The organism is Nocardia sp. Root136, assembly GCF_001427185.1.
Classification (GTDB): Bacteria; Actinomycetota; Actinomycetes; order Mycobacteriales; family Mycobacteriaceae; genus Nocardia; species Nocardia salmonicida.
In genome coordinates this window covers 1-113,743 of sequence record NZ_LMFE01000008.1, presented here as the reverse complement: position 1 = coordinate 113,743, position 113,743 = coordinate 1, and the positions used below count along the sequence as shown (strand labels likewise).

Below are 113,743 nucleotides of genomic sequence, written 5' to 3'. Positions count from 1 at the left end.
CCGGATTCCCCGACCAGCGCGACGATCTCGCCCGGCGCGATGTCGAGGTCGACCGCCCCTACCGCGCGCACCCGCCCGGTGCTGGTGCGGTAGGAGATCGACAGGCCACGCACTTCCAGCAGATTCCCGGTCATCGTCGATTCGCCCACTCTCCATCGAGTGCCCGCGCGATCCGGTTGGTCGCGAGCACGACGAACGCCACCATGAGGCCCGACATCGTCGAGATCCACCACGCGTTGGCGAGATAGTTCCGGCCGCTCGAGATGAGCGAGCCCCACTCCGGCGCCGGTGGCACCGCGCCGTAGCCGAGAAAGCTCAGCGACGACACCGCCAGCACGGCGGTTCCGAGATCCAACGTGGCCAGCACGACCACCGGGCCGATCGCGTTCGGCAGAACGTGGCGGCCGAGCACCGTGTACCAGCGCGCCCCCGACGACCACGCGGCCTCGACGAACACCGCTTGCCGTAATCGCAGCACCTCCGCGCGCATCACCCGGGCGAAGCCGGCCACGCTGGCCACACCCACCGCGATCGCCACCTTCACGGTGCCGTAGCCGAGCGCGGTCACCAGCGCCAACGACAGGAACAGCGATGGAATCGACAGCAGCACATCGGCGAAGCGCATCAGCACGTCGTCGACCCAGCGGCCGACGAACCCGGCGATCAGGCCCATCGCGCCCCCGACGACGAACGCGACGGCCACCGCGATCACCGTCGCCTGCAACGACAGCGCGGTGCCGTGCACGACGCGGGTGAACATGTCACGGCCGAGTTCGTCGGTGCCGAACCAGTGCTGTCCGCTGGGCGGCGCGAAGATCTCCGACGGGACGCCGAGCAGCGGATCGCGGGCGGTGAACAGCGTCGGCCACACCGCGGCCAGCACCACCAGCACGAGCGTCACCACCGAGAGCACCAGACCCGGCCGGTACAGCAGGAACCGCGGCAGTCTGCGCCAGTCGAAACCCGTACGGTACTCGTCGTCGAACTCGTCGACGACGGTTCGGAGGACGGCCGCCTCGGTCAGCACGGTGTCGGTCACGCGTAACTCCTCGGGCGCGCGACCACGATCCGTGGGTCGAGCACCGGGTAGATCAGGTCGACGATGAGGTTCACCACGACGAAGACGACCGCGCCGAACACCACAACGCCCTGCACGAGCGGAATGTCCTGCACGCTCACCGCGCCCGCCATGACCCGCCCGAGTCCGTTGCGCGAGAACACTGTCTCGATCACCACCGCGCTGGCCACCAGCTGTCCGACGAGCAGTCCGACGATGGTGAGCGCGGGCAGCGACGCACTGCGCAGCGCGTGCCGCAGATGGACCCGGATCCGGCTGGCGCCCTTGGCCCGGGCGGTTTGCACGAACGGCGCGTCCAGGGTGGTCAGCAGGCTCTTCGCCAGTACCTGCGCGATCAGCGCGCCGGTCGGGATAGCCAGCGTGATCGCGGGCAGCACCAACCCGGCCAGCCCGGCGTTGCCGAACGCGGGGAACAGCCGGATCCGAAACGACAGCAGCTGCACCAGCATCAGACCCGCCCAGAAGGACGGGATCGAGATCGCCAGCGGCGGCAGCGACAGCAGCACCTGCCGCAGCCAGCGCCGCGAGGTGTAGGTGGCCGCCACGGCGAGCCCGCCGCCGAACAGCACGGCGAGCATCAGCGCCGCCGCCGTGAGCTGCAGGGTCGGCGGTAGCGCCGCGGCGATCGTGCCGGTCACCGACCGGCCCGTGGCCACCGAATCACCGAAGTCGCCGACCAGCGCCCGGCCCAGATAGTCGAGGTACTGCACCACGATGGGCTTGTCGAAGCCGTACTGTGCCCGCAGTGCGGCGAGCTCGGCCGGGTCCACCGGCGAGGAGTTCAGTCCGCCGCCCGCCATCGCCGACACCGGGTCGCCCGGCAGGAACTCGAGCACGAAGAACGACACGGTGTACGCCGCCCACAGCACCCCGACCGCCTGGGCGAGACGGCGTAACACGTACCGTCCCATGCCGGTTCAGCTCCGCCAGGTGTCGTGCAGCCGGGTCCGGCTCGACGACTCGAAGGTCAGGCCGTGCACGGTCGGCGCCGCCGCGAGCACGGTCTCGAGCTCCACCACCGGGATCACATACGCATTGCGCACGACCAGTTGCTGGGCCTGCTCCACGAGGGGGGCGCGCTTGGCCGGATCAGCCTCGGCCGCCTGGGCGGTGAGCAGTCCGTCGAGCTCGCTCGGCGGCAGCCGGTAGGCGTTGACCTGCTGGGTCGAGTACAGCGTGCGCAGGCAATCGGGATCGGCCCGGCTCAGGTCGCCGCCCCACAGTCCGTCGAAGTCGCCGGAACCGAGCAACTGCGGGAACTGGGTCACCTGCAACTCCTGCAGCTGCAACTCCACCCCGACCACCTTGAGCTGCTGCTGCACCAGTTCCAGCGCTGCGCGGGTGTTCTGGGAGTTGTTGAACCACACCACGGTCAGGCTCAGTCGGGTGTTGTCCTTGCGGCGGATGCCGTCACCGCGCACCTGCCAGCCGGCCGCGTCCAGCAGTGATGTGGACCGGGCGACATCCAGGGCGAGATCCGCCGACAGATCGGTGTAGCCGGGAGTCGTGTGCGAGAGGATGCCCGTGGCGGGCACGGTCCCGCTGGCGAAGACCGCCTCCACGATCTGACGCCGGTCGACCGCGGACTGAATCGCCTTGCGTACCTGCGGATCCCGCAGGATCGGCCGAGAGTTGTTGAGGCCGAGGTTGAACACCGCGCCCGGGTGCGATCGCGTCAGCAGGGAGATGCCCGACGCCTTCAACCCCGCTTCGTCGGCTCGGCCGAGACCGGTGGCGACATCGAGCTGGCCGGACTGCACACTGCCCGCGCGCACCCCGGATTCGGGGATGACGGTGAACTCGATGGAGTCGAGGTAGGCCTCGCCCTGCTTGGTCCACAACGGCGAGCCCCACCCGTAGCCGGCCCGCTTGCTGATGGTGATCGACTGGTTGGGCACGTATTTCGACAGCACGAAGGGGCCGGAGCCGATCACCCCGTCGCTGCAGCGCTGCTGGGGCGTCTTCGCGGCATCGGCCGTCGAGATCAGGCCGAGCGCGGCGGTCGAGGTCGCCTGCAGGAACTGCGCGTTGGGCTGTTCGAAGGTGATCTTGGCGGTGCGCTCGTCGACGACCTCGGTGCCGACGTAGCCGGTGATATAGCCCTTGGACAGGATGGCGAGTGCGCCCAGCTTCGGGATCGCGTCGAAGTTCGCCTTCACCACCTGCGCGTTCAGTGGGGTGCCGTCGCTGAAGGTCACGTCGGGCCGCAGCCGGAAGGTGAACGACCTGGCGTCAGGACTCACCTCCCAGCTCTGCGCCAGCCACGGCACCGGCTTGCCGGTGGTGGGATCCTGGTCGGTCAGCGAATCGACCGTCTCGCGCAGCGAATACAGGGTGTCGCTGCTGCCCACCTGCTGCGGATCGACACAGCCCGCGTCGGAGGCGACCGAGAACTTCAGCGTGCCACCGGATCTCGGTGGACCGGCATCGCCGCCTTGCTCACCACCGGTGCCACAGGCACCGGTGAACAGGGTGACCACCGCCGCCGATGCCACGGCACAGCGAATCGACTTCGAACGCACAACACTGCTCACGCAAGAATTCCTCTGTCTACTGCCCGGATTCACGTGGGACTCACGGCGGGCGACACGACGAAACATTTCACACCTTGAAATACCCGGTCAACAATTCGGATCACCTCGCTCGGAATACATCGTCGCACCGAATAGCGCGGTACACCATCGGGCGGTACCGGGCACCGTGCTAGCTTCGCATCGTGTCGATTACCGAACGGCGCGCCGCGCGATGGGTTGTCGCCCGGCAGAGAAAGGACCGACGTGACCGCTGTACATGACAATCTGCTCGCCACGATCGAAGCGGAGCGGGCGATCTTCCGAACGTTCTACAAATTCTTCCGGATCGCCGACACACAGGAGAGCGAGCGGTTCAGCGAGTGCTTCACCCCCGACGCGCTGATCGAGTACCGGATCATGCCCGGCCCGCCGGTGCTGTTCCACGGTCGTGACGAGTTCACCGATCACATGAGCCGGGTGCCCAAGTCGCAACGCTCCCTGGTCGCCCACGTCATCGGGCAGGCCACCATCGAGTGGAACGGCGACAAACCCCTGCTCACCGCATATGCGACCGTGTGGCATTGGTTCTCGAGCACGGCCGCCACCGACGTGGGACGACCGGCCGACTGGGTCGTCATCGGACTGGTCAAGGACGAGTTCGAGCAGCACGAGGGTGAGTGGCTCATCTCGCACCGCGATGTGCGCCATGTCGCGGGCCGGGTCGCCGCGGGGCACGGACCGGGCTGAACACCACCTGCGAGAATCGGGCCGGACTCCTCACCGAGTCCGGCCCGATTTCGCGTGCCAAGGACTTTTACTCGTTTGGTCATCTAATTGTTCGGACACATCGGTAACAATGCGTTCCGAGGACTTCGGAAACAATTCGCCGTGCGAATTTCGGCAGCACGATCGAACTGTCACCGATGTTGCTACAACACTTATCCAGCTGACTCTGTGAAATCGCAACCCCTGCGGGATCGACAGCCGAAACCCTACGGTCGAACCGCAGGGTTTCGGATGCGATCTTGTGACCTCCGAATAACGCGTGCGAAGGTGATTTCGGCCCGGCCCGAGAAACACGACGGCCCGGAAACGAGAGGTGTCACCGCGATGTCAGAAGTCCTGGACCTGGTCGAGCAGGTCGAGCAGCTCACCGAACGACTCGAGACGCTCGAGGCCGTCCGCGCGCTGAACACCTTGCGTCACGACCTACCCCGCTACATCAACGAGGGCAGATGGGACCAGGTCGGCGAACTGTTCAGTGCCGACGCCTATCTCGACTACCGCCATCTGGGCCAGGCCGACGGTCGAGCCGCCATCCAGGCGTACTTCGCCGGGCTGCCGCAGCTCATCGAGGACAACAGCCCGGCGGGTCAGGTGCTGGTCAAGCAGTTCCTGCACGGGCACGACGTGGAGATCCTCGGCGATCGGGCCACCGGAGTGTCGTTCTTCGAGGAGAAGGTCGTCTTCGATACCGAAAGCTCTTTCGTGGCAGGCAAGTTCACCGACGAGTACGTCCGGGAGGGCGGCCAGTGGCGGTTCAAACGGATCGCCCTTGACCTGTACTGGGTCATCCCGTACTCGCGCGGCTGGCAGCAGTAGCCGACGTTCGACAACAGAGAGGCTCGTCATGCTCCAGAAGAACACGACCAAGCGCATCGGGTACTGGCTGCTGCATCTGCACCAGCAGTTCGACGTCGCCACCGGCGCGCTGCTGCACGAGCAGAAGCTCACCCGCCGGGACTGGCAGATCCTGCACGCCCTACAGATCGGTCTGGGCAGCGTCGCCGAACTCGACGCGGCGTTCGAGCCGTTCCTGGTCTCCGACGGCGCACAGACCTACCAGCCGATCGTCGACGACTTCGTCAGCCGCGGCTGGGTCGAGATCTCCGGCGCGACGCTGCGACTCACCGCAGCGGGCGAGGCGGCACACGAGCGCGCTGAAGCTCTGGTGAACGGCCACGCCGACGAATCGCTGCGTGGCATCACCGAGGAGGAATTCCTCGCCGCGAACGCGGTCCTGGCCAAGATCGCCGACAACATCGCCACCGAATGAGCTCGCGAGGAGCGCCATGACTTCCCTGTACGACCGACCGTTCCGCTTCGGTCTCTGCCTGTTCACCCCGTCTACCAGGGCGGAATGGATCGCCAAGGTACGCAAGGCCGAGGAACTGGGCTACGACGTCATCTCGGTGTCGGACCACCTCGGCATGCCCGCACCGATCCCGACCCTGCTGCTGGCCGCCGAGGCGACCGAGCGGATCCGCATCGGCACGCTGGTGTTCAACACCGCCTTCTACCATCCCACGGTGCTGGCCCGCGACCTCGCCACGGTCGACCGGTACTCCGGCGGCCGGGTGGAACTCGGGCTGGGCGCCGGCTACGACCGCGCGCAGTTCGACGCGGCCGGAATCCCGTTTCCCACTGCGGGCGAACGGGTTTCCCAGCTGGAGCGCACGGTCGCCGAGTTCCGCAAACCCAAGTCCGAGCTCGACAAGTACGCGCGGTTCGAACAGCCCGGCGGCCCGCCGATCCTGATCGCCGGTCGCGGGGCACGGGTCCTGCGGCTGGCGGCCGCCCACGCCGACATCATCGCCTTCACCGGCACCACCGAGGTCCGCGACGGCGACGGGCTGAAGCTGGGTGGAATCACCGAGGTCACCGACCGGATCGACTACGTGCGCGGACTGCTCGGCGACCGGATCGACCAGGTGGAGTTCAACATTCCCATCCACAAGGTGCTGCCCAAGGGCGCGACAGACGGCGTGACCGATGTCTGGCAGAACCGGCTCGACCTCACGCCCGACGAGCTCGCCGAGCTGCCGTCGCTGCTGTTCGGCACACCCGAGGAGAACGCCGACACCCTGCGCGAACGGCGCAAGACCCTCGGCCTGACCTACTACACCGTGCTCGAACCCGAGATGGAGGCTTTCGCCCCGATCATCCAGGCGCTCCGATAACGGGGCAGCACACCGTCTTTCGCACGCGGAGGAGACCGATATGACCGAACGAACCACGGTGGACACCGGTACCGGGTACGGCCGCAAGGCCCCGTCCTACGACGCACGCCTGACCGAGGTCGGCCCCGGCACACCGATGGGCGAGGCGCTGCGACGGTACTGGCACCCGATCGCCACCTCAGCCACCCTCACCGCCGAAGCACCCCATCGCACCCGCATCCTCGGCGAAGATCTGGTCGTCTTCCGGGACGGAAGCGGCCGCGCGGGTGTGGTTTTCGAGCGTTGCGCGCACCGCGGTGCCAGTCTGTTCTTCGGCCGGATCGAGGACGACGGGCTGCGCTGTGGCTATCACGGCTGGAAATACGATGTGCAGGGCCGATGCCTGGAGCAGGCCTGCGAACCCGATCGTGGCAAGCGCCGCGATGCCGCGCGTCAGCCGTGGTATCCGGTCGAGGAACGCTACGGGTTGGTGTTCGTCTACATGGGCCCGCCCGACCGCAAGCCCGTGCTGCCGCGCTACGACGTGCTCGAGGACCTCGCCGAGGGCGAGCAGTACTTCGCCGAGTGGCCGTTCCCCGGACTATCGGTGACCGGCGCCGAGCAGGATTTCCACTGGCTGCTGATCTACGAGAACACGATCGACCCGGTCCACATCAACTGGCTGCACTCCCAGCACAGCGGCTACCAGTTCCTCGGCACCGGCACCACCGGCTTCCCCGAAGACTTCTTCGATCCGTACACCCTGCCGGGCCGGGTCAGCTACGACCGCACCGATTTCGGGGCGAAGTACGGTGTCCGGTTCCTGGACAAGGAACGTGACGGCGTGCGGACCGAGCGGGTCTGGGGTGCCGAGTTGCATCTGCCCAATGCCACGGTGCTGCCCGACTGGGTCGAGCTGACCCCGGATACCAAGGCCGACATGGTGATCTGGGCGGTCCCGATCGACGACACCCGCCATCGCGCGTTCTTCTCCATCCGCGCGAGCGATCCCGCACGCGTGCAACGGTTCCTGTTCGGCATCACCCAGGACGGCAAGAACTCCTGGGAGCTGACCGAACAGGAACGTCAGCGCTTCCCCGGCGACGGCGAGGTGATGACCTCGCAGGGTCCGGTCGCGCTGCATTCGGAGGAGACCTTGGCGACGACGGACCGGGGTGTGGTGCTGCTGCGCCGGTTGCTGCGGACGATGATCGATGACGTGGAGGCGGGCCGTGATCCGCAGGGGGTGAGTCTGATCGAGGAGCCTGTGCGGCACACCCAAGCCGGCCTGTTCACCCTCGCCGGGGCCACGGCGGACAAGACCGCGGCAGCGGTGCCTGCGGCCGGTGTCTGACCGGGGCAGCCCCGTGACCTGGATCGATGCGGTAGTCCACGCCCGCACCCCGGCGACATCCGAGATCGCGGTGTTCGACCTCACCCCGGTCGACGGCACCGAGTTCCCCTCCTACACAGCGGGATCCCACATCGACGTGCAGCTGGGCTCGGGGCTGGTCCGCCAGTATTCACTGTGCGGACCACCCGAGCCGGGTCGATACCGCCTGGCGGTGCTGAACGTCGCGAATTCGCGCGGCGGCTCGCGGGCGATGCACGCGCTCACGGTGGGCGATCGGGTGCGGATCTCGGCCCCGCGCAACCACTTTCCGCTCGCCGAGACGAGCAGTCACGTACTGATCGCGGGCGGCATCGGAATCACACCGCTGCTGGCCATGCTGACACAGCTCGAGCACACCGAGGCCGACTACGCTCTGCACTACAGTGCGCGAACCCGCTCTCGCGCAGCATTCTTGGAGGAGCTCACCGAGAACCCCCGGGTGCGGTTGCATTTCGACGACGAAGACCCAGCCCTACTGCTCGACATCACCCGCGATCTCGGTGACCCGAGACCGGACACCGCGGTCTACGTCTGCGGACCGGACGGCTTCATGGACTACGTCGTAGGCAAAGCCGAAGCCCTCGGCTGGCCTCCCACCGCACTACACACTGAACGATTCGGCACGGATCTCACCACACCCACCGAGTCGGAACAGACCGGATTCACCGTACGCCTGGCCTCCACCGGCGCCGAATACCTGGTCGCCGACGACCAGAGCGTGCTGGATGTCCTGCTGGACAACGGCGTCGATGCCCCGTTTTCCTGCCAGCAGGGCATCTGCGGAGAATGCGTCGTCCGCGTCCTCGCCGGCGACCCCGACCACCGCGACGACGTCCTCACCGACGCCGAACGCGCCGACGGCATGTTCACCACGTGCTCGTCACGATCCCACTCCCCCGTCCTCGAGGTGGACCTCTGAGAACGGTCGTAGCCGACCATCTACTCAGTGCCGCCCTGTTGCTTCGAGCCTCGAGCGGGCGATACCCGCCGCGCTTTCTCCCACGGCGAGCCACAGCGAAGCGATGTCCTCGACGAGGCTGCTCCGGTCGATGGGCGCGGTCCCGTCCGCCCAGGACAGGATCGCCTGGGCGGTTCCGCCGATGACGAAGGCCGGAGCGCTCGCGGCGAGCGAGTCGTTTTCCAGTTCGACTCCGTGCACGCTGCGGGCGTGGCCGATGAGAATCGCGGTGAGCCCCTTCATCGCATCTGCTCGCCGAACATGGGCGGTAGGACTGTCGGCCACACCGCCGAGGAGGACCAGCGCCTTCCGTGGGTCGGTCCCCAACGCGCCGACCACCGCTTCGACCGCGGCCCGCGCCTGGTCTGCGAGGGGCAGCTCGATCGAGTCCACGTAGGCGGCGACAGCGGCCTGACCCACTTCCACCGCTACCTCATCGATCACCTCGCTCGCCACTGTGTCGAGATCGACGAAACTTTCGTAGAAGTACCGCTTGTTGAGTTGCGCCTCGGCGCAGAGCCCCGCGACGGTCGCGGACCGCCACCGATTCTCGGCCATCGCCGTCAGGGCCGCATCGATCAACTGGGAGCGCCGTCGCCGGACGCGTTCCGGTGCGGACTCTCCCCCGTAGCTGCGTTTACCGGCTGAGGACACGCGCAGCATTCTCCCACCTCCACGACAGCCGGTTCACCGTTGACATCCCTCGGGCAATTCTGGCACAGTTTCGTACCAGTTGATTCAGGTACCACTACGTACCAGATTGGAAGTCGCGTGATGACCGCAGACCTGAAGGGCGTCGAGATGCCCGAGAAATACCTGCCGAACGCCACCGTGATGCTCGACGAGCTCCGTGCGCTGGCAGAACACAGCCCGACACGGGCGCGGACGGAGACGTGGTCCTACCTCCGTGCGCTGGGAAGCCGAGACGACCACGACGCGCTGTCACAGCTCTTCGGCGCGGGCGTCGAACCCCGCGATCTGGACGGCAAGCTCGAAGGCCAGATCGTCGGGAAGCTGTTCGGTATCCCCGAAGCCGCACTCGCCAACCAGCTCATGAAGGTCGACCCGACGTGGCGGGGAAAATCCTTCGATCTGGCGGCAGGCACGGGCTTGAATCGCCTGTCCCCGATCGCGCTGCTGGCGATGCCCCTCGTCACCTTCGGCTACCTCGGACTGCGCATGGTCGACGGCGAGGCGGAAGGGTTCCACTTCCACCATTCCGTCGACCGGGGTCTCATCGAGCCGCGAGTCACGGTGCGCGCCTTGGACTATGGCGTGCCACAGCACAAGAACCCCGGCGTTCGCACCTTCCCGATCCGCAAGACGCGCGACGAGATCGTGGAACTGACGCCCGGCGTATATCTCGGCCGCGCACTGTTGTTCACAGGGGCCGAGGAGATCCGTCTCATCGCCTACTTCGCCCTGCGGCACCCCGTCGGCAGCCCGCTGTGATCGGGCTCGACGGCGCCAACGTCTGTGTGACCGGCGGCGCCCGCGGCATCGGACGCGCCACTGTCGCGGAACTGACCCGTCGCGGAGCCACGGTCTGGATCGGTGATCGCGACCTCGCCGCCGCACAGGAGACCGCCGAGACACTCGGTGCCCACGCGCACTACCTCGACGTCACCGACCAAGCCAGCTTCCAGGAATTCCTTCGAGCGGCGTCGGAGCGAGCGCCCATCGATATGCTGGTCAACAACGCGGGAATCCAGCTCATGGGCCGTTTCGTCGATCACGACCTCGCCGCCTTGCAGCGCGAGCTGGCGATCAACCTGGGAGCGGTGCTGACCGGAACGCACCTCGTCCTACCCGACATGATCCGACGTGGACGAGGACACATCGTGAACGTGTCCTCGATGGCGGGCAAGGTCACCACCCCGGGTATCGCGACCTACTGCGCGTCGAAATTCGGCGTGGTCGCCCTCTCACGGGCCGTCCGAGCCGAACTCGACGGAACCGGCGTCACCCTGACCACCGTCATGCCGGCCGCCACCCGAACAGACCTGACCGCCGGGGTGTTGCTTCGCCTGCAACCCACCCTCGCCCCCGAGACCGTCGCCGCTGCCATCGTCGACAGCGCGGGGCACGGCCGAGGTGAGGTGACCGTTCCTCGATACCTTGCCCCGATCGGCCTGCTCGAGGAAATCATCCCCGCACAGATCATGTGGCACCTCAAACGATTCGTCGGTGGTGCCGATTACGGAGCCTTCGACCCGGTCGGACGACAGGCTTACCTCGATCGGACCCGATCATCCTGAGAGCGTGCCCGCCGAGACCCGCCACCGCTTGCGTCAACCCACAAACAGCGACGTCTGGTGGGGTCAGTAGTGGTCGAATCCCCCCTGACGTAAGCCGCCGGATCGACACATCGGCTATCCCTGCTCTTCGGGTGTGGATACTGCCGTCGAGCTAACGTCGGGGGCGATGCGGCGGGAGAATCCGGTCAGTACCTGCCCCGGTCCCAGTTCCACCAGTTCGTCGTAGCCGTCGCTCGCGGCCCGTTGGACGGTCTCCACCCAGCGGACCGGGGCCAGTAGCTGGCCGCGCAGAAGGGCGCGGATCTCGGTGGGGTCGGTGACGTAGTCGGCCGTCACCGCGCTGAGCACCGGAACAAGCGGCGGCCGGAGGGTGTAGCGGTCGAGTTCGGCGCCGAACTCGGCGGCGATGTCGGCCATCAGTGGCGAATGGAAGGCTCCGGCGACCTTCAGCCGCACCACTTTCGCCGCGCCGGCGGACCGGGCCAGGTCCTCGAGGTCGGCTACGGCGGTGGCGGCGCCGGAGACCACGGTCTGAGTCGGCTGGTTGTAGTTGGCCACGCCGACGACGCCCGAGGTGACGCGGGCGCACAGTGCGTCGACCTGCTCGGCGGGCAGGCCGATGACGGCGCTCATCGCGCCGTCGTAGCGACGGGAGACCTCGGCCATGAGCTCGCCGCGGCGGCGTACCAGCTGCAGGACGGTGTCTTCATCGAACACTCCGGCGACGGCCAGGGCGGTGAACTCCCCCAGGCTGTGACCGGCGACCGCCGCGGGCGGCAGTCCCCGCTGTGCGCGGACCGCACTGAGGGCCAGGCTGGTGGCGACGATCGCGGGCTGGGCCACGTCAGTGGCACGCAACTGCTCGGCGGTGCCGTCGACGCATAGCTGGGTCAACGGGATGCCGAGAATGTCGTCGGCGCGGCGGAAGACCTCCTCGGCCACCGGGTAGTCGGTGATCCACGCGGCCATGCCGGGCCGCTGGGAGCCCTGCCCGGGGAACAGCGCCAGGGTTTTGGGGCCCGTCGCCAGTTGGTCGGGCTGTTCTCGGATGAAGACGTCGGCGGTCATGAGTGGTACCTCCTCGAGGTGAGTGTGGCTGTCATGGAATGGCTTTCGCGGGTGCCGATGTCGCTGATGCGCGCAGTTCGCTGCTCGCGGCGAGCACCGCGAGCAACCCGGCGACCGCGATCACCGCCGCCGCGGGACGGTAGGCATCGAAGGCCACCGCCACTCCGACGGTGATCGGCAGCACGAAGGCCGCACCGAACTGGACACCGGTTTGATACAGCGGCACCGCAATCGGGCGGAGTTCTGCGGGCACGGTGGCGGTCGATTGCATGTTCAGCGCGGCGAACGACAGGACGAACCCGGCTTCGATCAGCAGCAGCACCGGCAGCGCGTCGGTCACGTAGTCGTGGATCTCGGGTCGGGCGAACAGCAGCAGGTGCCCGGCCAGCGTCGCCACCGCGCCGGCGAGGATCAGGCGCGCGGTGCCGTACCGCTCCACGAACCGTCCCGCGAACGGAACCGACAGTGCCAGCGGCAGACTCGCCGGCAGCAGACCGACGGCGATCTGCCACGGCGCCCAACCGAGCGACTGGTGCAGTTGCACCGCGATCACCACCAGCAGTGCGAGGTAGCCGCCGTTGAGCGCCCCCGCGCCGAGGGCGGACCGTGCCAGCGAACCATTGCGCAACAACGGTTTCGACAGCCGCGGCGGTGTCGCCACCGGTGGGTCGGGGATCACCCGCCACGCGGCGACGAGCAGGGCCAGTGCGATCGGAGCGGGGAACACGAACAGCAGGTGCCAGTTCAGCGCGGTGAGCCAACCCGACAGCAGTAGGCCGGTGGTGAATCCGGCCGCGCCGAAGACGGCGTACACCGAGATCGCGCGGCGCTGCTGGGCACCGACCGGGAACTCCGCTGCGATCACCGCCAGCCCGGCGGGTGCGGTCAGCGCGGCAGCGGCGCCCTTCACCGCGCGAGTCGCGACGAGCAGGGCCAGGTCGTCGGTGAGCCCGCCGATCACCGAGGCAACAGCGAACAGCGCCATGGCGAGGAGATAGACCTGCCTGCGCCCGAACCGGGCGGCCAGCGCGGGCCCGGTGAGGAGCAGCGCGGCGAAACCCGCCGCGAAACCGCTGAGCAGCCACTGGGTTTGCCCGATCGACCTGTTCAATTCGGTGGTGAGCACGCCGAGTGCGGGCACCAGGATGGAGCCCTCGATGGCGTCGAGGATCATGTTGCCCGACAGCACCAACAGCAGTACCCAGCGGCGCCGATCCCAGGTCGGCGCCGCTGGTCGCACGTCAGCCATGGCCGTTGCGCGCCGAAATCGGGCCGCCGGTGCTCACCTGGAACTGCTTGTCCAGCAACGGTGGCAGCTGTTCACTCACCAGCTCGATGTGGCGGGTGACCAGGTCGTCGGGCATGCCTGCGATGCTGGCCCAGAAGATAAGGTGCCGCACCGGCAGACCGGCCACCCGTTCGTGGATCCGCACGGCGGCTTGTTCGGGGGTGAGGATCTCGAGCACGCCGAAGGATCCGTCCTCGGGACGTTGGCGCAGCTGATCGAGTTCGAGGGCGGGCGGTACAGGCGCGTCGGTGCCCTCCACCGACAGCTGCCGGTAGGAATTCATCTGGTGCGCGAGGTGCGGTGCGACCCGGGCCCACGCGGCCTCCGGGTCATCGGCCAGCAGGATCGGCAGCAGATCGGAGACCCGCGCGGACTCGGGATCGTGGCCGCCTTCGATGAGTCCCTCGCGGTACAGCGGGAACAGCTGGTGCGAGATGTGCAGGAATCCGATGCCGAGGCGCCCGGCGAGGCGGGCGCCGCGCGGACCGTAGAACCCACCCCACAGCGGCACGGGATCCTGGATCGGCCCCGGTGTGATCCCGCCGGTGGCCCACAGTCGCTGGATCTCGGCGATGTTGTCGCCGGTGCGGGCGAACCGACGGCTGAAATCGGTGTCGAAGAGCTGGTATTCGGGCAGGCGGTAGCCGGCGCCGAGACCGAGTTCGAGCCGACCGCCGCTGATCAGATCGACCAGTGCGGCCTCCTCGGCGAGCTGGGCAGGCTTGCGCAGGGCGGGCAGCACCACGGCGGTGCCGATGCGCACCCGCTTGGTTCTGGCGGCCGCCGCTGCGGCGAAGGTGAGCGGCTGCGGGAGATAGCCGTCCTCGAACAGGTGATGCTCGGTGAACCAGACTCCACCTGCGCCGCGCAGGTCGGCCTCCTCACAGAACTCGAGGGTGCGGGCGTAATGGTCGGCCCACGGGCGCTGCCACTGTGCGGGGTTGCGCAGGTCGAAGAGCAGTCCGACGTCCATGGTGGCTCCGTTCGTCAGCGGGTGGATCCGGTCCACGCGCGGGGGTCGGTGAAGGCGGGTCGGCGTTCCAGACGCCGCCAGCGAGCGACGGGCCTGGTCAGGGTCGGCGCCGCGGCGGCGGCCCGTCGCCGGGCGAGCAGCAGCAGGAGCAGCGCGCCGAGTTCGTCCGGGTCGGCGCTGCCCTTCTCGACGCGAAGGAAGGGCACCGGGTCCTCGACGCTCATTGCGGTGGATTCCCGTGCTTGCGGCGGGGCAGATCGGTGTCTTTTCCCGCCAGCATGGCGAAGGCGCGGATCAGCACGCCACGGGTGTCACGCGGGTCGATCACGTCATCGATGAGTCCGCGCTCGGCCGCGTAGTAGGGATGCACGAGTTCCTCGCGGTACTCGGCGATCTTGCGGTCCCTGGTGGCCACGGGATCCTCCGACGCGGCGATCTCGCGCCGGAACACCACGTCGGCCGCGGCCTCGGCGCCCATGACAGCGATCTCGTTGGTAGGCCAGGCCAGCGCGAGATCGGTGCCGATCGACAGCGAGTCCATCACGATGTAGGCGCCGCCGTAGGACTTGCGCAGTACCAAAGAGATTCGCGGCACCGTCGCGTTGCAGTAGGCGTAGAGCAGTTTCGCGCCGCGACGGATGATGCCCGCGTGTTCCTGGCCGACGCCGGGCAGGAACCCCGGCACGTCGACCAGGGTCAGCAGCGGAATGTTGAAGGCGTCGCAGAACTGGACGAACCGCGCGCCCTTCTCACTCGCGTCGATGTCGAGCACCCCGGCCAGGCTCATCGGTTGGCTGGCCACCACCCCGACCACGTGGCCGTCGAGCCGGGCCAGCGCGCACACCAGGTTGGTCGCCCAGGTGGCCTGTACTTCGAAATAGTCGCCGTCGTCGACGATTTCGGCCAGTACCTCGCGAATGTCGTAGGGGCGGTTGCCGTCCAGCGGCACCAGGTCGGTCAGCGCCGTGGTCTGCCGGTCGGCGGGGTCGGCGGTGAACGCCACCGGTGGCAGCTCCCGATTGTTGGCAGGCAGCATCGACAGCAGCGCGCGGACATCGGACAGGCACGACTGCTCGTCGTCGTAGACGAAATGCGCTACCCCCGAGATCGAGGCGTGGATGTCGGCGCCGCCGAGTTCGTCGTGGGTCACCTCCTCGCCGGTCACGGTGCGCACCACATCGGGGCCGGTGATGAACATCTGCGCGATATCGCGCACCACGAAGACGAAGTCGGTGAGCGCGGGCGAGTACGCCGCCCCGCCTGCACACGGCCCGAGCATGACGCTGATCTGCGGGATGACTCCCGAGGCCCTGGTGTTGCGGCGGAAGATCCCGCCGTAGCCCGCCAGTGCCGTCACGCCCTCCTGGATGCGGGCGCCCGCACCGTCGTTGAGCGAGACCAGCGGAGCCCCCGCTGTGAGGGCCATGTCCATGATCTTGTGGATCTTCTGCGCGTGCGCCTCGCCGAGTGCGCCGCCGAAGATCCGGAAGTCGCTGGCATAGACGAAGACCGTGCGCGCGTCGACGGTTCCCCACCCGGTGATCACGCCGTCGGTGTGGGGTCTGCGCGCCTCCAGTCCGAAGCCGGTGGCCCGGTGTCTGCGCAGCGGTTCCACCTCGACGAACGAACCGGGGTCGAGGAGCAGGTCGATGCGTTCGCGGGCGGTGAGTTTGCCCTTGGCGTGCTGGCGTTCGGTGGCCGCCGGGTCGGGGCCGAGGCGTGCGGCGCGTTTGAGCGCGTCGAGTTCGTCGAGCCGTTGGGTGTACCCGGTGGGTTCTTGCACTGTCGTCATCGGATCTCCTGATGTGGTCGGCGGCGGCCGTGCTGTCAGCCGAGTAGCGTCCCGCCGGTGGCGTCGATGAACGCGCCGGTGATCCAGCGGGCTTCGTCGGTGGCGAGGAAGGTGACGACATCGGCGACGTCGACCGCCTCGCCGACGCGTTTGAACGCCGAGAACTGCGCCATCTGCTCGACCGCCTCCGGGATGTCGAACACGGCGCTGCCGTTGTTGGTGATGCCGGGCGCGACGCTGTTGACGGTGATCCCGCGCGGTGCCAGGTGTCGGGCGAAGTGCAGCGTGATCTGTTCCACCGCACCCTTGGTCATCGAGTAGGCCACCTGGTCGGGGCTGGCGAATCGGGTGAGTCCGGAGGAGATGTTGATGATGCGCCCGCCTTCGGGCAGCAGGCCGAGAGCGCGCTGCACGATGAAGAACGGTGCCCGGACATTGACCGCGAACAGCCGGTCGAAGTCCTCGGGTGTCACGTCCTCGGGGGCCACGCCGGCCGGGGTGGTGACACCGGCGTTGTTGACCAGGATGTCGAGCGTGGTCTCCCCCGTCCGTTCCTTGAGTCCCTGTTCGAGACCGAGGAACAGCTCGTGCACGCCACCTGTCGTGCCGAGCTCGGCCCGCACGGGAAACGCACGGCCGCCGTCGTTCTCGATGACCTCGACGGTCTCGCGGGCGGCGGCCTCGTTGTCCGCGTAGTGCACGGCCACGAGCGCGCCCTTGGCGGCGAGCTGGCGGGCGGTCGCGCGGCCGATGCCGCGGCTGGATCCGGTGACCAGGGCGGTCTTGTTCGTCAGGCTCATCGGTGTCTCCTTGGAATCGGGTGGTGCGGGCGCCGGGTCGCCGGGACCGGGCAGGCCGCTGATCATGCGGGCGAGATGGGATCGGACATCGCCGAGCCGCAGGAGCTCGGCGAACAGCTGCCTGGCGGGCTCGACCTCCGGTCCGCCCAGCAGCAGCAGGGTCTGGGCGCGGATATTGGTCAGGGTGCGGGCGCCGACGGCGTGGCGGGTGCGGTGATAGCCGTCGAGTTCGGCCTCGCCGGCGGTGCCGGTGATGGCGGCGATCAACCGGCCCGACAGGTCGGCCGCGTCCTGCAAGCCGAGGTTGAGGGCTTGCCCGCCCACCGGCATCTGCCGATGGGCGGCGTCACCGGCGAGCAGGACCCGGCCGTGCCGGTACCGGGTGACCTGCCGACTGGTGTCGTCGAACGCGTTGCGCCACAGCGGTGTTCCGTGTTCGATCGACTCGCCGGTTACCTGTTCCCAGGCGTCGGTGATCTCGGCGAACTCCGGGTCCCCGCCCCCGGCGCGGGGTGCGGCGCCGTAGACGTGCACCATCACCCTGGTGCTGCCGTCGGGCCAGCGCGAGGACACCGCCAGCCCGTGCGGGAGTCGTTCGAATCGACGGGCCGGGATATCGATTCCGGCCACGTCGGCTCGCAGCATCTCCCGCCCGGCCTCGAGACCCGCCAGCTCGAATTCGGCCAGCTCGCGCACGGTGCTGCGTTCCCCATCGCAACCGACGAGGTAGGCCCCCTGGTGGGTGTGTCGTTCGCCGTCCGGGGTGACGGTGTCGATCAGCACAGCGCCCGCCCGCGCGGTCAGGGTGGTGGCTCGGTGCCCACGCCGGAGCACCGCGCCCGCCTCGAGTGCTCGTTCCTGCAGCACCGCTTCCAGCCGAACCTGCGGACACTTCCACTGACCCGAGAACCGGTGGGCCGGATCGGCTTCGGTCAGATCCAGTCGCAGTCCGCCGAAGTGTCCCGGACCGCCGTCGGGCAGCTGCCCGAGCCGATCGAGCACGCCCCGCTCGGCGAGCACGTCCATGGTGCGGGCGTGCAGGGTGGAGGCCCGCGATTCGGTGGTGGGGGTGATCCGCTGTTCCACCACCGTCACGCGGACGCCCTCGCCGGCCAGATCACCCGCGAGCAGCAACCCGACCGGCCCCGCGCCGACGATCAGGACGTCGGTGTCATCGACGGGCTTCGGCATAGTTCTTGGCGTGGTTCAGCGTGGCCCGGCTGTTGCCCCCGAGCGCCTCGCGCAGGAAGGTCCGCGCCTCGGGCACCCCGGCGTCGGGGCCGAGGATCTCGGTGATCCGCGACGCCTCGATGATCACCGTGTGTTGCGAGGACGCGGTGGTCGTGCCGTCGGGGTTGGTCCAGAACTCCCAGTAGCCGGTGTGCAGGGCCATCAGAGCGGGCAGGGTGGTCTGCTTGTAGGCGATCCGGTGCTGCGGGAAGCAGACCCGGACCGACTCGGTGGTGTGACTCGATCCGTCCTTGGTCAGGGTGTCCATGCGCAGCACCTGCACACCGGGGGTGTTCTCGGTGAGCTGCACCGAGGCCACGTGCGGGAGGCGCTCGGTCCACAGGTTCGCCTCGTTGACGAAGTCGTAGACATCGCTTGCCGCACCGGCGATCTCGACCGAGTCGACGAACGACAGGGTCAGATCGGCGGTGCGCACCACCGACTCCACCGCGGCCTTGAGACCGGGCAGTTCCGCACGGCTGTTGTCGTCGACCGCCTTCTCGATCCACGCCAGCCCGTCCGGATCGTCGTCGATGGCTCGGTAGGAGTGCAGCAGCCGCAGCTCGGTCCCGCCGTCCTCGCGCGGTTCGATGATCCAGGTGCCGCTCATCTGCGCCACCGGGGGCGCGGACACCTCCTGCCAGAAGGTGATCCGCAGCTGCTCGGGATCGAGCACGCGGCGCGAGATCCAGGTCTTGGGTTCACCGTTGGCGGTGGCCCAGATCTGGATGCGTTCCTCGTTGCCCTCGTGTTCGAGGCGGGTCACATACACCGAGGGCGGGAACAGCCGGGGCCAGTTCTCCACTTCGGCCAGAAGGCGGTACACCTCGGTCGGCGGGGCCGCCACGGTGATCGTGTGCTCGACCTCGCGGGTGGTCTGCGTCGTCATGGAAGTCTCCTGGTGCTCGTCGGCCGGAATCAGAAGTTGCCGAGTCCGCCGCAGACGTTGAGCGCCTGCGCGGTGATGGAGGCGGCCAGATCGGACGCCAGGTAGCCGACCAGGCCGGCCACCTCTTCGGGGGTGGAGTAGCGGCCGAGCGGGATCTTGGCCTGGAACTTGGTGAGGATCGCGTCCTCGGTGGTGTCGTAGGCCGCGGCGTAGCCGGACCGAACCCGTTGCGCCATCGGCGTTTCCACGTAGCCGGGGCATACGGCGTTGACCGTGATCCCGGTCGGGGCCAGCTCGTTGCCGAGCGCCTTGGTGAACCCGACGACGCCGTGCTTGGACGCCGAGTACGGTGCCCCGAGCACCACACCCTGCTTGCCCGCCGTCGAGGCGATGTTGATGATGCGGCCGCGCTGTTTTTCTCGCATGCCGCCGGTGGTGAGCACCTCGCGGCTGGCCAGGAACACGCTGTTGAGGTTGGTCGCGATCACGTCGGACCACAGTTCCTCGGTGAGGTCGGCGGTGACGCCGCCGCCGGAGCGGCCCGCGTTGTTGACCAACACGTCCACCGGGCCGTACCGGTCGACCGCGGCCCGTACGAACGCCGAGATGTCCTCGGCCGCACGGACATCGGCGGTGGTGCCGTCCACGTCGAAGCCCTCGCCCCGCAATTGCGCGACGGTGTCGGCGACGGCTTCCTTGTTGCGTGCGCACAGGAACACCCGGTGTCCCTGCCCGGCCAGTTGACGGACCGAGGCGAGGCCGATGCCGCTGGTGGCGCCGGTGACCAGAGCCACCTTGTCGTCGTTGGTCATAGCTGTTCTCCTGTCGGGCAATCGGTTTCGCGCTCAGCTGGGCTGGGGCGCTTCGAGCAGCTGTTCGTTGACCAGGTCGACCAGCGCGCGCGGCGTGGTCACGGCGACGACGGCGTCGTCGTCGAGGGTGACGCCGAATTCGCGCTTGATCCGGCCGGTGGTCTCGAGCAGTGCCAGCGACTCGTAGCCGAGGTCTTCGAATTCGATGTCGGCGAATTCGCCGTCGAGGCCGGGGCTGTCGCCGCTGCCTTCTCGTAGGATGCGGCGCAGATCGTCGAGTGTGAACGATGTCGACACGGGCTTTCCTTTCCTCAGGGGCGAAGGTGTTCGGGGCCGCGCACGACCATGGCGGAGTTGAACCCGCCCGCACCGCGGGCGAGCACGAGCGCGGTCCGCACGGGTGCGGGCCTGACCTCGGTGACCAGGTCGAGCTGATAGTCCGCGGCGAGATCGGTGCCGATGGTCGGCGGGATCACCCCGTCGCGGATGGATAGGAAGGCGGCGGCCAGGTCCAGCGGTGCCGCGCCCGAATAGAGCCGTCCGGTCATGGTTTTCGGTGCTGTCACCGGCACGCCACGCGCACCGAACACCGCGACCAAGGCGTCGACCTCGATCCGGTCGAGTTCGGCGATGCCGGCGGCATCGGCGAAGACGATATCGATGTCGGCGGGAGTCACCCCCGCGTCGCCGAGGGCGAGTTCGATCGCCCTGCGCAGTCCCGGCTCGCCAGGGCCGTCGGGACGCGGGTCGACGGTCGCCGCGTGCCCGGCGATCTCGCCGTAGATCTGAGGCGCATCGCGGCGTCTGGCGTGCTCGGCGTCCTCGAGGACCAGCAGCGCGCCACCCTCACCCGGGACGTAGCCGTCGGCCTGCGCGTCGAACGGCAGGTAGGCGCGGTCCGGGTCGGTGACGGTGCTCAGTCCACCGCCCGCCAGCTGTGCCACCCAGCCCCACGGGCAGATCGAGGCGTCGATCGCACCGGTCACCACCAGCGAGGTCCCGCGCCGAATCTGCCTGCGCGCCTGGGCAACCGCGTCCAGCCCACCGGCTTGGTCGCTGACCACCACGCTGCTCGGCCCGCGCAGTCCGTTGCGAATGGAGATCTGTCCGCTGTTGACCGCGTAGAACCAGGCGAAGGACTGGTAGGCGCTCACGTACTCGCCGCCCTTGCTCCACAGAGCACGCAATTCGTTCTGCCCGAACTCGAAGCCACCCGAACTGCTGGCGGTGATCACGCCCGCGGCGTAATCGGGCAGTTCGTCGGGTCGCACGCCGGCGTCGGCGAAGGCCCAGTCCGCGCTCACCAGAGCCAGTCGCGTCATCCGGTCGGTCTGTGGCAACAGCCGACCCGGCAGGTGCTCCTCGGCCTCGAATCCGGTGATCTCCCCGGCCAATTGCGCGGGATAGGACGCGGGGTCGAACCGGGTGACCCGGCGGATCCCGGTGTGCCCGGCCAGCGTGGTGCGCCAATACTCTTCCAGCCCGAGACCGGTCGGCGCGGCGACGCCGAGCCCGGTCACCACCGCGGCGGTCATCGTCGGCTCCGGAAAGGATCGGCGAGCACGACCGCGCTCTGGAACCCACCGAACCCGCTGCCCACCGACAGCACCACGTCGACCTTGTGGTCGCGCGCGGTCAACGGCACATAGTCCAGATCGCATTCGGGGTCGGGATTGTGCAGGTTCGCCGTGGGCGGCACCACGTCGTTGACCAACGCCAGCACCGACGCCGCGATCTCGATCGACCCGATCGCGCCGAGCGAATGCCCGACCATCGACTTGATCGAGCTCATCGGCGTGCGGTACGCGTGATCGCCGAGAACGCGCTTGACCGCGGCGGTCTCGTGCCGGTCGTTCTGTTTGGTGCCGGAACCGTGCGCGTTGATGTAGTCGATCTCGGTGCCGTCGATCCGTGCCTGGCCGAGTGCGGTGCGGATCGCCTCGGCCATCTCCTTGCCGTCAGGGCGCAGACCGGTCATGTGGAAGGCATTGGAACGGGTGGCGTGTCCGGCCAGCTCGGCGTAGATCGTCGCGCCGCGTCTGCGCGCGCTCTCCAGTTCCTCGAGCACGAACACCGCCGCGCCCTCGCCGAGAACGAAGCCGTTGCGGCTGGCGTCGAAAGGCCTCGAAGCGTGCGCGGGATCGTCGTTGCGCGGGGTGGTCGCCTTGATCGCGTCGAAGCAGGCCACCGTGATCGGGCTGATCGGGGCATCGGTAGCGCCGGCGATCATCACGTCCGCGCCGCCTTCGCGCAGCACCTCCGCGGCGTAGCCGACCGCGTCCAGACCGGAAGTGCACCCGGTGGACACCACGGTCGACGGTCCCTGCGCGCCGACCGCCCAGGCCACTTCGGTCGCGAACGAACTCGGGACGAAGTAGTTGTAGAGGTGCGGCACCGCGTAGTTGTGATCGACCAGTTCCAGCCGCCCACCATCACTGACGGTGCGGTACTCCTCATCGAGGCCCATCGTGGCGCCCACCGCGCTGCCGATGGTGACACCGGTCCGGAACGGGTCGATATCGTCGAACTCGAGCCCGCTGTCGGCGACCGCCTCGCGGGCACTGACCACCGCCAGCTGCGCCGCCCGGTCCATCCGCCGGATCTCCTGCGGGGTCAGGCCCTGTAATTCGGGGTCGAAGTCGATCTCGGCGGCCACCTGGGACCGGAACGGCGCCGGATCGAACAGCGAGATCCGTCCGGTCGCGGTGCGGCCGTTGGAGATCAGGTCCCAGAAGTTCTTCGTTCCCACCCCGCCGGGGGCGCAGACACCGACGCCGGTGATCACCACCCGGCGTTCCGGGCCGCTCATCGCGCGTTCCAGTCGTAGAAGCGGTGCGCCATCGCGTCCGCGGGTGAGCGCCAGGTCTTCGGGTCGTAGGCTTCGATGAACGGCTTGAGATCCTGACTGATCCGTACGAAGCGGTCGTCGGTCTTGGCGTCCTCGATCCGTTCGCCGCCGTTGTCCTCGTCGAAGTCCTGCAGGTGGAAGTACAGGCCGCGGTAGTGGAAGAGTTGGCGGCGGCGAGTGCCCATCCGGTGCGGCACCTCGGTAGTGTCGAATTCCCGGAACAGTCCGGCGACATCGCCTGCGGACGCGAGGTCCATGCGGGCCACGATCAGTGTGCTGAACATTGACTTCCCCTTCTCTCGGATGTTCATCGGGCCGGCCCGAACCAGCGGTCCAGGACGGTCGGCAGGTCGTCGTGAGTGCCGGGGGCGACCCAGGCCACATGGCCGTCGGGCCGCACCAGCAGCGCGGTGGTGCGCGCGTCGGCGTCGATGAGTTCGGTGGCGGTCGCGGTGACCACATCGATGCGGTCGGTCCACGGCTCGGCCCGGCGGCGCAGCGCCGGGTTGTCGGTGAGGTCGAGCAGAACGCCCCGGCCTGGCCGCAGCAGTGCGGCGGTATCGGTGGCGTGCGCGCCGCGCACGAGCCTGCGCCGTGGCAACCGCGCACCCAGCAGCGGATGGGATCCGCCGCCCACGTCATAGCGGATGTCGAGACCGGTGACCCTGGCCGCGAGGTGCCGTTCCACCTCCGGATAGGCGACGAGTTCGCGCAGCACCTCACGCAGTGGCCCGACCTCCTCGCCGCCGAGGATGAACAGGCTCTGCGCCTTGGTGTTGGCCAGCAGCCGCTGTCCGACCGGGTGACGTTCCCCGTGGTAGGTGTCGAGCAGGGTGGCCGGTGCCCTGCCGCGGCTCACCGCGGCGAGTTTCCAGCCGAGGTTCACCGCGTCCTGGATGCCGGTGTTCATGCCCTGTCCACCGGCAGGCAGGTGCACGTGCGCCGCGTCGCCCGCGACCAGCACCCGCCCTCGCCGGTACTCGGTGACCAGACGCGCGGCGTCACCGAAGGCGCTCACCCAGACCGGTTCCGCGTGCGAGATGTCGACATCGGTGAGCCGCTTCCAGACATCGGCGACCTCGGCGAAATCCGGTGGGCCGGTGCGACGCCGGGGTGCGGCGCCGCGTTCGCCGACGATGATCCGGTAGGCGCCGCCGGGCAGCGGGGCACTCATCACCATGCCGCCGGATACCTGCTGGCCGATCATCCGCGGCGCGATCTCCACCCCGCGGACATCAGCGAGCAGCAGTTCGGTGGTGGCCGGGGTACCGGGGAAGTCGAAACCGGCGGCCTTGCGCACCACGCTGCGACCGCCGTCGGCGCCGACGAGATAGCCGGCACGCAACGGCGCGTGCTCCGCGAAGTGCACGGTGACGCCGTCGGCGTCGCTGTCGAGCCCGACGACTTCGTGTCCGCGCCGGATGTCGGCGCCCAGCTCACGCGCCCAGCCCTCCAACACCGCTTCGGTCGTCGACTGCGGCACGACGCGTGGCGCTTCCAGCGGTGCGCCGAGGACCGTGAGGTCGAGCGGAATCCCGCCGAAATGCCCCGCCGAACCGGTCTCCACCGCGCCGAAGCGGCCGAGCAGTCCGCGCTGGTCGAGCACTTCGGTGGTGCGCAGGGTCAACCCGATGCCGCGCGATTCCCCGGTGCGGGCGGGCAGCCGGTCGACGACGATCACGTCGACGCCCGCCAGCCGCAGTTCCCCGGCCAGTGTCAGCCCGGTCGGTCCCGCGCCTGCCACGATGACGGCAGCGTCCATGGTTACCTCCTGAATTCCGTTCATGCCGCATGACTTCCGGAGTCGTCGAGGCGGCACACAGTGGTGCCGGAGCTCACCGTCGTGCCGACGGTGGCGGTCAGTTCGCGCACGATGCCCGCCCGGTGCGCGGTGAGCGGCTGTTCCATCTTCATGGCCTCGAGAACGGCGACGAGGTCGCCGGAATCGACCCATTGCCCTTCTGTCACAGCGATTTTCACGACAGTGCCCTGCATCGGCGCGACCAGCGCATCGGAGGCGGAGGCGCCGCGTCCACCGCGTGCGGTGCGAGCGCTGCGGCGTGGTGCCGCGATTCCGATGCGGTCGGCGACAGGCAGCGAGACCTCGACCCGTCGTCCGCTGATCTCCACGACCACCGTCTCCCGCTGGGGTTCGGCTGTCGTCTCCCCCGCGACGTCCTGCGCGGCGATGCGATTGTCGAAGTCGGTCTCGATCCAGCGGGTGTGCACCATGAACGGCGCGCCGGTGAAGGCGGGGTCGTCGAGCACCGCTCGGTGGAACGGCAGCGTCGTCGCGACGCCGTCCACGGTGAGCTCGGCGAGCACCCGGCGCGACCGCGCCAGCGCTTGATCGCGGTCGGCGCCGGTGACGATCACCTTGGCCAGCAACGAGTCCCAGGCCGGTCCGATCACCGATCCCTGCTCCACGCCGGTGTCGAGCCGCACCCCCGGGCCCGAAGGCGCGGCGAACTTCGTCACCGTGCCCGGCGTCGGCAGGAATCCACGCCCCGGGTCCTCGGCGTTGATGCGGAACTCCAGCGCGTGCCCGCGCGCAGGCGGGTCGTCGTAGCCGAGAGGTTCACCGCGGGCGATCCGGAACATCTCCCGGACCAGGTCGATCCCGGTCACCTCCTCGCTCACGGGATGTTCGACCTGCAGCCGGGTGTTCACCTCCAGGAACGACAGCGTCCCGTCACGCCCGATCAGGAATTCACAGGTGCCCGCACCCACGTATCCCGCCTGGGACAGGATCGCCTTCGACGCCCGGTACAGCTCGTCGCGTTGGGCGTCGGTGAGGAACGGTGCGGGCGCCTCCTCCACCAGCTTCTGGTGGCGGCGCTGCAACGAGCAGTCCCTCGTCGACACCACGACCACCTGCCCGAAAGCGTCGGCAAGACATTGGGTTTCCACGTGACGCGGTTGCTCGAGGTAACGCTCCACGAAGCACTCCCCGCGCCCGAAGGCGGCGGTGGCCTCGCGCACGGCCGCGTCGAACAGCTCGGCGATCTCCGCGCGCTCCCGCACCACCCGTAACCCGCGACCTCCGCCACCGTGGGCGGCCTTGATCGCGATCGGCAGTCCGTGCCGGTCGGCGAAGTCGACCGCCTCGGCCGCGCCGCCGATCGGATCCCGCGTGCCCGGCACGAGTGGCGCGCCGACCGCCTCAGCGATACGCCGCGCCGACACCTTGTCACCGAGCGCCCGGATCGCCGCGGGCGGCGGGCCGATCCAGGTGAGACCGGCGTCGAGCACCGCCTGGGCGAAATCGGCATCCTCGGAGAGGAATCCGTAGCCGGGGTGCACCGCGTCCGCGCCGGCGGCGGCTGCGGCGCGCAGCAGTTTCGCGGCGTCGAGGTAGCTCGTCGCCGGTGTGTCCCCGCCCAGCGCGTACGCCTCGTCGGCCAGCCGAACATGCGGTGCGTCCCGGTCGGGTTCGGCGTAGACCGCGACCGCGGCCAATCCTTCGTCGCGGCACGCGCGCACGACGCGGACCGCGATCTCGCCCCGATTGGCGATGAGTACCTTGCGCATGGTCGCTGCTCCCTGTCGCTTCGTCACGGTCACAGGTAGACGGTGTTGGGCGGCAGGCCGACCAGCGAACGGCCGTACAGCTCGATGTTCACGCTGGGCGTGATCATCGCGTGCAGCGAGGTCGCGTGGACATCGCGCTGCAACCGCGCGATCGGCACGTCGCGCTGGATCGAGGAACCGCCACTGGCTTGGGCCAGGATCTCCACCGCCTGCTTGGCCTGGTGGGCCACCCAGCCGATCTGCACCCGCGACCAGACCCGTTCCTGTTCGGTCCACGCCTCGTTCGCCGCGGCCTTCGCATCGATCACGTCGGCGTAGGTCCGCGCCCGTGCCTCGGCATCCTCGATCAGCAAGGCCGCCTCGCCGACTTGCAAATGGGTGACCGGGGCGTCGAGCTGGCTGGAGTAATCGGTGTAGGTGATGGGCCGACCGGGCAGCCGTTCGACGAACGCCGCCAGCGCCGCCCGCGCCGCACCGACCAGCTGACCGGTCTGGATCGCGGTGACCGGCACCAGCACCGGGGCCGCGTACTTCGGCTTGAGCACGTTCACCGCCGACTTGGACCGATTCTGGTAGAAGTCCTCGCCGGTGATCACCCGATGCTCGGGCACGAAGACGTTCTCGGCGATCGTCGAGACGCTGCCGGAGCCTTCCAGCCCGGAGGTGTACCAGTCGTCGACGATGCGCAGATCAGCCGTCGGCACCAAGGCGAAGATCGGCACCGGCTCGGCACCGGGCTCGGTCGGCAGCGCCACGGTGACCTTCCAGTGTGCGTGCAGCACACCGCTGTTGAAGCGCCACGTGCCGTTCAGTACCCAACCGCCGTCGACCTTCGTCGCGGTACCGGTGGGCGCGGTGGTGCCCGAGATCCGCACGTTCGGTGTCGCGAAGACCTCGTCGAGTGCGGCGTCGGGCCACAGCGCCGACATCCAGGTGAGCGAGGCGTAGATCGACAGGCAGAAGGCCACCGAGGTGTTGCCGCGGGCGACCTCGGCGAGCACGTCCACGAAATCCCGGGTGTTGGATTCGTATCCGCCGTACTGCGCGGGAACCTGCATGTTCAGCAGCGAGGATTCCTCGATCGCTTCGATGACATCGTCGGGCAGGCGGCGGTTCTCGTCGATCCACCGGGCCCGCGAACGCAATAGCGGCGCCAGCTTGGTGGCACGCTCGACGAGTTCCTCACGGGACGGGTTGGTAGACATGGTCGATTCCTCTCGCCGAATATCGTGAATACCGAAGCGGTATCGAAGAAGTTCGAGAATTATTCGGCGACAACGCTGCTCACCGATCACCGAAAATCTCGCACAGGATTCGGTGATGATTCAAGAGCTGCGGAACGACTCTACGGTCGACCCGTAGGTTCTTCCCGGGGGAACCACAGGATCATCACCGGGGCAACGCGTTCAGAACCGAGGGCACACGCACAAAAGGACGGCAGTCGTGTGGAACACGACTGCCGTCCGAGTAATTCGACTACCGGAAACTACCTCACGCGCACTCGCGCGCATTCATTACCCCGGCCAGTTGACGCCGACCCGCGATACCGAGTTTGCGGTACACATTGGACAGGTGGAACTCCACGGTTCGCACCGTGAGGAACAACTGCTCGGCGATTTCCTTGTTGCTGAGCCCGCGCACCGCGAGGCCGGCGATCTTGCGCTCCTGCCTGGTCAAGCCGGTCTCCCGATGCTGGTTGTCCAGTGCGCCGAGCACCGAGCCCGCGCGCCGCAGTACGGGTCTGATGCCGGCGGCGGCCGCGAGCTCGGTGGCCGCCGCGACGGCCCACCGCGACCGCTGCGCGTCACCCTCGATCGCGTGTAACTGCCCCAGATCACAGAGTGCGCCCATCAGCTCGTAGCGCGCTTCGGCGAGTTCGAGTAACTCCACGGCACGTTCGAGCGCGCCCACCGACCGACCGTTGCGCCGGGCCATGCCGACCGCGTGCAGGGCCCGCCCCACCGCCCCCGGTGAGCCCCAACGCCGGGCCGCCGCGAGCTCGTCGTCGGCCAGTGCCGCAGCGAGGTCGCAGCGGCCGAGCGCGGCCGCCACCAGCGCGGCGCGCGATCGCCACGGAATGATCGCCGGATTGGCGACATTGAGTGCGGTCAGTACCTTTCCGCAGGCCAGGTAGTCCGCCAGGCTGCGCTCGAGGTCCCCTTCGGCACGGTGCAGTGCGCCTCGGGCGGCGAGCACGTGGGCGTGGTCGGGCATCGCTTCCACCGCGCTCATCCGGTCCTCGAACAGGCACCGCGCGCTGCCGAGATCGCCGACCTGGACCAGCGCCTCGACGAGCCAGGCCAGCGCTATGCCGCGCAGCGCGGGTGACACACCGCGACGCAGCAGCGGTTCCATCGCCTCGATCGCCGTCGCGGGGCGGCCGGACTGCGCGTCGATTCTGGCGCGTACGAGCGTGAGTGCTTCGAAGAGCCGGAACGAGATCTCGCCACGTTCGGCCGACAGCCACCGGGTGCAGTACGCGGCGGCCTCCGCACATCGGTCGGCGTAGACCAGGGCTAGCAGCGACAGCCACAGACACCCTGGGTCCGGCTCGTCGGATTCGGCGTCGAGCACGAGCTCCGATCGCCGAACGATGGTCTCGCGGTCCAGGACTCCGCAGTGCACGAAAAGCATAGCCTGTACACCGCCGCACAGGGTGTCGGCATCGCCGAAACGGAGGCGGGCCTCGGCACGACCGATGCCGGAAAGATAGTCGATCTTTTCGGTCAACCGCGCGTCTCTACGGTCACACCAAGTCGATTCCGCGTGACCACATCTCGCCAGATCGACACATCCCGAGATTCGGGGAGAATTGGTCGACAACACTTTCTGACGTTCTGACATAACATTCACTACGCTCGGTGACGATGCGCCTTCCGAACGGAACACAGGACGATTGGTCATGAGGTCTCCCTGGTGCAGCAAGCCAAGCTTCCACGACCACGCCATCACAGGCCGTGGAAATTCCCCTCCGGTTGCCAAAGTACCAGCGACACAGCGCAATTCAGAGTGATGTTCAACATACGAACCCCATGATCTTATCTCTTGCCGATCACAGCTTAATTACACGCTCGCACAGTCTATTACCGGAACAGATTCGACCATTGCCAGACCCCGGAATGCGATGGTAATCGTGCGCGCAACCGGAAAGGACACCGCCGAGGCACCTCGGGGCACCGACCTCGGGTCCGGGGACTCGTCTGCGGCCCGGCACGGCTGGGGGCCGGGCGACCAACCTCCTCGTCTCGTCGAGCAGTCTCGGGATCCACGGTAACTCGACAGTTCAACGATGTCATCTCGGAAGGTCAGCAAACTGTATCCGCTGGTTCAACTCGATCGCTCGGATGGTAGCGGATTTCAATCATGGCGATCGGTGGTCTGGCGACAGCCCCAGCGGACTCACTAGATTCGGAATCCAGTGTCCACCAACATGATCGGAGACCCACATGGGGCAGGCTGTCCCCCACACAGTGTCGGTGTCCTGGCTACGCGACCACCATGGCGAGCCCGATCTCCTCGTCGTGGACGCGAGCACCGATTTCACCGTGCTCGACGACGGGACGTTCACACTCGAGTCGGGGCGTACCGCGTATGCGGCAACGCATGTCCCGGGTGCCGTGTTCGCGGACTTGCTCACCGACTTCACCGATCCCGCCTCCGATCAGCTCTGCACCGCACCGGAATCGGAGCGCTTCGCCGCTGCCGCCGGCGCGATCGGCATCGGTGACGGGGTCCGTGTCGTCATCTACGACCAGCACGACGGAATCTGGGCCACCCGCTTCTGGTGGCACTTGCGCCTGGAAGGTTTCGACAACGTGGCGGTCCTCGACGGCGGCTTTTCCGCATGGCGGGCGGCGGGTGGCGAGGTTTCGAATTCCCCGGTGACGCTCACACCCGCCACCTTCACCGCCCGCCGACGGCCCGACCTCATCCGATCCACCGACGAGGTGAAGGCTGCGATCGCCGACGACAAGTTCCTCACTGTCGCAGTTCTCGACGCCGCGACCTACCGGGGTGAGACAGACCTTTTCGCTCGGCCCGGCCACATCCCGGGAAGCATCAACCTGCCCGTCGACCACATCCGCGACCCCGAGACCGGAGCACTGCGCCCCATCGAGGAACTGCGAGCATTGTTCGCTGCCGCGGGTCTGCTGGATCCAGCGATCACGCCTGTCACCTATTGCGGCGGCGGCGTCGCGGCAACGACCCTCGCTCATGCGCTGGCCCTCGTCGGGCGCGACGACGTCTCCGTCTACGACGGTTCGCTGACCGTGTGGACCGCCGACCCCACGCTCCCCCTCGTGGTGGGCGAGCAGCCCGGCTGACCTGACAGCTCGGGTCGATCCCGTGCTGACGGGGCATGCCGGAACATAGAAGAATGGACAACGGCGGGCAGGGTTTGACGGGCAAACTGGCTATGGTGCGCCACGGCGAATCGCACGGCAATTTCGGGCACCGACTCGAACCTCGGTTCTGTGGAACACATCTCACCGACCACGGTGCGACGCAGGCCGCACGTTTCGGCACCGCCGTGGTCGGGTCGCCTCGACTGATCCGCTCTGTCGCCTTGCGAGCCCGACAGACCGCCGAGCAGATCAAGTCGGTCGTCGGGATCCGGTCACCGGGGTGGAGGGTGTATACGAGGTACCGGCGGGCGACTTCGAGGGTCTGAAATCCGATGCCGCGCAACAGGCAGTCCACCGGGCCGTCAACAGTGACATCACGGTGAGCTCGACGTCGCGATTCCCGGCGGTGAAGCAGGCAACGACGTGCTCGATCGCTTCGTACCCGCGCTCGACGACCTGCGCGTGCGCTACCTGACGCCGGACGCCCGGACCGATGTGATGCTGGTCAGTCTCGGTATGGCGATGCGCCTGGCGGCCCCCGCGATCGGTATTGTGCCCACCTTCGCCGCGGGCACACGCCTCGACTTCACTCAGACGGTCGAACCGACGCCGCGCTGCACCATTATGACCTGATGGCTGAATTTGAATGTGGTTGTCCTACAGAATATTTCGTAACATGCCGCCCGCCGCCGAGGTGCGCCCTGGTTCGACCGTGGCCAGGGTCGGCGATGCACAGTCGGGCCCTGCGCTCGACGCGCGCGGGCGAGAATCTGGGTGTCGTCGGCCTTCCCGCGCCGGTAATCCAGCGTGACGGCTAGGGCCGCCGGGCTTTTGCTGGGTTATTGAATCTGATTCAGAAACTTCTTGACCGCACAGACGCTGACCCCTACCCTCAGGTTATTGAATTCGATTCAAGAACCTGGAGGTGTGATGGTCGGCAATCGACGTGGCGAGGCGTCGCGTGCAGCGCTACTTGCGGCAGGGAAGGTCGCGTTCAGCGGTGATCGCTATGAAGAGGTCTCCATCGTCGACCTGGCGCGTTCGATCGGGGTGGCCGCAGGTTCGATCAGCTATCACTTCGGTGGCAAACGCGGCTTCTACCTGGCCGTTCTCGAGCAGGCGGCCGAGGAGTTCTGGGGTGATCTATTAGCCCTGCGCGGACCCGCGTTGGACCGATTGGCTCGCGGAATAGACCGACTGCTCGACGAAGCCGAGCAGCAGCCGAGGGCGTTCGAGGCATTGTTCGCCGACGTGGCCGACGCGGAAGTGCGTCAGATTCGCGACCGTCATCGGATCCAACTGACCGATGCCCTGGTCGTGGAGGTGACCGATTCACACTCGTCGCCGGTGTTGCGCGCCGCGATCAGCGGATTCGTGGCCTACATCGAGGGGCTGGTGCTGCATTGGACACGCACCCGCGACATCACCCGCGACCAGGTCAAAGACCTGGTCGTCGGCAACATGTTCGGCACGATCCTTGCCGCGTTGCGCACCGACCCGAGCATCGAGCTGACGCAGCGGGCCATCGATGCCGCACTGTCGGATCCCCAAGCCTTGGCCTTCCTCGGCTCTCTGTCCACCGTGTCGAAAACAACGGAGTGAACACTGATGTCTGAAGTTCTGCCCACCGCTCCCTCGCGGATCGTCGAGACGCGGTTCGCACGGGCGGTCGCGTGGGCCATCGGCCCACGCGGGCTGCGTAGCCAGGCCGCATTGCGGCGTGAGATCGAGGGCAAGGTGGTCGTGATCACCGGGGCATCGTTCGGTGTCGGCGAGGCAACCGCCCGATGGTTCGCCGCCGCCGGGGCCCAGGTGGTCATCGCCGCGCGGTCGATGGACCGGCTAGTCGAGGTCGCCGAGGAGATCATCGCCGCCGGCGGCGATGCCTATCCCTACCGGCTCGACCTCGCCGACGAGCAGTCAGTCGCGGAGTTCGCCGCGGCGGTGCGTTACGACCTGGGTGAGGTCGATGTGCTGATCCACAACGCGGGCAAGTCCTTGCGCCGTTCGATCCACCTGTCCTACGACCGACCCAAAGACATCACCGCCACCTCCGGTGCCAACTACCTCGGCCCGATGCGGCTGACGCTGGCGCTGCTGCCCGGCATGCGCGCTCGGGGCAGCGGCCACATCGTGAATGTCTCCACCGTCGGGATCATGTTCCCCAACGCCCCCAAGTGGGGCTTCTATCTGTCGTCGAAGCTGGCCTTCGACTGGTGGATGCGAGCGGTCGGGATGGAAGCCCGCACCGACGGGGTCACCCTCACCACCTTCTACGGCGGACTGTTGCACACCCGGATGAGCGCACCTAGCCGCTGGATGCGAGTGCTACCCGGCCAAACTCCGCAGGACGCGGCGAAGGTGCTGGCCAAAGCCGTGGTGAAGAAGCCGCGCACGATGACGCCCCTCTACGGGTTCCCATCGGCGGTGTTCGCGACAGTATTCCGGCTGCCATTGGAAGTGCTGATGGAACGGATCTTCCGTGATCTCGGTGACACCGAGGCCTCGTTGTCGCGGCTGCGGCAGCCTCCGGCCGAACCGGCGCTGCCCGCCGTCACCGGCACCGCTGGCAACGATCAAGCGCAGGTGAGCACGAATGCGCGCTGAACTGACCCATAGCCTGCGCCAGTGGGGTTCGGCGGTGCCCGCGGTCGTCGCATCGGGCATGCTGGCCCCGGTCGGGCCGCGCAAAGCCGTGGCCTTGGCCCGCAGTTTCTACCGCTACGGGCCGACCCCTGCGATGTTGTTGGCGGCCACCGCGATTCGACATCCGGACAAGGTCGCGATCATCGACGACTCGGGGCAGCTGACCTATCGACAGTTGCAGCAGCGCGCCGAGGCGATCGCCGCAGCACTTTTCGCGACAAGGGCCACCGCACCGAAGTCGATGGGTGTCATCTGCCGCAACCATCGCGGGTTCGCCGAGGCGTTGGCCGCGGGCGCGCAACTCGGTGCGGAGTTGATCTTCATCAACACCGAACTCCCCGCCGCTCAATTGCAGGCGGTCCTGGCCAGACACAACCCCGACGTGCTGATCTATGACGACGAATACGATGCTACGGTCGAGCGGTCGAACTTCGCCGGCACGCGCGTACTCGCCTGGTGTGAGCCCGATTCCGACCTCGCCGCACTTCCTACGCTGGACGACCTCGCTGCCCGGAGCCACCCGAAGCCCCCACGGGTGCACCATGCGGTGAAGCTGACGCTGCTCACCTCCGGCACCACCGGTCTGGCCAAGGGTGTGCCGCGCGCGATCAAACCGCATGCGATCGTGTTGCTGACATTGACCGCAATGGCGATCCTGCGACTGCGTTCGACCGATCGAGTGTTGGTGGCACCACCGATGTTCCACGGTTTCGGATTGCTGTCCTTGCTCGGGCCCCTGGCGCTGGGTGGCACCGTGATCTGTCGGCGCCGGTTCGATGCCGCGACCGCGCTCAACGATATCGGCCGCCATAAGATCACGGTGGTGATGGCGGTGCCCGTGATGTTGCAACGCCTCCTCGCTGTGCCTGGCCTGCAGGATAATTCAGCGGCACGGTCGGCGTTGCGGGTCCTGGTGACCGGGGCGGCTCCGATCTCGCCGCACACGATTTTGGACCTGATCGACACATTCGGGCCGATCGTGGTCAACGGCTACGGTTCGACCGAGGCCGGTCTGGTCACAATCGCTACCCCGACCGACCTCGTCGCCGCACCCGACACGATCGGGCGGTCTTCGCTGGGTGTTTCGGTGCGGATCCTGCGCGCCGATCGGATCGAAGCCGGGCCCGGCGAAATCGGTGAGATCTTCGTACGCAGCGGGCTGGAATACACCGGCTACACCCCGGACGCGACCGCGAGAGCTTCGACAAAGGAAGTGATCGACGGGCATGTCAGTACCGGGGACATGGGCCACTTCGATTCGCAGCGCAGATTGTTCATCGACGGCCGCGCCGACGACATGATCGTGTCCGGCGGGGAGAACGTCTTCCCCGGTGAGGTCGAGGACTGCCTGGCCGCCCACCCGGCCATCGCCGACGCAGTCGTGATCGGTGTCGCGGACGCCGAATTCGGCCAAGTCCTCAACGCCTTCATCGTCCTCGGCTCGAACGCGTCCACGCCCAGCGACAACGCGCTCAAACAGCATGTACGCGACGGACTCGAGCGCTACAAGGTACCCAAGCGGTTCATCGTGCTCGACGAGATCCCCCGCAACGCCAGCGGCAAAGTCCTGCGGGCGAGCCTGCACACCCCGACCGGACCGACATGAACACGCGACCGAAGCGTGGCGAACACAGAATCCGAACCGAGGCGATGCTCAGCGCGGCAATGCTCGTAGTCGCCGCAGCGCTGACCATGGGCACTGGACCCGCCGCCACCGCACCGGATTCGGGCTCGGCGTCGGGCTCCGCCCAGAGCGTCGACTTCTACCTGCCGCCCGCACCGCTACCGGAGGGGGCGCCCGGCCAGATCCTCCGCAGTGAACCGTTCACCCTCGCCCTCGCAGTTCCCGGCCAGGACGGGCAGGTCCCCGCCGACGCCACCCGGATCATGTATCTGAGCGCCGACACCCATGGCATCCCTGCGGCGGTGACCGGAACCTACCTCGAACCCACCCTCCCCTGGAACGGGCCAGGGCCCCGACCGCTCGTCGCGGTCGCACCCGGCACGCAGGGCCAAGGCGACCAGTGCGCACCGTCGAAGGGTTTCGCCGAACTCGTCCACTACAGCTTCCCGCTCGATGTGTGGGTCAGCTACGAGATGATCACCGCCTATTCGCTGCTCGCCCGCGGCATGGCGGTCGTGATGACCGACTACCACGGCCTCGGCACCCCCGCGGTCCACGACTACGTGAACCGAGCCGCCGAAGCTCACGCGGTCCTCGATTCGATCCGCGCCGCGGAATCGCTGACCGGAATCACCCGCCCCAGCGCAATTTTCGGCTATTCCCAAGGTGGGGGTGCCGCCGCCGCTGCCGCCGAACTGCACAGCGACTACGCCCCCGAACTCGACATGCGCGGCACCTACACCGGTGCGCCGCCCGCGGACCTGCGAGCGGTGATGCTCAGTGCCCCCGCGATCAACGGGATCGTGCCCGGCGTGATCGGTGGCTTCGCATCAGGGTTACTGGGTTATGTGCTCAACGGGATCGTCGCCAACGATCCCGAGACAGCGCCGATCATCGATGCCGCGACCAACCCCGCGGGTAAGCAGATGATGGCCGAGTTGGCCACCACCTGCATCGCCGAGGCAGTGATCCGGACGATGCTGCGACCGGTGACCTGGTACACCGCCGGTGGTCGCACACCCGCCGAGATCATCGACGGCTCACCGGAATTGACCGCGATCGTCGACCAGCAGCGCATCGGCAGGCTCAAACCCGCCGCGCCCGTCTTGATCGCCGGCGGCACCAACGATGACGTCCTGACCTATCCGCAGGTCCGCCAACTGGCCGTCGACTGGTGCGCGCAGGGCGCGACCGTGCAGTTCGAACCGACAGCCTGGCTCCCGCCACTGTTGCCGAGCACCGCGATCGGCCACCTACTGGAATTCCTGCCCGCCACCGTCGCGGCTCACGACTGGCTCACCCAACGCCTCGCAGGCATACCGGCACCGAGCAACTGCGCTGCCTTGCCCTGACCTCGGCAACGACACCGGACATTGCCACTGGGGCGCGGGGAACCGTTCCGCGCCCCAGTGGTCCCCGTTGCTCGCGTGCCCGATTCGAACACCGGCGCGTGCCGAAACCGCTACCTGCGTGCGGCGTTCGCGGTCGTGATGAACTCGATCTGCGCGGGTGAAGGTCCGCAGTACTCGCTCTCGATGCGCTCGGCCTCCTCGGCCTGCATCCGGTACATGCTGTCGCGCAGGCCCGCGTCACCGCCGTGGAACCCTTCCAACAGCTCCATCCATTGCGCCGCCATGTGCTGGGCCTCAGGTGAGGTCGGGTCCATGCCCGCCGCTATCGCCGCGTCGACCTGTGGGATCAGCACGGCCCAGTCCGCCTCGGCTTGCTGAATACGCTGTTCACCGAGCTCTTCCCGGCGCAGCGCGAGCTGAGTCACCTGCTCCTCGGTGAAATATTGCTTGATGGTGTCGTCGACCATGACGGTCCTCCTGATCAAATCCAGGAAGTGATCTGTGGATGCGTCCCAGCGGCTGTCCGCTGTGTCGGCCAGTGCCGCGACCAGAGCATGTAGGTCCCGGGTCGCGGCCAGTTGCGCGGCCAGATAGTCGCGATGAGCAGCCAATACCCGCGACATCGCCACGGCGCCCGCGAGCACGTCGGCGATCTGATCCAGCCCGAGGCCCAGCTGACGCAAGGCGAGCACCTGGTACAGCCGCTCGACATCGCCCGCGGTGTAGAGCCGGTGACCGGTGCTGCTCCGCTCCGCAGGATGTACCAGCCCGATGCGGTCGTAATGGTGCAGCGCCCGTACGGTCAGCCCGGCCTCGGCCGCGAGCTCACCGACCTTCCACAGACGCCCGGTTCCGCGCTGGTTCATCCGTTTCATCCCACTTCCACCGACGCACTGTGCGTCGGCATGGTCGACGGTAGAACCTGACGTTACGTCAGGTGCAAGCCTGGATTCGCCGACCCGGATCGCCGAGAGGTTTCCGCTGCCTAGACCCGGTCCAGCGCCCTCCACGGCTCAGGCGGAAATTCGACGACAATGCTGTCGCCGGGCCTGACCTCGCCGCCAGCGGTGACCACGCCCATGATTCCGGCTTTGCGCACAACGGTGCCTGCCGCGTCGTGATGGACGAGCCGCTTCAACAGCCCGTCTTGGAATCGGTCGATCTGCACGCACGGGTTGCGCAGGCCGGTCACTTCGACCACCGCGTCGGAGCCGATACGAAGCAGCGTGCCTGCCGGCAGTGCGAGCAGATCGACGGCGCTGGTGGTGATGTTCTCACCGAGATCGCCGGGGAATACCTCGAATCCGTGTTCGGCGACTTCGCTGAACAGCTCCTCGTGCATGAGGTGAACCTGCCGCAGGTTCGGTTGGGTCGGGTCCTGCGCGACGCGAGAGCGGTGTTTGACCGTCGTTCCGGCGTGGACATCGCCTTCTACGCCGAGACCGGTCAACAGCCGAATGCTGGGTCTGGTCGGCTTGGTGAACGAGTACTCGCCATTGCTGTTCACCGCGATCACTGTGCCGCTCATCGTGTTTCGTGTCCCCTCGTCGTCCGAAACGTCGATTCGAGCGTAACCCGGGGCCGTGGGGTCTATCGGGTGGTTTTCGACTCACCGAGAGGCCTGCCATGAGCAGCCTGACACGATCCAGCGCTTGACCCTGACACAGTGACAACGTCTTCACTGGAGGCAGGAGGTGGTTCCCATGAACTCGACACCAGGACAATCGGTAGATCCGCGGCTGCTTGCCGCGCTGAGCGCGGAGAACGCGTCGACCCGACTGCAGGCCGCGCTGGTCGCGGGCACACATCCCAGCCGGGCGCTGCTCGGGGCCCTGATCGACCGCTGTGCCGTGGAGCCGGACTTCTTCGTCCGCGACATGCTCACCTGGGCGCTGACCAGGCTCCCCACCGAGCTGACCGTGCCCCGGCTTCGCGCCGAGCTGGAATCCGACGGTGCCCAGGCCCGCAGCCAGGCGCTGCACACACTGTCCAAGATCGGCGATCGGACGGTCTGGCCGGCGATCACCCCGGCGCTGCTGCGCGATCCCGACGACGACGTGGCGCGCAGCGCGTGGCGCGCAGCGGTTGTTCTCGTGCCGGACGCCGAGCGCGAGGCGCTGGCCACCGAACTGTCCACCCAATTCGGGCGCGGCGATCGGGAGGTTCGGCGCAGTCTGAGCCGGGCGCTGACCTCACTGGGCGAGGTGATCCTCGCGGTACTGCACCGGGCGGCGAGCAGCACCGACCCGCATGTGCGAGCGCACGCACAGGCCACCGAGCAGTTGCTGCGCGACCCGGACGCCGCCTTCGATCTCGATATCGACGCGGCGAAGCGGGTCGCGGCGCTCGACGGCGCGCCGTGCTGATCGGCGAGGTGGCGCGGCGTTCGGGAGTCAGCACCCGAATGCTGCGCCACTACGACTCGCTCGGTTTGGTTCGCCCCACCGGGCGCACCGTCGGCGGCTACCGCCAGTACTCCGATGCCGACATCCGCAGCATCTTTCACGTGGAAAGCCTGCGCTCCCTGGGCCTCTCGCTGCGCGAGATCGCCCAGGTGCTGGCAGACCAGTCGTTCACGCCGCGGACCTTGGTCAGCGATCTCATCCGACGCACCGAGGAACGGCTGGTGCGCGAGCGCGAACTGCTCGAGCGACTGCGCGCGGTCGAGAACGCCGAGCCCGGAGACTGGCGCGATGTGCTGCGCATCGTGCAACTCGTGCGCGCCCTCGGCTCGACCGACCCGCATCGTCGCCTGCAGGCGGTGCTGAATCCGGCCGACAACGAGCCGGTACCGACCGACCTGCTGGCCGCGGCCGTGCTCGCCGAGGCTGAACCCAACATGGCAGGCGCCCTGCGCTGGGCGCTGTCGCGGGCCGGTGACGACGGCCTGGTCGGGCTCGCGACCGGGCTGAGCGTCCCCGACGTCGAGGTCCGACGCCGGGCCGTGCTGGCAGTGGCGGAGATCCCGGGCGACGCCGCGACCGAGCTGCTCAGCGCCGCGATCGACGACCCGGATTCCGCTGTCCGCGGCCCCGCCGCCCTGGCCGCCGGTACCCGCGGGGTGACCGCGGCCGAGCCGGTCCTGGTGGCCATGGTGATCGCGGGCACCAACGATGTCGACGCGGGCGAGGTGCTCGGCGCGCTGTCGGAGGACCCGGCATCCGCAGATCGAATACTGGGCGCGCTGACCGACGCGCTGACCGCACACGAGGACGACGCAGGCATCCGAATCCGGCTCATCCAGGCACTGGTGGAGCTGCCCGGCACCCGCGCGCTGACGACCTTGCGGGCGCTGAGCGCGGACACCGATCACTCTGTCGCCCTCGTCGCCACTGCCTTCGCCGAACTGGTCGCCTCCCGGGCGACGAGCCAGGATCGCTGATCGCAACCGGCCGGCCACCCCGTTCCAGGGAGCCACCTTCAACCGGTGATATCGACGCATTCGACACTGCCATTGCGAACCTGGACGACCGACCACAGGAGCGCGACGATGAGACAGGATAGACCGGTCGAATCGCAACGCGTGTTCTGCGCGCCGCGGACGTGAGTCTGCCTGCGCTGCAGTCGATCGCGGGCCAGCTGACAGCCGGACAACCCGAATCCTGCCTACTCCCGGATCGGCGGGAGGTCACCGACGGGGCCGAGCGCCCGCCCACTTACCGACGCGGCATGCAGCCCACGATTTACGCACGCGGTCCGAAGAACTCGGCTCGGGCGGCATCGATGCGGGCCTGAGCCTGGGCAGCGCCTTGGAAGCTGACCGCGGCCGATCCGCCACCGGCGATCCCCAAGGCTAGGAGACCGCCGATCACCGAGAGAAGATTCGGCTCGGGAAGGTTGCTCGTATCGCTGGTGGGCTCGACCTCGTGGACCGGAACCGCCGCCTCGCCGCCGCCAGGCGCGGACGCGGGTGGATCACCGACTCCGCCGGGAGCTGGTGATCCGGGCGACTCACCGACTCCCCCGGGTGACTCGCCGACTCCCCCGGGCGCCGATCGCACCGGCGGTGCTGCGCCGCCACCGCTGGGTGAGTCGCTGTCGGGTTCGGCAGTATCCGGCTGGGCAGCCTTCGGCTCGGGCGGTACGGGTACAGACGGTGCGCCAGGGGCCGGGGCTTCGGGAGCGGATTCCGGGGCAAGCGCCTGTGGCTCCGGGACATTGCCTGGGTTCGGGTTGTTGCCTTGGTTACCGCCACCATTTCCCTGGTTGCCGTTCCCGCTGCCAGGGTTCTGATTCCCGTTATTGCCCTGATTACCACCACCGTTACCCTGATTGCCGTTCCCGCTGCCAGGGTTCTGATTCCCGTTATTGCCCTGATTACCACCACCGTTACCCTGGTTGCCGTTCCCGCTGCCAGGGTTCTGATTCCCGTTATTGCCCTGATTACCACCACCCTTTCCCTGGTTGCCGTTCCCGCTGCCAGGGTTCGAGTTGCCGTTGTTCCCGCCATGACCGTGGTCTCCCGGACCCGCGACGAACCGGACGGCGTCGCCGGTGCCGAGTCCACCACCACCCGGAACCTCGGTGGAGCCGAGTCCTGCGACGACAGCGACCTTTTCGCCGGGGCGGACAGTCGGCTGAGCAGCCGCAAGCCCGCCATATCCGAGGACCCCGAGAACGCCCGCGGCCCCGGCCACCACGGCTGTTCGTCTCATCCGACCGGCCGTCACGCGCCCCCCGTCCCGTCCTCGATAACCCAGCTCACACCATTGCGGTCGGATCCGGACCCCCGCGCGTTACGCACCGCCGCGCCCGAGAACCGGCCACGGCGCCCGCTGAACTCCTCCTGGCGCACCAATCAAGAGGGGCAGGGGTGGTCGGCGGCGGTCGGATACCACCTCGGATGGCCTCCCGAAGTTTCTCGCGGCCGGTGACATTCGCGATGCGCACCAGAGCGCGCGTGCCCTCAACGTTGCGCTTGTCCCATTGGTCCAGGCCGCGCGGGTGTAGACCGAGTTCTGGTCGCCCAGGTCATCCCCGCAGCCGCAAGAGAAGCGTTGCTGCGCAACACCCTTCGTTCCGACGGCATGCGAATGCGCCTCGAGGGAAACACGCTGTCGTCGATCGGACGTGGCCTCGTTCCGGAGCAGCCCGGGTCGGTCTCGCCTTGCTCACACCGCGGCCTCCACGGGCGGATAATTCAGACATGCCCGAGTTGATGTCGGCCGTGATCGATCCCGGCACGTTCACCACCGCCCAGCCCACACTCACCGGCGCCGACGGCCTGTCATTGCGACCCTGGACCGCCACCGATGCGCGCACCGTGTACGAAGCATTCCGAGACCCCGCGATCCGCCATTGGCATGTTCGGACCGCCGACTCCATCGAAGAGGTCCGCCAATGGATTCTTCGATGGGGCGCGGCTTGGTCCACCGGCAACGGCCAATGGGCCGTCACCAGCAACGGAGAAGTCGCCGGACGCATCGGACTGCGGCAGTCGGACCTCGCCGAGGGTGTCACCGAGCTCGCCTACTGGACCCTGCCCGCCTGGCGCGGGCGCTCAATCGCACCCCGCGCCGCAAACACGTTGACCCGCTGGGCTTTCGACGACATCGGGTTCGACCGAATCGAGCTCACCCACTCGGTCCAGAATCCGCCATCGTGCCGGGTGGCAGTGAAGTGCGGATTCGCCTTCGAGGGCACGCTGCGTGAAGCCGGTCGCCATAGCGACGGCCGTCACGATATGCACCTCCACGCCCGGCTCCGCACCGACTGAAACCAATTCGGGCCGAACTTGGGGATCATCTTGATCAGCCTGGTTAGCTGTGGCCATGGGGATGGGAATGGACACAGATGGCTGGCGGGAAAACACGCGCACGTCTTACAACAACATCGCTGATAGTTATGCAGACCTGACGCGTCGCCTTCTGGATGAAACACCTGAAGAGCGCGCTGTCCTGGCGTCGTTCGCCGATCTGGTGCAGGCCCAGGGCGGGGGACCAGTTGTGGATGTGGGCTGCGGAACGGGAAGGATCACCGCTCACCTGCGTCAACTGGGCGTGGACGTGTTTCGGCCCGGCGGTCCGCTGCTACTCGGCTTCCACGTCGGAGACGAGTCGCACCTGCTGACCCAGGGCTACGGCGGGCGCCCAGTGAACCTCTATGTCCATCGTCGCCAGCACAGCCAGATGCACGCGTGGCTCGAGGACGCCGGCTTCGTCATCGATACATACAGAACCCTCAGCTCAGCCGAGAGCAAACTCGGGGGAATCATTCTCGCGCACCGTCGGGTCGCCGATCCCGAAAGATGATGACACCGTTCTGCGCCACTCGACGGAGCCAGTGCCCGTGGGCACTGCACGGCCGCCGGATCGAATTCCAGGAGCTTCCCGGATTTGCGAACCGACATCCGTGTGATTGCCACGTCAACATGAGGATTGAGTGACACGATCACTCGCATGATTCGAATCGTCGGCGTTGTCTTATCCGCCGTGCTGATCATGTTGGTGGCCCTGGTTAGCAGCAGGCGCCGTAGATTCGTCGGCACTACGACGAGTTCGCGGGCACTCCAGGTGACTACGCCGACGACTCGCCCGTCTCCCCTGAGGCTCGCCGTCGAACTGGTTCCGAAGACGCGGTCCGGCGCCAACTTGCGGTCGGAGTTGTCCGCGAGGGAGTGGAAGCGGCTTCGAGGGATCGTGTGCGAGGCGGCAGGCAACCGGTGTGAGATCTGCGATGGTGTCGGGCAGCGGGCTCCGGATTGCAACGAGGTCTGGGAATACGATGACCAGCAACAGATCCAGCGGTTGGTCCGGCTCGAGGCGCTGTGCGCGGACTGCCATGCCGTCAAGCACATAGGCCGGGAGTATGCCGGTGGCCGGGGAGAGCGAGCCCGCAGTCACCTGGCCGAGGTGAATGGTTGGACCCCGACCCAAACCGATCTCTATCTCGAGCGGCAGTTCGAGCAATGGCGGGTCCGCTCCGAGAAGGAGTGGACATTCGATCTTTCCGCTCTCGCCCAATATGGTCCTCCGTTGCCGCCGTCGACCCGTAGGAAGCGTTGCGCGAGCTGCGCCGAACTGTTTCCCCCGGACCAGCTGACGGCCGTCGAAGTGAAGCGATTGCTCTGCGAGGGCTGCTCGAAGGACGAGTCGGCTGGCTCGAGCTAGCGATGTAGCCCAACCCTCGACCGGTCTCGCGGGCGGTTTTCAGCTCAGCGAGGGGTCGGGCACTGGCCTTCGTAGCGGCTCAAACCCAGACCGCTGGCCTTCTTGCTGCGGCCTACGGGGCCGTTCTTGGCGGAGCGGACCCAGGTGCCGTTGGTGTCGAGAACGGGCATGCGTTCACTGAAGGCTCGGCTGTAGTAGATGGTGCCGTCGACCGTGAGGATGCCGTCGCGGACGTCGATGTGGGCGACGGTGGCCCAGAACGAGCTCTTGCCGTTGCCGATGATGACGGTGATCTGGTCGGCGTCCTTGTCGGGCAGACCGTCGGGGCCGGGACGGCCGTAGCGGACGCGGACTCGGGGGTTGCCGAATTTGTCGATGGCGCCCGCTCCGTTGTCCACGGATTGGTAGACGTTGAGAAGCAGGTCGCCGTTCTCGGTGGGGCGGACGGTGACCTGTTCGGTGGCGGGGAGGTTGTTCGCGCCGGGACCACGGGTGTCACCCTGGTGGTGGATGAACGGCCACTGCGTGATGTCGCCCTGGTGCCCCTTCTCGCCGCTGAGGACCACATAGTCACCGGTTATCTCGTTGCGGCAGAAGAAGTACACGTCCAAGTCGCCCGTGCCGAACTCGGTGACGCGACCGTTCGCGTCATACTTCGCGCCGCGCCCGTCCCATTCGAGGCCGACGGTCAGGACATAGCCGGGATCGCCCTTGCGCAGGTCGATGGTGGCGCGGCGGTCCGGCGAATCCTTGGTCAGCACGACATCGACCTTGCGCAGATCGACCGACGGAGCGGGGGGCGTAACACGTTGGGGTGCAGGCACTTCAGTCAACTTCGAAGGCGCCTCGGCCGGTTCTTCCTCGGCATCGACGACGATGCCGTGATCGGTGGCGAACGCCGCCAGCCCGGCGCTGTAGCCCTGCCCGATCGCGTCGAGCCGCCAACCACTCCCCCGGCGATACAGCGCGACAGCTTGCAGCACCGTCTCCGAGTCCAGACCCGGTGGCACGAAACTCACCGATTGACTCACCCCGACAGCCGAGACCCGCAGACCGATGACCGCACCGAACCGAATCCCCTGTGCCTCGGTACTTCCGGTGATCACCACTCGATGGATCTCGGCGGGCAATGCCGACAGATCTACCGCGACTACAGCATCGGACTCCAACCGAACACCGGACGCCGACGGATTGTTGAAGAACACGAAGTCGGCATCGGAGCGCACCTTCCCGTCGGCGGTCAACAACACCGCGGCGATGTCGACCGCCCCGGCCGGGCTGTCGAGATCCAAGCGCACCGTGTACTGCCCGTCGACGAGATCGGTCTTCGACCCTTTGGAAACCTCGACCATCGTTGCCGCACTCCCACTCATGATTCTGCCCCTCCACCAGTCGACTGAGCCCCACGGTACCCGCAGGAACTACCGACGGTCCCGCACTCGGTAACCGGCCCGGACCTGTAGGTATGACCAACTCCTGTCGGAAAACCGTTGGAGTCGGTCACAGGATCGGCGCGCACCGGTGGCGGCGGGAGCGAGTGTGTCGTTGACTGGCTGGATGGATATCCGTGAACTGAACGACCGCAAGTCCGGTCGTCGGGTCTCGGTGGTGGTGCCCGCCCTGGATGACGAGGACACCGTCGCCGGAGTGGTCGCTTCTGTGAAGCCGCTGCTCGGTGGGCTGGTCGACGAGTTGATCGTGCTCGATGCCGGGTCCGCTGATCGCACCATCGCGCGGGCACGTGCCGCCGGCGCCGAGGTCTACACGCGGGAGCAGGCATTGCCCGGCGTGGCGATACGGCCGGGCAAAGGTGAGGTGCTGTGGCGGTCGATGGCGGTGTGCACCGGAGACCTGATCGTCTTTCTCGACGCGGATCTCATCGAACCCGATCCGATGTTCGTGCCCACCCTGCTCGCACCGTTGCTCACCGACCCGCAGATCACCCTGGTCAAGGGTTTCTATCGCAGGCCGATGACAGATGATGCCGATGGCGGCGGCCGGGTCACCCAGTTGATGGCGCGCCCGCTGCTCACCGCGCTCGCGCCCGCACTGGCCGAGATCATCCAGCCGCTCGGCGGCGAATGTGCCACTACCCGTGCGTTTCTCGGCCAGATCTCCATCGCCAGCGGGTACGGCGCGGAGATCGGGATCCTGCTCGATTGTTGGCAGCGACGCGGTTTGTCGGCCATCGCCCAGGTCGACCTCGGGATCCGCGTGCATCGCAATCGGCCGACGCACGAACTCGCGGTGATGAGCCGCCAGGTCGTGGCGACTCTGCTCGACCGACTCGGTATCCGCGATTCCGGGATCGGTCTGGTGCAGTTCCTGCCCGAGGAAACCGGTTGGCGGCGCACACCTTCCGAGGTGAGCCTGGCCGACAGGCCGCCGATGTCGCGCCGCATCGCCGAGTACCGCGACATCGCCTGACACACGAAAACGCCGGCCCCGGGTGGGGCCGGCGTTCACGCACTACACAGCGACGAGACCGAAGTCGAGCTTCACCAATTGGTCGGCGCAATCGAAGTACCGGTCGTCGTGGGTGATCACGATGACGGTCTTCCCGCGCCGCTTCAGATCGGTGAGGATCTCGTGATAGAACACGTCACGGAAGCGTGGCTCCTGATCAGCGGCCCATTCGTCGAAGACGTAGATCTGGCGGTCTTCGAGCAGCGCGGTGAGCAGGGCCAGTCGCTTGCGCTGCCCCTGTGACAGATCGACCGTCGACAACCGCCCGTCCTGCACGGTCACCTTGTGCGCGATCTGCAACTCGTCGAGATAACGCTGGACTTCGGCGTCGATACCCGGACGGTCGAAACCCAGGTAGTCCTCGAACAGATGGAAATCGGTGAACACCGCCGACGAATTCTGCCGGTACCACTCGATGTTGTCGTGGTCGATCCTCTCCCCGTTGAGCGACAACGACCCCGAGCGTGGCACATACAGACCGGTGATCAGCTTGGCCAGCGTCGACTTCCCGCTGCCGTTGCCACCGACGATGAACGTGATCTGGCCCGGTTCGAAAACCAGGTCGATCGGACCGAGCCGGAAACCGGCGTCGTCGGACTCGTCGAGTCCGGGCGGCGGAGCCAGCGGACGCACATCGGTGCCACCGTGGTCGACCCATTTCTTGCCGTTGACATCCACCTGCGTGCCACCCGGATGGGCACCGGGATGCGCGGGATGCGGATGCGGCGGCCTGCCGTTGCCCTCACGCGGCGGCATCCCCGGACGCGGCGGATGCCCGCCCGGCCCGTGCGATCCCGGCGGCGGTGGCACCTGCGAGGGCGCCTCCGAACGATAGATGTAGCTGACGTTGGTCAGTTCCAGCTTGGCCTCCCCTGCCGCTGGACGCTCCGAATACGGCAGCGACTCCTCGTCGTGCAGCGTCGTCATCGACAGGTTCATCGCACGGATCTTGGCCAGCGCCACATCACCACGCAGCAGGTCGGGGATGCGGTGCATGAAGTTCTGCATCGGCATCGCCAGGAACGTGGTGACCAGCACGTAGCCGACCATCGTCTCGCGCGGCAGATCAAGTGCGGCCGCGATCACGAACAGGATCAGCGCCATCGTGCCCAACTGCAACGCCTGGCCGAAGCCCTGGGCGTAGGAGAACTTCGAGCCCGCGTCGGTGTTCTGATCGCGCAGCGTGCCCGCCGAACCGAGCAGGTGCCGGTCCATGAAGTCACGACGCCGACCACGGTGCAGCTTCAGTTCCTTGATGCCGAGGGTCACGGCCTGGAACGATCGCAACAGCGCGTCCTCGTTCTCTCGGGCTTCCCGGTAGATACCGCGAACCCGCTTGAGGACCAGTTCCACACACGCGATGCCGACCAGTGTGCCGCCCACCGTGACCGCGAAGATCGGTCCCGACACCACCGCCAGGAACACGAAGCAGCCGACGATCGTCGCCACATCCACGCAGATCGACGGGATGGCGGTGACGGCCTGCGACAGCGAACGCACGTCCTCGGTGAGCGTCGCCATCAGGCGATGCATGCCGAGCCGTTCGAGGTGTTCCAGTGGGGCGGAGACGATTCCGGAGCTCAGATCACTGCGCAGCCGGTAGATCGCATCCTGGGAGAGCCGGATCAGCAGAACCTGCGACAGCACACCGCTGACGAGGATCACCAGACCCGTCGCCCCGAAGCGGAGCAGCAGATTGTCCGGTTGCGGGCGCGGCGAGACGACCGCGTTGATCAGCGTGACCAGGTAGGTGTTGGCGGCGCCGCAGATCAGGCCCGCGGCGACGACGGCCGCGATCCTGGCCGGCGACAGCGCGGCGAGAAAACGGAGCAGATGCATGACTTGACTGCGCTCTCAGCTGCGGATGACATCGAACACGATGCCCTCGAGGGTGACTCCGGGTGCGAACGAGAACGCCACACCGGTCGAGATCGGTGCCGCCGTCTGCGCGTCGCGGATCATCCGCTCCAACACGAAGATCAGCGAGACACTGAGCATGTTGCCGTGCTCGGCGAGCACCTCCCAGCTCGGCGCCGCCAGTTCGGCGGGGATGCCGAGCGAACGCGCCGACTCCTCGATGATGCGGGGACCACCGGGGTGGATCGCCCACAACTCGATATCGGACTTGCCGAGTCCGTTGCGCGCCAACACCTCCGAGACCACCGGGTCGACACCGCGGTAGATGTAGTCGGGCAGGCTGGTCGCGAGTTCGCAGGTGATGCCGGCGTCCTTCACACCGAGCACGATGCCGTCCTCGGCGTCGTCGAACAGGTGACTGAAGCTGTCGCGGATCACGACGCTGCCGGGTGCGAGTGGCTTGTGCACCTGGTTGGCGCCGATCACCACCGCGCCGCAGCCGTCACCGAACAGGCTGTGGGTGATCACATCGTTGACGTCGTCGTCGAAAACGGCGTTGACCGAACTCAATTCGATGCACAGCACCATCGCCTTCTTGTCCGGATGGGCCCGGACGTAGTCGACGGCGGCGCGAATGCCGTTCATGGCCGCGGCGCAGCCCATGAAGTTGATGACCATCCGGCCGACCTTCGGCGACAGGCCCAGCTGCTTGACCACCGCGACGTCGACGCCGGGGGCGATGAAGCCCGTGCTGGTCACGAAAATCAGCTGGCCGATGTCCTCAGCCGGATTCTCCAGTCCCGCGACCGCGCGCCGTGCCACGTCGACCGCCAACGGCACCGCGTGCTCGAGGAACAGGTTCATCCGCTCCCGGATGGTGCCGGGCTTGCGACTGAACTCGAGGAACCCGGGATCGAGCGGGTCGATCACCAGGCGACGGGTGTCGATCCTGGTCTTGGCGTAGATCCGCGGAATGCGCTGGCGCTGCGCGGGATCGGAGAACATTTCGGCGACCCGGCCCGCGTTCACGGACTGATCGACGACCAGCGAGGGCGAACCGGTGGCGACCGCTTCGATCACGCCGACGGTCGTCGGCGGCGCGGGTGGTAGCAGGTCGTGCCCGCGCTCGACGTCGGGCGTGCGGAGCAGGTCAAAGGAAACAGACACGGGCACTTATCCTTTCGAGACAGATCAGAGGTGGCAACGGCCGGGTCAGACGGTTCCGATGCCGGAGAAGCCCTGCGCGGTGTAGGTGACGCAGGTCTTCAGCGCTGACGGTGCGCAGTGTTCGCGCACGAAACCCCACCGGTTCTCCTCGGCCGCACGAGAAGGTGCGAGCAGGTAGGTCCGGCACAGCTTGGGGAAACGATCTCCGAAGAAGCTCTTGGCGGGCAGCCACTCCACGCCGAACTTCGCGGCCTCCTCACGCACCACGTTCTCCGAGGCGATATTGGCGAACCCGCTGCGCTGGAACGGAAGTACGTGGTGCGCCCGGTGCGAGCTCAGCCCGGCCGAGAGGAAGCAGTCGACATACTTGTTGCCGACCACGGTCAGGTCGTAGGCCTGCTCGAGCTGGTTCACCGCCCAGTCCTCGGTCTCGATGTGCAGTTCCTCGGTCGGGACCTCGAAGTCGTGGCTGGCCACCACCATGAAGGTGCTGATCCACAGCGTGATCACGAATTGCAGGCCCCAGGCGAGCAGATCGCCCGCGAAGGCGAAGGCCACGAACTCGGCCACCAGCAGGAACCGCATTCCGAACGAGCCGATGAAGTGCGGCAGCGCGCCGCGCCAGCTGCCGTACATATCCTTGATGCCCACCTTGCGGGTGAGCCGGCAGACATCGAGGAGCCGAATGATCATGCCCGTCAACAGATGTCCGAACTTGTGTGCGGTGTGCACCGGCACCCGGTACAGGCGCGGGATCTGCATCATCATCGTGAAGACGTTCTTCTTGATGTCGACTTCACTCTGGGTGTGCGGGTGGTGCAGTAGCGCGTGGCCGTCGGCGGTGACGAAAGACAGTGCGACATAGTTCATGTCGAAGGCGTTGACCGCGTATTTGTTCAAGCCCTTCTGCGCGCGGTGGATCGCGTAGTGGCCGAAGCCCGCCAGCGAGCTGCGCAGCAGCACCATCGCGATCACGAAGGCGGGCAACGGCATCCAGCTCGTGTCGTAGAGACGCAGCGCCTGCACAGCGATGTAGGCGAAGATCAGCACGCCGACGACGATGTCGAAGGCGCGGTCCATGCGCTTCAGTCGCGCGGCCAGCTCGGGCTCCTTGAGCCGGGCCTTCACCTGGTGCAGTAGATCGGACTTGTTGTCGAACTTGTACTTCGGGGTGTCGTCCCAGCTGTTGAAGCCGTCCTTGAACAGGAAGTCGGGGGCGTTGTTCTTGGGATGGATGTCCTCGGGCGTGGCATCGCGACCGAGACTGTAACGCTCGATCATCCGCCCGATTTTTTCCGGATCACGGTGGTAGGAACCGATGATCGAGGTGATATCGCGATTTTTCGTGCGGCCGATGAAGAATTCACCACCTGGATGCTTGGAGATCCACTCGCTCAGGTCGTAGGCTCTTCCGTTATAAACCCATACGTTGTTGACGGGAGGACGACCCCCCGGGCCCGGCGGTGGCGGGAGCTCGCGCTCCGCTTCATCAGGTCGATCATCGATCGTCATTAGTTCTTCCTCCGTGTCCGATCGGCTTCCGATGCGTGTTCCCTGCCGACCAGCGTCCCGACACGTATAGTCCTTGTGGCGCCTTGCATCTCGCTGAACATTCTCTTATTGGATGCGCACTCGTGCGTTCGTGATTCGTTTACCGCTGACGACACCCAGACGACACACCGGCCCGGGGCTGCGGAGGGCACTGCGTGCCAGGTTCCGCTGACCCCGGACCGGTGTGGGTTGATCCGGTACTACCGGCGAATATCAGCCGGCGGGCTTGATGATGTTGACCGGCTTGGCCCAGTTCGACAGGCCGACGGTGACCTCGCCCTGGTCCTTCTTCACCACGGCGCGAACAAGATTCGGGCCGTCGCCGGTGGAGGCCGCATCCGAGGGCTTGGTGGAATCGGAGGCAGGCGGGGCGGTGTCCTGGATCCACACGGTGATCGGCATGGTGCCCGCGTTCTGGCCGATGCGCGGCACGATCGGGTCGATCACGGCGGCGTCGATGGTGCCGGAAACCTTGACGGTGTTGATGCCGTCGATCACCTCACGGCCCTCGGTCTTCGCGTTCTGGATATTGGCGATCACATTCGCGATGCCCTTGTCCTTGTCCAGGATGACGCCCGGATCGTAGACCTTCTCGGCCGGACCCGCGGGCACGTAGCGGCCGCCGGTCTGGGTGTAGAGGACCTTGTCCACCACAAGGAATTTCGCCTCGGTGAAGGAGGCTTCGGGGGTGAGCTTGACCTTCGCCTCGCCCATCGCCGCGCCCGAGCCCTGTGTCTCGTTGGTGACGTCGGCGGACACGGTTTCCACCGGCAGGTCGGGCAGGTTCTTGACGTTGATCTTCAGGTGCACGTTGTGCAGGGTCTGCGTGGTCTTCGCCGACTCCTTCACGATCTGCGCGCCCTCGGGCAACTGGCCGGTGGGCGCCGGACCCGCCGTGGTGGCCGAATCGTCTTTCGTGCAGCCGGATACGAGGGCCGCGCAGACCGCCGCCGCCGCGACGACCGAAGTGATGCCGGAACGTCGCGCGAAGCGCCGACGCGAGGTGGGGTTCGGTGCCATGTCGATCAAGTTTCATCCCCTGGAGATGGTGGTATATCGGTATAGGGGCAGCCGAAGACCTTCATCTCGTGCTCCCCCCGACGGCGATATTACCCGAGGAATTCGAATTGCGAACCCTCTGCGCGCACTGACTATTTCAGCTCTCCGAGACCGTGCACTGAACCTCGTTACCCCAGGTCAGACGACCGCACGGCAGCGCCGCTGAGCCCCGATGCTGTGCCGTTGCCCTCGTTCCGGACAGGTTGGTTGCCCCGTCCCAGCGGTAGCGCGACGCGCAATGCTCGAATGTCGTCGACCAGATCGGCATAGCCTTCCTGGACTTGAGCGAATCGCAGGACGGCATGGTGCTGGTGCTCGGCGCTCTTGGTGTGGCGCAGTGTCCATTGAACCTGGGTGTAGTTGTCGGCTACGTGGCTGATCACCTCGCCGAGGGAATGGGTGTGGCGACGGCCCGAGGTGGGACGAGGAAGGTGACACGACGCCCACTCGTCGATCAAGCCGATGACCGTGTTGATCCGACCGCTGGTGACGGTGGCATCGAAGTCCGCCGGCCGGCGGGTGGTCGATACCGATGCGGTGAGCAGCGTCGCATGCAGATCAGCCAGTTCGCGCGCCCACTCGATCAACGGGGAACCGCCCTGCAGATTCCCGGCGACTGCCAGCAGTAGCTGGCGGGCTTCGAGCAATCCCTCCGCGGTCCGTGCCCGCACGTCCGCCACGCCGCGGTTGTCAGGCGTCGCGGTAGAGCGGCCCGCGTGCCTCACTCCGTTCATTACACACACCCGGCGCACTGGCGTCTGGCCATGTCCCGCTGGCCACGTCTAGGGGTCGTGGTGATCATTGTTCGATTACAATCCCAAACATTCTCTGCGACAATGACATTCGACCGGACATGTCCTCGGTGTCGCCATGCGCGGATGACATCTGCCGACTGGTCTGGACGCGCGCCCGCAGTGCTACGCGGTCGCGAGGCGGTATCGAGACGCCGAACGCGGAGCGTGCTGGTCGGCGCGAACTGTCCGCCGGATCACCTGGCACATTTCCCGCACATCGGATCGCGAGGACGCGAGGGTCGCGGCATGCACCAGCTGCCCCAGTCGGTCGCCGACTCGCCTGCTGTCGACCTGGCCGGTCATGTCCAGCGCAGCCGCCGCGAACGAGACCGCATCATCGATCTGTCCGAGCCTGAAGGCGCCGGTGGCGACAGTGATGTTGTCGAACAGAATGCTGCGGACCGGTCGCCCCGGTGTGGACGCGGCCAACGAGACTCGGGCGGCATCGACTGCTTCGACTGTATAGCGTTCAGCGGTCTGTCCGCGGGCCGTCAGGGCGTACTCGTTGTAGATCACCGATTGCATACCGGTGAACTCTCCAGGGGTGAAGAACACCCGGGTCCACGGCTCGACGGGGTCCGCGACCCTGCCGATCGCTTCCTCGGCGCGCGAGAGCGCGGTCCGCATCCGGCCGACATCGCCCATCATGGCGTGCGCCCATGCCTCATTGGCATACAAGCGGGCCGATTCCCCACCGCCGGCGGCGTCTTGGGCGGGCAACTGCCCGAGTTGGAACATCCGCAGGGCAACGCGTGGGTCGCGCTCGATCAAGCTGATCCGACCCAGGACGTAGAGCGTCGACGCCACCAGGCTGTCCACGCCCGCCCGCCGCGCGGAAACCAGGGCCAATGTCGCGAATTGGCGAGCGCGCTGTTGATCACCGATGTCGTGGTAGGCCCATCCGATCAGCCTGGACAGGTCGGCGGTAGCGACCAGCAGGGAGTGCGCGAGTGCCGTGTGTCCGCGGTACTGAGCCAGCAGCGCGGTGGTCGATTTCAGAAGGTCGACAGCCGTGCGCGCGACTGAGCCGCCCCCGTGTCGCTGGTCCTTTTCCCGCAGTTCCGCGATGGCGCTACGTACGACATCGAGGTCGAGCTGCGTTGTGTCGCTGACGCTCTCGGGACCGTCGAGAGACGGCAGCCAGGGCGTCAGGATGTCGGCCGAACCTACGACGGCGGTCGCGAGGGCCTCCAGCAGAGTCGCATTCGCGCCGCGATGCGTCCCGGCACCGGGAGATCCGGGAGACTGTGACCCCGCCGCATCAGCGATCCCGACAGCCGGGGCCGGGGGTACGGAGTCGATCTCGGGTATCGGTGCGCCGAGCACAGCCAGCAGGCTGCGGTAGGTCTTGCTCGGCCTGCGGACCTCGCCGAGTTCCCAGCGCGCGACATGGCGTTCCGAACACGCGACATTGATGCTGTCGCGACGAGCACGATCGTTGATCATCTCGGCGAAATCCCCACGGCTGAGCCCTAATCGAGCGCGGCGATAGGTCCGAAGTCGCTGTCCCCAGCTGTTCACGGCCCCAGCGTCGGGATAGCCGCGCAGGGCTTCGGAGTCGGTGACGTCCATGAGTGGGCCCCACTCTTGTTGCGCCGCAAGGTATGTCACAGTCCGGACTCACCCTCTGACTTGTTCGCCAAATAATCTTGGTTGATAATCTAACCTGATAATCAGGATTGCGAAACTGGTGGCATCCGCCGCCCAGCAGCCCGATACGGTGGGATCCATGGCACGAACCGCACGAAAAGTGCTGCTAGGTCGCGAGATCGACGCGCTCCTGCGGCGGTCTCGAACTACCCAGGCCGACGCGGGGAAGACGATCGGGGTCAGCCAGTCGCGGATCGCGGCGGTGATCGGCGGCACAGGCAACCTGAGCGCCCAGGCGCTCGACGAGCTGGTCCGAAAGCTCGGCGTCACCGACGAGGACTACATCGCGATCCTGCTCGATCTCCGCGAAGACAGCCACCGCCGCGGATTCTGGAACTCCGGTTATCGCCGCGCCTACATCGAGGAGCTACGACTACTCGTCGACCTCGAGGATGTGGCCGATCGCCTGCGCGAGACCGGTGCCGAGATAGTTCCCGGCCTGCTGCAGCACGAGAGCTATATCCGCGCGCTGCACGAACCCCTGCAACCCGACCCCGACGACCCGGGCGCGGTCACCGTCGACGACTACGTGCAGGCCCGCATCGCACGTCAGCGAATCCTGCTCAAGCGGGGAGCACCCGAGTTCCACGCCATCCTGTCGGAGTCCTGCCTGCGCCGGACCTACGGCGGGGACACGGTGATGCTCGCCCAGATCACCCATCTGCTCGAGCTGTCCCGCCGCCCCAACATCCAGATCCAGGTCATGCCCTTCACCCACCAAGCACCCGGCGCGGGCATGGAGGACCGCTACATCCTGGTTCGCGTGCCCTCCCCGGGGGCCGCGGGCGATCTCGAGATGGCCGTCATCGAAGCCCAGGGCGAGATCCGCTACATCGACGACAAACCCGCTGTCGGGATCCGCGACAAGATCTTCAACCGCCTGACGATGACCGCGTTGAGCCCCCACGACTCCCGTCAGTTCATGGAACACCTCGTCCGCGGACTCCGCAGCCGACCGACCATCCAGCGATAGACCGGCCCCACCTCAACCGCAGAGGAAACACGATGTCCGACAGTGACTTCGAGCCCCGCCCCATCGACACCAACAAGCCCAGCTCCGCACGCATCTATCACCACATGGTCACCGGCGAGGTGATCTTCGAATCGGACCTGCCGTTCATCCAGCGGCTCTACGCCGATATTCCCTTCTATCCGTTGTGGGCTCAGCACAATCGCCGGTTCCTCGGCCGCGCCGTTCGACACATGGCGGGCACCGGAATTCGCCAGTTCCTCGATATCGGGTCCGGCCTGCCGACCGGCGGCAACACCCACGAAGTCGCGCGCGAGCTCGCCCCCGACTCCCGCGTCGTGTACGTCGACAACGACGAAGAAGCGATCAACCGCGCCCGCGACCTGCTGCGTGAGCAAGGCGTCACCGACACCGCGACGATGGTCGACGCCGACCTGCGCGAGCCCGGGCGCATCCTCGCCCACCCCGACACCCAACGCCTGATCGACTTCAGCGAACCCGTTGGGCTGCTGTTGGTTTCGGTGCTTCCGTGGGTCACCGACGCCAGCGAGCCCGGCAAGATCGTCGCGCAACTGCGCGACGCGCTGGCTCCCGGTAGCCACATCGCGATGACCCATGTGTCCCTCGAAGACGCGGGCCCGGAGATCAAAGCGCAGGTGGCCGCCGGTGCTGCGGTCTTCACCGATGCCAGCACACCGGTCACCCTGCGCACCCGTGCGCAGTTCCAGACGTTCTTCGACGGGTGGACCATCGCCGACCCTGGCATCACCTACGCCACGGATTGGCGGCCCGACCAGCCGATCGACTACGACGACTATGCCCGCCCCTGCAATTTCGCCGCTATCGGCAGCCTGCCGTAGTGTGCGCCCGCGCTGTCGGCAACGTCGCCGACAGCGCTGTTCGAAAGGATCCACCATGTCGTTACCGACACCGCCCGCTCAATATTTTCGTAAAGCGGCCGCCAGTTCCCCACAACAGGCGTGCGTGATGGTCTACCGCGACAACCACCGCACCATCATCTGGGACGACAAACTCGCCGGCCCCGTCGACACCGCGACACAACCGGTCCCACTCGATGAATGCCTGACCCTCGACCACCACCAGTTCGAGGCCCTGCAAGCCGCGATCCGAGCAGGCCGGCCCATCCGGGGAGCTCTCGTCGTCGATCGAAGATTCGACGGCCTCTACGAATTCAGCGCCGCGCCGGAGTGCAGAGCATCAGCCGGGACCGCCCGCCTCTTCTTCGATCGCCTCGAATACACCGCGTTCGTCCACGCGGTGCGCCACCGCGAGTTCGAACGATCGACCTTCCTCTCCCCCGCCGCGTGACCGATCCTCGGATCCGTCGAGCTCTGCTCAGATCTGGAACGGCCTGCGGGCTCACCGCCGCGATGGTGTAACTCGTTGCGTACCAGCGCGAATGGACCTGGTGGTTTCGACCGTGATAGGAGAGTTGTCATGTCGTCGTCATCGTCCGTTCGCCGGGGAGCCGGCTCGCCTGTGCCTGATGTGATCTCGGCAGGGTGGTGTCAGCGGTTGTGACCGATGTTGACGCCGATTCGATCGACTCGACCGAGCAGGCTCGCCTCGCCACCGCGACGCGAACCAACCGTCAGTGGGAGTACCGCTTCGATCTGGACGGCTTGCGGGGGCTCGCGATCGCGTTGGTCGTGGTCTTTCATGTGTGGTTCGGTCGTGTTTCCGGCGGTGTAGACGTCTTCCTGGTGCTTTCGGGGTACTTCTTCACGGGCTTGCTGCTGCGTCGGGCAGCGGCGTCGGAACCGTTCTGGGCGTGGTGGGTCGTGCGCCGCACCCTGCGCCGACTCGTCCCGGCCATGACCGTCGTGCTGGCGGCGGTCGTCGTCGCGTCGGTGCTGTTGCTGCCGTATACGCAATGGTCGACAGGGGCGGCACAGATTCTGTCGTCGCTGTTCTACTACCAGAACTGGCAACTCGCCCTGACATGGTCGGACTACCTGGCCGCTGATCCTTCGGTCAGCCCGCTGCAACATCTGTGGTCGATGTCGGTGCAGGCCCAGTTCTACTCGGTTGCGCTGCTGGTGGTCGCCGCTGTCGCCTGGTTGTGTACTCGGCTCTCACGACCGGGTCGAGTTCGCCCCGCTGTCGGCGGGATCGTGGTCGCGGTGTCCGTGGCCTCGTTCTGCTACGCCGCCTATGGCACCGCGACGAATCAAGGATGGAACTACTACGACAGCTTCGCCCGCGGGTGGGAATTGTCGGTCGGCGCCGGGCTCGCCGTCGTCGCGCCTTCGCTGGTGCTGTGGCGGCAGGTGCGTGTCGCGCTCTCGGTGCTCGGCGCTCTCGGTGTCGTGCTGTGCGGGTGGCTCATCGTCGACGGCGCCAACCGTTTCCCCGGGCCCGCGGCCCTTCTCCCGGTCTGCGCGACGGCTGCTGTGATCCTGTCGGCGATACGGCTGCGGTATGCCGACTGGCCGTTGGCGAACCGGCTACTGGCTCACCCGGCCATGCGGTGGCTCGGCGATATCGCCTATCCCCTGTACCTGTGGCACTGGCCGATCCTGATCTTCTTCCTCACCGAACGCGGGAACACCCACGCCGGGATCGTTGGCGGCACCGGGGTAATCGGGCTGTCGGTTGTTCTGGCCTGGATGACACACCGCTGGATCGAACAGCCACTGCGGCAACGCACTACGCGCATCGACACTCCCGATGTCAGGCATTCACGATCGCGACATCTGGTCGCCTCCACGGTCGCGGTGTTGCTGGTGGCGACCATCACCGTCACCGCCGGTTGGCAGTTCACAGTGGCCCAGGTCCACCCACCGGTCGCCGCCTGGGAGCTCGACCCGGCGAAGTACCCGGGTGCGGAGGCGTTGGCCTCCGGCGCGGTGACTCCCGACGAGCCGATGCGACCCACCGTCTTCGACGCGCCCACCGAAGTCCCCCCGCCCACAGCGGACGGGTGTATCGCGGACTGGGCCACCCGCGACGTCGTCACCTGTACCTACGGTGACCCGGAGGCCGATCGGACGCTGGCACTCGTCGGGAGCTCCCACGCCGAACACTGGCTGCCCGCACTCCAGGTGCTCGCCACCGAACACTCGTTCCGCATCCAGGTGTACTTGAAGATGGGCTGCCCGCTCACGCTCGCCGAGGACGCCACATACAAAGGCGAGCCCATCCCCGATTGCCGGTACTGGTCAACCGAAGTGATCAACCGCCTCGACGCCGACCGCCCCGACTGGGTTTTCACCACCGGAACACGGCCCCGCGACGAAGGCGGCGACGAGACTCCCGCCGACTATCTCGCCGTCTGGACGGCGCTGTCTGATCGTGGTCTCAACGTGGTCGCCATCCGCGACACCCCGTGGCTGCGCCGAGGAACCGTCCGATACAAAGCCACCGATTGTTTGGCAGGCGGCGGGAACCGCAGGAGCTGCGGCATGCGCCGCGAAGACGCGCTCGACCCGATCAACCCAGGGCTGCAACCGGCTTCGGCGTTCCCTAGTGTCTTCCCGATCGACATGACGGACGCGGTCTGCGAGCCCACGCTGTGCGCGGTGGCGGAGGGCAACATCCTGATCTATCACGACGAGCACCACCTCACCGCCAGCTACTCCCGGTCCCTGGCCGGACCACTCGGGCGGGAGCTGCAGCCGATACTCGGGTGGTGGTGAGGCGGCCACTCGCTCAACTGAGTGCAGCTGCAGTACTAGGCCGACCCAGCGGGTGCCGCACCGAATTGTCGGTGCGGCACCAGTTTTCGTCAGTTCGATGGTGCGCCGGTGAGCGTGTTCAGCATCCATTGGGCGGCATCGGCTTCGGTGTCGAACTTCGCCCGCACGTCGAATCGTCCACGCTCGTAGGCACCGACCTCCCAGCCATCGTCGGAGCCGGGTCGCAGGAACCAGAAGTCGGTGGGGGGTGGACTGGTTTCGTGAACGTCGGCGATCTGGAACGACTCGGGAGGCAAGCCGGCGACGGTGAGGGCGTCGGCGAGTTCATGGCGATTCATGGTGGTCACTCCGCTCAGGAAGGTCGTTCTTCGACGAGGTAGCCGTTCTGCAGCAGCCAGGTGACACTCAGGGCCGGACCGGCTTCGGGGAGGTAGTTCGACTCCAGTTTGTACTGGGTGCCGCCACCGGGCTGTTCGAACCACGCCGCGATCGGGCCCGCGTCGACCTGGAACGGTTTGAGCACGCAATACAGGTGGTAGTTGCTCAGCGGTGTGCCGGTCGGGGTGTTCAGGTTCTGCGGCGGTAGGGCCCGGGCGGCAAACGAGTCATCTTGCGGTGCGAGGAATTTGCCGCCCGCGTAGCCGAAGCGGTCGACCCGTTTACCCGGTGGCAATGCCTGCGGGTGGCGCATGGTGTGTCCGGCACGCACGACGAATCCGTCCTCGGGTGGGTAGATCCACCACCCCTGCTCGGTACGGTATTTCGCGACGAACTGGTCAGCGTTCAAGGCCCCGAATCGCTGATATCCAGCCAGGAGCGGACCGACCGGTGGCTGCGTCGGTAGTGGGTCGGGACCGAGATACTGGCGGTCGTCGTCATAGAAAGTGGTGGTCGCCGGCGCGGTGTCGGGAGTGCCCGGACTGCACGGTCCAGCCGGCGCGGCCGCACCGATGGCCGGTGCTCCGGAGAGCAACGCGACCAGGGTGGAAACTACGGCGAAAATCGATCTCGAGCGCATGCGATGTGCCTCCTCGATGGATCGGAACCCGTTGGCGCTCATTACATCATCTCGCCGCGCTGGATTGAGGCTTCGCGATGGCGATTCGCCCAAATACGGCTGATCCGCGTTGAGGACCTGACGGGGACATCGCCTTCGGTCGTCGCGCGCTCGATCAGATCCGCACGGGAACCTTCGAAGAACTTGCCGCTGCCGGGTTGGACACTTCTCGGCGAGTTGAATCTTCGCTTACGCCGACCGAGCCACGCATTTGGCCCGAGGCCTTCCCTGCTCCGTAGCCAATGCATGTGACCGAGGATGGTTTCCAACGCTGCAAAGAGTGGGTAATTCAATGCTTAGATTCGCATATCTATATTGATACATGTACTGCCGGGTTGTTCAGACAACCCAATGAGCCAACTGCGACGGATACATTCCACTTGATGCCGAACCACAGCATCCGGCCACCGATATCTGAACAGACGGTTCCAACCTGACTGCCGCGCCACCGATATCCACCAAGCTCAGCGCACCGAAGAGAACAACGTGCGCACGGACCGTGCGCACGTCTTCTTCTGGGACCGAGCTCTGCATCGCGCCGGGAGCCGGCGTAGTCGGCAACACCACCCAAGCCGTACTCCGCACCACCGTCCTGCCAGCGGTCGCTGGCATTCCGCCCCTGGCACTGGCTGGCCGCGGTGCACGGTGTTGCCCTGGGCTCGGGTGCGCACACCGCCTCCCCCACCGCGCGACGCACTGCGACCGCGCATAGCCGACAGCGCGTTCTTCTGGCTGTCGTTCACCGCGCTACGCGCTTTAGCGATCACCGCAGGTGTGCCCGCCGCCGAAGCACGGGTCCGGCCGCTCATCGTGGAGGGCACGCATGACCCCAGAGTTCCATCGCCCCTGACGATTCTCTCGCTCACACACCAGCCCGGCACCGAAATAGAGCCTCGAACCTGGGCGCCAGCCGCATGTGAACCTCCTGCTATTCCTAGCGTCCATGTCCCACCTTCGGCCGTGCAGCCGTTCAGGTGAACAAGCTGACCCGAGGTCAGAGCTTCGCCACTGCAGTTCCGCCAGGTGATCTCGCAGCGGTTGAACCGGGCCGAGGTGTCCGACGCCGATTTAGTGGGCGGTCCCGCGTAGCAGTCCCACTGCACGGATTGTGAAGCTGTGTGGCTCGGTCCGCTGTTAGCGTGCGACAGATGAAACGTGTTACTGCATCGATCGTCGCCGGTGTCGCGGCCGCGCTCCTAGCTCCACTGCCCGCCGCGGGCGCCGACACCGGTTCGTCGTCGCTGTCCGGCGGCGGTTCGTCCTCGCTGTCGGGCAACCAGTCCGAGTTGCCGCCGTACGCGCAGTGGATCGGCGAGATCACCCCGGTCGTGGCCGAGGCGAAGACCTATCTCGCCGGTCGGCTGCCCGGCGCGACACGGCCCGCGATCGTCTTCGACATCGACAACACGACGCTGGAGACCACTTACAACACCGGCCTGATCATCCCGGCGATCCAGCCGGTGCTCGGCCTGGCGACCTGGGCGAAACAGAACGGCGCCGCGATCATCTTCGTCACCGGCAGGCCCGCCCTGGTCAACGCCTACTCGCAAGCGAACCTGACCTCGGTCGGCTACCCGGTTGACGCGCTGTACGGCAGCGCGCCGACCACGCTGTCGGCGGGCAATGCCGGCCTGGCCGAGTACAAGACCGCGAGCCGAGCCGACATCGAGAGCAAGGGCTACACGATCGTCGCCAATATCGGCAACAGCCCGACGGACCTGTCCGGTGGGCATGCCGAGCGCACCTTCAAGTTCCCGGACTACAACGGCGCACTGAACTGATCCGCGTGGTGCGGCCTTCCGGCGCCGGGTAGATCAGTGTCCGCGCGGCGCCGGGGAGCCGTCATAGCGCCCGCCGACCGGAGTCGAGCCACTGGGTGTGGCCGACGTGACGGTCATCGCCAGCCCGATGAAGAGTGCCGCGTCCTTGGCGAATCGGCGGTCAGCCAGCCTGCGCCGACTCGTTGAGCACTGCCCAACATCTTTGGAATCCACCCACGAGGCAGATGCACGCCCGGCTGACACTGTGTATACGCGGGGCCCGCTGGCGGTGGGTCCGCTACCGAGCCCGCTGGAGTCGCTGCCGTCGTGACCGCAACGCCTGCTCGCCCGCTACCTCGAAGTTCGGGTCGTCAGTTGATGTCGATGACGATCTTGCCGCTGTTGTGTCCGGCGTCGAGGAGTCGATGGGCCTCAGCGATCTGGTCGAGGCGAAGAACTTTCCCGATCCGCGGACGTGCCGGCCCGCGTTCGAAAACCGGGGCCATTTCGGTGAACCGTGCGCGCTCCCGGGTGAGGAAGATGCCATAGAGCTTCTGGTTGCGCTGATACAGGGAGTCGAGTGACCCGTCCGGAGCGAGGATCGTAGCTACCTTGCCGCCGTCTCGGTGGCGGACAGGCTGCGCGCCACGCTCTCCGCGCCGACGGTTTCGGCGCCACGACCGCGGCGGACGCGACATGGTATCCGGCGTACGCGCCTCCACCCTCGGTGAGTTCCGAGGTGGAATACACCTCATCACCCACCGCGAAATCGCTGACGCCTGCGCCGATTTCGGCGACATCACTGCCCAGAACTGCAGGCAACGACAGCCGCGGATTCACCGCACCTTCGTGCACGAGCGCATCCACCGGATTCGCACTCGACGCATGCACCCGCGGAAGGCAGTGGCCCCAGAAAGCCCGTTCAGATGCCGTGGTCAATATGACCCAAGAGGTGGTCGATGTCGTTCTTCACGGCTGCGAATAGCCGGTTCCGGTGCGGTCGGCGAGCAGTTGCAGTACTCGAAGGAAGGTGCGGCGATCGGCGGCGGGAACCTCGGCCAGCAGCCGCTGCTCCTGCTCCTGGATGTCGCGTTGGGTGTGGTCGCGCAGGCTCGCGCCGTCGGGAGTGAGCCTGATCAGGTTGACGCGCCGATCGGCCGGATCGGGCTCACGCAGGATCAGGCCGCGCTGCTGGAGGTCGTCGAGGACGGGAATGATCCGGGTCTTGTCCGCCCGGATCGCCTTGGCGAGCGCGGCCTGGGTGTGGACGGGGCGTTCGTCGAGGCCGAGGAGCACCACGTAGGCCCACATCGTGAGCCCGTGCCGGTCGAGGATTGGCCGCTCCGCTTCGGTCAGCGCACGGCCGAGTGGTACGAGCATGGCCGCGAGATCCGGGCGGGTCGCTTTCGGCATGGTCGAAATCTACCGCCGGGGCGGATCGATCGATAACCCTTGGCAGATCATAAGCCTGGGCGTACGGTCAGCGCATGCGTACTATTTCGGACGAAGATCGACTGCTGCTCGCCCGGCACGAGCGTGCCGTGCGGCTGAGTATCGACGCGGTAGAGGCGGCGTCCGGCGCGTCCTTGTCGATCGAAACACCCTGTGCCGGATGGGATCTGCGTGCGCTGCTGGAACATATGGGCACCCAGAATCGCGGTTTCGCCGCAGCCGCTCGCGGTGTGAACGATCCGGCGGTCTGGCTGGTGCACCACGCCGTCGATCCGATCGGTGACTATGTCCGGTCAGCTCACGACGTCGTCGCAGCCTTCGCCACATGCGAGGCCCGTACCGTGTTTCTCCCCGAGATCCCACCGGGTCACTTCCCCACCGCGACCGCGCTCGGCTTCCATCTCATCGACAGCGTCGTCCACGCCTGGGATGTCGCCCGATCGGTCGGCCACGACATCGATGTGGACTCCGACCTGGCTCCAACGGCCCTGCGGATCGCCGAAGCGGTTCCCACCGGCATGGCTCGCCTCCACCCCCGCACTGCTTTCGGCCCCGCACTCGAGGTCGCGGACACGACGGCAACCCTGGCCCGCATCGTGGGAATTCTCGGCCGCTCACCCGAGTGGCGGTCGGGCCGCGCGTAGACAGCGCCAGCGGCGTCGACGGTGAGTCCGAGCGCGCTCAGCACCCGGTCATCGACGTCGCGACCCCGGCGATGTCCGGGTGGGTGAACCGGTAGCGATCGAGATCGTGTTGCTCGGCGACCGCGGCGAGCAACAGGGCAGTGATGCGGTTCACTGGGCATCGCGGCCCCCGTGCCGCGGGTCGGAACGAATTGCCGGAATCGACGGTGCGTCAGGAGTTCGGCTAGGTCGGTGACTTACTTGCACGTGCGTTCTCCAGGTACTGCATCACCCAGCCTGCGCTGGCGCCGTGAACAACCACCGACAGAACGATGGTGAACGCTGCGATCGCCCATAGCGCACCAGCTTCCGAGCGGAGGTCCGCCTGGGTCAGGCCGTACGCGAGGTAGTAGATCGAACCGATTCCACGGACGCCGAACAAGGCCGTGATGACGCGCTCCTTGGGCCTCATCCCGGCACATCGCTGCAGTGCAAGCCACCCTGCGACAGGCCGAACAACGAAGACCAGGAGCATTCCGACCGCGACTCCCTGCCAAGAAAGAGCGGCAAGCAGGCCCGTGGTGAGGGCCGCTCCGAGAAGCAGTAATACGACCAGGGTGAGAACGTGTTCCAACTGTTCGACCAGACTGTGCATCTGTTCGTGGTATTCGCTGCCGCGCTCGATACGTCGCATAGCGATCGCGCACGCGAACACCGCGAGAAATCCGTAGCCGCCGACGAGTTCGGTGAGCCCGTAGACGGCGAACACCGCGGCCAAGGCGACGATCGGTTCCCCGCGGTCGGCGAGGCGTGCGTCTTTGATGGGGAATCGGAACAAACCACGACCGAGCAAACTTCCGACGATCCCGCCGACGAGGGCACCGACCGCGATCTTGCCGATGAGTTCCCAGGTGAACCAGCCGACGAACCAGGTCTGGACCGAGCCTTTGGTCGCGAGAAATATCGCCAGATAGACGAACGGGAAGGCCAGGGCGTCATTGAGGCCCGCTTCCGAAGTGAGCGCGAAACGGACTTCGTCGTCCTCCTCGGCTGAGCCGGCACCGCCGGGCGTCGGGCCCTCGACCTGCACATCCGAGGCAAGCACCGGGTCTGTGGGTGCCAGCGCAGCTGCCAGCAGAGCTGCCGCGGCAGGAGTCAGCGCTGCCGCCCACCATCCGAACACCGCTACCGCTGCGATGCACAGCGGCATGGTGATCAGCAGCAGGCGCCAGGTCGAGCCCCAGGTGCGCCACTGTAAGGGCCGGTCGATCGCGAGCCCGACACCCATCAGGGCCACGATCACACACAGCTCTGCGAGATGCTCGATCACGGTGGGATGAGACAAGGGTGATACCGCTTGCAGGCCGCTGGGTCCGATCACGAGTCCACCGATGGCTCCGACTCCCAACATGAGCATCGGCGCGGTGATCGCCCGATCTTTGAAGAGGCGAGGAAGCGTCGCGGCCAATAGCAATGCGATTCCGGCTGCAAGGTATAGGCGTTCGATATTGAAAGTGGTCATCGTTGTTGCTGCATCATCGCGCAAGTCACCTATCATTCGGAACAACCCGGATACCGACTGGCTCGTCCCGGCCCAGGCTACGAATGACTCAACGAATTGTTGAGCCCACTCGATGCCTAATATCCTTCACTTATTTTCACGCGACTTCCCCTCTCCGGCAACATTAAACAGCCACCGATGATCGACGGCGCAAACTTTGGGCTATTCATAGTGTGTTCGGCCCTGTTGCGGTGTTCGCGCGGCCAGCCGTAGGCGATCAGCTGGCGGAACGAGATCGCCGATGCTACGTAGTCGAACTTCGCGGTACTGGCTCAAGGCCAGGCGGACCGCTGACCGGCCGTCGGCGCGCCACGGCTGTGGGCGGCACCGACGGCGTAGCTGTCAGGAGACTTCTCAGTTCAGCCCACTCACTTCTCGGGCGATCGTCGAGACACGGGTCTGCGCGGCCGAAACGACACCCTGCCGCGCCTTGTGCGCCTCCTCGTAGGCGAGGATCGTCCGGACCGCGGCGGGATCGGTGAGTTCCTTGATCGCTGCCACCGCCTGGGTGACATTCAAGTCGTCGTAGCCACTGATGGGCAGCTCGCTGGGATCGAGAAGGCCGGTGGTCGTGCGCAGTGAATGCGTTGCCTCGGCGGTGGAGTCCGCGCCTTCACGCCGCGAGACCTGCTCGGTGGTTTCGAGAACAGCATCGCGCGAGGCCGCGAGGGTTTTCACGGCGACATCGCCCGCGTGCGCACCCCTGGCGAGCAACTCGCTCAGTGCCGGCGGGGCAGCACGGAATGTGTCCAACGCGCGGTCGATGCTGCGAGTAGACCACGTAACAGGGATATTGATCAGCTTCACCGCAGTCCCCGTAACCGCCTGAATCGGTGTTCGACGCAAAGCCGCGGGCCCGCCGAGCGCGTCCTCGGCGAGTACGGTCGTCAACCATTCGACGGTGGCCGTATGGGCGGTGATCAACCGCTGCGCCACTGCGACTACATCGGCGTTCTGAACGGTGGTCGCGAGTGCTTTGACGTAGCGGGCACGGTCGAGCAGCTGATGTTCGAGGACGAGGTCTGCGAGCAGGGCTTCGTCGAAGGGTTGGGCTTGTTCGCCGATCGCCTTGACCGCTGCGGCAGCCCGTCCGATGAACGGGCCGATCCGCTCCGGCGCACCACCCAGTTCACGGATCGCGGCCTCGATGGCTTCTGCGCGGGCGCGGGCGTTGTCGGCGTTCTCAGCCAGTTCGCGGCGTACTGCCTCAGTGCGAGCCTGTGCGATTCGAGTCTCGGCGATTCGGATTTCGGTATCCGTCAGATCGCGGATGACGCGCAGTTGCGCGAGCAAGGTCGTAGCGGTGTTGCGTGTGCTCATACAGTCTTTCCTTCGATGTCGACGTCAGGTAGGCGCAACGCTGCACCACTATGTCGACTACCCCGCACTTATGATTCAAACATTGCGCCGCAACAGTTGTCGATCGTGCCCCGGGTGAGATATTGCAGAATTCGGCGTGAGCCCAGTGGGTAGCGCGGCACCCAGATCAGTGGTTGTTCAGCTGAACGCTGATCAGCAGCAGGCCCTGTCGGCCGTGTGTTCCAGTGACGCGGTCGGGGCCGCGATTCCCGCTTCCGGCGCATCGTGAACACCGAGTGCGCCCGCGACGACAGATTCGCCGCGCAGCAACCCCGAATCGACCGAGGCACTGCGGCTCACGGAGTGCATGGAACTCCCCGAGGACCGTCTGCTCATCACCTTCTGCACCGGCGGCCTTCGCTCCGCGGGAGCGGCGAACCTCCTGGTCGAGAACGACTTCGAAGCGGTCAATATGAGCCGAGGCCTGATCGACTGGCGCTCCGCCGGTGGGCCGCTCACCCCGTGAGACGGGCGCCCCGACCAGGCCGAAGCCGGAGCTCGGGCGTTCAGAAGTGTCGGTTCAGGACCATGGCTCGGTTTCCGTAGCGCTCAAACCCTGCGACGGCCCTTCAAGGGAAGGTGACGCTCGGTCGCTGGTCGGATCCGGTCAGTGACCGAACGTGCCCTCAGTCCCCTGCAGGGCAGCCCCTGCAATTCGCTCTGGCACAACTGATCTGGTGACGCAGCGTGGTCGGCACGGAAACATCTGACTCGGTCAGCAGCGTGCCGACCGGAAGCACTATCGCGCACCGTGATCGACTGCGGCACAGCCGATCTGGCCCACTCAGAGGACGGTACCGCCACTGGCGTCGGGGGTTTGGCCGATAATCCACCGGGCGTCGTCGCTGACGAGGTAGGAGAGGATGTCGGCAATATCGGCGGGGTGGCCGACGCGCCCGAGGGCGACGTTGGACGAGGCTTCGCGCTGACCGTCGGGGTTGTCGATGAGCCAGGCGTTCATATCGGCGAGTACATAGCCGGGGGCGACAGCGTTGACGGTGATGCCGCGCGGGCCACGCCTGAGTGCGCTCAGCACTCGCTGTCGAGGGTCAGCACGACCAGCGGCACGGGCCGGTCGATCTTGGACTGGAAGTCAGCCATCAGTGGGTTGTTGGCCATCACCCAGGCTGCGAACTCGGAGTAATCCGCGCCTTCGAGCACCGTTCCGGTCGCCTGGTAGGTCTTGTCCCGGAGTTCGATGGTGACCTGCGGATTCGCCTTGATATTGTGCCACCAAGCCGGGTATTTGTCCTCGATGAACGAGCTCACGTACATAGTGTCATCCCGGTATAGCGGGCCCAGCGGAGTCGTGTGGCGCTTGCCGCTCTTGGCTCCGGTGGTGGTGAGCAGGACGAGGTCCCCGCCCGCGTAAGCGCCGCCCACTTTGCCCGAGTTCTCCCGAAACTCGGTGATCACATCGGCGTTCCAGTCGGCGATGCTGCCCTCTTCGTCCCACGCCTGGTTCCACGGCGCGTCCGGATCGTCGTAGGCGGTAATGTCGGGCTTATTCAGCTGTCCCGCAGTCGATTCGGTTTCGTTCATGATTCGAGTATGCCGCTGATATAGGACAGTTGGCGTCCTAGTTCGACGAAGGCGCGCCATGAATCGCCGCACCCGGCCTCGCGAACTCGAGGCGCAATCGCCGACTGCCCGAACACACCGCTGAGTTGGTCTCGATCCGGCGAGCCGGCAGACACACTCAAACCTCAGGGTGCCCTCGTTGATCACCCTGAGGGTCTTGATCCGCGTACCTCTAGTACCAATGTTTCCGGCCGCCGACCGCGCGCCCAGTTGTACCGAGCAGGAAGAGGATCGCTCCGATGACGATAAGGACGATTCCGATCGTCCAGAGGATCGAGATCCCGGTCAGGAATCCGATTAGCAACAATATCAACCCGAGCACGATCATGGTCGTACCTCATTTCACAGAACCTGAGCGAGAACGCTGTCAGGTAACTCCATTAAACACGCATACTCCGACACTCGGAAGACGACGCCCTGTGACCGACGCGGCGCCGCACGGTGGTCGGCGAACTGCTTCGAGCTCCTGTTGGGCGGAGAATCATCTCGGGCCGCCGCGCGGATGGCCAAGATCGGAGCTGGGAGTTCGACTATGAAACGAGAACTGTTCAGCGCCCGACTCGCGCGCCGAACACGCCTGCGTGGTCTTGGTGCAGCTTTCATCTGCGCCGGCGAGCGACAATACGGGTATGCCAGCTCAAGAACTGAGTGTCGAAGCTGCATGGTTGACCCAGCCCCAACCGTTCAGCGCGTCGAGCGGCTACTCGAATGGCGGCGACGCGCTGTTCCGCAAGATCGGCACGTACCTCGCCCCGGACGACACCCCGCAGGTCAAGCAGGATGTTCCGCCGCAGGGCGGGTCGTAGATGGCCGACTGGGACGGCGCGGGCTACGCCCACATCAGTGGACTCCAGCGTGCGATGGCGACGGACGCTGTGGAGTCCGTCTCGCTCGCGGGTGCCGAGCACGTCCTCGATGTGGGTTGTGGCGACGGCTATGTGACTCGCCTGATCGCGGCGCGGGTGCCCGCTGGTTCCGTGCTCGGCATCGACCCGTCGCCGCGGATGATCGAGGCCGCCCGCACGGCCGACGACCAGCTCACGAACATCGACTTCGGAGTCGGCGATGTCACGACCATGACCTTCCCCCGCGACTTCGACCTCGTTGTCTCGTTCAACGCACTGCACTGGGTGCTCGACCAGGAGACTGCCTACCGGCACATCGCCAGGGCACTCGAACCCAGCGGACGGGTGCTCGTGCAGTATGTCTGCGGCGGGCCTCGCCCGAGCATCGAGAACGTAGCGATGGCGGTTACCGGCGATGCGCGCTGGTCGACAGCGTTCGCCGGATTCGCGCGCCCCTTCGTACATATCGACCCCGGCACGTTGCCCTCGATCGCGGCGAGTGCCGACCTCGAGGTCACCGCGCACTCCGTAACCGACCGGGAATGGGACTTCGGCTCACGCGAGGCCTTCGCCCGGTGGTGCACGGTCGGGTTCGCGGACTGGACAGCCCGCATTCCCGCCGCTGACATCCCCGCCTTCATCGACGAGGTCGTCGACCGCTACGAAGCCGTCGTCGGCCGACCGGGACTATTCCGATTCCTGCAGTTACGGGCCGAACTGTCGCGGCGGACCGCCTCCCTGGAACACAGGTAGAGGATTACTCGATCCCTGCGCCCGCTCAGCGCGAGATGATCTTTCTACGAGGCAAAAGCGAGAGCTGGGTCAGTAGCAAAAGCGCCACTTGAATGGTCTGCCCGTTACCGACGGTGGTGAATGCCTAGAAATCCAGATGTATGCCGCTCAGCGGCGTCTGGCTCGGTGCCCTTCGTCGGCACGACCCGCGTGACGAGTTCTGCGCCGGAGGTTCACCGATTCCGAGGTTGATCGAAGGAGCAGAAGTGATGTCGATGGTCAGTTTTCCGGTCGAAAGCGGCGGCGAGGTGCTGGTGCATGTCGACTCCCTACCCCGGTACGGCGACGTGGTGACCCGCGGTGGGCGGGACCAGATGGCAGAGGCCGTGGAGAAGGCCGAGCGTTCGCTCGGTTCCGCGCTCTCGGTGATCAGGGTCATGGCAGAGGGAGTTCTGGGTCAACTCGGTGAGCTGGCCGCGCCGCCAGCCGAGGTACGGGTCCAGTTCGGTCTGGAATTCAATGCGAAAGCGGGTGCCATCGTGGCCGAGACGGGCGCGGCCGCCCAGCTCAGCGTGGACCTCACGTGGCATCCGATTGCCCGACGTACGAACAACGTTGTCGGCGTTCGGCCGGCGAGCGAAAACCTGCCCGTCGAACGACGTGAGCCGCAGCTTGATGCGAGGGTGTGATCAGCGAAATGGCATGCACGATTCAAATCAAGATCGAAGCGAACTCCGGCGGCGATCAGTACACGACGCGCGTGTTGCACTCACCTGTCGGGGCCGAACCCTCTGCGACCATGCAGCTGGATGCCCACCAGCTACTCGAGAAGCAACCCTATTTGGAGGCGGTGGTACTGGCGTCATCGGTAACCGGACGTCGGGTCGCTGACCCGGGCGAGCAGGCCCTACAGGACGTCGGCGGACACTTGTTCCGGGCACTGTTCACCGGCGCTGTCCTCGAGACGTATCGGGCAAGCGTCGCCGCCGCCCAGGATCACAACGAGCAACTGCGGGTGGAACTGCGCCTCGGCGCTCCCGAGCTGGCTGCCTTGCCGTGGGAAGCGTTATGGGACCAGGACACCAAGAACTACGTCTGTCTGACCGCGCCCCTGGTTCGTCATGTACCGGCGCCCTACACCTGTGAACCACTCAAAGTGACACCGCCACTGCGAATCTTGGGGCTGGTGGCCACCCCACGGGGAATGTCGTCGCTAGCCGTTTCCACTGAACAACAACGGCTGGAGAAGGCACTGGAACCGTTGACCACGCGCGGCCTGCTGCACTTCGAGTGGCTACAGCAAGCAGGTTGGGCGGGCGTACAGGAAAAACTATTGTCCGATGAATGGCACGTCCTGCACTTCATCGGCCACGGCCATTACGACGTCACCAACGATGAAGGGTCTATCGCCTGGGTCGATGCCGATGGCGGCGCAGTTCCGATCCCCGCCACTCGCTTGGCCTGTCTGCTCAGCGAAGCAAGACCGACGCCCCGACTGGTTGTCCTCAATTCCTGCTCATCCGGTGCGGAGAGCACCAGGGATCTGTTCTCCGGCACCGCAGCAGTGCTGGCGCGAAGCGGAGTCAGTGCTGTCGCTGCCATGCAGTTCAGAATCAGCGACACGGCCGCGACCTCCTTTGCTGCCGGGTTCTATACGGCGATCGCGCGAAACCGCACTGTCGAGAACGCTGTTCGCAGCGGCCGAATCTCGATCATGGGCGCACAGGGGACCCTCGAATGGGTCACCCCCGTCCTCTACCTGCGAGGAGGAAACAGCCGACCGTTCATCCTGGAATCACAGCCGGAGAAACCGGTCAATGAGCAGCTCTACGCTGCGGCCCGCACCGCACTGGATGACCACGACTACGACACCGTCATACATAAACTCGACCAATTGCTGGTATCGGACCCCCACTACCGCGATGCCGCCGCACTGCGCCGCACCGCCGCCGAAGAACTCGATCTCGCTCACAAATACCAGCAGGCCATCGGCGCACAAGAAGGCCGGGACTGGAGCGCCGCCGCCGATCTCTACGGTGAGATCCTCGCGACAAAACCGGATTATCGTGATGCCGCCGCCCGTCGCCGCGAATGTCTCGAACACAAGTCACCGTCGACCAACATCCGCTGGAAGCGGGTCTTGATGATCGGAACTGGCGCGGCCGTCGCCGCTCTCGCAATAGCCGCCGCGATCTCTTTCTCGACGCGGCCCCCTCCTATCGACTGGAGCGACGGGGAATGCGCGCGACTGTCCCGCTTCACCGACAAGATAGAAAAGGTCCCCTGCGACAGTACCGAGGCGGACGCGAAGATCAAAGCAATCGTCAGCGGACCGGAGAAATGCAACCCGGACGACGGAACTTCGTCAGTGACCGGCTGGGTCCTGTGCTGGGACATCAATTGGAGACGCAACACCTGCTGGGATATGGCCAAACATCCTGTCAAGCAGATACCGTGCACCACAAAACCCGAAGATCTCCTTTTCAAGGCCGTCTCGATCAACCCAGACACCGTAGACGGAACCAAATGCGGGCCCCGCGAAGAACCCTCCATCAACGAAGTCGAGAAGTTCGTGGTCTGCCTCGAACCGCTCCAAGCACTGAATCGCTGAGATTCTCGCGCGGCCTGGCAGACGGTCACACTCATTGGGGTAGGCCATGGCCAGCGCTATCCAGGAACTGGCCGACCGAGGCTCGTCGGCGTGCAATCCGGGGCAACCACCGTTGTCTGGATCCGGCCGTACCGTGTTCGGCCGGATTCCACCCGTTGCGGCGCTAGGCCGCGTGGGTGAGTCTCGCGGCCGCCGCGCCGACGGTCGGTCCGGCGCTGACCAGCGTCGACATGAACCGATCCTGTTCTCGCGCACCACGAGTCGCCGCACGGTCGAGCCCGCCGGGCAACAGCCGAGTGACCGAGCGCGCAACGTTGACGGGGATGCGGATCGCCGGGTACCACGGAACGATCGCCGTCGGCAGCCCGAGCGCACGCATCGTGTGGCGGCCGAGGAAGGTCCCCGTCACTGACAGATGCTGGGCATAGGCGAGACGGCGCCGGATCGTGGGCAGCCGGTCATAGTTCCACGACAACGGGTCTCGTGACATCGGCACCGCGAGTTGACGGGTCGACTCGTCGGGGTCGGCCAAGGCAGACAGCGTGTGCACCAGGACGCGCACACCGTCGCGGAAGGAGTGCGGCAGCCACTGTTCCTCGACGCCGAGCAGCCAGCCGACGTAGCGGACCAGGTGCGCGACAGCGTCGGTTTCGGCGGGGGTGAGCAACAGGCCCAGGCCCATCCCACCGATCGCCGGTGCGATGAAGGCGCCGACGAGCGTGGCCGCCATATCCGTCTGATTGATGGGCAGGCCCCAGTCCTCGGTCCGCCAATCCGGCATGGCAGCCACGTGCCTGCGGACGAAGGCATGGATGAGTCGCACCCGGATCGTGGACTGATATCCCAGACCCAGCGGGGACAATCCGTCCTCGGACAGGACGTCCATCGCCCACTGCATCGTCTCGGCCCACCGCTGGTTGGAGCCCTTTTCCAGTGCTCCCGTGCGCAACAGGGTCTTGTTGAAGCCGGAGAATTGGTAGCCGCCGAGCATGGCGACGTCGCGAGCGATGTACATGCCGTCGGATCCGCCGGTGAGCAGGACCTTGGCCCCGCGTACGAGTTTGTCGTGATCGACCCACGCCGGAACGGTCTCGACCGCGGTGAAGAACTCGCGCAGCTCATCCGGCGCTTGCGGCACCGCAGCGATGCCGTCGGTGAGCGCTCGATCGAACAGCGGGCGCATCTGCTTAGAGCCTGTGGCGACCATCCAGTCCACCAGCCGATCCATCGCGGCGTCACCGACGAGCAGGCCCTCGCCGAGGTGCTGCCATTGCTTCGAGTCGGGGCTGTGCACCCCCAGCATCGCCGCGAAGCCGCCGACGACGGCGGGGACGTGGTGGGGACGATCCGGGTGGCGGGCGGGAACGGTGGTCATCGACACTCCTCGTTGAGCGACAATATTTTGGATAACGGTTGATATCCAAAATATGTCGGCTGCTAAAGTCCTGTCAATGGCGCGTGCAGAGGTGGTCCGGTCCTACCGGGGAATCAGCGCGGCGAATCGACGAGACGAACGCCGCGACAAACTCCTCGCCGCGGGTCGCCAGATCTGGGGCGAGGCAGGCCCGAGCGAAGTCACCGTGCGCCGCGTGTGCGCCGCGTCGGGGTTGACGCCGCGCTACTTCTACGAAGATTTCGCCACCCGCGACGCACTGGTCCTCGCCGTCGCCGAGCAGGTGCACGAGGAGCTGTTCACCACCCTCGTCGAGGCGAGCCAGGCCGAGCCGGGCACCCTCGAACGCAAACTCCGGCGGGCACTGACGACCTACCTCGACACGATCGCCGACGACCCCAGCATCCACCGCATCCTCACCAGCGATACCCACAGCGTCGCCGGGCTCGAAGAGTTGCGCTCCCGTGCCGTCGGCATCGTGACCGACCTCGTGATGCAGTACAGCGCGGAGTTCCTCGATACCCCCGCGAATCCGGAGATCCGGCGCCAGGAAGCACTTTTCGTCGTCGGCGGGATCAACCAGCTCGTGGCGACCTGGCTGGGCGACCCCGGTCGGCCGACCACCGAAGTCGCTGCCCTGTGCACCGAACTCGCGCTCGCCGTGGTGAACCGAGCGCCCTGACAGTCGGTGCGGTCGAACAGCTCGTTCACCATGACGCCCGAGTCGGGACCGAGCGGCCGAATTAGTAATAGCAGAACAGTATTCGTTCACGGTCCATGTCACCGCACGGAATTCGGGGTGTTTCGGGTCGTCGGTGACGGTGATCGTCGCGCGCGCCAGGTCGATCTTCATGCCATCGGCCACGAACTGCTGACTATTGGCGGTGAAAGTGAAGAAGGCTCCTTCGAAGGGGTCCGGCCGTAGCGTCGGCGCTGCCGCCCGCATGATCCGGGTGCCGGTCTGGTCCTCGCACACGACGAATCGCTGGTCGCCGCCTACTCGTCTGCCCTGAAAGGGGGTCACCGGGCGCCCGGTGGTCTGACTGACCAGCAGCACCAGCCGTTCGGTGCCCCGACATCGGGCGAACGAATCGCGGTAGCCGTAGGTGTCGGTGCCGTCGGGCAACGTGCCATCGGTCTGCAGCGGTCGGGCAGTCGGGCTGGTGCGCGATCCTGACGGGCTCGGCGAGGTCGCGGCGGCGTTCTCGCCGGCACACGCCACCATCGAACAGATCAACGCGACCCCCGCCAGCACCGGAAAGCCTTTCCGTGCTGAAATCATCTACGGAGACTCACAATTCAGACAGAACTCCATTCCCGCCGCGCTGCCCGCGAGGTAGCGAACACATGGATTTCCAGATCGACGCCCGGCCCGAGTAACCGGGGTTACCGTGGAGTGAGCGTCTAGGAGAGGACCGTCGCCATGTACCCGCCCGGCCCCCGACTTCCCGCGATCGCGCAGACGATCCGGTATGTGCAAGCGCGGGAGCGGTTCATGACCGCCACCGCTCGCCGGTACGGCGACACCTTCACCCTGCGCATGGTGCCGCCGTACGCCCGGCATATGGTCGTGTTCACCCGCCCCGAACACGTCCGCGAGATCTTCGCCGCCTCCCCCACCGACCTGCACGCCGGCGAGAGCAACGGCATTCTGCGTCCGCTGCTCGGCGATCATTCGGTGCTCATCACCGACGAAGCCGAGCACGCTCGCGCCCGCCGCCTGCTGATGCCCGCCTTCACCGGGCCCGCCCTGACCGGTTATCGCAAGATGATCGAGCAGATCGCCGCCACCCACGTGGAGACCTGGCAGACAGGGTCGACCGTCCGCAGCTTGGACGCGATGACCGGGATCACCCTCGATGTCATCGGCGAGGTGGTGCTCGGTGTCACCGATCCGCGCCGTCGCGACCTACTCGGTCCACCCATGCGCCGCATCACCGACATCGCCCCGCTCACCCTGCTCGGTTCCCGCTACCCAGCCCTACAAACCCGCGGACCCTGGAAGCGGTTTCATCACGACCGGGCCAGTCTGGACGCCTACCTCTACGCCGAGATCGAGCAGCGACGCACGTGTAGTGACGCCCCGGGCGCTGATGTGCTGTCGCGACTGATGGCAGCGGGCAGCGGCAACGACACCCCGCTCACCCCAGACGAACTCCGCGATCAGTTGGTCACCCTGCTCGCCGCCGGGCACGAGACGACCTCGGCGGCACTGTCCTGGGCGCTACGCGAACTGGCCGCCAACCCCGCCCAGCAGGACCTCGCCCGCCGAGCCGCGCTCGACGGCGACACCGTTTACCTCGAAGCGGTGATGAAGGAAGCACTGCGCTACCACTGGGTCATCGGAGGTGTCGTGCGAAAGCTCACCCGCGACATAATGATCGGCGGCTACGACCTGCCCGCTGAAACGGTCGTCGCGACCTCGATCCTGCTCGCACACAAGCGGCCCGAAGCCTTCCCGGACGCGGTATTCCGGCCCGGCCGCTTCCTCGACGGCAGCGTGGCGCCCAATACCTGGCTGCCGTTCGGCGGTGGGGTGCGCCGGTGCATCGGAGCGGGTTTCGCGCTGATGGAGGGTGCGGCGGTGCTTCAAGAGATCCTGCGCCGCCACGCCTTGTCCCTGCCCGCGACCGCGACGACGCGGGGCCGGGTCCGCAACATCACGCATGTGCCATCCGACGGGGCACCGATTCTGGTCAACTGAACAGCGCACCACCGATGCGGCCGATCATCCTACGAACTCCTGCAAGGCCTTTGCCATAGCTTGCGGCTGGTCTTCCGGGATAAGAGTCCACGAATTATCGATGATCAGCTTGGCCGCATCAGGGAACAGCTCAACCAATCGATCTGCATGCTCGAGCGGCATCATCCGATCTTCGCGTGCCCACACCACGAGTACCGGACGCGTGAATGTCCGTAGTTGATCGGATAATTCGAGCAGCCGGCGTCTAGAGGGCGCCCCGGTGGCGAATTTGACCAGATCGCGGCGGATCGCGGCGTTCTCGATGGCGGGGCGAAACCATTCGTCGTACAGCGAGTCCGGTAGCCCCGTCTTACTCAGCGCACCGTACGCGCGGCGACTGTGCCGAAAGAACTTCGTCCCGAACATTCTGCTCAGCAGCCATCCCCCACCCGGCAGGCGGCACAGCAGGGACGCGGGGCGCGCCGGCTTGGGCGGGTAGTTGTCGAACGCGGTGCACGAGGCGAGCACCAGCCTTCCCACCCGCTGATCACGACCCTCGGAGATCATGAACTGCCCACCGCCCCAATCGTTGAGGACCAACGTCACTGCCTCGAGTCCTAGGACATCGAGGAAGTCCGCGAGGATGCGAGCGACTCCCTGCTCGGTCAGGTCCACGTCGGGATGCATCGGCTCGACGTGCGCGCCCAGGGGCAACGTCGGTGTGATGCAACGGTATTCGGGCAGCAACGGAATGACTTTGCGCCATTGCCGACCGTCCATGAGCAGACCGTGGCCGAACACGAGGACGGGTCCGTCTCCACCGGTGTCCTCGTAGGCGATGGGCCCCGCCGGTACCTGCACTGTAGGCATCCCGCACCTCCTAGATAGATCGTTCTACTGGCCCACGATATGCTGTCGCATACCACCGCGCAAGGAGTGATCGCCATGGCAGATCTCGGCACACGTGAACGGATACTCGAGGCGACAGCGGAGCTGTATCGCCGCCAAGGCATGTCCGCTACCGGCCTCAAACAGATCTCCAGCACAGCTAAGGCACCGTTCGGCTCGATCTACCACCACTTCCCCGGGGGCAAGGAAGCGATCAGCGTGGAAGTCATTCGGCGCGAAGGAGTCCGTTACGGCGCTTTTGTCGGCACGCAACTGGCCGACGCCGATCCCGCAACCGCAATACCGCAACTATTCGAGAACGCCGGCAGACTCATGGAATCTCAGGATTACAGCGAGGCATGTTCGATCGAGACCATCGCACTGGAAGTGGCGAGCACCAACGAACGGCTCAGAAGCGAGGCCGCGGAGGTCTTTCAGGACTGGCTGACTCGACTCGCACAATGGTTCGGACAACTCGACGTCACCGAGCAACAGAGTCGTGCTCTGGCGATGTCGACTCTGACCGCCCTCGAGGGAGCGTTCGTGCTGTGTCGCACACTGCGCTCGATCGAACCCATCGTCCTTGCCGGGCAGGGAGTCCAGTCCGCGGTGACCGCCGCCCTCGTACCAGCACAGACGCCGTGATGCTCTCCATCCGGACGCCGGCGGGAACCTCCATATCGCTCGGGCGCTGCGCGCATCCGTTGTTGTCCCGCGCGCGACGATCCGGATGAATCTCGATGTTGCTTCGCGTCGAATTGCGAGGACAGCACCCGCCACCGACTTACTCAATCGAGCTGTCGGCCGACGCCTGCACCTGGGCCATCGTGGTTGTCGAACAGCCGCTTTCATTACTTGGCCGGGTCGTGGTATCCCAGCTTCTCGACAACCGGAGCATCGGAGAACCGGAACAGGTCGAGCTCGGTCTCCGCTTCCAGCGACCACGGCACCCAGGACGGCACGACGAATAGATCGCCGGTGGTCAGTGCCCGGCGCTGGTCGCCGAGCCGGACATGACCTGTGCCGTCGAAAACTTGCCAGATGGACGAGCCCACCTCGCGCCGATCCGCAGTGGTCGTGCCCGCCCGCAAGCGGTGGAATTCGCAGCGGATAGTCGGGAGCACATCGCCGCCGTTGGTCGGGTTCGTGTATTTGATCGCCGCGTGACCCGGCTCGACGGTAGCCGGATGTCCTTCCTGCTCCAGCAGCAATTGCTCGCGCAGAGCCCGGTCGGTGTACTCCCAGCGGTACGCGGCGATCGGCGTGGATCGCCGTGATGCACCCGACGAGAGCGGAGTGAGACCCGGATGACTCCACAACCGCTCCGATCGCGATATCGGTGGGGTCGATGCGTCGGTCACCACCTCGGACCCGAACTCGAAGAAGCCGAGATCGAGGTCGTGCGCGAGTGGCACGTCGAGTCCATCGATCCATGCCATCGGCTGATCGGTCTCGTTGTGGTGCCCGTGGAAACACCAGCCGGGCGTCATCAGTAGATCGCCGCGGCGCATAGCCACCGGGTCCCCGTCGACGACGGTCCACACACCTTCGCCCTCGATCACGAAGCGAAATGCGTTCTGGGCGTGCCGGTGCTCCGGTGCCACTTCGCGCGGGCCGAGCCACTGGATCGCGCACCACAGGGTCGGCGTGGCATACGGGGTGGGGGCGAGACCGGGGTTCGCCAGGCCGATCGCTCGACGTTCACCGCCGCGGCCGACGGGGACAAGCTCACCGGAGCGGCGTGCGATGTCGAGCAGCTCCGACCACTGCCACAGGTGCGCGACCGCGGCGGGGGCAGGACTTTCCGGCATGAGGTTGCCGGTTTGGGTCCACAGCGGGGCGGTGGAGTTGCGGGCGAAGTCGGCGTAGAGACGGTCGAGTTCGGGGTTGGATTCAGGTTCTGTGACGTTGTTGCTGGTCATGGTGATTCCCTCGGAGAGCGGGGCGGCTCGGGGACCGCCGGTCGGAGTTCAGTGCGCCAGTGACGGTGCGGCATCGGTCGCCCCCGGCTCGGTGCGGCTGTCGGTCAGGACAGCGCGCCGGGAACGCAGCGCGAAGATCGCCAGCGCACCCGCGATCAGGGGCAGGCAGAACAGGAAGTAGAGGTTCTTCGGCGCCCAGCCGAGGTCGATGAGCCTGCCGGCGATGATGGGCGAGAAGATCGCGCCGACTCGTCCCATGCCGATGACCAGCCCGACCGCGGTCGCCCGCGCCGAGGAGTCGTAGTACATCGGGGCGATCGAGAACATGCCGGCCATCACAGCGCTGGTGGTCATCCCGAGCAGTACGGCCGCGACCAGGGCCGTGTGCAGCGATCCCATCGACAGCGCGTAGAGCGCGAAGGCGGCCGCGGCGACACCGAACAGTGCGGTGAGTGTGGGACGCACGCCGAATCGCATGGCCAGGGGCCCGAACACCAGGGCCCCGACAATTCCGCCCGCGCTGAAACACACACCGGCTTGCACGCCGTCGGCGGAGGTGAACCCGCTGCTGGCGACCAGTTTCGGCGTCCAGGAGTTGGCGAAATAGAACCCGGCCATCAATACGAAGAAGCTGAATCCGAGCAGTGATGTCGTGAGCAGGTTCGGGCCGGTGGTGATGTCGCGCCAATGCCCGGTGATGTCGTTGTTGCGCATCGCAGCCGACGGCATCTCGGTCAGGGCCGGTTGGCGCAGCCGGGTCAGGATGGCGTTGGTGCGTGCCAGGGCATTGCGGGGGCGCCGGTTGATCAAGAAATCGACCGATTCCGGCAGGATCGCCGCGGCGAGCAGTGCGACGCACAGTGTTACCACGGCACCGAAGGCGAAGACCGCACGCCAATCGAATTGTGCGAGCAGGATACCGGCGATGATGCCGCCGAGTGTGCCGCCGATCGGCTGACCGGCGGTGTAGACGCTGATCGCGGTCGAGCGGTGCCGGGCCGAGGAGTACTCGGCCACCATGACATTCAGGCAGGCCTGCAGGGTGCCGACGGCGATGCCTGTGACGATCCGCACCGCGAGCAGCATGGTGAACCCGGTGGCCATCGCCGACAACCCCATGCCGAGCGCGACGATCAGCGCGGCGACGACGATAGTGCGTCGGCGCCCGACGAGGTCGGCCACCTGGGCGACGACGATCGATCCGGCGGCCATGCCGAACAACGCCGAGCTGAGCAGGATGCCGAGCTGCGACCCGCTCAGTGACCATTCATCGGAGATATGTGAGGCGCTGAATGCCAGCGCGAGCACATCGAATCCGTCGAGCATGTTCAACAGCACGCAGATCGTCACCACCGCGTATTGCAGTGGCTGCATGGGCGCGGATTCGATGCGGGCCTTGATGTTGTGAGCTGCGATTTCCATTGCGTCGCTCACTTACTCGCGAAACGGGCGTCGAGCTGAGCGCCCGGCCGATCGGCGTAGGCGATGGCGGTTTCGGCGGTGACGCCGACCTCGAGCACACCGATCCGGTCGATCTCGAGCCGGATCGAGGTGCCGTCGTCCAGCGCGCCGACCCCGGCGGGCGTCCCGGTAGCGATGACGTCGCCGGGGTGCAGGGTCATCACCGAGCTCGCATAGGAGACCAGTTCGGCGACCGAGAAGATCAGCTCGCAGGTGTTGGTCTGCTGGCGCAGCTCCCCACCCACCCAGCAACTCAGCGGCAAGGTGTCGGGGTCGCCCACCTCGTCAGCGGTGACGATCCACGGTCCCAGCGGGGTGAAGGTGTCGAAGGACTTACGGGTCGAGCGGTCTTCGGTGGAGCGGACGCTGATGTCGAGCAGGCAGGTGTAGCCGACGATGTAGTCGAGAGCTTCCTGCACTGGCACGTGCCGGGCGGTGCGGCCGATCACAATGGCCAGTTCACCTTCCTGGTCGGTGCGTTTGTCGAGGTAGGGCAGCTCGACGGTCTCCCCCGGCCCGATCACCGAGGTGTTGGCCTTGAGGAACACGCCGTACTCGGCGATCGTCTTCTGCTCGTGCATCTCGACCTTGTGATCGAGGTAGTTCACCGGAGCGGCGACGATCTTGCCCGGCCGCGACAGCGGTGCGCGCAGCGCGACCGAGCCGAGGCGATGGCGCGGGCACTGCGAGAGATCCAGAGCGCGCAGGTCGGCGACGAGGCCGCCGCGTTCCAGCCACGGCAGCCACGGGCCGCCGTAGGGGCCCGCCGAGGTCGGGAGCAGATCGGTGATGTCGTAGACGTCGGTGTCGGTGGCAATCGCGGCACGGTCGCCGTCGAGAACTGCGAGTCGCATGGTCGGAATCGTCTTTCGGTGGAAGGAATCGGGGCGGGATCAGGCGACGGCGAGGCGGGCCTGGCGCAGCAGGTCGAAGACCGGGCCCCGGTAGAGCCAGTCGGCGTGGCCGTAGAGGTCCTCGGCGCCGAGGGTGGCGAGCAGTTCGTTGCGCACCACGCGGTGGACACCGCCCGCGTGGCAGATGTCGCCGAACATGCGTGCCCTGGTCTGCACTTCGGCGGTGCGCGGGATACGGGAGTCACTGAACCGGCGGATCACCGCCGGCCAGTCGGTGTCCTGGGCGTCGGCGGCGACCAGGAACTCGAGCGTTTTGGCGTCTTCGAGTGCCTGGCAGCAGCCCTGGGCCAGGTATTGCAGCATGGGGTGTGCCGCGTCGCCGGTCAGCACGAGCCTGCCCTCGCCCCAGGTGTCGGCGGGCATCCGGTCGTAGAGCGGCCACCGGCGCTGCTTGCCGATGTGGGTGATCGCGTCGCGCACCTGCGGATGGCAGTCGGCGAAGGCGGCCTCGAGCTCGGCGGTGCCACCGAATTCCTCGTCGCCGCGCACGAAGGAGGGCGACTCGAACACCGCGACCTGATTGAGCACTTCGCCGGCGCGCAGCCGGTACTGGACCAGGTGGCTGCCGGGCCCGACCCACACGACGACATCGTCGAGTTCGCGGTCCTGTCTCGACGCGTCGGTGATCGGGACCGTCCCGCGGTAGGCGACATACCCGGATGCCACGAGGTCGTCACCGACGATCTCGTGGCGCAGCACGGAATGGAGTCCGTCGGCGGCGATGGTGGCTTCGGCGGTGAAGCTGCGATCACCTTCGGCGACGACGAGGGTGCCGTTGCCGATGTCCTCGACCCGTTCCACCCGGACGCCGGTGCGCAGGTCGGCCCCGGCCTCGCGGCATGCCTCGAGCAGGATCGCGTGCAGGTCCGTGCGGTGGATGACGACGTAGGGGCCACCGAACCGCGTGCGGAATTCGCCCGTCAGCGGCAGCCGTCCGATTTCCTCAGCGGAGATCGCGTCCCGCATGACGATATTGTTCGGGAGCACGCCGACCGCGCATACCCGCTCGAGCAAGCCCCACGAATCCAGGATGCGGGTGGCATTCGGGCCGAGCTGCAGGCCCGCACCGATTTCCCCGAACTCGTGAGCTTGTTCCAGCACAACGGCCTTTTTACCGGCTTTGATCAGCCCGAGCGCGGTGGCCAGACCGCCGATGCCGCCACCTACCACGACGGTAGGTGCGTAATCTGAGTCACAATTCTGCATGGAGCGAAACTAAGTCCGTGGGCTTTCACGAGGGAATATAATTCCGCTATGCGGAACACTCCCCTGCCCGAGCGACCGACGAGCGCGGTCGGCTCCCTCGACCGTGGGTTGCGGTTGCTGCAACTGCTGCGCGACTACGGCAGCCTGCGTGTGATGGACGCCGCCACCCACCTCGACATCTCGCGGTCGAGCGCACACCGGCTACTGCAGACGTTGACTTACCGGGGTTTCGCGGTGCAGAACGACAACCACGTCTACCTGCCCGGTCCCTCACTGGACGCGGCCCCGGCCAGACTGGCGTGGACCAAAGCGTTTCGCGCGCTGTGCCAGCCGCATCTCGAGGTGTTGTCGCGGCGCAGCGGCGAATCGGCGAACTTGATGATCCGGGTGCGCGAGAGCGTGCGGTTCCTCGGCACCGTGCGCGCGCAATCGGTGTATGCGACCAACGATCGCGATGGCGTGGTGATGCCTGCGCACCAGGCCTCCGGAGGCAAGGCGCTACTGGCCGCCCTGCCCTTCGACGAGCTGGAACGGCTGTATCGGCTCSCCCGCGCGGGCGGCGAGCCATTGCTCGGCGCCGGCGAATTCCATTCCCTGACAGCCGATTTGGACACCACGCGGCGTCGCGGGTTCGCGATCAACTACGAAGGCACCGAACGTGGAGTGGCCGCGGTGGGCGTGGCGATCACCGACCGAGACGGTCAGGCCATCGGCGCGGTGTCGCTGTCGTGCCACGCCGAGCGCTTCGCACAATTGGTCGACAAGACGCTGGTCCCACTCGTGCTGGACGCCAGGACCCAGATCGAGAAGGACTTGGCCATCATCGATCTGGGTGCGGGTAGGTAGACGAGCCGCCGCTATCCGATTGCCCGAGGCAGCGCGAACGCGACGAACGGCGCCGACGCGTACGCGTGTCGGTGGCCGGTCCCCATCGCGCTGCCTCGGGCGGTTCGTGGGATCGGGTGATCCATCGCCGGCATTCGTCTGGTGAGAACAGCCGACGGCGATGTCGGGGGCGGCCGGGCAGCGCACCGGCCGACATCGCCGCGGCCTTCAGCCGACGGCGGTCGCCGTCTGCTGTTCTGCCCCCAGTTCGGCGAAGGTTTCGGTGACCCAGTCGGCGATATAGGTACTGACCAGGGGGAAGTTGTCCAGCCCGATGTGTTCCGCGCCGCCCTCGCGAGCGGTGAAGACACGCAAGTGTCGTTTCGGGCTGGCCGTTGCCTGCTCGTAGGAGCGGTGGGCGTATTCGAGCGGGATCTGCCGGTCGTTCTCGCCGTGCACGATGAGGAAAGGCACGCTGATCTGCTCGACGACGCCGTCGAGGTTGACGCCGTCGGCGTTGTTCAGGAAGGTGTCGAGGTCGTTCTCACCCCAGACCCACATCACGTGGTTCCAGTAGTGCGGCACGGGCCGTTCGCCTTCGCGTTCGATTCGGCGACGCTGCACCTTGCCCCAGTCGTGGTTGGCGCCCCATGCCACGCACAGCGCCAGCCGCTTCTCGAAGGCCGCCGCGCGGGGGGCGTAATAGCCGCCCAGCGACCAGCCGACCAAGCCGATGCGTGTGGTGTCGATGTCGTCGACAGTTTCGAGGTAGTCGACACAGGCGGCCGCCCATTCCTCGGTCTCGATCTGGGCGGTGAGTCCTTGCAGGCGCAGTGCCTCGCCGCTGCCGGGGCAGTCGACCATGAGGGTGGCGATCCCTCGCTCGGCGAGCTCGTGGGCGAACCCGGACAGGTACATGTGTTCCTTGGTGCTGTCCAGGCCGTTCCACACGATCATGCAGGGCACCGGGCCTGCCACGTCAGGCCGCATGAAATAGGCCGGAAGTGTGGTGTCGCGGAAGGGAATCGAGACGCGCACGGTGTTCGGATCGACCAGGTCGAAGGACTGCTGCATCAATTCCAGCACCCGGCGATAGATCGCGTTGCGATCGGGCGTCTGCGGGCTCTGCATCCGCTCGGCGTGAATCAGGTAGTTCGCGGCACGTGCGTAGGCTCGGCCCGCTGACCGCGTGCGTCCGACCGCACGGTCACGCCCCGCGGCCTCGACCAGGTCGTCGACGACCGCCGTCCAGGACGCCAGGAATTCCTCGGTGCCTGCGTCCTCACCGCGGGTGGCCGCTTCCCGAATGGGACGGCAGGCCCGATCGACCTCGTCGATGTAGCCGCCACTGTTCAGCGCCGCGACCACACCGAGGTTCCACACATAGTTTCCGGGAAAGTATTCGAACATCAGGGTTTTCCTCTCATTGACAAGTTTTCGAGACGCGACGAGATCCGCGCTCGACGCTGCTTTCGTCGGGGTTCAGACGACCGCGATCGGGTTGACCGGTGCGCCGACCGCACCGGTGACCGGGATCGGCGCGGCGACGAGGAAGAACTCGTAGGTGCCGGTGCGCGCGCAGTGTTCAGCGAGCGCGTCCAGGTCCCACATCTCGCCGAGGAACAACCCGATGTGCGGGATGGCGACCTGGTGCAGAGGTTGGAAGGCGTCGTCGAATTCGTTGGGCCGCACCTCGAAACCCCAGGTGTCGGTGGCGATCGCGGCGATCTCGGTGCGGTGCAACCAGTCCGCGGTGGTGAACGACAGACCCGGGGCCGCGCCACCGGCGTAGTCGTTCCAACCCTCGCGCCGGGCGCGGCTGAGCTGGCCGGTGCGCACGGTCACGATGTCACCGCGGCCGACCGCCGAGGAGGCTCCCTGTGTGCGGATCGTTTCCTCGAGATGGGCTGTGGTGATGGCGAACCCGTCAGGTAGTTCGGTGCCGGTGCCGTAGACGCGTCCGACGTCGAGCAGCACCCCGCGGCCCACGATCCGATCGGCCACGGTTTCGATGCCGGTGACCTGATCGCCCTGTGAGGTCACTACCTCGCCCGCGCGCCGGCCGTTCCAGGCCCGACCGTGGTCGAAGATGTGGCCGAGTCCGTCCCATTGCGTCGAACACTGCAGCGGCATCGACACCACGTCGTCGGCGCCGCCGAGACCGTGCGGGAATCCCTGGATCCCGGCTTCGGCGTCGGTGCCGGTATCGAGCATGGTGTGCACCGGATTCGAGCGACGCCGCCAGCCGCGCTGGGGCCCGTTCGTGTCGAAGCTCTGCGACAGGCTGAAGCTGCGGCCGTGCCGGATCAGTGCCCCGGCTTCGGCCCGCTTGGCGTCGTCGAGGAAGTTCAACGTGCCGTGCACATCGTCGGCACCCCACCGTGCCCAGTTCGAGCATCGCTGGGCCGCGGCGGCGATCGCGGATTCGGGATCGCTGCGGTCCAGTGGCGTTGCGGCGGTTTCTGTTCCGGTCATCTGTGCTCCTGTAGTTCGGGTCGCAGGGCGTCCGAGATCGACTTCACGCCGCCGTGCGAGCTCGCTCCGCCGTCGACGGTGATCTCGGCGCCGGTCATGTATGTGGAATCGGCGCCGAGGAGGAAGGCCACCGCGCCGGCGACCTCGGCGGCGGTGCCGGCACGCGCCAACGCGGTCTCACTGATCGACGAGTCCCGAAATCGCGCGGGCGCCGATTCCGTCATGGGGGTGTCGATGAAGCCCGGATGGACGATGTTGATCCGAATTCCGTTCTCACCCAAGGACAGTGCGGCGGTGTGGGTCAAACCACGCAGTGCCCATTTGCTCGTGGTGTAGGCCACCGGGTAGTGGCCGGTGAGGGCCGCGAGCGAACCGATGTTCACGATCGCCGAGCCAGCGGCCATCACGGGGGTCAGCGCCTGGATCGCCAGCAGCGGTGCCAGTACGTTGACCGCATAGGCGTCGGTCATTTCGGCGACGGTCACCTCGCCCAGGCGCGCGCGTCGGGTGATGCCGGCGCAGTTGACCAGTCCGTGCACCGGTGCGTCGAGAGTGGTTGCCAGTTCTCGCCATTGCCGCTCGTCGGTGACATCGAACGCGCGCACGATTTCGCTGCCCTGGCGATCGAGCGCGACGACGTGGTAGCCGTCGTCGGTGAGTCGTTGGGCGACAACGCGGCCGATGCCGCCTGCCGCGCCGGTGACGACCACGGTGTGGGTTGTCATGGTGCGGTCACCTCGGCCCGGTGCTGCGCGCGGTCGCGGAGCCGGGGTGCGGGAACAGCGTGCGGCGCGCTGGTGCGCTCGCCGACGGTGTTCACCAGGGTTCCCAGGTGTTCCACTGTGAGTTCGACGGTGTCGCCGACTGTCAGCGGCGGCGGGTCGAGACGGCCGCGGCGGCCCCACAGCTCGGCCAGACAGCCGCCGTTGCCGACGGTGCCCGAGCCGAGTACATCGCCCGGGGCGAGCGCGGCGTCGCGTGAGGCGTAGGCCAGCAGCATGGGGAAGGTCCAGCCCATGTTGGACAAGACGTCGCTGCCCACTTCGGTCCCATTGACCCGTGCGGTGCAGTGCAGTTCGAGGAAGCCGTCGGCGTCGAGGAACGGCACCATTTCGTCGGCGGTCACCAGCACCGGGCCGAGCGTGTTGGCGAAGTCCTTGCCCTTCGCCGGACCGAGCCCGACCTGCATTTCCAGACGCTGGAGATCACGTGCCGACCAGTCGTTGAAGATCGTGTAACCGAAGATGTGATCGGCGGCCTGCTCGACGGTCAGGTCGCGACCGGCACGGCCGACGACGGCCGCGACCTCGAGTTCGAAGTCCAGTTCCGCGCAGTGGTGCGGTGCCCGGATCTCGCTGCGCGGACCGTTCACCGTGTGCGGGTTGGTGAAATAGAAATGCGGCGCCGCGTACCAGGCCGCCGGCACTCCGCCGCGGCCCTGGACACTCGCACGGACTCCTTCGACATGTTCTTCGAAGGTGACGAAGTCGCGAATTGTCGGCGGTGCCAGCGGAGCGTCGAACGCGACCTCCTTAACCGGAATCGGTGTGGTCATCGACTGGATCTGCGCGCCCATCTCCAGCGCGGCGGTCAGCCCGGCCCGGACAAGCTCGAGCACCGTGGTGCCACCGGGGAACAGGTACACGTTGTCGTCGTCGACGACAGCGGCGACAGGAGCCGCGTCGTTATGGCGAATCATGGCAAAACGCATGGTGGATAACTCCTTTCACACCGGCGGTGCGATGAACAGACCCTTGTCGGGGTCGTTGAACGATTTCGCGGCGACGAATTCGTCCATCGCGTTGGCGGTCCCCCATTGGTCGCTGACCTCGGGCTGGGTGAAGTCGTAGAGGTGCGGGTGCCAGGTGTCCTCGTCCAGCGACTCGAGTTCGGTCGTGTACTCCATCGTGTTGCCGTTCGGGTCGAGGAAGTACGAGAAGGTGTTGTTGCCCGCGAGGTGCCGACCGGGGCCCCAGATCTTTTCGACGCCTGAGCGCAACATGCGGCCGGTGCCACGCATGTACTCGTCGAGACCGCGCAGCTCGAACGACGCGTGGTGCAGCGCGGGATGGGGGCCGCGCGCGATCGCCAGCGAATGGTGCCAACGGTTGGTGCGCAGAAACCACATCATCTTGCCCATGCGCGGATGCATGAGGATGTCGGAGACCTTGAAGCCGAAATGCTTCTCGTAGAAGGCCACGGTGGTTTCCGGGTCGGCGGAGTTCACCACCACGTGCGACAGCCGTACCGGAATCGCCTCGCCCACTTCGACTTTGCGATGTCGGCGAGCCGCGACGTCGGCGGACACCTCGATCGTGCGGCCTTCGTTGTCGAAGAACCGGAAACCGTATCCCCCACCGGGTGTCTGCAATCGGTCCGGTTCGCTGACCAGGGTGGCCCCGCCCCGGCCGAGCTTGTCGGCGACGGTGTCGACCGCCGCGCTGTCGGTGACGCCGAAGGAGATCAGGTCGAGGCGCTTTTCGGCGGCGCGGCGGATGCGCACCACGTACTGCTCGGGCGAGCCCTCCGCGGCCAGATAGGTGACATCGCCATCGGTCGCGGCAACCGACAGGCCCCAGTGGTTGGTGTAGAAGTCGAGCTGCTTGTCGAAGTCGGGCACGGCCAGTGCCGTGTGCCGCAGGTGGGTGAAGACATGATCGCTCATGAGGAGGCTCCGAAAGACGAGGGATGGGGTTCAGGCCGGTGTCGCGACAAGCTCGGCGATGCGGCGCATCAAGCCGGGGACATCGGCGTCGGGATCGTGGTCGAGCATCCATCGGCCGAGCTGCACCGAGGCTTCGACCACCGCTTTCGCCCGCGGCAGTCGACGGTCGGTGAAGCTGCGCCACAGCTGCGGACCGACCGGTTCGGCGATGAGGAGTTCGGTGAGCACCGCTGCGTCTTCGAGCGCCTGCGCGCCGCCTTGGGCGAGGGTGGGCGGGCACGCGTGGGCGGCGTCGCCGATCAGCACGATGCGTCCGCGATTCCACGGCCCGTCGATCACGTGCTGCTCGAACCGGGTGTAGTTGACGGCATCGGGATCGGTCAGCAAGGCCCGGACCTCGTCCCACGGTCCGTGGTACTCGGCGGCCAGTGCGCGCATCACCTCGAGCTGCTCGGTCTTGGACAGCGCCGAACGATCATGGGTGTCCTCGACGATGTAGGCGTACATCGAGTCAGGTCCGGTCGGGCAGTATCCGGCGATGTGCGCGACGCCGCCGTAGTAGAGATCGGTGCGGGTGATCGATGCCGGACGCGAGCACACCAACCGCCAGATGCCCATGCCGGTCGGCTGCGGCTCGGAGTCGATTCCGAGGGCGCGACGGGTGGGCGAGCGGACACCGTCGGCCCCGATCACCACGTCGTAGCGTCGGCTGGCGCCGTCGTCGAAGACGACATCGACGCCGGTGTCGTCGGCCTCGAATCCGGTGGCGCGCACGCCGAAACTCAGTCGTGTACCGGCCTTTTCCGCGGCGTCGTGCAGCATCGCCGCCAGCACCGGCCGCTCCATCCCGACCGCGGCCGGGAGGTCGGGGCCGCCGGTCTTGGTATCGGGAATCTCGGCGAGGAGGCTGCCGTGAGCGTCGGTCGCGCGGATGCCCAGGGTGTCGAAACCCCAGCTCTCGCGGCTGATATCGGACCACAGGTCCAGATCCCGGAGCACGCGTAACGCGTTGCCCTGCAAGGTGATGCCGGAACCGATGGCGTGGCCGTGGCCGCGCGCCTCGACGAGATCGACGTCGAGACCGGCGCGGGCGAGAAAGACCGCGGCCGCCGACCCGGCGAGACCGCCGCCGAGTACGAGGACGGTGCGGGCGGTGTGAGGGTGCATCGAATCACTTCCCTGGGACAGTGCACATAAGCGAGCGTTGTGGTGACTCACTCCACTCTGAGACCCCCGTCACCATCAGGGAAGGCGTGATTTCTGATTGTCTGTATAAATGGGAGTTATGCAGAAGCCTGCTCGCCCGTTGGCCAATCTCGACCTCAACCTGCTGATCACGCTGGAGGCCGTGGTGCAGCACGAGAGTGTGACCAGGGCCGCCGAGCACCTCGGCGTCACGCAACCGGCCGTTTCGGCAGCCTTGGCTCGGCTACGCCGCCACTTCGACGACGACATCCTCGAGCGAGTCGGCAACAGGTACCGGTTGACGCCCTTCGGCATCGAGCTGCGGCAGCGCACCAGGGCCGCGCTGGCGGGCGTCGAGCGGGTGTTCTCCGCGCGCGGCACCTTCGACGCCACCGACACCAGCCGCGAATACTCGGTCGTGACCAGCGACTACACCACCGCCCTGCTCGGCCAACGCCTGGCCGAGCTGCTCACCTCGGCCGCACCCCACGCACGCTTGCGCATACTCCCCTCCTCACCTGAACTCGTCGCCCGAGCCGAGCACACCCTCACCACCTACGACGTCATGCTCGTGCCGCACGGGTTCGTCACCGATTTACCCAATGAGACTGTCTTCCATGATGATTGGATGGTCGTGACGGATCGGAACCACGAACCGGCCGGCGGCGAACTGAGCGCCGAGGACCTGCAGCGGCGCCCCTGGGTTCTCGTCTACCACTCCCAGACCGCCTCCACCCCGGCCGCGCGCCGGTTGCGAATGCTCGGCATCGAACCGACGCGCCAGATCGTCACCGAGAACTTCCTGACCGTCCGGTGCCTGATCACCGGCAGCGACCGCATCGCGCTGGTCCCCCGCCGCTTGCTCGCGGCCCCCGGGATGAGCGAGGGTCTCACGGCCTATCCGTGTCCGGTCGACCTCGGCGAGCTGACCCAGGCGATGTGGTGGCATCCGGTGTTCACCGATGATCCGGAGCACCGCTTCCTACGCCGTCTGATCCGGGAGGCGGCCCAAAGCAGCTGCGCGTCACCATAATCGACTCACTGCTCATTCGATGAGTACATACATGTCGTCATCGAGTACTTCGAAGCGGTGGGCTTGTTTCATCTCCGCCTCGTACACGTGAGTGCGACTGTCAGAGGTTGCCGGTCGGCGGGCCCTGGCTTGTTCCCACCTGGATGCCGACTACGCAGGTGTCGTCGTCTGTGTCGGCGTCGCTGCTGTCGAGCAGGTGGTCGAGACGGTCGTCCAGGCTTCCGGTGAATGCGGCCGAGATCGTGAGAAGTCGTTCTATGCAGAGGTCCAGATCCCGGTCGCGGCGCTCGATGAGGCCGTCGGTGTAGAGCAGGAGTGTGTCATCCAATTCGAGCTGGATTTCGCCTTCCTCGTAGCTTGTTTCCGCCAGCGCGCCGAGGATTATGCCTTTGAGTTCAGGCAGGGAGCAGGCTTGGCCGGCTCGGACCAGCACTGGTGGCGGGTGGCCTGCGCGAGCCCAGCGCAGGACCCGAGTCAGTGGGTTGTAGACGCCACAGATGGCGGTGGCGAAGATGCTGTCGGTGAGGTGGTGTGCCACCAGATTCAGCCATGCCAGCATCTGGCCTGGTCCGGCACCGGTTGCGGCAAGACCACGTAAGGCGTTGCGTAGCACGACCATTCCGGTCGCGGCCGTGATGCCGTGGCCGGTGATGTCGCCGACCGATACCAAGATCTCCTTCGACGGCAGCACGATGGTGTCGTACCAGTCGCCACCGACGAGCTCGTCCTGCTCGGTCGGTCGGTAGCGCACCGCGATGCGCAAACCGAACGCGTCGGTTGACGGCTGCGCGTCGGGCATGATGGCCTGCTGGAGCTGCCTTGCCAGACTGCTCTGTTCGGCGGCGCGCATCTCGGTGTCGGTGAGCCTGTCCCGAGTCGCCGACAGCGCGATCTCGGTCCAGTGTTGGGACGAGACATCCTGATACGCACCGCGGATGGCGTGCAGGTGCCCGGCCGCGTCGACCACCGGTTCGGCGATGATCCGGACATGTCGGGTCACGCCGTCGGCTCTGGTGAGCCGACATGCGGTGGAGGCAGGACGGCGGTAGCGCAACAGCGTGCGCAGAAACCGCCGCACCGCCTCGGTGTCGGCGTCGTGGACATGGCCTGGCAGCTGTGCCAGCGGGACTGGGTCGGTGTTCGGCGCCACCCCGTAGAGCGCGAAAAGCTGGTCGCTCCAAGTGATCTCGCCGGTGGCCGCGTTCTCCTCGAAACCGCCGACGCGGCCGAGCCGTTGGGCGTGCTGCAGCAGCGTCGCCAGTCGCCCCGACTCGTCCTCTATCCGCCACACCATGAGCACGGCGTCGCCGTGGCGGCTGATGCTGAGCGCGGCCGCGACGGTCAAGGGGATCTGGTCGACCAGTTCGGTCAGCATGACCCGGTCGGCGCGGTAGGTCTCACCAGTAGCGAAGACATGCTCGATCCGCTCGAACAGTCGTCCCTCGACCGCGGCCATCGGGTACATCTCGAGCAGTGACGAGCCGCTGATCAGGCCGGGCGGTCGACCGGCCGGGTCGACGAAGCAGCTGTTGAGATGGTGGATGGAGAAGTCTGCGAGCGTGCCCTCGTTGAGGTGGGGTATGAGCACCAGTGCGGGGTCGAACAACCCATCGGCCAAGCGCACGAGGTCGGCGACATCAGCGCGTTCGGTGGTTCGCACTGCAGCAGAGTCGGACTCGAGCGTGTGCGCACACAGCTCGGCCAGCGCTTCGAGTTGCTGGTGAATCTGGCGCGGTTGCACCTCGATCGGCCGAGGCCAGCACACCTCGAGCACCCCGAGTATCTTGCCGGCCGCGCCGACCGGGATCGCTGCTCGGCCGCCGGCACGGTCTCCGATCGACGGCAGCCCCGACACACTCAGGTCCTCGATCCACTGCGGCGTGCGTTGGATCAGCGCCTGCCGCGCCGGGGTCGCCACCCCCGGCGGCACATAGCGCCACCGCTGGGCCTCGTGCCCGGCGATCCCGGCGAAACCCGCCAGCGACAGCGACGCGTCGATGCCCGCGGACCAGATCGCGACCGCCGTGGCGCCCAGCGGTGACACTGCGTGTTCGAGCACCGACTCCGCTACCCGCTGGGTATCGCCCGCCGCGAGCAGTCCGCTCTCGGCGGTGCGCAGCCGCACGACCGCCGTCGGCTCGCCGGGTGGTGTGGCGGTGGCCTGCAGGAACTCCCCGACCACCGCGCTCATTTTGTCCTGCGCCGCCTGGTTCACCAGGTCGACGGCCAACTCCAGGGGCGCGACCCCGGCTCGGGCGGACAGGATCTCCAGTTGGGTTGCCGCCTGCGCGGGCCCGCAGTGCAGCCGTTCGACCAGCACACCCTTGGCCATTTCGATCAGCGCCCGGCCGTCGGCTGTGGCCTGTGCCTGCCGGATCTGGTTGTGTAGCCGCTCCACCGTGGCCGCGAGGCGCGAGACGACCGGGTCTGTCCCGGCGTCGGTGGCACCGATTCCGGGGTCGGTCATCTGACACCGAGCCAGTGCACGATGCAGGCCAGGAGCGCATCCGCGTCGACCGGCTTGGTGACGTAGTCGTTGGCGCCGGAGGCCAGGCTCTTGTCCCGGTCACCCAGCATGGCCTTGGCGGTCACGGCGATGATCGGCAGCTTCTCGTATTGTGGCATCTCGCGGATGGTCGATGTCGCGGTGTAGCCGTCCATCTCGGGCATCATCACGTCCATCAGCACCAGATCCGTTTCCGGGTGCGTGAGCAGCTTGTCGATGCCCTCGCGCCCGTTCTCGGCGTGCAACACGGTGATGTCGTGCAGTTCGAGAATGCTGCTGAGCGCGAACAGATTACGGGCATCGTCGTCGACGATGAGCACAGTGCGCCCGGCCAGCTCGCCGAGCGGGCGATGCGGCGTGGCGACCGGTGCGTCGTCCCGGCGCACCAGGGGCAGTACGTCCCCGGGTGCCTCGGCGGTGACGTGCAGGGCGATCCGCTCGCGCAGTTCATCCAGGCTCGACAGCAACTCCAGCGGCCGTCGCCGCATGCGATCCTGCAGTAGGCGTTCCTGCTCGGCGTCGAGGCGGCGGTTGTGGGCGAGCACCGGCACGCTGCTCAACGCGGCATCGCCGTCCATCGTCTCGAGAAACTCCAGCGCGGCGCTGTCGGGCATGTCCAGCTCCAGCACTACGCAGTGGAACGACTCGGCGGCGAGTGCTCCGGCCGCTTCCACCACACCGATCGCGCTGACCACCTGGACCGGCCCGCGCGGGTCGTTGTTGTCGGCGAGGTCGGCCACCGCGCTCTGCGCGACCAGCGACAGCAGGCCCTGCGGCCGCTCCTCCACCACCAACAGCCGACGCTGCTGTGGCGTCGCCGAATTCGACGCGAGTTCCAGACGGTCGTGGGTCTGCTGTCGGTCCGTGTGCTCGAGCTCGAGCACTTCGTGGAAGTCCGGGCGAGCGACCGGCAGGTAGAGGGTGAAGGTGCTGCCTTGGCCGAGGGTGCTCTCGGCCGCGATGGCTCCGCCGAGCAGGTAGGCGATCTCGCGGCTGATCGACAGTCCGAGCCCGGTGCCGCCGTATTTGCGGCTGGTCGTGCCGTCAGCCTGTTGGAAGGCGCCGAAGATCGACTCCAGCTGATGCTGGGCGATGCCGATGCCGGTGTCGATCACTCGCAGGGCGATGGCCATGCCGTGCCGGCGTACCGCGGCGGGCAACTCGTGGGTCTCCGTCGGCTCGATTCGCAACTCCACCGACCCGCTCTCGGTGAACTTGACCGCGTTGGACAACAGGTTGCCCAGCACCTGCCGCAGCCGAGAATCATCGGTGAGCAACTCCAGTGGCAGGCCCGCAGTGGTCGTGATGCGGAAACCCAGACTCTTCTGCGTGGTCACCGGCCGGAAGGTCGCCTCGACGTAGTCCAGCAATTTGCGCAGCGGCACCCGCTCGGGGGTGATATCCATCTTGCCCGCCTCGACCTTGGACAGATCGAGGATGTCGTTGATCAGCTGCAGCAGATCCGAACCCGCCGAGTGGATGATGCCCGCGTATTCGACCTGTTTGGGTGTGAGGTTGCGGGTCGGGTTCTGCGCCAGCAACTGAGCGAGGATGAGCAGACTGTTCAGCGGTGTGCGTAGCTCGTGGCTCATATTGGCCAGGAACTCCGACTTGTACTTCGAGGCGAGCGCCAGTTCCTGGGCGCGGGTCTCGAGCTCTTGCCTGGCCTGCTCGATTTCGAGGTTCTTCGCTTCGATGTCGCGGTTCTGCTGAACCAGCAGCGCCGCCTTCTCCTCCATCTCGGCGTTGGACAGCTGCAGTTCCTCCTGGCGTACCTGCAGCTCTTCCGAGCGTGCCTGCAACTCAGAAGTCAGGCGCTGCGATTCGACGAGCAGTTCGTCGGTGCGCGCGTTGGCCACGATGGTGTTGACGTTGACGCCCACCGTTTCCATGAGCTGATCGAGGAAATCGAGGTGGATGCGGGTGAAGCGATGCAGGGAGGCCAGCTCGATCACACCGAGCACCTGGTCTTCCACCACGATCGGCAGCACAAGGAGATTGACCGGCGCGGTTCGCCCCAACCCCGAGGAGATGGTGACGTAGTCACCGGGAACGTCGTCCACGGCGATCGTGCGGCGGCTGCGCGCCGCCTGCCCGACCAGCGACTGGCCGAAGGTGAGCCGAGGCGCGCTGCCCGGTCCGTCCGGGCTGCCGTAGGAGCTGATCAATCGCAACTCCGGCTGCTCGGCGGTCTCGTCGGCCAGGTAGAACGCACCGAACTGTGCCGACACCAGCGGCGCGAGCTCGTCCATGATCAGCTCGGCCACCACATGCAGATCGCGTTGGCCCTGCATCAGGCTCGAGATGCGGGCCAGGTTGCTCTTGAGCCAGTCCTGGTCCTGGTTGGCCATGGTGGTTTCGCGCAACGACTCCACCATGGAGTTGATGTTGTCCTTGAGCTCGGCGACTTCACCGGAGGCTTCGACGGTGATCGAGCGCGTCAGGTCGCCTTCGGCGACGGCGCTGGTGACCTCGGCGATAGCACGGACCTGGCGGGTCAGGTTTCCCGCCAGCTCGTTGACGTTCTCGGTCAACCGCTTCCAGGTGCCCGAGACACCCTCGACCTCGGCTTGGCCGCCCAGTCGGCCCTGCGAGCCGACCTCGCGGGCGACGCGGGTCACCTCGGCGGCGAAGGCAGACAGCTGGTCGACCATCGTGTTGATCGTGGTCTTGAGTTCCAGGATCTCCCCGCGCGCGTCCACGTCGATCTTGCGGGTCAGGTCGCCCTGGGCAACCGCGGTCGTTACCTGGGCGATGTTGCGCACCTGATTGGTCAGGTTGTTGGCCATCGAGTTGACGTTGTCGGTCAGGTCTTTCCAGGTACCTGCCACGTTGGGCACGCGGGCCTGACCACCGAGCATGCCCTCGGTGCCGACCTCGCGGGCCACGCGGGTGACCTCGTCGGCGAACGCCGACAGCGTGTCGACCATGGTGTTGATCACCCCGGCCAGCGCGGCGACCTCACCCTTGGCCTCCACGGTGATCTTCTGGCTCAGATCACCGCGCGCGACCGCGGTGGCGACCTGGGCGATCGAGCGCACCTGGTTGGTCAGGTTGGAGGCCATCACATTGACGTTGTCGGTGAGGTCTTTCCAGGTGCCCGAGGCGCCACGAACGGTCGCCTGCCCGCCGAGGTTGCCCTCGGTGCCGACCTCGCGGGCCACGCGGGTGACCTCGTCGGCGAACGAGGAGAGCTGGTCGACCATCGTATTGATGGTTTCTTTGAGCTCGAGGATTTCGCCGCGGGCATCGACACGGATCTTCTGGGTGAGGTCGCCGCCCGCCACGNCACGCGGGTGACCTCGTCGGCGAACGAGGAGAGCTGGTCGACCATCGTATTGATGGTTTCTTTGAGCTCGAGGATTTCGCCGCGGGCATCGACACGGATCTTCTGGGTGAGGTCGCCGCCCGCGACCGCCGTGGTGACCTGCGCGATCGAGCGCACCTGTGCGGTGAGGTTGTCGGCCATGACATTGACCGACTCGGTGAGGTCCTTCCAGGTCCCCGAGACACCCTTGACGTCGGCCTGCCCGCCCAGCCTGCCCTCGGTGCCCACTTCGCGCGACACGCGGGTGACCTCGTCGGCGAACGAGGAGAGCTGGTCGACCATCGTATTGATGGTTTCTTTGAGCTCGAGGATTTCGCCGCGGGCATCGACACGGATGAGAGCTGGTCGACCATCGTATTGATGGTTTCTTTGAGCTCGAGGATTTCGCCGCGGGCATCGACACGGATCTTCTGGGTGAGGTCGCCGCCCGCCACGGCGGTGGCGACCTGTGCGATCGAGCGCACCTGTGCGGTGAGGTTGCCGGCCATGAAGTTCACCGAGTCGGTGAGATCTCGCCAGGTCCCGGACACACCTTTGACGTCGGCCTGCCCGCCCAGCCTGCCCTCGGTGCCGACCTCACGCGACACGCGGGTGACCTCGTCGGCGAACGAGGAGAGCTGGTCGACCATCGTGTTGATGGTGTTCTTCAGCTCGAGGATCTCCCCGCGCGCGTTCACCGTGATCTGCTGGCTCAGGTCACCGCGCGCGACCGCGGTGGCGACCTGGGCGATATCACGCACCTGGCTGGTCAGGTTGCCCGCCATCGCGTTCACCGAGTCGGTGAGGTCCTTCCAGGTGCCCGACACACCGGGTACTTCGGCCTGCCCACCGAGGCGTCCGTCGGTGCCGACCTCGCGCGCGACACGGGTGACCTCGGAGGTGAACAGCGACAGCTGGTCCACCATGCCGTTGAACACCGTGGCGATCTCGCCGAGCAGCCCGTCGGCGTCGGTGGGCAACCTGGTGCCGAAATCACCGTCGCGCACCGCGGTCAAACCGGCCAGCAGCCGCCGCAGTTCGACTTCGTCGGTGGCTACCGCGGACTGCATCGGCGGGGCCTGCTCGGGCACTGCTCGGGCCGGTGCTGCGGTATCCGTCATGGCTATCCTCGTTGGTCGACCGGTCCGAATCGAACACCTATCCGATCGGTGTGAGGTAGGGCCGACCGTCACCCCACACGACCGAGCGGTGTGTTGCGGATTCGAATGACCACCCGACCGAAGACTTTACGCTGCGACCGTTCGGCGTGAACGCGGCTAACCAGGATTGGGCCCGCGACGGGTTTATCGACGATATGCGAGGCAGATTCTGATTCACACGTCGAGATAGAAACGGATCGTCGTGCCGTCCTCGCCGGTGTGTATGCGCACCAGATCTGCCAGGTAGTGCACCAGCAGCAGGCCCCTACCGCCGAACTGTCCCTGTTCAGGTGGCCTGCGCCCGGCCAGTGGATCGCTCAGGCACCCGCCGTCGCGAACCTCGAACACAAGGTGTCCCGGCTCGGACCACATCGCGAAAAGTCCCCGGCCGCCGCCGTGCACCACGCTGTTGGTTGTCAGTTCCGCGACCGCCAGCTTGGCGTCTTCGAGCCGTACGGCGTCGAGTCCCCCTTTGCTCGCGTGGTCGACGGCGAAGTTGCGGACCGATCGAAGCTCGGCTTCGCCGAAGGCGAAGACGGCGGCATCGGGCGCCGACACCAGCGGCTCGTTGTAACGAGCCACGATCGCCTGCCAGTCGTAGTCGTTGCTGGCCTGCTCGCGCCCCTGACTGATGAGGGTGGGGTGGGTGAGCCGCGCATCGGCCAGGACCGCCGCGTCCAGCCGTGTTTGGTCGTAGGGACACAGGATGGTCACCGCGCGGCCTTCGAAGGCGGCATTGATCAGCGCTTCGTGCTGCGCGCATGCGGGGTACTCCACGGCGCTACGCCCAGCCCAGATCGGCTCGCCGATGATGCGCACCCGCCCCTTCGGATGCGCGTCGGCGAACCCCTTGAGCACCTTCGGAATGATCCGCCCCGGGTTGCGGCCGACTTCGGTCATATCGAGAAATGAGATGTCGCGAGCATCGACGCCGAGCTCGTCCTTGATCAGCTCGAGGTTGGGTCCCGGTACCGCGACGGCCATCGGCTCGCCCGCCGCCAAACCCTCGCGCAGGAATGCCCCCGTTTGCTGCGTGTATTCCTGCTCGTTCGCATAGAACAGGGCAGGGTGTTCGAACGCCTCGTTGGCGGTCGCTGTGCTCATCGGGGCATTACCGTCGATTCGGTTCGGGCGGACAACGTTGATAGACGCGGCCACCGGAAGGGCGTATCCACGCACGGGCTTCCTTCACCACCGTCGGCCGACTCTCAGCCGGAATCGGCAGAAGGTAAGAGCCTTCCGGGCGCACAGTCTAGCCCGCCGCGTCGAGCACCGATGATCGGACTCGGAGTGCCGAGCCGGCTCGATGCGTGGAGCCCTGCCCCACCACCGCCCTCGGGCAGGTCGACGATGCGCACGTGGTCACGAGACGAAGTCCGGGCACAGATTCGTGGTCGCGGCACTCACGAACAGCGGGCCCTGATCGAACTGGTAGGTCTGCTCAACCGCGGATGTCTCGTCCAGAACCGACACGCCGCCACGCAGATGTTCACACGTCGCGTGGCCCGCGGCGACCAACTCCTTCGCCGACTTCCCCGGCAGGGCCGCGTCGTTGATCCTGATCTCCTCGAGGAACGACTCTTCGTCGGTACCGAGCTCGGCCGCTCCGGCGGTGCGGGTGTTGGTGACGTCTGCGCTGCGGGGCCCGGTTGTCGGGTCGCAGCCTGTGACTGCGGCACTGAGAACCGCGACAGTCAGACTGGCCGCTACCACGTTGGCACGCAACCTGATTCGCCCTACGAACATCGTGTTGCCCCTGAACTCGAGCAGAGGGATCAACACTCTCGATCGATCCTCTCCGACACCGTTTCCGGTGTGCCATCAACGATCCCGCAGCAGTCGATTGCCCGGAACCCACCCCAGGGTTGGCACAACCCCAACCTATGAGAACTCGGCCGATCCCCACCCGGGGGCACTGTCCTCACAGCGGATGATTGCTCTACGCCGGGTGGGCTGAGGCAGTCCTGGTCGGGCCGTAGGTGCTGGAAAAGCGTTGCCGGACAATGTCGATGATGTCGTTGGATTGCACGTGAGCGCGCGAGTACGCGACTGTTAGAGAGACCAATCCAGTGCTGTCCGGCGGTTGACGTAGGCCTCATCCATCAGCTCGAGAAGATGTTCTTGGCTCAGCTGGGTGCGGACACCGCTGGCGATGTCGGTGACCTGAACGGCGTTCTGCGCGAATTCGGTCGGCCCGACGACCGCGATGAGGTGGTCTCTCATCATGCGGGCGTGTCGAACGCGCGCTCCCAATGACCCGTCATAGTCGACTCGGCTACGAAGTCCTCGGTGACGAGCTTTGTTCGCGAGTGCGCGCGCTGCTCCGTCCTGGTCGGCGCTGACGGGCAGGACGGTGATGTGAATCGGAGAGAGCCAGAACGGCAAGCGCCCCGCATAGCGTTCGAGTAGCGCTGCGGTGACGCGCTCCATCGAACCGACGGTGCCTCGATGGATCATGACAGGCTGGTGTTCGCCGCCATCCGCGCCGATATAGGTGAGACCGAATCGTTGCGGCTGAATGAAATCGAGTTGCACGGTGGCAATGGTTTCCTCGCGGCCGCGTCCGTCCTGAACCTGTAGATCGAGCTTGGGGCCGTAGAACGCTGCTTCGCCCGGGGCTTCGACCAGTTTCAGTCCGTGCTCGTCGAGGACGGCTCGTCCGGCGGTACGAAGGTTGTCTTGGGCGTGCTCCCACTGGGCGTCGGTACCGAGCCATGCTGAAGAGACGTCGTCTCTGGTCGACAGTCGGACGTAATCGACGGGAAGCCCCAGGATCTGTTGCGCACGCAGCGCTGCCCGCAGCCCGAGTTCGGCTTCGTGCAGAACCTGGTCGGGTCGGCAGAAGACATGAGTGTCGTCGAGGTTGATCTGGCGGACGCGGCTCAAACCAGAGACGACACCGGAACGTTCGGCTCGGAACATGGCGGCGAGTTCGTTGAAGCGAAGCGGCAGTTCACGATAGGAACGTTGAGTCGATGCGTAGATCAGCGCGTGGTGAGGGCAGTTCGCCGGCCGCAGCATCAGCTCGTCCTCGCCCATCCGCATGGCGGGGAACATGTCCTGGCTGAACTTGGTCAGATGGCCGGAACGCTCGTAGAGCGCGCGCTTCCCGAGGACCGGCGAGAACACGCCGAGGCAGCCATCGGCCGACGCCAGCTCCTTGGCCAGCTTTTGCAACTCCTCCCGAATAACGGCCCCGGCAGGCAGCCACATCGGAAGACCGGAACCGGCAAGCGGGTCGGTAGCGAAGATGTCCATGTCGAGATTGAGATCTCGGTGGTCGGCGACCATAGTGTCTGCTCCTGGTGGTTGGTACCGGAACAGACGGGGAAACGACGAAGCCCCGGAACACTGTTCCGGGGCTCGAAATGTCTGAGGGAGATCAGTCCATCACGAAGGCGCCGGAAGTAACCGGCGTCGTCGTAGAAATGAGATGTCCCTGCATAGCGCAGAAGTCTACATGTTGCGCGTCGTTAGGCGCTCGGCGCGTCCGTCGATAGGCCAACTCCTTCGCCCTCCCAGGACGACACCCAGCCCTGCGGACACATTCAGCACGCCCACGGGGTGACTCCGGTAGTGAGTAGTCGTCTCCGAACGCGCCCGGCGTCACCGAATGCAGTCGTTGCCGACACGACTCAGCGTGTCGGCTGCGGCACCTCTTCGTAGACCTCACCAACCTCGCCGCCCAGCAGTCGGTCGGTCATCTCCTGTTTCAGCACGGTCAGTCGTTCGTCGTCGGCCGGAGTGCGGTCGCTACGGGCTCCGAGCTCGATGAATTCGTCGGTGACGAATCCCGCGTCGCGCAACCGCACCAGCACGGTCCGGTCGCGATAGCGAAATTCCCAGACGTAGCGGGCCAGGGTGGCACCGCGGTCGGTCGCGGCGAGTTCGGGCACGACGACGAAACGATCGCCGGTGACCGCACGCAAGGCCATTTCGATCGCGTCTCGGCCGCCGGGGCCGGGGAAGGCGGTGCGGACGGTGACCTCACGGCGCTCGACGGGACCGAGCACCGCGACGGCATGGCGCATCGCGCAGTACGCGTGCGCCACCCCGCCGGGGAAGTGTGGCCCGTGGTACTTCATCAGATCGGTGAACGAGATATCGATCGGCGTGCCCGATTCGAGGACTGTCAGCATGTTTTCCTCCGGTCGGCGGTGGCCCAGTACAACGCCGAGTAGAGCAATTGCGTTGCGCCGGGCATGAATCCGGACCCGTGGTGATACACCGGGTCCATGGTGGTGACCAACAGACGACCGGGGGTCGACTGCTCGTCGAGATAGAGGATCGAACCGTCGCGGGCGCCGTCCTCGGTGTGCAGATCGACCAGGCTCACCGCGCCGGGCGGAGGCTCGAGCACACCGTGGTAGTGCCAGATCACCGCGCGATCGGCGAAGAAATCCCAGGCTGGATGGTCCGGGGCGCGTGTGCGGAGCCGGTGGTCCTCGGCGGTTCGCCACCACCAGAACACGGTGGGACGGCTCTGTTGGCGGACACCGGGCACCCAGCCCTCCACGATGTTCTCTCCGAAGACCAAGACGGTGGCGCCCCGGTCGAGGGCGGTGAGGATGCCTGCGGTCCAGCGCCCCAACAGATCCGGGCGGAGCCGGTCGGACACCACGATCACGTCGATGTCGGCGAGTTCCTCGGGCGTCCCGGTCCGCACATGGATCGGACGGATCCGGTACGGCGCCAGTGCGGGATCGGCCAGGGTGGCCAGTTGTGCGTGGCTGCCGCCGTGTAGCAACGCGATCGAGCAGGCGCCGCGAACGAGATCAGTCATCGCGGCCCTCCAGCCATCGCACGAGCTGGGTGCGCAATCGCTGCGTGCCGCGAGCGGCGGTGGCGAACTGCAGCAGATCGTTGCCCCCGTGTACGAGTACCCGGCCCGCGCCGAGCGGGTAGTCGTAGTCGACCGGGGCCTTGGTCGACCCGAGTGTGTGCACCACTCGGGCGTCGTCGGGCAGGTCCGCATACCAGCCACGCCCGTAGAAGCCGGCGACGCCGATCCGGGCCAGTTCTTCGAACGGCACAGGCCCCGGCGTTCCGGTGTTGTACAGGAAGGACTTCGGATCGGTGCCTGCCCACACGGGATGCTCGTTCACGCGGGTCAACGCGAGATCGCGCGGGTTGCGGAAGTCGAGCTTTCGCCACGTGCTCAGGCCGTCCAGGAAGCGGCGTTGCACGTGCCCGTTGATAACCACGCGTCCGCCACGGGTGACAAAGGAATCCAAGAACGGTCGCTGGTGGAGCAAGTACTCCTGATCGACATCGCCGGTCAGATACACCCCGGTGACCGAGTCGTCGCATTCGGTCGGAAGGTCGTAGACATCGATTTCTCGCATGCCGTCGATCACCTGCCGATCGCCTGGGGCCATGTGGGCGTTGAGCACCGTCACGAGATTCCCCTGCCGAAATCGGGAACGGTCAGTCGCCTTATCGCACTGGGCGTTTCGATGTCGGCGGTGACGATCGCCACCCCGTACATCTCGGAAAGCAGTGCACCGGTGAGTAGCTCGCGGGTCGGGCCGATGCGCTGGTCGTCGGCGCTCACCATCAGCATCGACCGTTCGGCCACGTGCAGTGCGTGATCGGGGTGGTGGGTGGTCATCACGACCGCCATTCCTTCGTCGGCGAGCGCGCGGAGCACAGTCAGCACCTGGGCCTGGTTACGGAGGTCGAGGGCGGCGGCGGGTTCGTCGAGCACGATGGTGTCGCAGTCGGAAACCAACGCCCTTGCGATGAGCACCAATTGGCGCTCGCCGCCGCTGAGTCCGGTGTAGTCACGGTCCGCGAGATGGGAAACGCCGACCCGGTGCAGCGCCTCCCGCGCGGCCTCGCGGTCAGTGGCGGTGGGAGTGCTGTAGATCTTCACCGTCCTCGCCCTGCCCATGAGCACGATATCGAGCACCGAGAACGAGAACACCACCGAATGGCTCTGCGGGACGTAACCCACGCCGCCGGTCGTCGTGACGGAACCGGCCACCGGGCGCGTGATTCCGGCCAGACACTTGAGCATCGTGGTCTTGCCACGTGCGTTCGGTCCGAGCACCGCGAAAACCTGACCCGCCGCGGCGCGGACCGAGACATCACGAAAGATCCACGGCCCCTTGGCCGAATAGCGGAACGACAACGAGCTCGCCTCAAGCATCCGAACCCCACAGGCGGGTTCGGTTGCGGATCAGCAGCGCCACGAAGAAAGGTGCGCCGATGATGGCGGTGAGGATGCCGATCGGGATCTCGGCGGTGCTGATCGTGCGCGAGAGGGTGTCGATCAGGGTGAGGTAGATGGCGCCGAGCAAAGCGCTGACCGGCAGCACCATCCGGTTGTCGGTGCCGACCATCATGCGCACCAGGTGCGGGACGACCAGTCCCACCCAGCCGATCACCCCGGCGACCGATACCGATCCCGCGGTGATCAACGCGACGCACACCAGCAGCAGGTTGCGCAGCCGCTGGGGCGAGAGCCCCAGCGCGGTGGCGTCCTCGTCGCCCATCGCGAGAATGTTCAGCCGCCAACGCAGCGCGAGCACCACCAGTCCCGCCGCGACGATCGGGATCGCCGCGGTCAGCACTTTGGCGTAGCTGGCCGTCGCGAGTGAACCCATGAGCCAGAAGACGATCGAGGGAAGCTCGCTGTAGGGGTCGGCGATATAGGTGATGAACGAGACCATCGCCCCGAACATCGCGCCGACCACGGTGCCGCCGAGGATGATCATCAACAGTGGCGCCCCCGGCACGGCCCGAGCGATCGCCACGACCAGCACCAATGCCGCCACGCCGCCGAGGAACGCCCCGCCCACCAGTGCGGCGCCGCTGAATCCGGCGAGCAGGATCAGCACGCCGCCGAATGAGGCACCCGATGACACACCGAGGACCTGTGCGCTGGCAAGCGGGTTGCGGAACACTGCCTGCATCACCGCACCGGTGAGCGCGAGCCCGGCCCCCAACAGGATCGACAACAGGACGCGGGGAAGTCGCACATCGAGCACCACCGTGGCTTCCTGCGGGTACCAGGTCTGCTCGATCGGCAGGAACTGCCCCAACAGGATTCGAACGATCTCGTTCGGCGGGACGGCGTAGCGGCCGACGGCCAGTGCGCCGACCGCCACGACGATCAGCAGCAGCAAGAACCCCGGAACGGCCAGCATCCGCCGATCGAACCGCGCCCGCGGCGGCACCGGATCCACCGGCGCCGCCGCCTGATCAACGGAGGAACTGGTCATAACCGGCCGCGTCTTTGTTGAGGTCCAGACGCAGGACCTGGTCGATCTCGTCGTCGGTGATCCGGTAGGCGAACAGATTGTCGAACCCGGCGCGAATGTCCTCGCGCAGTTGCCCATCGCGCGTGCCCGGGTACAGGATCTGGTGCATCCACAGCCACATCAGTGGTGATTCCGCGCCCGGCACCTGCCAGCGGTAGCCACCGAGTGGAGTCTTGTAGACGCGCTTGTTCTGTACAGCGCTGACATTCGCCAGCCTCGGGTCGGCGTAGATCTCGGCAGGAGTGCTCTGATCGAATCCGCTGAGCATGATGACCTCGGGGTTCCAGGCCAGGATCTGTTCGGGGCCCACCTGTCCGGAGTCGGAGACGAAACCCTTGCTGACCAGATCCCCACCGACCAGGTCGAACTGGAATCCGTCGTAGCCCTTGGCGCTGGTGGTGCTATAGGTGTCACCGGTGCGTGACAGGATCATCGCCCGCGGCCGTTGGCCCTGCGTCGAGGCGACCCGGGCGCGCATCTCGGCTTGCTCGGCGCGCTGCCAGTCCACGAGTTGCTGCCCACGTTCGGGCTTACCCGCGATCTGCGAGAACAGCGTGATCCACTGTTCGAGGTCGTCCTGGGTTCCGTATTTCAGTCCGACCACGGGGAAGCCCGCCGACTCGATCGGCGCGATCACGTCGTTGCCCCGATCACCCCACTGCACAACGACATCGGGATCGAGTTGCAGCAGCGTCTCGACGTTCGGCACGAAATCGTTGCCCGCGACAACCGCGGAGTCGGCCGAGGCCGGGAACATGGTCGCGAACATGCCACCGCGATTAGCGACCAGCGTCGACTGGTTGATGCCGACGATGCGGTCGTAGCTGCGGTCCACCGCGGCGAAGATCGAGGGTGCGGGCATCACAGTGAACGCCACCTTGTCGGCGGGTCCATCCAAGGTGACGGTCTGGCCGCGCTGGTCGATGATCGACAGCGCTCCCGCGCCGGCCGCATTGTCGGCCTGCGCTTCTCGGCTCGAGCACCCAGCGGTCAGAGCGAGGGCTCCTATCATGGCGACGGCCGTCCATCGCCGGGCCCGAAGGCTCCCCCGCTGCCGTGCACGCTGCGTAATCGCCATGCGCTGTACCGTCCCACTCTGAAACCATCATCCAATGAGTCAAGTTAGCCTAACCTACATTCATGGATTGCTGGGAAGTGTCGCACAGCCCCGCGACCGTGCGAGCTGACGCACGCACGAGGTTCGGTTGCGGATTCAGCTGCCCCAGCATCGGGGTCGATGGCGTGATCAGGGATCGCGCCCAGGCTGATCAGCACATGCGCCACCCACTCAGAGATCTGAGCGAGGTCACGACCGGAATGAATCTCGCCCCGCGCTGCCGCGGCCTGGACGTGGGGACGCCAGAAGGATGCCGGGTCGGGGATCAGGCCGGCAACCGTCAGATTGTCGGATGACCCAGGAGACAGCGATGTCGCATCGTAAGGCCGAGAGACCGGAGGAGCACGCCCCATCGTCGGGTGGGCCGTGATGAGGGCGCGTCTGCTCGACATCGACGATCGCATGTCCACGTGGCCACTTCGGACCAACGGTAGCGGCGGCCCGCTCTGCGGAGTGGTGCTGGTGCACACCGGTGCCTGGGAAGGCAGCTCGCCTGCTACCTGGAACACAACTGGGCGCCGCGAGCGCAGTGTCCAGTCAGAAATTCGGGCGGTTCTGCACCCAGCGGAACGGTGTGCTTCGCTGCGGGAAGCTGTCCGGGTCGATTCGGTCGAGGGTGAGGGTGACCTGGTCGCCGTCCAGTTCGCCGGTCAGCACGGCTGTGTCCGGGGTGGGTTGTTGAAAGGTGAGCGTGCCCAGGGGATTCCGGGTGTGTCCGGATGTCGTCATCGGTCTGGATTGTGGTGTCCCCTCGATCAGCCGGATCCGATGGGACGTGTCGTCCACGTCAGCGGAAACGGTGACGAGGGTGTCGTCCATCCGCTGAAAGGTGATGGTTTCCGGGTAGTCGAATACCACTGTCCTCCATCGAGTTTCGTCGGTGGTCAGCGGTGGCACCGGCTGTCCTTCACGGGTGTACTGCGAGACCGACCAGATGCCGTACAGCGCAGGCTTGGGGCGGTCGGGCCCGCCGGAACGCCAGGCGTTCAAGCCGCCGTGCACCAGCGCCACGGCAATCCAGATACTGAGCGCGACCTGCGTCAGCGTCGCGATACGGCGAGATCCTTTGGTGTGGAACGGATACGGTACGGCGGATGGGCCGGTGGCTCGGTTCAACACCAGCACTCGCGTCAGCCGCCGTGCCTCGGGCGCCAGCAGCAACAACGACATGAGCAGAAGATGGGTGGACGAGATCTTTTCCGGCACGTCGAAGGTCATGTTCAGTACGACGATCAGCAGGGTGTCGATCAGCGCCAGCAACGCGCCGAGCAGTGCGGTCCGCGGCACGAACAGCAGGATCGCCGCAGTGATTTCTGCCGCGCCGAGCAGCATTTCGTACGGTTTCGACACACCGATCTGCGACCACAGCACGGCCATCGGCGTGAGGTCGCCGTACTTGGTCAGCAGCGTGGTCAGCGACGGCTCGGGCATCTGCGTTGGAATCGCTTTGGCGAAGCCGAAACTCAACATCTGACCGGCCAACGATATCCGGATGACCAGGAGATACCAGCCCGCGAGGGTGCGATATTGCCTACGGTGCCGGTCCAGTACCGACCACACCGCTGCTCCAGCCACTGACACGACCAGGATGCAGAACAACAGCACCCAGAAGATCGTCTGGTCACCGACTCCGGTCGGATACAGGTGCACGGCGGTACCGAACAGCTCCCGGCTCACCCAGTTCAGGACAGGCTGTAGTTTCCGGATGTGCCAGAACTGTGCACCGTAGCCCAGGTGACGGCCGAGCAAGCCGGTCAGCACGAAGACAATCGGCGGAGTCAGTAAACAGAACAAGCCGAAGTACAGGAAACAGAACCGGAACGCGATACGGGTGAGCAGATTCCACCGCGCTCGCCTTTCGGTGGCGGTGGTTTCGGTCGTCGTCACGGGCGCAACCTCTGATCGTGTGCCGGATCGGGATACATGGCGGGGCAACCGTGCTCGATCGCCTCGGAGCGCAGTTCGTAGTGCCAGGGCTCGTTGCGATAGATCTGGCACAGTCCGTATGCGGCGCCGTGTGCGGACAGCCACGCCGCGGCATCGGAACCGAGGTCGACCGCGTTGCCGGACACGTGCGCGGAAGTGTCCGCGGTGGCGACCCATCGGGCGGCTCTCTCCGTCGAGCCGTACTTCGCGACCGCCGCGCGAAGCAGCCGGTTCTGGTACTCCCGGGAACGCCAGCCACTGTTGACGCGGAACTCGATGCCCTCCTCGCCTGCCTCGGCCGCCGCGGAATGCAGGGCGTCGATCAGATCGGGTGCGAGGTTGGCTATGCCGGGGTACTCGTCGGCGAACACTGTGGCGCCGTTCGGGAGGCCTCCATCGTCCGGGACAGCCCCGCCGCGGAGGACGGCACTGACGAAGCGAAACGGTGATGGTGCCGACTGATAGACCAGTGTGCCGGTGATCGCGGTAATGGCGACGAGCAGGCCGGTCGCGGCCAGCCTGCTCGCCATCGTTGGTGATCCAGTTCTTCGACTCATGCCGCCAGTCAAGGCGCAGCGGTGTTGCGCACCCGTATGCGTTTTCGAATACGCCGACGATATGTGCCGCCTCGTAATATCGAGAGCATGCGTGTGTTGGTCGTAGAGGACGAGCCGTACCTGGCAGAGGCCATTCGCGATGGGCTGCGCCTGGAGGCGATCGCGGCCGATATCGCCGGTGACGGCGAAACGGCCATCGAGTTGCTGGCCATCAACGCATACGACATAGCGGTCCTCGACCGCGACATCCCCGGGCCCTCAGGTGACGAGATCGCCGAGCACATCGTCGCGTCCGGGACCGGCATGCCGATCCTGATGCTGACCGCTGCCGACCGGCTCGATGACAAGGCCTCCGGCTTCGAGCTCGGCGCCGACGACTATCTCACCAAGCCGTTCGCGCTCCGTGAACTCGCGCTCAGGCTCCGGGCGCTCGACCGCAGACGCGTCCACAACCGGCCACCGGTGCGGGAGATCGCAGGCCTGCGGCTGGATCCGTTCCGCCGCGAGGTCTATCGCGACGGTCGCTATGTGGCGCTCACCCGCAAGCAGTTCGCCGTGCTCGAAGTGCTCGTCGCTGCCGAAGGTGGTGTCATCAGCGCCGAAGAGCTGCTGGAACGGGCGTGGGACGAGAATGCCGACCCCTTTACCAACGCCGTGCGCATCACCGTCTCGGCACTGCGCAAACGGCTCGGCGAACCGTGGCTCATCGCCACCGTGTCCGGCGTCGGCTACCGCATCGACAGCGGTACGTGAGGGAATCGACTGTGGACAGGGCGTCGGGTGTGAGCGTTCGCGTCAAACTGACCCTCAGCTACGTCGGGTTTCTCTTGCTCGCGGGCGCCTTGCTGCTCGCCGCCGTGTGGGTGTTCCTCCTGCGAGGAAGATCGAACGCCCTCTTCGTTCCCGATCTGTCCGACTTCCGCCGTACCTTCGACCCACACAGCTTCGGCCCAGCCGTCTTCGTCCCGGCGGCGATCCTGGTGCTGGGGTTCCTGCTGGTGTTCGGCCTCGTCGGCGGGTGGATTCTCGCCGGCCGCGTGCTCGCCCCACTGACTCGAATCACCGAGGTCACTCGGACCGCTGCGAGCGGATCGCTCTCCCAACGCATCCGGCTGCCGGGCCGCAGCGACGAGTTCCGCGAACTCGCCGACAGCTTCGACACAATGCTTGCCCAGCTGGAAGCATATGTAGACGAACAGAAGAGATTCGCAGCTAACGCCTCCCACGAACTGCGCACCCCGCTGGCGATCACACAGGCACTTCTCGACGTGGCCCACAACGATCCGGCCAGCCGCACCGACGAACTCGTCGAACGACTTCGCACCGTCAACACCCGAGCGATCGACCTCACCGAGGCGTTACTCCTACTCAGCCGCGCCGAGCACCGAATCTTCACCCGAGCACACGTCGACTTGTCGCTCCTGGCGGAAGAAGCCGCTGAAACACTTCTTCCCCTCGCGGAAAAACGCGGTATCGCCATCGAAACCTCCGGCGACATAACTCCGACCATCGGCTCACCTGCACTCCTTTTACAGCTGACCACGAACCTCGTGCACAACGCGATCGTGCACAACCTGCCCGATCGTGGCACCGTATGGGTCACGACCAGCGCGCACCCCGGCGCGGCCGTGCTCACTGTCGAGAACACCGGCGAGAAACTATCGCCACAGGTGGTCTCCTCGCTTGTCGAACCGTTTCGCCGCGGAACCGAACGCCGGCACACCGACCATGCGGGTGTTGGGCTGGGCCTGGCAATCGTTCAAAGCATCGCCCGAGCCCACAACGGAACCCTCACCCTCACTCCGCGTCTCTCCGGCGGGCTCCGTTGCACCGTGCACCTACCCGCCGCACTACCCGCACACCAGCGGCTGACGGTCATGGGATGAGAGAATCGTCGGCTTCATCGACGGGGAAGGTCATCGTCGTGCTGTCGCGGTCATCGCGGCTGGTGCCCGTCTCCCACCATCCCGCTGGACGGCCGTGCGCGACTTCTTCTTCCGGGTTGTGCATGTCGCGAGTGAAGACGTTGCCGCGGTCATCGCGGATCACTGCGGCCAGGTCGTTGCGTTCGCACTTGCCTGAATCCAGCAGTGCATTTGCGGGCTGGAGCTCGTCCAGCTCGGCCGCCGTTTCTATCTTGCGTGCGGGTGGACGCCACCCAGCGGCGATCACGGCATCCGCAGCGTCCCGCTCTCCCGAATTTGAGGTTCCCCCGCTTTCTCGGAGGGCTCTGACTGTGGTCCGATAGGACCGAAAGGAGTCATTCGTGCCAGCACCGAAGAAGTACCCGGACGAGTTGAAGGCGCGGGCAGTGCGGCGGTATCGGGAGTCGGACCCGAAGCCGACAATCCGCAAGCTGGCAACGCAGCTCGGGGTGCATCACGAAGCGTTGCGGCTGTGGATCCGCCAAGCGGAGACTGATATCGGCGAGCGAGACGATCGCCCGACGACCGACATGCTGGTCGAGAACCGAGCCCTGAATAAGCGGGTCGCGGAGCTGGAGCGAGTCAATGCCGTATTGCGCGATGCGAGTGCGTATTTCGCCTCGGAGCTCGGCCAGACCCGACGGTGATCGTGGCGTTCGTCAGCGAACACCCGCAAGCCGGTCGAGCTCGTACTACGGGTTCTGGGCATCGCATCCTCGACGAATTACGGCTGGTTGCGGCAGGCGCAGACGCCGTCACGGCGGCAACTTGCCGACCAAGAGCTGCTGGCCGAGATCGTCGACATCCATACCAGCTCCGGCGGAACCTACGCGTCCACGCGATGCTGGCTCGGCGCGGGTTCTCGGTCAGCCGCAAACGAGTCGAGCGACAGATGCGAGGGGCGGGTTTGCAGGGCGCGTTCCTGCGTAAGAAAGTGGCGGCTGGGCTCGACCCGGCAGGATCGGCGTGCCACCCCTGCCCCGGACCTGGTCAATCGTGACTTCACTGCCGGCGAGCCGGACCGGTTGTGGGTTGCCGATGCCACCCGCATCGTCTGCGGTGAGGGTGTGTTCTGGCTGGCCGCGGTCCGGGACGCGTTCTCGAACTCCGATCGTGGGCTGGAAATGTTCGGACCGATGCGACACCGAGGTGGTGCTCGGCGCTCTCGAGTACGCGGTCTGGACCCGCGATGTTCGTGACGGGCAGCTGGTTCATCATTCCGACCGCGGGTCGACCTACACGGCGATCCGGTTCGCGAACCGGTTGGCTGACAACGGGATCGCACAATCCATGGGGTCGGTCGGCGACAGCTACGACGACGCGCTTATGGAGAATTTCTTCTCCAGCCTGAAGACCGAGTTGGTGTATCGAAACAGTTGGCGGACAAGGGAAGACGCCGAGAATGCCTGGTTCGCCTACATCGAGACATCTCACCAACACAGGATGTCAAGCCGCAGCGGGAATTTCACCTACGGTGAAGGCATACGCAGGGTTGTAGACCCGACCTGTGTTCGCCTACATCGAGACATCTCACCAACACAGGATGTCAAGCCGCAGCGGGAATTTCACCTACGGTGAAGGCATACGCAGGGTTGTAGACCCGACCTGATTTAAGGCAGTAGTGGAGCTTGCTGAGCATGATGCTGAAGAGTCTGCGCAGCGCGGCGGTGTGTCGGTCGCCGTGGTCTCGGCGGGCTCGATAGAGCGCCTCCCAGTTCTTGTCATGGCGGACGGCGGCCAACGCCCATACATAGCCGGTGGTCGCGAGGCGATTGTTCTTGGCGCGACGGGCATGCACGAAACTGCTCTTGCCTGACGCTCGGGTGACCGGCGCGGCGCCGGCGAAGGCTCTCAGCCCTCTGGCATCGGCGAACCGGGCGCGGTCATCGCCGATCTCGGCGAGAAAACGGGCGCCGAGCTGTGTCCCGACACCCGGGAAGCTGCTCACGATCCCGGAATCCGGATGAGCGTGGAAGGCGGTTTCGACGGCTTCCTCGAGTTCGGCCACGGTGTCGCAGATCGCGTCGAGCTGGCGGAGCAGGCCTTGCAGCTGCAACCCCATCGCACGTTCGACGGCTGCGGGTTGATGCATCGCTTCCTGGCGCAGCGCCGCATGCAGGCGGGTCGCTTCCTCGTCGATTCCGCGTTGCCGCCCAGCCTTTTTCAGCAGAGACGACAGCCGTCGCACAGTCAGGGATCGGGCTGCTTCGGGAGTCGGGGCAGTCGACAGGATGGTTCGGCAGGCCGCGGAATCCAACCGGTGTCGTCCGCCTCGTTCGAATGCCGACAGTGCCATCGGGAAGAACGCTTTGAGCAGCGTCCGAATGCGGTTGGTGACCTCGGCACCTTCCCAGACCGCGTCCTGTTGCGCGCGAGTGAGCACTCGCAGGGCCTGCACCTCGACGGAATCATCGGACAATGGCCGGTGGGTATCGATGTCGGTGCGCAAAATATTGGCCAGCACCATGGCGTCGAAAGCATCGGACTTGCCACGTGAGGACCGGTAGCGGTCTCGATAGCGCGATACCGAGAACGGATTGATCGCGAAAACCTTTCGTCCCGCTGCGCGCAGTCCTGCCACCAGCAGACCCCGACTGGTCTCAATCGCGATCGGCAGCTGCGCGTCGGTAGGGTCGTGCTCGACCAGCATCCGCAACAGGATGGTCAAGCCTTCGGCACTGTCGGAGATCCGTTCGCTGGCAACCACTTTGCCGTCGTGGTCAACAACCGCGACATCGTGGTGATCCTGCGCCCAGTCGACTCCGCAAGCAACCGCCGCCATTCGGGTCCTCCTCAGTTCGGTCTGGTCAATACGCAGCGAGGCCTGGCGCCCTAATGGAAAGTGCTCTGCGGCACGACATCTCACGAGCCATTCCACCTCGCCACCGACGGCACCCGAACTCGCTGAAGACTCACGGTCTGCGGAACACGAAGGCTCGCACCCGTCGGCAATTCGGCACGATCATCCTCGTGACGGTGGGTGTTGTCACCGAAATCGGCCACAACACCCACCACGAGGCGCCGCTCTCGATGACCGGGCTCAAGGCCCTCGGCTGGTATGGGCATCCGTTGCCATTACGGCTGGTACAACRCCCAGCCTCTCGAGAAGAGGCTGGGTTGGTTATCGCC

Annotated in this window: 110 protein-coding genes and 3 pseudogenes (1 of these 113 cut by a window edge); 44 read left to right on the top strand and 69 right to left on the bottom strand. The window is 66.4% G+C overall.

Going from position 1 to position 113,743, the window contains the following annotated elements:
• From ASD42_RS21680 to ASD42_RS21665, 4 genes are all read right to left on the bottom strand, one after another.
• Positions 1-134 carry the 5' end (the start) of a dipeptide ABC transporter ATP-binding protein gene (locus ASD42_RS21680; protein ID WP_056819564.1) on the bottom strand. It extends 1,492 nt beyond the left edge of the window, so 134 of the gene's 1,626 nt are visible here — the first part of the coding sequence; it begins with the start codon at positions 132-134; the stop codon falls past the left edge of the window.
• The gene (locus ASD42_RS21675; protein WP_327153393.1) at positions 131-946 is read right to left on the bottom strand and encodes an ABC transporter permease; all 816 of its coding nucleotides are present in this window, start codon (positions 944-946) and stop codon (positions 131-133) included. Before ASD42_RS21675 ends, ASD42_RS21680 begins: the two co-directional genes overlap by 4 nt.
• A gap of 89 nt (positions 947-1,035) precedes the next feature.
• Positions 1,036-1,989 carry an ABC transporter permease gene (locus tag ASD42_RS21670; RefSeq protein WP_056819561.1) on the bottom strand — a complete coding sequence of 318 codons (954 nt, stop codon included), beginning with the start codon at positions 1,987-1,989 and terminating at the stop codon, positions 1,036-1,038.
• A 6-nt stretch (positions 1,990-1,995) separates the two neighbouring features.
• Entirely contained in the window at positions 1,996-3,612 is a 1,617-nt protein-coding gene (locus ASD42_RS21665; protein WP_056819559.1) for an ABC transporter substrate-binding protein, read from the bottom strand.
• A gap of 243 nt (positions 3,613-3,855) precedes the next feature.
• Here ASD42_RS21665 and ASD42_RS21660 point away from each other — a divergent pair, with 243 nt between their 5' ends.
• The 6 genes from ASD42_RS21660 (at position 3,856) to ASD42_RS21635 (ending at position 8,842) form a co-directional block, all read left to right on the top strand.
• On the top strand, positions 3,856-4,338 hold the full coding sequence (locus ASD42_RS21660; protein ID WP_056819555.1) for a nuclear transport factor 2 family protein: 483 nt from the start codon (positions 3,856-3,858) through the stop codon (positions 4,336-4,338).
• Positions 4,339-4,701: 363 nt separating this feature from the next.
• Positions 4,702-5,193 carry a nuclear transport factor 2 family protein gene (locus ASD42_RS21655; RefSeq protein WP_162256220.1) on the top strand — a complete coding sequence of 164 codons (492 nt, stop codon included), beginning with the start codon at positions 4,702-4,704 and terminating at the stop codon, positions 5,191-5,193.
• Between the two features lie 28 nt (positions 5,194-5,221).
• Positions 5,222-5,647: a MarR family winged helix-turn-helix transcriptional regulator gene (locus ASD42_RS21650; protein ID WP_056819549.1), complete on the top strand. Its 426-nt coding sequence runs from the start codon at positions 5,222-5,224 to the stop codon at positions 5,645-5,647.
• Positions 5,648-5,663: 16 nt separating this feature from the next.
• On the top strand, positions 5,664-6,551 hold the full coding sequence (locus ASD42_RS21645) for a TIGR03621 family F420-dependent LLM class oxidoreductase (protein WP_056819547.1): 888 nt from the start codon (positions 5,664-5,666) through the stop codon (positions 6,549-6,551).
• A gap of 40 nt (positions 6,552-6,591) precedes the next feature.
• On the top strand, positions 6,592-7,884 hold the full coding sequence (locus tag ASD42_RS21640; protein WP_056819544.1) for a Rieske 2Fe-2S domain-containing protein: 1,293 nt from the start codon (positions 6,592-6,594) through the stop codon (positions 7,882-7,884).
• A gap of 13 nt (positions 7,885-7,897) precedes the next feature.
• Positions 7,898-8,842, top strand: coding sequence for a PDR/VanB family oxidoreductase (locus ASD42_RS21635; RefSeq protein ID WP_056819541.1), 945 nt, complete (start codon positions 7,898-7,900; stop codon positions 8,840-8,842).
• A gap of 24 nt (positions 8,843-8,866) precedes the next feature.
• On the opposite strand, the gene ASD42_RS21630 is transcribed toward ASD42_RS21635, so the two are convergent.
• A complete protein-coding gene (locus tag ASD42_RS21630) occupies positions 8,867-9,544 on the bottom strand; it encodes a TetR/AcrR family transcriptional regulator (protein ID WP_156677535.1) in 678 nt (225 codons plus the stop codon).
• Between the two features lie 111 nt (positions 9,545-9,655).
• On the opposite strand from ASD42_RS21630, the gene ASD42_RS21625 reads away from it, so the two are divergent.
• Both ASD42_RS21625 and ASD42_RS21620 read left to right on the top strand, forming a co-directional pair.
• Complete coding sequence (locus tag ASD42_RS21625; RefSeq protein WP_056820393.1) at positions 9,656-10,333, top strand: hypothetical protein; 678 nt, start codon at positions 9,656-9,658, stop codon at positions 10,331-10,333.
• Positions 10,330-11,139 (top strand): SDR family oxidoreductase, encoded by an 810-nt coding sequence (locus tag ASD42_RS21620; protein WP_056819538.1) that lies wholly within the window; start codon positions 10,330-10,332, stop codon positions 11,137-11,139. The genes ASD42_RS21625 and ASD42_RS21620 overlap by 4 nt, the downstream gene beginning before the upstream one ends.
• A gap of 114 nt (positions 11,140-11,253) precedes the next feature.
• Here ASD42_RS21620 and fabD read toward each other — a convergent pair whose 3' ends face one another.
• From fabD to ASD42_RS21540, 16 genes are all read right to left on the bottom strand, one after another.
• Positions 11,254-12,207 carry an ACP S-malonyltransferase gene (gene fabD, locus ASD42_RS21615; protein WP_056819536.1) on the bottom strand — a complete coding sequence of 318 codons (954 nt, stop codon included), beginning with the start codon at positions 12,205-12,207 and terminating at the stop codon, positions 11,254-11,256.
• A 31-nt stretch (positions 12,208-12,238) separates the two neighbouring features.
• Entirely contained in the window at positions 12,239-13,456 is a 1,218-nt protein-coding gene (locus tag ASD42_RS21610) for an MFS transporter (RefSeq protein ID WP_056819534.1), read from the bottom strand.
• The gene (locus ASD42_RS21605) at positions 13,449-14,468 is read right to left on the bottom strand and encodes an LLM class flavin-dependent oxidoreductase (protein ID WP_056820388.1); all 1,020 of its coding nucleotides are present in this window, start codon (positions 14,466-14,468) and stop codon (positions 13,449-13,451) included. Before ASD42_RS21605 ends, ASD42_RS21610 begins: the two co-directional genes overlap by 8 nt.
• A gap of 14 nt (positions 14,469-14,482) precedes the next feature.
• A complete protein-coding gene (locus ASD42_RS21600; RefSeq protein ID WP_056819529.1) occupies positions 14,483-14,692 on the bottom strand; it encodes an acyl-CoA carboxylase epsilon subunit in 210 nt (69 codons plus the stop codon).
• Positions 14,689-16,260, bottom strand: coding sequence for an acyl-CoA carboxylase subunit beta (locus ASD42_RS21595; RefSeq protein ID WP_056819526.1), 1,572 nt, complete (start codon positions 16,258-16,260; stop codon positions 14,689-14,691). Before ASD42_RS21595 ends, ASD42_RS21600 begins: the two co-directional genes overlap by 4 nt.
• Positions 16,261-16,295: 35 nt before the next feature.
• Positions 16,296-18,251, bottom strand: a complete 1,956-nt coding sequence (locus tag ASD42_RS21590) for an SDR family oxidoreductase (protein WP_056819523.1) — start codon at positions 18,249-18,251, stop codon at positions 16,296-16,298.
• Positions 18,232-19,179, bottom strand: coding sequence for an aromatase/cyclase (locus tag ASD42_RS21585; RefSeq protein WP_056819522.1), 948 nt, complete (start codon positions 19,177-19,179; stop codon positions 18,232-18,234). The genes ASD42_RS21590 and ASD42_RS21585 overlap by 20 nt, the downstream gene beginning before the upstream one ends.
• A 29-nt stretch (positions 19,180-19,208) precedes the next feature.
• A complete protein-coding gene (fabG, locus tag ASD42_RS21580) occupies positions 19,209-19,991 on the bottom strand; it encodes a 3-oxoacyl-ACP reductase FabG (RefSeq protein ID WP_056819521.1) in 783 nt (260 codons plus the stop codon).
• Positions 19,992-20,024: 33 nt separating this feature from the next.
• The gene (locus ASD42_RS21575) at positions 20,025-20,288 is read right to left on the bottom strand and encodes an acyl carrier protein (protein WP_056819520.1); all 264 of its coding nucleotides are present in this window, start codon (positions 20,286-20,288) and stop codon (positions 20,025-20,027) included.
• A 14-nt stretch (positions 20,289-20,302) separates the two neighbouring features.
• A complete protein-coding gene (locus ASD42_RS21570) occupies positions 20,303-21,526 on the bottom strand; it encodes a ketosynthase chain-length factor (RefSeq protein ID WP_056819519.1) in 1,224 nt (407 codons plus the stop codon).
• A complete protein-coding gene (locus ASD42_RS21565; RefSeq protein WP_056819518.1) occupies positions 21,523-22,800 on the bottom strand; it encodes a beta-ketoacyl-[acyl-carrier-protein] synthase family protein in 1,278 nt (425 codons plus the stop codon). Before ASD42_RS21565 ends, ASD42_RS21570 begins: the two co-directional genes overlap by 4 nt.
• Positions 22,797-23,123 carry a TcmI family type II polyketide cyclase gene (locus ASD42_RS21560; protein ID WP_056819517.1) on the bottom strand — a complete coding sequence of 109 codons (327 nt, stop codon included), beginning with the start codon at positions 23,121-23,123 and terminating at the stop codon, positions 22,797-22,799. Before ASD42_RS21560 ends, ASD42_RS21565 begins: the two co-directional genes overlap by 4 nt.
• Before the next feature lie 23 nt (positions 23,124-23,146).
• The gene (locus tag ASD42_RS21555; RefSeq protein WP_056820385.1) at positions 23,147-24,601 is read right to left on the bottom strand and encodes an FAD-dependent monooxygenase; all 1,455 of its coding nucleotides are present in this window, start codon (positions 24,599-24,601) and stop codon (positions 23,147-23,149) included.
• A gap of 20 nt (positions 24,602-24,621) precedes the next feature.
• The gene (locus ASD42_RS21550) at positions 24,622-26,370 is read right to left on the bottom strand and encodes an acetyl/propionyl/methylcrotonyl-CoA carboxylase subunit alpha (protein WP_056820382.1); all 1,749 of its coding nucleotides are present in this window, start codon (positions 26,368-26,370) and stop codon (positions 24,622-24,624) included.
• A 29-nt stretch (positions 26,371-26,399) separates the two neighbouring features.
• On the bottom strand, positions 26,400-27,575 hold the full coding sequence (locus tag ASD42_RS21545; protein WP_056819516.1) for an acyl-CoA dehydrogenase family protein: 1,176 nt from the start codon (positions 27,573-27,575) through the stop codon (positions 26,400-26,402).
• A 286-nt stretch (positions 27,576-27,861) separates the two neighbouring features.
• Positions 27,862-29,100 carry a helix-turn-helix transcriptional regulator gene (locus tag ASD42_RS21540; RefSeq protein ID WP_056819515.1) on the bottom strand — a complete coding sequence of 413 codons (1,239 nt, stop codon included), beginning with the start codon at positions 29,098-29,100 and terminating at the stop codon, positions 27,862-27,864.
• A gap of 716 nt (positions 29,101-29,816) precedes the next feature.
• On the opposite strand from ASD42_RS21540, the gene ASD42_RS21535 reads away from it, so the two are divergent.
• The 7 genes from ASD42_RS21535 to ASD42_RS21505 all read left to right on the top strand — a co-directional run bounded on the left by ASD42_RS21535 (position 29,817) and on the right by ASD42_RS21505 (position 36,338).
• A complete protein-coding gene (locus ASD42_RS21535; protein ID WP_056819514.1) occupies positions 29,817-30,695 on the top strand; it encodes a sulfurtransferase in 879 nt (292 codons plus the stop codon).
• Between the two features lie 35 nt (positions 30,696-30,730).
• Complete coding sequence (locus ASD42_RS35875) at positions 30,731-31,042, top strand: histidine phosphatase family protein (protein ID WP_084787236.1); 312 nt, start codon at positions 30,731-30,733, stop codon at positions 31,040-31,042.
• Between the two features lie 97 nt (positions 31,043-31,139).
• Positions 31,140-31,349: a hypothetical protein gene (locus tag ASD42_RS21525; RefSeq protein ID WP_056819512.1), complete on the top strand. Its 210-nt coding sequence runs from the start codon at positions 31,140-31,142 to the stop codon at positions 31,347-31,349.
• Positions 31,350-31,646: 297 nt separating this feature from the next.
• On the top strand, positions 31,647-32,318 hold the full coding sequence (locus ASD42_RS21520; protein WP_056819511.1) for a TetR/AcrR family transcriptional regulator: 672 nt from the start codon (positions 31,647-31,649) through the stop codon (positions 32,316-32,318).
• Between the two features lie 6 nt (positions 32,319-32,324).
• The gene (locus ASD42_RS21515) at positions 32,325-33,323 is read left to right on the top strand and encodes an SDR family NAD(P)-dependent oxidoreductase (protein WP_084787235.1); all 999 of its coding nucleotides are present in this window, start codon (positions 32,325-32,327) and stop codon (positions 33,321-33,323) included.
• Entirely contained in the window at positions 33,313-34,968 is a 1,656-nt protein-coding gene (locus ASD42_RS21510) for an AMP-binding protein (protein ID WP_056819510.1), read from the top strand. Before ASD42_RS21515 ends, ASD42_RS21510 begins: the two co-directional genes overlap by 11 nt.
• The gene (locus ASD42_RS21505) at positions 34,965-36,338 is read left to right on the top strand and encodes a lipase family protein (RefSeq protein ID WP_235569762.1); all 1,374 of its coding nucleotides are present in this window, start codon (positions 34,965-34,967) and stop codon (positions 36,336-36,338) included. Before ASD42_RS21510 ends, ASD42_RS21505 begins: the two co-directional genes overlap by 4 nt.
• Before the next feature lie 110 nt (positions 36,339-36,448).
• Here the strand turns inward: ASD42_RS21505 and ASD42_RS21500 are convergent, their stop codons facing one another.
• Both ASD42_RS21500 and ASD42_RS21495 read right to left on the bottom strand, forming a co-directional pair.
• Entirely contained in the window at positions 36,449-37,204 is a 756-nt protein-coding gene (locus ASD42_RS21500; protein WP_056820377.1) for a MerR family transcriptional regulator, read from the bottom strand.
• A gap of 119 nt (positions 37,205-37,323) precedes the next feature.
• Positions 37,324-37,866, bottom strand: coding sequence for an MOSC domain-containing protein (locus ASD42_RS21495; protein WP_056819507.1), 543 nt, complete (start codon positions 37,864-37,866; stop codon positions 37,324-37,326).
• A 175-nt stretch (positions 37,867-38,041) separates the two neighbouring features.
• On the opposite strand from ASD42_RS21495, the gene ASD42_RS21490 reads away from it, so the two are divergent.
• The 6 genes from ASD42_RS21490 to ASD42_RS21460 all read left to right on the top strand — a co-directional run bounded on the left by ASD42_RS21490 (position 38,042) and on the right by ASD42_RS21460 (position 43,447).
• On the top strand, positions 38,042-38,704 hold the full coding sequence (locus ASD42_RS21490) for a HEAT repeat domain-containing protein (protein ID WP_056819506.1): 663 nt from the start codon (positions 38,042-38,044) through the stop codon (positions 38,702-38,704).
• A complete protein-coding gene (locus ASD42_RS21485) occupies positions 38,698-39,720 on the top strand; it encodes a MerR family transcriptional regulator (RefSeq protein WP_056819504.1) in 1,023 nt (340 codons plus the stop codon). The genes ASD42_RS21490 and ASD42_RS21485 overlap by 7 nt, the downstream gene beginning before the upstream one ends.
• Before the next feature lie 799 nt (positions 39,721-40,519).
• Complete coding sequence (locus ASD42_RS34485; RefSeq protein WP_156677533.1) at positions 40,520-41,212, top strand: hypothetical protein; 693 nt, start codon at positions 40,520-40,522, stop codon at positions 41,210-41,212.
• A 272-nt stretch (positions 41,213-41,484) separates the two neighbouring features.
• Positions 41,485-42,054, top strand: coding sequence for a GNAT family N-acetyltransferase (locus ASD42_RS21470; protein ID WP_056819500.1), 570 nt, complete (start codon positions 41,485-41,487; stop codon positions 42,052-42,054).
• A 67-nt stretch (positions 42,055-42,121) separates the two neighbouring features.
• Positions 42,122-42,589 carry a class I SAM-dependent methyltransferase gene (locus ASD42_RS21465; RefSeq protein WP_056820373.1) on the top strand — a complete coding sequence of 156 codons (468 nt, stop codon included), beginning with the start codon at positions 42,122-42,124 and terminating at the stop codon, positions 42,587-42,589.
• A 147-nt stretch (positions 42,590-42,736) separates the two neighbouring features.
• Complete coding sequence (locus ASD42_RS21460; protein WP_156677532.1) at positions 42,737-43,447, top strand: hypothetical protein; 711 nt, start codon at positions 42,737-42,739, stop codon at positions 43,445-43,447.
• 44 nt (positions 43,448-43,491) lie between these two features.
• Here the strand turns inward: ASD42_RS21460 and ASD42_RS21455 are convergent, their stop codons facing one another.
• Positions 43,492-44,820, bottom strand: coding sequence for a TerD family protein (locus tag ASD42_RS21455; protein ID WP_235569761.1), 1,329 nt, complete (start codon positions 44,818-44,820; stop codon positions 43,492-43,494).
• A gap of 184 nt (positions 44,821-45,004) precedes the next feature.
• Between ASD42_RS21455 and ASD42_RS21450 the strand changes: the two genes are divergently transcribed.
• On the top strand, positions 45,005-45,874 hold the full coding sequence (locus ASD42_RS21450) for a glucosyl-3-phosphoglycerate synthase (protein WP_056819498.1): 870 nt from the start codon (positions 45,005-45,007) through the stop codon (positions 45,872-45,874).
• A gap of 42 nt (positions 45,875-45,916) precedes the next feature.
• Here the strand turns inward: ASD42_RS21450 and ASD42_RS21445 are convergent, their stop codons facing one another.
• The 6 genes from ASD42_RS21445 to ASD42_RS21420 form a co-directional block, all read right to left on the bottom strand.
• Positions 45,917-47,752: an ATP-binding cassette domain-containing protein gene (locus ASD42_RS21445; RefSeq protein ID WP_056819497.1), complete on the bottom strand. Its 1,836-nt coding sequence runs from the start codon at positions 47,750-47,752 to the stop codon at positions 45,917-45,919.
• Between the two features lie 15 nt (positions 47,753-47,767).
• Positions 47,768-48,937, bottom strand: coding sequence for a type III polyketide synthase (locus ASD42_RS21440; protein ID WP_056819495.1), 1,170 nt, complete (start codon positions 48,935-48,937; stop codon positions 47,768-47,770).
• Between the two features lie 45 nt (positions 48,938-48,982).
• Positions 48,983-50,449, bottom strand: a complete 1,467-nt coding sequence (locus tag ASD42_RS21435) for a fatty acid desaturase (RefSeq protein ID WP_084787233.1) — start codon at positions 50,447-50,449, stop codon at positions 48,983-48,985.
• Positions 50,450-50,701: 252 nt separating this feature from the next.
• A complete protein-coding gene (locus ASD42_RS21430) occupies positions 50,702-51,508 on the bottom strand; it encodes an LppX_LprAFG lipoprotein (RefSeq protein WP_056819493.1) in 807 nt (268 codons plus the stop codon).
• Between the two features lie 167 nt (positions 51,509-51,675).
• A complete protein-coding gene (locus ASD42_RS21425; protein ID WP_156677531.1) occupies positions 51,676-52,281 on the bottom strand; it encodes a hypothetical protein in 606 nt (201 codons plus the stop codon).
• Positions 52,282-52,464: 183 nt separating this feature from the next.
• On the bottom strand, positions 52,465-53,913 hold the full coding sequence (locus ASD42_RS21420) for a helix-turn-helix domain-containing protein (RefSeq protein ID WP_131816465.1): 1,449 nt from the start codon (positions 53,911-53,913) through the stop codon (positions 52,465-52,467).
• Positions 53,914-54,070: 157 nt separating this feature from the next.
• Between ASD42_RS21420 and ASD42_RS21415 the strand changes: the two genes are divergently transcribed.
• The 4 genes from ASD42_RS21415 (at position 54,071) to ASD42_RS21400 (ending at position 58,620) form a co-directional block, all read left to right on the top strand.
• The gene (locus ASD42_RS21415) at positions 54,071-54,964 is read left to right on the top strand and encodes a helix-turn-helix domain-containing protein (protein WP_063893695.1); all 894 of its coding nucleotides are present in this window, start codon (positions 54,071-54,073) and stop codon (positions 54,962-54,964) included.
• 32 nt (positions 54,965-54,996) lie between these two features.
• Positions 54,997-55,821: an SAM-dependent methyltransferase gene (locus ASD42_RS21410; protein WP_056819487.1), complete on the top strand. Its 825-nt coding sequence runs from the start codon at positions 54,997-54,999 to the stop codon at positions 55,819-55,821.
• A 55-nt stretch (positions 55,822-55,876) separates the two neighbouring features.
• Positions 55,877-56,290, top strand: a complete 414-nt coding sequence (locus ASD42_RS21405) for a hypothetical protein (protein ID WP_131816466.1) — start codon at positions 55,877-55,879, stop codon at positions 56,288-56,290.
• A gap of 209 nt (positions 56,291-56,499) precedes the next feature.
• The gene (locus ASD42_RS21400) at positions 56,500-58,620 is read left to right on the top strand and encodes an acyltransferase family protein (RefSeq protein WP_056819483.1); all 2,121 of its coding nucleotides are present in this window, start codon (positions 56,500-56,502) and stop codon (positions 58,618-58,620) included.
• An 89-nt stretch (positions 58,621-58,709) separates the two neighbouring features.
• Here ASD42_RS21400 and ASD42_RS21395 read toward each other — a convergent pair whose 3' ends face one another.
• Both ASD42_RS21395 and ASD42_RS21390 read right to left on the bottom strand, forming a co-directional pair.
• Positions 58,710-58,958 carry a hypothetical protein gene (locus tag ASD42_RS21395; protein ID WP_063893708.1) on the bottom strand — a complete coding sequence of 83 codons (249 nt, stop codon included), beginning with the start codon at positions 58,956-58,958 and terminating at the stop codon, positions 58,710-58,712.
• A 14-nt stretch (positions 58,959-58,972) separates the two neighbouring features.
• Entirely contained in the window at positions 58,973-59,638 is a 666-nt protein-coding gene (locus ASD42_RS21390; RefSeq protein ID WP_063893707.1) for a TNT domain-containing protein, read from the bottom strand.
• Positions 59,639-60,825: 1,187 nt separating this feature from the next.
• Here ASD42_RS21390 and ASD42_RS21385 point away from each other — a divergent pair.
• Positions 60,826-61,458: an HAD family acid phosphatase gene (locus ASD42_RS21385; protein WP_056819479.1), complete on the top strand. Its 633-nt coding sequence runs from the start codon at positions 60,826-60,828 to the stop codon at positions 61,456-61,458.
• 350 nt (positions 61,459-61,808) lie between these two features.
• Here ASD42_RS21385 and ASD42_RS21380 read toward each other — a convergent pair whose 3' ends face one another.
• The 3 genes and pseudogenes from ASD42_RS21380 to ASD42_RS21375 all read right to left on the bottom strand — a co-directional run bounded on the left by ASD42_RS21380 (position 61,809) and on the right by ASD42_RS21375 (position 62,850).
• Complete coding sequence (locus ASD42_RS21380) at positions 61,809-62,135, bottom strand: zinc-binding dehydrogenase (RefSeq protein ID WP_056819477.1); 327 nt, start codon at positions 62,133-62,135, stop codon at positions 61,809-61,811.
• Positions 62,136-62,160: 25 nt separating this feature from the next.
• A pseudogene (locus ASD42_RS35870) lies at positions 62,161-62,277 on the bottom strand (NADPH:quinone oxidoreductase); the annotation flags it as partial.
• Between the two features lie 129 nt (positions 62,278-62,406).
• Positions 62,407-62,850, bottom strand: coding sequence for a MarR family winged helix-turn-helix transcriptional regulator (locus ASD42_RS21375; protein ID WP_056819475.1), 444 nt, complete (start codon positions 62,848-62,850; stop codon positions 62,407-62,409).
• Positions 62,851-62,924: 74 nt separating this feature from the next.
• Here ASD42_RS21375 and ASD42_RS21370 point away from each other — a divergent pair, with 74 nt between their 5' ends.
• Positions 62,925-63,533 (top strand): TIGR03086 family metal-binding protein, encoded by a 609-nt coding sequence (locus tag ASD42_RS21370; RefSeq protein WP_056819473.1) that lies wholly within the window; start codon positions 62,925-62,927, stop codon positions 63,531-63,533.
• A gap of 223 nt (positions 63,534-63,756) precedes the next feature.
• Here the strand turns inward: ASD42_RS21370 and ASD42_RS21365 are convergent, their stop codons facing one another.
• Together ASD42_RS21365 and ASD42_RS21360 are read right to left on the bottom strand one after the other, a co-directional pair.
• Positions 63,757-65,034 carry a cation:proton antiporter gene (locus tag ASD42_RS21365; RefSeq protein WP_056819471.1) on the bottom strand — a complete coding sequence of 426 codons (1,278 nt, stop codon included), beginning with the start codon at positions 65,032-65,034 and terminating at the stop codon, positions 63,757-63,759.
• A 393-nt stretch (positions 65,035-65,427) separates the two neighbouring features.
• A complete protein-coding gene (locus tag ASD42_RS21360; protein ID WP_056819469.1) occupies positions 65,428-66,393 on the bottom strand; it encodes a hypothetical protein in 966 nt (321 codons plus the stop codon).
• Between the two features lie 343 nt (positions 66,394-66,736).
• Between ASD42_RS21360 and ASD42_RS21355 the strand changes: the two are divergent.
• Positions 66,737-66,898 (top strand): annotated as a pseudogene (locus ASD42_RS21355) (rhodanese-like domain-containing protein); the annotation flags it as partial.
• Between the two features lie 318 nt (positions 66,899-67,216).
• Here ASD42_RS21355 and ASD42_RS21350 read toward each other — a convergent pair.
• The 3 genes from ASD42_RS21350 to ASD42_RS34950 all read right to left on the bottom strand — a co-directional run bounded on the left by ASD42_RS21350 (position 67,217) and on the right by ASD42_RS34950 (position 68,341).
• Positions 67,217-67,468: an SDR family oxidoreductase gene (locus ASD42_RS21350; RefSeq protein WP_056819467.1), complete on the bottom strand. Its 252-nt coding sequence runs from the start codon at positions 67,466-67,468 to the stop codon at positions 67,217-67,219.
• Positions 67,462-67,974, bottom strand: a complete 513-nt coding sequence (locus ASD42_RS21345) for a nitroreductase/quinone reductase family protein (protein WP_056819466.1) — start codon at positions 67,972-67,974, stop codon at positions 67,462-67,464. The genes ASD42_RS21350 and ASD42_RS21345 overlap by 7 nt, the downstream gene beginning before the upstream one ends.
• Before the next feature lie 211 nt (positions 67,975-68,185).
• Positions 68,186-68,341, bottom strand: coding sequence for a DUF6131 family protein (locus tag ASD42_RS34950; RefSeq protein ID WP_165610166.1), 156 nt, complete (start codon positions 68,339-68,341; stop codon positions 68,186-68,188).
• A 301-nt stretch (positions 68,342-68,642) separates the two neighbouring features.
• On the opposite strand from ASD42_RS34950, the gene ASD42_RS34480 reads away from it, so the two are divergent.
• The 4 genes from ASD42_RS34480 (at position 68,643) to ASD42_RS21330 (ending at position 72,201) form a co-directional block, all read left to right on the top strand.
• Complete coding sequence (locus ASD42_RS34480; RefSeq protein ID WP_156677529.1) at positions 68,643-68,819, top strand: hypothetical protein; 177 nt, start codon at positions 68,643-68,645, stop codon at positions 68,817-68,819.
• Positions 68,820-69,611, top strand: a complete 792-nt coding sequence (locus ASD42_RS21340; protein WP_056819464.1) for a class I SAM-dependent methyltransferase — start codon at positions 68,820-68,822, stop codon at positions 69,609-69,611.
• Positions 69,612-69,859: 248 nt separating this feature from the next.
• Positions 69,860-70,279 carry a CU044_2847 family protein gene (locus ASD42_RS21335; RefSeq protein ID WP_162256219.1) on the top strand — a complete coding sequence of 140 codons (420 nt, stop codon included), beginning with the start codon at positions 69,860-69,862 and terminating at the stop codon, positions 70,277-70,279.
• On the top strand, positions 70,276-72,201 hold the full coding sequence (locus tag ASD42_RS21330) for a CHAT domain-containing tetratricopeptide repeat protein (protein ID WP_056819460.1): 1,926 nt from the start codon (positions 70,276-70,278) through the stop codon (positions 72,199-72,201). The genes ASD42_RS21335 and ASD42_RS21330 overlap by 4 nt, the downstream gene beginning before the upstream one ends.
• 163 nt (positions 72,202-72,364) lie before the next feature.
• Here the strand turns inward: ASD42_RS21330 and ASD42_RS21325 are convergent, their stop codons facing one another.
• Positions 72,365-73,576 carry an oxygenase MpaB family protein gene (locus ASD42_RS21325; protein WP_056820361.1) on the bottom strand — a complete coding sequence of 404 codons (1,212 nt, stop codon included), beginning with the start codon at positions 73,574-73,576 and terminating at the stop codon, positions 72,365-72,367.
• 76 nt (positions 73,577-73,652) lie between these two features.
• Between ASD42_RS21325 and ASD42_RS21320 the strand changes: the two genes are divergently transcribed.
• From ASD42_RS21320 to ASD42_RS21310, 3 genes are all read left to right on the top strand, one after another.
• Positions 73,653-74,276, top strand: coding sequence for a TetR/AcrR family transcriptional regulator (locus ASD42_RS21320; RefSeq protein WP_056819458.1), 624 nt, complete (start codon positions 73,653-73,655; stop codon positions 74,274-74,276).
• Between the two features lie 424 nt (positions 74,277-74,700).
• Positions 74,701-74,934, top strand: a complete 234-nt coding sequence (locus ASD42_RS21315) for a hypothetical protein (RefSeq protein ID WP_056819456.1) — start codon at positions 74,701-74,703, stop codon at positions 74,932-74,934.
• Between the two features lie 83 nt (positions 74,935-75,017).
• The gene (locus tag ASD42_RS21310; protein WP_056819454.1) at positions 75,018-76,298 is read left to right on the top strand and encodes a cytochrome P450; all 1,281 of its coding nucleotides are present in this window, start codon (positions 75,018-75,020) and stop codon (positions 76,296-76,298) included.
• Between the two features lie 24 nt (positions 76,299-76,322).
• Here ASD42_RS21310 and ASD42_RS21305 read toward each other — a convergent pair whose 3' ends face one another.
• Positions 76,323-77,147, bottom strand: coding sequence for an alpha/beta fold hydrolase (locus ASD42_RS21305; RefSeq protein WP_056819452.1), 825 nt, complete (start codon positions 77,145-77,147; stop codon positions 76,323-76,325).
• A 75-nt stretch (positions 77,148-77,222) separates the two neighbouring features.
• Here ASD42_RS21305 and ASD42_RS21300 point away from each other — a divergent pair, with 75 nt between their 5' ends.
• Positions 77,223-77,810, top strand: a complete 588-nt coding sequence (locus ASD42_RS21300) for a TetR/AcrR family transcriptional regulator (RefSeq protein WP_056820358.1) — start codon at positions 77,223-77,225, stop codon at positions 77,808-77,810.
• 206 nt (positions 77,811-78,016) lie between these two features.
• Here the strand turns inward: ASD42_RS21300 and ASD42_RS21295 are convergent, their stop codons facing one another.
• The 4 genes from ASD42_RS21295 to ASD42_RS21280 are packed head-to-tail and all read right to left on the bottom strand — an operon-like array spanning position 78,017 to position 82,668.
• Complete coding sequence (locus ASD42_RS21295; RefSeq protein ID WP_056819450.1) at positions 78,017-79,087, bottom strand: cupin domain-containing protein; 1,071 nt, start codon at positions 79,085-79,087, stop codon at positions 78,017-78,019.
• A 48-nt stretch (positions 79,088-79,135) separates the two neighbouring features.
• Positions 79,136-80,509 carry an MFS transporter gene (locus ASD42_RS21290; RefSeq protein ID WP_056819449.1) on the bottom strand — a complete coding sequence of 458 codons (1,374 nt, stop codon included), beginning with the start codon at positions 80,507-80,509 and terminating at the stop codon, positions 79,136-79,138.
• Positions 80,510-80,517: 8 nt separating this feature from the next.
• Positions 80,518-81,402, bottom strand: a complete 885-nt coding sequence (locus ASD42_RS21285) for a fumarylacetoacetate hydrolase family protein (protein WP_056819447.1) — start codon at positions 81,400-81,402, stop codon at positions 80,518-80,520.
• A 39-nt stretch (positions 81,403-81,441) separates the two neighbouring features.
• The gene (locus ASD42_RS21280; RefSeq protein ID WP_056819446.1) at positions 81,442-82,668 is read right to left on the bottom strand and encodes an FAD-dependent monooxygenase; all 1,227 of its coding nucleotides are present in this window, start codon (positions 82,666-82,668) and stop codon (positions 81,442-81,444) included.
• A 48-nt stretch (positions 82,669-82,716) separates the two neighbouring features.
• On the opposite strand from ASD42_RS21280, the gene ASD42_RS21275 reads away from it, so the two are divergent.
• A complete protein-coding gene (locus ASD42_RS21275; protein ID WP_056819445.1) occupies positions 82,717-83,514 on the top strand; it encodes an IclR family transcriptional regulator in 798 nt (265 codons plus the stop codon).
• 207 nt (positions 83,515-83,721) lie between these two features.
• Here the strand turns inward: ASD42_RS21275 and ASD42_RS21270 are convergent, their stop codons facing one another.
• The 6 genes from ASD42_RS21270 to ASD42_RS21245 all read right to left on the bottom strand — a co-directional run bounded on the left by ASD42_RS21270 (position 83,722) and on the right by ASD42_RS21245 (position 89,800).
• Positions 83,722-84,903 carry an alpha/beta hydrolase family protein gene (locus ASD42_RS21270; RefSeq protein ID WP_056819444.1) on the bottom strand — a complete coding sequence of 394 codons (1,182 nt, stop codon included), beginning with the start codon at positions 84,901-84,903 and terminating at the stop codon, positions 83,722-83,724.
• A 72-nt stretch (positions 84,904-84,975) separates the two neighbouring features.
• Positions 84,976-85,968, bottom strand: coding sequence for a cyclase family protein (locus ASD42_RS21265; RefSeq protein ID WP_200950487.1), 993 nt, complete (start codon positions 85,966-85,968; stop codon positions 84,976-84,978).
• Positions 85,965-86,693 carry an SDR family NAD(P)-dependent oxidoreductase gene (locus tag ASD42_RS21260; protein WP_056819443.1) on the bottom strand — a complete coding sequence of 243 codons (729 nt, stop codon included), beginning with the start codon at positions 86,691-86,693 and terminating at the stop codon, positions 85,965-85,967. The genes ASD42_RS21265 and ASD42_RS21260 overlap by 4 nt, the downstream gene beginning before the upstream one ends.
• A complete protein-coding gene (locus tag ASD42_RS21255; protein ID WP_056819441.1) occupies positions 86,690-87,679 on the bottom strand; it encodes a fumarylacetoacetate hydrolase family protein in 990 nt (329 codons plus the stop codon). The genes ASD42_RS21260 and ASD42_RS21255 overlap by 4 nt, the downstream gene beginning before the upstream one ends.
• 15 nt (positions 87,680-87,694) lie before the next feature.
• The gene (locus ASD42_RS21250) at positions 87,695-88,633 is read right to left on the bottom strand and encodes a VOC family protein (RefSeq protein ID WP_056819439.1); all 939 of its coding nucleotides are present in this window, start codon (positions 88,631-88,633) and stop codon (positions 87,695-87,697) included.
• A gap of 30 nt (positions 88,634-88,663) precedes the next feature.
• Positions 88,664-89,800 carry an FAD-dependent monooxygenase gene (locus tag ASD42_RS21245; protein WP_056819437.1) on the bottom strand — a complete coding sequence of 379 codons (1,137 nt, stop codon included), beginning with the start codon at positions 89,798-89,800 and terminating at the stop codon, positions 88,664-88,666.
• Between the two features lie 118 nt (positions 89,801-89,918).
• Between ASD42_RS21245 and ASD42_RS21240 the strand changes: the two genes are divergently transcribed.
• Positions 89,919-90,851 carry a LysR family transcriptional regulator gene (locus ASD42_RS21240; protein ID WP_056819435.1) on the top strand — a complete coding sequence of 311 codons (933 nt, stop codon included), beginning with the start codon at positions 89,919-89,921 and terminating at the stop codon, positions 90,849-90,851.
• 100 nt (positions 90,852-90,951) lie between these two features.
• Here ASD42_RS21240 and ASD42_RS21235 read toward each other — a convergent pair whose 3' ends face one another.
• The 15 genes and pseudogenes from ASD42_RS21235 to ASD42_RS21175 all read right to left on the bottom strand — a co-directional run bounded on the left by ASD42_RS21235 (position 90,952) and on the right by ASD42_RS21175 (position 108,662).
• A complete protein-coding gene (locus tag ASD42_RS21235) occupies positions 90,952-93,318 on the bottom strand; it encodes a SpoIIE family protein phosphatase (protein ID WP_056819432.1) in 2,367 nt (788 codons plus the stop codon).
• Positions 93,315-96,644: a HAMP domain-containing protein gene (locus tag ASD42_RS21230; protein ID WP_235569760.1), complete on the bottom strand. Its 3,330-nt coding sequence runs from the start codon at positions 96,642-96,644 to the stop codon at positions 93,315-93,317. Before ASD42_RS21230 ends, ASD42_RS21235 begins: the two co-directional genes overlap by 4 nt.
• Positions 96,645-96,646: 2 nt before the next feature.
• Positions 96,647-96,826: HAMP domain-containing protein (locus ASD42_RS35370; protein ID WP_235569789.1), on the bottom strand; the 180-nt coding region annotated here is incomplete at its 3' end.
• 254 nt (positions 96,827-97,080) lie between these two features.
• Positions 97,081-97,734 (bottom strand): annotated as a pseudogene (locus ASD42_RS35365) (HAMP domain-containing protein); the annotation flags it as partial.
• Between the two features lie 264 nt (positions 97,735-97,998).
• Positions 97,999-98,928, bottom strand: a complete 930-nt coding sequence (locus ASD42_RS21225) for an anti-sigma factor RsbA family regulatory protein (protein WP_056819430.1) — start codon at positions 98,926-98,928, stop codon at positions 97,999-98,001.
• 258 nt (positions 98,929-99,186) lie between these two features.
• Positions 99,187-99,570, bottom strand: a complete 384-nt coding sequence (locus tag ASD42_RS21220; RefSeq protein ID WP_156677527.1) for a DUF732 domain-containing protein — start codon at positions 99,568-99,570, stop codon at positions 99,187-99,189.
• Positions 99,571-99,876: 306 nt separating this feature from the next.
• Entirely contained in the window at positions 99,877-101,115 is a 1,239-nt protein-coding gene (gene thrS, locus ASD42_RS21215) for a threonine--tRNA ligase (RefSeq protein ID WP_056819423.1), read from the bottom strand.
• A gap of 344 nt (positions 101,116-101,459) precedes the next feature.
• Entirely contained in the window at positions 101,460-101,963 is a 504-nt protein-coding gene (locus ASD42_RS21210) for a hypothetical protein (protein ID WP_056819420.1), read from the bottom strand.
• Positions 101,957-102,607, bottom strand: coding sequence for a hypothetical protein (locus tag ASD42_RS21205; RefSeq protein ID WP_056819419.1), 651 nt, complete (start codon positions 102,605-102,607; stop codon positions 101,957-101,959). Before ASD42_RS21205 ends, ASD42_RS21210 begins: the two co-directional genes overlap by 7 nt.
• A complete protein-coding gene (locus ASD42_RS21200; protein ID WP_056819416.1) occupies positions 102,600-103,223 on the bottom strand; it encodes a hypothetical protein in 624 nt (207 codons plus the stop codon). Before ASD42_RS21200 ends, ASD42_RS21205 begins: the two co-directional genes overlap by 8 nt.
• Positions 103,220-103,975, bottom strand: coding sequence for an ABC transporter ATP-binding protein (locus ASD42_RS21195; RefSeq protein WP_056819414.1), 756 nt, complete (start codon positions 103,973-103,975; stop codon positions 103,220-103,222). Before ASD42_RS21195 ends, ASD42_RS21200 begins: the two co-directional genes overlap by 4 nt.
• Positions 103,968-105,050: a FecCD family ABC transporter permease gene (locus ASD42_RS21190; RefSeq protein ID WP_056819412.1), complete on the bottom strand. Its 1,083-nt coding sequence runs from the start codon at positions 105,048-105,050 to the stop codon at positions 103,968-103,970. The genes ASD42_RS21195 and ASD42_RS21190 overlap by 8 nt, the downstream gene beginning before the upstream one ends.
• Complete coding sequence (locus ASD42_RS21185; protein WP_200950486.1) at positions 105,031-106,101, bottom strand: ABC transporter substrate-binding protein; 1,071 nt, start codon at positions 106,099-106,101, stop codon at positions 105,031-105,033. The genes ASD42_RS21190 and ASD42_RS21185 overlap by 20 nt, the downstream gene beginning before the upstream one ends.
• Positions 106,102-106,743: 642 nt before the next feature.
• Positions 106,744-108,093 carry a hypothetical protein gene (locus ASD42_RS21180; protein WP_056819411.1) on the bottom strand — a complete coding sequence of 450 codons (1,350 nt, stop codon included), beginning with the start codon at positions 108,091-108,093 and terminating at the stop codon, positions 106,744-106,746.
• Positions 108,090-108,662, bottom strand: coding sequence for a M15 family metallopeptidase (locus ASD42_RS21175; protein ID WP_131817040.1), 573 nt, complete (start codon positions 108,660-108,662; stop codon positions 108,090-108,092). The genes ASD42_RS21180 and ASD42_RS21175 overlap by 4 nt, the downstream gene beginning before the upstream one ends.
• A 114-nt stretch (positions 108,663-108,776) precedes the next feature.
• On the opposite strand from ASD42_RS21175, the gene ASD42_RS21170 reads away from it, so the two are divergent.
• Complete coding sequence (locus tag ASD42_RS21170) at positions 108,777-109,442, top strand: response regulator transcription factor (protein WP_056819409.1); 666 nt, start codon at positions 108,777-108,779, stop codon at positions 109,440-109,442.
• A 29-nt stretch (positions 109,443-109,471) separates the two neighbouring features.
• Positions 109,472-110,575 (top strand): sensor histidine kinase, encoded by a 1,104-nt coding sequence (locus tag ASD42_RS21165; RefSeq protein ID WP_327153179.1) that lies wholly within the window; start codon positions 109,472-109,474, stop codon positions 110,573-110,575.
• On the opposite strand, the gene ASD42_RS21160 is transcribed toward ASD42_RS21165, so the two are convergent.
• A complete protein-coding gene (locus tag ASD42_RS21160) occupies positions 110,565-110,861 on the bottom strand; it encodes a hypothetical protein (RefSeq protein WP_056819405.1) in 297 nt (98 codons plus the stop codon). The two genes, ASD42_RS21165 and ASD42_RS21160, sit on opposite strands and share 11 nt — an antisense overlap.
• A gap of 94 nt (positions 110,862-110,955) precedes the next feature.
• Between ASD42_RS21160 and ASD42_RS21155 the strand changes: the two genes are divergently transcribed.
• The 3 genes from ASD42_RS21155 to ASD42_RS21150 all read left to right on the top strand — a co-directional run bounded on the left by ASD42_RS21155 (position 110,956) and on the right by ASD42_RS21150 (position 112,192).
• Positions 110,956-111,261 (top strand): transposase, encoded by a 306-nt coding sequence (locus ASD42_RS21155; protein ID WP_056819403.1) that lies wholly within the window; start codon positions 110,956-110,958, stop codon positions 111,259-111,261.
• A gap of 194 nt (positions 111,262-111,455) precedes the next feature.
• On the top strand, positions 111,456-111,614 hold the full coding sequence (locus ASD42_RS35865) for an IS3 family transposase (RefSeq protein WP_156677526.1): 159 nt from the start codon (positions 111,456-111,458) through the stop codon (positions 111,612-111,614).
• A 38-nt stretch (positions 111,615-111,652) separates the two neighbouring features.
• Positions 111,653-112,192 (top strand): DDE-type integrase/transposase/recombinase, encoded by a 540-nt coding sequence (locus ASD42_RS21150; RefSeq protein ID WP_268793545.1) that lies wholly within the window; start codon positions 111,653-111,655, stop codon positions 112,190-112,192.
• Here the strand turns inward: ASD42_RS21150 and ASD42_RS21145 are convergent.
• Positions 112,161-113,396, bottom strand: coding sequence for an IS110 family transposase (locus tag ASD42_RS21145; protein WP_056819401.1), 1,236 nt, complete (start codon positions 113,394-113,396; stop codon positions 112,161-112,163). The genes ASD42_RS21150 and ASD42_RS21145 overlap by 32 nt on opposite strands.
• Positions 113,397-113,743 lie beyond the last annotated feature (347 nt).

Coding starts and splice junctions, on each gene's coding strand:
- ASD42_RS21670 (WP_056819561.1), bottom strand. CDS start 1,989: ATGGGACGGTACGTGTTACGCCGTCTCGCCCAGGCGGTCGGGGTGCTG.
- ASD42_RS21655 (WP_162256220.1), top strand. CDS start 4,702: ATGTCAGAAGTCCTGGACCTGGTCGAGCAGGTCGAGCAGCTCACCGAA.
- ASD42_RS21650 (WP_056819549.1), top strand. CDS start 5,222: ATGCTCCAGAAGAACACGACCAAGCGCATCGGGTACTGGCTGCTGCAT.
- ASD42_RS21645 (WP_056819547.1), top strand. CDS start 5,664: ATGACTTCCCTGTACGACCGACCGTTCCGCTTCGGTCTCTGCCTGTTC.
- ASD42_RS21640 (WP_056819544.1), top strand. CDS start 6,592: ATGACCGAACGAACCACGGTGGACACCGGTACCGGGTACGGCCGCAAG.
- ASD42_RS21630 (WP_156677535.1), bottom strand. CDS start 9,544: ATGCTGCGCGTGTCCTCAGCCGGTAAACGCAGCTACGGGGGAGAGTCC.
- ASD42_RS21625 (WP_056820393.1), top strand. CDS start 9,656: ATGACCGCAGACCTGAAGGGCGTCGAGATGCCCGAGAAATACCTGCCG.
- fabD (WP_056819536.1), bottom strand. CDS start 12,207: ATGACCGCCGACGTCTTCATCCGAGAACAGCCCGACCAACTGGCGACG.
- ASD42_RS21610 (WP_056819534.1), bottom strand. CDS start 13,456: ATGGCTGACGTGCGACCAGCGGCGCCGACCTGGGATCGGCGCCGCTGG.
- ASD42_RS21605 (WP_056820388.1), bottom strand. CDS start 14,468: ATGGACGTCGGACTGCTCTTCGACCTGCGCAACCCCGCACAGTGGCAG.
- ASD42_RS21600 (WP_056819529.1), bottom strand. CDS start 14,692: ATGAGCGTCGAGGACCCGGTGCCCTTCCTTCGCGTCGAGAAGGGCAGC.
- ASD42_RS21595 (WP_056819526.1), bottom strand. CDS start 16,260: ATGACGACAGTGCAAGAACCCACCGGGTACACCCAACGGCTCGACGAA.
- ASD42_RS21590 (WP_056819523.1), bottom strand. CDS start 18,251: ATGCCGAAGCCCGTCGATGACACCGACGTCCTGATCGTCGGCGCGGGG.
- ASD42_RS21585 (WP_056819522.1), bottom strand. CDS start 19,179: ATGACGACGCAGACCACCCGCGAGGTCGAGCACACGATCACCGTGGCG.
- fabG (WP_056819521.1), bottom strand. CDS start 19,991: ATGACCAACGACGACAAGGTGGCTCTGGTCACCGGCGCCACCAGCGGC.
- ASD42_RS21570 (WP_056819519.1), bottom strand. CDS start 21,526: ATGACCGCCGCGGTGGTGACCGGGCTCGGCGTCGCCGCGCCGACCGGT.
- ASD42_RS21565 (WP_056819518.1), bottom strand. CDS start 22,800: ATGAGCGGCCCGGAACGCCGGGTGGTGATCACCGGCGTCGGTGTCTGC.
- ASD42_RS21560 (WP_056819517.1), bottom strand. CDS start 23,123: ATGTTCAGCACACTGATCGTGGCCCGCATGGACCTCGCGTCCGCAGGC.
- ASD42_RS21555 (WP_056820385.1), bottom strand. CDS start 24,601: ATGGACGCTGCCGTCATCGTGGCAGGCGCGGGACCGACCGGGCTGACA.
- ASD42_RS21550 (WP_056820382.1), bottom strand. CDS start 26,370: ATGCGCAAGGTACTCATCGCCAATCGGGGCGAGATCGCGGTCCGCGTC.
- ASD42_RS21545 (WP_056819516.1), bottom strand. CDS start 27,575: ATGTCTACCAACCCGTCCCGTGAGGAACTCGTCGAGCGTGCCACCAAG.
- ASD42_RS21535 (WP_056819514.1), top strand. CDS start 29,817: ATGGGGCAGGCTGTCCCCCACACAGTGTCGGTGTCCTGGCTACGCGAC.
- ASD42_RS35875 (WP_084787236.1), top strand. CDS start 30,731: ATGCCGGAACATAGAAGAATGGACAACGGCGGGCAGGGTTTGACGGGC.
- ASD42_RS21520 (WP_056819511.1), top strand. CDS start 31,647: ATGGTCGGCAATCGACGTGGCGAGGCGTCGCGTGCAGCGCTACTTGCG.
- ASD42_RS21515 (WP_084787235.1), top strand. CDS start 32,325: ATGTCTGAAGTTCTGCCCACCGCTCCCTCGCGGATCGTCGAGACGCGG.
- ASD42_RS21510 (WP_056819510.1), top strand. CDS start 33,313: ATGCGCGCTGAACTGACCCATAGCCTGCGCCAGTGGGGTTCGGCGGTG.
- ASD42_RS21505 (WP_235569762.1), top strand. CDS start 34,965: ATGAACACGCGACCGAAGCGTGGCGAACACAGAATCCGAACCGAGGCG.
- ASD42_RS21500 (WP_056820377.1), bottom strand. CDS start 37,204: ATGAACCAGCGCGGAACCGGGCGTCTGTGGAAGGTCGGTGAGCTCGCG.
- ASD42_RS21495 (WP_056819507.1), bottom strand. CDS start 37,866: ATGAGCGGCACAGTGATCGCGGTGAACAGCAATGGCGAGTACTCGTTC.
- ASD42_RS21490 (WP_056819506.1), top strand. CDS start 38,042: ATGAACTCGACACCAGGACAATCGGTAGATCCGCGGCTGCTTGCCGCG.
- ASD42_RS21470 (WP_056819500.1), top strand. CDS start 41,485: ATGCCCGAGTTGATGTCGGCCGTGATCGATCCCGGCACGTTCACCACC.
- ASD42_RS21465 (WP_056820373.1), top strand. CDS start 42,122: ATGGACACAGATGGCTGGCGGGAAAACACGCGCACGTCTTACAACAAC.
- ASD42_RS21460 (WP_156677532.1), top strand. CDS start 42,737: ATGATTCGAATCGTCGGCGTTGTCTTATCCGCCGTGCTGATCATGTTG.
- ASD42_RS21455 (WP_235569761.1), bottom strand. CDS start 44,820: ATGAGTGGGAGTGCGGCAACGATGGTCGAGGTTTCCAAAGGGTCGAAG.
- ASD42_RS21450 (WP_056819498.1), top strand. CDS start 45,005: ATGGATATCCGTGAACTGAACGACCGCAAGTCCGGTCGTCGGGTCTCG.
- ASD42_RS21445 (WP_056819497.1), bottom strand. CDS start 47,752: ATGCATCTGCTCCGTTTTCTCGCCGCGCTGTCGCCGGCCAGGATCGCG.
- ASD42_RS21435 (WP_084787233.1), bottom strand. CDS start 50,449: ATGACGATCGATGATCGACCTGATGAAGCGGAGCGCGAGCTCCCGCCA.
- ASD42_RS21430 (WP_056819493.1), bottom strand. CDS start 51,508: ATGGCACCGAACCCCACCTCGCGTCGGCGCTTCGCGCGACGTTCCGGC.
- ASD42_RS21425 (WP_156677531.1), bottom strand. CDS start 52,281: ATGAACGGAGTGAGGCACGCGGGCCGCTCTACCGCGACGCCTGACAAC.
- ASD42_RS21420 (WP_131816465.1), bottom strand. CDS start 53,913: ATGGACGTCACCGACTCCGAAGCCCTGCGCGGCTATCCCGACGCTGGG.
- ASD42_RS21415 (WP_063893695.1), top strand. CDS start 54,071: ATGGCACGAACCGCACGAAAAGTGCTGCTAGGTCGCGAGATCGACGCG.
- ASD42_RS21410 (WP_056819487.1), top strand. CDS start 54,997: ATGTCCGACAGTGACTTCGAGCCCCGCCCCATCGACACCAACAAGCCC.
- ASD42_RS21405 (WP_131816466.1), top strand. CDS start 55,877: ATGTCGTTACCGACACCGCCCGCTCAATATTTTCGTAAAGCGGCCGCC.
- ASD42_RS21395 (WP_063893708.1), bottom strand. CDS start 58,958: ATGAATCGCCATGAACTCGCCGACGCCCTCACCGTCGCCGGCTTGCCT.
- ASD42_RS21390 (WP_063893707.1), bottom strand. CDS start 59,638: ATGCGCTCGAGATCGATTTTCGCCGTAGTTTCCACCCTGGTCGCGTTG.
- ASD42_RS21385 (WP_056819479.1), top strand. CDS start 60,826: ATGAAACGTGTTACTGCATCGATCGTCGCCGGTGTCGCGGCCGCGCTC.
- ASD42_RS21380 (WP_056819477.1), bottom strand. CDS start 62,135: ATGTCGCGTCCGCCGCGGTCGTGGCGCCGAAACCGTCGGCGCGGAGAG.
- ASD42_RS21375 (WP_056819475.1), bottom strand. CDS start 62,850: ATGCCGAAAGCGACCCGCCCGGATCTCGCGGCCATGCTCGTACCACTC.
- ASD42_RS21370 (WP_056819473.1), top strand. CDS start 62,925: ATGCGTACTATTTCGGACGAAGATCGACTGCTGCTCGCCCGGCACGAG.
- ASD42_RS21365 (WP_056819471.1), bottom strand. CDS start 65,034: ATGACCACTTTCAATATCGAACGCCTATACCTTGCAGCCGGAATCGCA.
- ASD42_RS21360 (WP_056819469.1), bottom strand. CDS start 66,393: ATGAGCACACGCAACACCGCTACGACCTTGCTCGCGCAACTGCGCGTC.
- ASD42_RS21345 (WP_056819466.1), bottom strand. CDS start 67,974: ATGAACGAAACCGAATCGACTGCGGGACAGCTGAATAAGCCCGACATT.
- ASD42_RS34950 (WP_165610166.1), bottom strand. CDS start 68,341: ATGATCGTGCTCGGGTTGATATTGTTGCTAATCGGATTCCTGACCGGG.
- ASD42_RS34480 (WP_156677529.1), top strand. CDS start 68,643: ATGCCAGCTCAAGAACTGAGTGTCGAAGCTGCATGGTTGACCCAGCCC.
- ASD42_RS21340 (WP_056819464.1), top strand. CDS start 68,820: ATGGCCGACTGGGACGGCGCGGGCTACGCCCACATCAGTGGACTCCAG.
- ASD42_RS21335 (WP_162256219.1), top strand. CDS start 69,860: ATGTCGATGGTCAGTTTTCCGGTCGAAAGCGGCGGCGAGGTGCTGGTG.
- ASD42_RS21325 (WP_056820361.1), bottom strand. CDS start 73,576: ATGACCACCGTTCCCGCCCGCCACCCGGATCGTCCCCACCACGTCCCC.
- ASD42_RS21320 (WP_056819458.1), top strand. CDS start 73,653: ATGGCGCGTGCAGAGGTGGTCCGGTCCTACCGGGGAATCAGCGCGGCG.
- ASD42_RS21310 (WP_056819454.1), top strand. CDS start 75,018: ATGTACCCGCCCGGCCCCCGACTTCCCGCGATCGCGCAGACGATCCGG.
- ASD42_RS21305 (WP_056819452.1), bottom strand. CDS start 77,147: ATGCCTACAGTGCAGGTACCGGCGGGGCCCATCGCCTACGAGGACACC.
- ASD42_RS21300 (WP_056820358.1), top strand. CDS start 77,223: ATGGCAGATCTCGGCACACGTGAACGGATACTCGAGGCGACAGCGGAG.
- ASD42_RS21295 (WP_056819450.1), bottom strand. CDS start 79,087: ATGACCAGCAACAACGTCACAGAACCTGAATCCAACCCCGAACTCGAC.
- ASD42_RS21290 (WP_056819449.1), bottom strand. CDS start 80,509: ATGGAAATCGCAGCTCACAACATCAAGGCCCGCATCGAATCCGCGCCC.
- ASD42_RS21285 (WP_056819447.1), bottom strand. CDS start 81,402: ATGCGACTCGCAGTTCTCGACGGCGACCGTGCCGCGATTGCCACCGAC.
- ASD42_RS21280 (WP_056819446.1), bottom strand. CDS start 82,668: ATGCAGAATTGTGACTCAGATTACGCACCTACCGTCGTGGTAGGTGGC.
- ASD42_RS21270 (WP_056819444.1), bottom strand. CDS start 84,903: ATGTTCGAATACTTTCCCGGAAACTATGTGTGGAACCTCGGTGTGGTC.
- ASD42_RS21265 (WP_200950487.1), bottom strand. CDS start 85,968: ATGACCGGAACAGAAACCGCCGCAACGCCACTGGACCGCAGCGATCCC.
- ASD42_RS21260 (WP_056819443.1), bottom strand. CDS start 86,693: ATGACAACCCACACCGTGGTCGTCACCGGCGCGGCAGGCGGCATCGGC.
- ASD42_RS21255 (WP_056819441.1), bottom strand. CDS start 87,679: ATGCGTTTTGCCATGATTCGCCATAACGACGCGGCTCCTGTCGCCGCT.
- ASD42_RS21250 (WP_056819439.1), bottom strand. CDS start 88,633: ATGAGCGATCATGTCTTCACCCACCTGCGGCACACGGCACTGGCCGTG.
- ASD42_RS21245 (WP_056819437.1), bottom strand. CDS start 89,800: ATGCACCCTCACACCGCCCGCACCGTCCTCGTACTCGGCGGCGGTCTC.
- ASD42_RS21240 (WP_056819435.1), top strand. CDS start 89,919: ATGCAGAAGCCTGCTCGCCCGTTGGCCAATCTCGACCTCAACCTGCTG.
- ASD42_RS21235 (WP_056819432.1), bottom strand. CDS start 93,318: ATGACCGACCCCGGAATCGGTGCCACCGACGCCGGGACAGACCCGGTC.
- ASD42_RS21225 (WP_056819430.1), bottom strand. CDS start 98,928: ATGAGCACAGCGACCGCCAACGAGGCGTTCGAACACCCTGCCCTGTTC.
- ASD42_RS21220 (WP_156677527.1), bottom strand. CDS start 99,570: ATGTTCGTAGGGCGAATCAGGTTGCGTGCCAACGTGGTAGCGGCCAGT.
- thrS (WP_056819423.1), bottom strand. CDS start 101,115: ATGGTCGCCGACCACCGAGATCTCAATCTCGACATGGACATCTTCGCT.
- ASD42_RS21210 (WP_056819420.1), bottom strand. CDS start 101,963: ATGCTGACAGTCCTCGAATCGGGCACGCCGATCGATATCTCGTTCACC.
- ASD42_RS21205 (WP_056819419.1), bottom strand. CDS start 102,607: ATGACTGATCTCGTTCGCGGCGCCTGCTCGATCGCGTTGCTACACGGC.
- ASD42_RS21195 (WP_056819414.1), bottom strand. CDS start 103,975: ATGCTTGAGGCGAGCTCGTTGTCGTTCCGCTATTCGGCCAAGGGGCCG.
- ASD42_RS21190 (WP_056819412.1), bottom strand. CDS start 105,050: ATGACCAGTTCCTCCGTTGATCAGGCGGCGGCGCCGGTGGATCCGGTG.
- ASD42_RS21185 (WP_200950486.1), bottom strand. CDS start 106,101: ATGATAGGAGCCCTCGCTCTGACCGCTGGGTGCTCGAGCCGAGAAGCG.
- ASD42_RS21175 (WP_131817040.1), bottom strand. CDS start 108,662: ATGGCGAGCAGGCTGGCCGCGACCGGCCTGCTCGTCGCCATTACCGCG.
- ASD42_RS21170 (WP_056819409.1), top strand. CDS start 108,777: ATGCGTGTGTTGGTCGTAGAGGACGAGCCGTACCTGGCAGAGGCCATT.
- ASD42_RS35865 (WP_156677526.1), top strand. CDS start 111,456: ATGCTGGCTCGGCGCGGGTTCTCGGTCAGCCGCAAACGAGTCGAGCGA.
- ASD42_RS21150 (WP_268793545.1), top strand. CDS start 111,653: ATGCCACCCGCATCGTCTGCGGTGAGGGTGTGTTCTGGCTGGCCGCGG.
- ASD42_RS21145 (WP_056819401.1), bottom strand. CDS start 113,396: ATGGCGGCGGTTGCTTGCGGAGTCGACTGGGCGCAGGATCACCACGAT.